The organism is Streptomyces sp. NPDC001851 (assembly GCF_040297165.1).
GTDB lineage: Bacteria > Actinomycetota > Actinomycetes > Streptomycetales > Streptomycetaceae > Streptomyces.
In genome coordinates this window covers 1-88442 of sequence record NZ_JBEOYR010000036.1, presented here as the reverse complement: position 1 = coordinate 88442, position 88442 = coordinate 1, and the positions used below count along the sequence as shown (strand labels likewise).

Here is an 88442-nt window from a genome sequence, read left to right as displayed (position 1 = left end):
CCCCCCGGGTCATCCGTTCGACAGGGGGGAACAGTCATGCCGGGCCCGGAGGCCAGCGGTCCTCTTACAGGACCGCGGAAAACATAACGGGGGGGAGGGGCCTGGGAGCGGCAGTACCGGCGAGCGCCGGCCCCCTCGGGCCAGGGCCCGGCGGCGCCGGGCTTCAGCGGGCGGCAGGCCGCCGAGCGCCCTACCCTGGGGTCCGGACCCGGTCGGCGCCGGGCCTGGGCGAGCGGCAATCCTCGGGAGCGCCAGGTGCCGCCGGCCCCCGGGGCCGGCCCCGGCGGTGTGAGTGTCCGGCCCGGGGGAGGCGGAGACCCTGACGGGCCTCAGGCGCCCGAGCGGGCCGTCATGCGGGCCTTGCGGGCGGCGAGCCTCTCGTCGAACTTGGCGGCTTCCGCGTCCAGGCCGCCCATGAAGAGGCCGAGTTCCTCCTGCGCCTGGCGTCCCTCGGGGCCGAGGCCGTCGATCTCCATGACCTTCAGGAAGCGGAGGACCGGCTGGAGGACGTCGTCGTGGTGGATGCGCAGGTTGTACACCTCGCCGATGGCCATCTGCGCGGCCGCCCGCTCGAAGCCGGGGATGCCGTGGCCGGGCATGCGGAAGTTCACCACGACGTCCCGGACCGCCTGCATCGTCAGGTCGGGGGCCAGTTCGAAGGCCGCCTTCAGCAGGTTGCGGTAGAAGACCATGTGCAGGTTCTCGTCGGTCGCGATGCGGGCCAGCATGCGGTCGCAGACCGGATCGCCGGACTGGTGGCCGGTGTTGCGGTGCGAGATGCGCGTGGCCAGCTCCTGGAAGGCGACGTAGGCGATCGAGTGCAGCATCGAGTGACGGTTGTCGGACTCGAAGCCCTCGCTCATGTGCGCCATGCGGAACTGTTCCAGCTTGTCCGGGTCCACCGCCCGCGAGGCGAGCAGATAGTCGCGCATCACGATGCCGTGGCGGCCCTCCTCGGCCGTCCACCGGTGCACCCAGGTGCCCCACGCGCCGTCGCGGCCGAAGAGCGTGGCGATCTCGTGGTGGTAGCTCGGCAGGTTGTCCTCGGTGAGCAGGTTGACCACCAGGGCGATGCGGCCGATCTCCGTCACGCCGGACTGGTTCTTGTCCCAGGCCTCCCCGTCCTCGAACAGGCCCGGGAAGTTGCGCGCGTCGCTCCACGGCACGTACTCGTGCGGCATCCAGTCCTTGGCGATCTTCAGGTGCCGGTTCAGTTCGGTCTCGACCACTTCCTCCAGCGCGAACAGCAGCCGCGCGTCGGTCCATGCGGACGGGCTGCCGAGGTGAGGGGAGGTGATCGTCATAGGAACTCCAGGGGGACGGCGAACAATGGGGGAGAAAGAGCGGCGGTCCGGCGAGCGGCGCCGGGAAACCTACGAGATCGTAGGCTACGAAGCCGTAGGTTACGAAGCCGTAGCTTAAGGCCGTCGTAAAGAGCACTGATCAGCACGGCGACGGCGGGTGTCCCGGCGTGTTCCGCCCGCCGTCGCCGCTCGGCTCCCGGACATGCCGACGGCCCCGGAACCAGGCGTTCCGGGGCCGTCGGCATGACGGGATCAACCACTCAGGCGTACAGCTCGCGCAGTCGTACCGAGAGGCAGGTCACACAGCCTTCGAGTTTCTCGAACTCGCTGATGTCCACCGTGACCACCTCGTGGCCGAGGTCGGTCAGCAGTTCCGCCGTCTTCGGGGCGCTCGCCGCCATCAGCAGCGTGTGCCCGCCGAGCAGCACCACGTGGGCGCCGGACTCCTCCGGTACCGACAGGAAGCCGGGGAACAGCGACGGCCGGTCGATCTTCGGGATGTGCCCGATCACGGTGCCGTCGGGCAGCGCGGTCACCGCCGACTTCAGGTGCAGCACCTTGCTCACGGGCACGGGGACCACCCGCGCGCCCAGCGGCTCGAAGGCGGCCCGCAGCTGCTGCACCCCGGCCGCGTTGGTACGTCCGCCCCGGCCGACGTACACAGTCTCGCCGACCTTCAGCACGTCACCGCCGTCCAGCGTGCCCGGTTCCCATATCCAGTTCACCGAGCAGCCGAGGCTGGCCACCGCCTCCTCCACTCCGACGGTCTCCGCGCGCCGGGACTCCGCGCCGGGCCGGGTGATCAACGCCACGTTCCTGTACATGACGACGGTGTCCTCGACGAACACCGAGTCGGGGCAGTCGTCCTCCGGGTCGACCTCGATCGTCTCCCAGCCGTGCGTGCGCAGGGCCTCGACGTAGGCCTCCCACTGCTCGACGGCCCGCCCCACATCGACCTTCTCCCGCTCGATGTGCGTCACCAGGCCTTCGGCGAGGCGGGGGCTGGGGCGGCGGACGAGGGCCTTCTTGCTGCGCACGAGGGGCCTTTCGAATCGGTGCGAGTCGGTGATGCGGTGGTGGCGCCGCAGGCTGCGGCACCGGTCCGCCATCATGCAGCCCGCTCCGGCCTGGACAAAACCCTCGTCATCAGGCTGTGCCCCTCCTGAGACGTCACCCTGTCGTCCGGCGCAGATGCTCCGCGGTGGCCGAGCCCCGGGCCGTGAGCAACTGCCGCGGGGTTCCCGTGAAGACCACCTCGCCGCCGTCCCGGCCGCCGCCGGGCCCGAGGTCGACGACCCAGTCGGCGTGCCGGACGACGTCCAGGTGGTGTTCGACCACCACGACCGTGTTGCCCGCGTCGACCAGCCGGTCGAGCAGGGCCAGCAGGGCGCCGACGTCCGCCAGGTGCAGGCCCGTGGTCGGCTCGTCCAGGACGTACACCGCGCCGGTCCGGTGCAGCCGGGTGGCGAGCTTGATCCGTTGCCGTTCGCCGCCGGAGAGGGTGGACAGCGGCCGGCCGAGGGACAGATGGGTCAGGCCGACGTCCCGCAGGGCCCGCAGCGGGCGCAGCACGGTGTCCTCGGGGACGTCCAGGTCGCCGAAGAAGTCCAGTGCCTGCTCCGGGCCCATGTCGAGGACGTCCGCGACCGAGGCCCCGCGGACGGTGAGCCGGAGCACCTGGTCCTGGAAGCGGCGCCCGGCGCAGCCGGGGCAGACGGTCGTCACCGGGTCCATGAAGGCGAGGTCGGTGACGATGACACCGCGCCCCTCGCAGTCGCCGCACGCCCCGGCCGAGTTGAAGCTGAACAGCGCCGGTGACGTCCCCGTCGAGCGGGCGAAGAGCCTGCGTACGGTGTCCATGATCCCCAGGTAGGTCGCCGGTGTGGACCGCCCGGAGACCCCGATGGCCGACTGGTCCACCACCACGGCCTCGGGGTGGGCGGCGGTCAGTTCGCCGGTCAGCGTGCTCTTGCCCGAACCGGCCACCCCGGTCACCACGGTCAGCACGCCCGTCGGGAACTCCACCGTGACCTCGCGCAGGTTGTGCCGGCTCGCGCCCTTCACCCACAGCCCGCCCGTCGCCCGCCGCACCCGGCGTTTCACCCCGGCGCGGCGGCGCAGACACCGGCCCGTGCGGGTGCCCGAGGCGGCCAGCGCGGCGGGCGTGCCCTCGAAGACGACCTGTCCGCCGTCTGCGCCTGCCCCCGGGCCCATGTCGACGACGTGGTCGGCCAGGGCGATGAGATCGGGGTCGTGCTCCACGACCAGCACCGTGTTGCCCCGGTCGCGCAGCCGCAGCAGCAGCTCGCCCAGGCGGCCCACGTCGCGCGGGTGCAGTCCGGCGCTGGGTTCGTCGAAGACGTACGTCAGTCCGCTCAGGCTGGAGCCGAGGTGCCGTACGGTCTTCAGCCGCTGGCCCTCGCCGCCGGAGAGGGTCGCGGTCTCCCGGTCCAGGCTGAGATAGCCCAGGCCGATCGCCTCGATGCGCTCCAGACCGTCCACGGCGGCCCGGGCGACGGGTGCCGCCACCGGGTCGTCGATCCGCCGCAGTACGGCGATGAGGTCGGTGACCTGCATCCGGGCGCAGTCGGCGAGGGACAGTCCGCACACGCGCGTGGCGAGCGCGGCCGCGTTCAGCCGGGCTCCCCGGCACACCGGGCACAGGTCCTCGGTGAGGAACTCCCGGACGAGATCGCGGGTGCGCCGGCTGAGCGCGGACAGGTCGCGTTTGAGGTAGAGCCGTTCGAACCGGTCGGCGAGGCCCTCGTAGTCGATGTCCCGTGAGCCGCCGGTGTTGCGGACGCGGACGCGCGCGCCCCGCCCGTGCAGCAGGAACGCGCGCTCGTCGGCGGTGAACGCGCCGACCGGCTTGTGCACGTCGAGGTGGGTGGTGTGGGTGTAGGTCTGGCCGTGCCAGGTGCCCGCGGCGAACGGCGGGAACCGGACCGCCCCGCCGGCCAGCGACCTGGCCGGGTCGAGGATGCGGTCCCAGTCGGGCCGTACCGTACGGCCCAGGCCGTCGCACTCGGGGCACATCCCCGACGGGTCGTTGAACGAGTAGGCCGTGGCCGGTCCGGCGCTCGGGGTGCCGTACCGGGAGAACAGCACCCGGAGCACCGCCTGGATGTCGGTCATGGTGCCGACCGTCGACCGCGCGTGGCCGCCGACCGGCCGCTGGTCGACGACGACCGCCGGCGAGAGGTCCGTCAGCGACTCGATGTGCGGGCGCTCGAACCGGGGCAGCCGGTTGCGTACGAACGAGGGGTAGGTCTCGTTGAGCTGGCGCTGGGACTCGACGGCGATCGTGTCGAAGACGAGCGAGGACTTGCCCGATCCCGAAACGCCGGTGAACACGGTCAGCCGGCCTTTCGGGATGCGCAGATCGACGTTCTTGAGGTTGTTCTCCCTGGCTCCGGTGAGGGTGATGAAATCGGGCATGCCGCCGACGCTAGGCGGGATACCCGACATCCTCCGGCGTGATTTCCCTCAGTTCTCCCTCCTCCATCAGCAGCCAGCGGGTGATGCCGATCGACTCCAGGAACGGCAGGTCGTGGCTGGCCACGAGCAGCGCGCCCTGGTACGACTCCAGGGCCGAGGTCAGCTGCCGCACGCTCGCCATGTCGAGGTTGTTGGTCGGCTCGTCGAGCAGCAGCAGCTGGGGCGCCGGCTCGGCGAGCATCAGCGCGGCCAGGGCCGCCCGGAACCGCTCGCCGCCCGACAGGGTGGCCGCCTGCTGGTCGGCCCGCGCGCCCCGGAACAGGAAGCGGGCCAGCCGCGCCCGGATCCGGTTGTTGGTGGCGCCCGGCGCGAACCGGGCCACGTTCTCGGCGACCGTCAGCGCGTCGTCCAGCACGTCCAGCCGCTGGGGCAGGAAGCGCAGGGCAACGTGCGCCCGCGCCTCGCCGGACACCGGGGCCAGTTCCCCGGCGACCGTCCGCAGCAGCGTCGTCTTGCCGGCGCCGTTCCGGCCGACCAGTGCGATCCGCTCCGGACCGCGCAGGTCGAGGATCCCCTCGACCCGCGCCCCGTGGGCCATCGCCAGGTTCTCCAGGGTGAGCACCTGCCGGCCGGGCGGCACGGCGGTGTACGGCAGGTCGACGCGGATCTCGTCGTCGTCCCGTACCGCTTCCGCCGCCTCGTCCAGGCGCTCCCTGGCCTCGGCGAGCTTCTCCTCGTGCATGATGCGGTGCTTGCCGGCGGAGACCTGGGCCTGGCGTTTGCGCTCGCCCATGACCACCTTGGGCTCGCGTTTGGTGTCCCACATCTTCTGTCCGTACCGCTTGCGGCGGGCCAGCTTGACCTGGGCGTCGGCCAGTTCGCGCTTCTGCTTGCGCAGATCCGCCTCGGCGACGCGCACCATCCGCTCAGCCGCCTCCTGCTCGACGGCCAGCGCCTCCTCGTAGGCCGAGAAGTTGCCGCCGTACCAGGTGACCTCCCCGGAGCGCAGCTCCGCGATCTGGTCGACCAGGTCGAGCAGTTCCCGGTCGTGGCTGACCACGACCAGCACGCCCGGCCAGGCGGCGACGGCCTGGTACAGCCGGCGGCGCGCGTACAGGTCGAGGTTGTTGGTGGGCTCGTCCAGCAGCAGCACGTCCGGGCGGCGCAGCAGCAGTGCGGCCAGCCGCAGCAGCACCGACTCGCCGCCGGAGACCTCGCCGACGGTGCGGTCCAGGCCGATGTGGCCGAGTCCCAGTTCGCCGAGGGTGACGAGGGCGCGTTCCTCGACGTCCCAGTCGTCGCCGAGCGTCTCGAAGTGTTCCTCGGCGACGTCGCCCGCCTCGATGGCGTGCAGCGCGGCCCGCCGGGCGGCGATGCCCAGGGCCTCGTCGACGCGGAGCGCGGTGTCGAGGCTGACGTTCTGCGGGAGGTGGCCGACCTCGCCGGCCGTCCTGACGGTGCCGTCGGCCGGGGTGAGTTCACCGGCGAGCAGCTTCAACAGGGTTGACTTCCCCGATCCGTTGACGCCGACGAGTCCGGTGCGGCCGAGGCCGAAGGCGATGTCCAGGCCGTCGAAGACGGCGGTGCCGTCGGCCCAGGTGAAGGACAGGGACGTACAGGTGAGGGAAGATGACATGAGGGCCTCGCGAAGGGTGTCGTGCGGTCGGTGGGCGCATGTCGAGACACCGCGAGGCGGGAACCGAAGGTCGTGGGGCACGGAGAGGCCGCGAAAAAAGGCCTGTGCCGAGGGACGGCTCGGACGCCGAGGTCGTACGCCGCGCACACACCTCACCAGTGCGACGCGGTGCCTCAGGACCTCAGACGAGCAACGTCCTTCTCCAATCGACGGCAACAGGACCGATGTACACCGTACGAGGGGGCCTGGGGGCTGTCAACGGGATTGATCAAGGGCTGCACGCGCGCGTGGCGCTCAGCAGGCGTCCCGCATCAGTTCGGCCAGGCCGTGGTCCAGGTCGAGCTGGAGGTGTTCGAGGCCGGCGGGCACGAGTGCGTCGGCCGCCTCCAGGAAGCGCCGGATCTCACCCGAGCGCACATGCACGATCGCGGTGCCCTCGGGGGCGTGGAACTCCAGCACGGTGCGGTCGTAGCCGTACGGCCGCACCCGTACGTCCCCGTGGCCCGCCGGGCCCTGCAGTCCGGCCGTGAGCAGCTCGCGGGAGAAGGTCCAGCAGACGTCGACCCCTTCCAGGGTGGCCGGGGCCGGGAAGGTCATGACGACGGCGAACGGATCGCGCCGGTCGTAGCGCAGCGTCGCGGGAATGCTCGGCATGCGCGGTGCTGCGGCGACGAGACGGGCCTCTACGGGCTGCTCGATGACGGTGGACAACGCCTTGCTCCCTCGTGACGGCTGGACTACGCCCGGGTGTGCGCGACCCGGCACTGGAAGAGACGACGGATCCGGCCAATGCGTGCACACGGAGACCGAGTGACCTCGGTCACCGCATTCATGCACGGCGAAGGGCCGGGTGTTCTCCCGCGTGACGGCGGGCACTTGCCCTCTGGACGGCGCGGAACCGGTGGGCTAGCTTCGCCCGCCATGAGGCGCTTGGGCGGCACGCGACGCAGAGGACGTACGAGCAGGCTGGTGGCGGCGGGGGTGGCGGGCGGGGCGGCGCTGGCCGCGCTGACCGTTCCGGCGGCCGAGGCCGGGCCGCTGAGGCAGGGCAGCCCGCACTGGGCGCCGAAGGACCCGGGCACCCCGCAGGTCCGCTTCCGGGGCCTCGCGGCCGTGGACCGGCGCACCGCCTGGCTGGCCGGTACCGGCGGCACGGTACTGCGCACGACGGACGGCGGGACGAGCTGGCGGAACGTCTCTCCTCCGGGCACGGGGGACCTGCAGTTCCGGGACGTCGAGGCGTTCGGCGCGCGGCGCGCGGTGGTGCTGGCCATCGGCGAGGGCGAGGCGTCCCGCGTGTACCGCACCGACGACGGCGGAGCGACCTGGACGGAGTCCTTCCGCAACACCGACCCGAAGGCGTTCTACGACTGTCTGGCCTTCTTCGACCGGCGGCACGGCCTCGCGATGGGCGACCCCGTGGACGGAAGGTTCCGCATCCTGTCCACGAGCGACGGCGGCCGCTCCTGGCGGGTGCTGCCCGCCGAAGGCATGCCGCCCGCCCTGGACGGCGAGGCCGGCTTCGCCGCGAGCGGCCAGTGCCTGGTCACCTCGGGTCCGCGGGACGTCTGGCTGGCCACCGGCGGCGGCGCCCACGCGCGCGTGCTGCACTCCGCCGACCGAGGGCTGACCTGGACGGCCGCGGACACACCGGTCCCGGCCGGCGATCCCGCCAAGGGCGTCTTCGCGCTCGCCTTCCGCGACCGCACCCACGGCCTCGCCGTCGGCGGCGACTACCGCCCCGGCCGGCCCTCGCCGCAGGCGGCCGCCGTCACCGCGGACGGGGGCCGCACCTGGACCCCGGCCGCCACCCCGCCGCCCTCCTACCGCTCCGGGGCCGCCTGGCTGCCGCACAGCCGCACCGTGGCGCTCGCCGTCGGCCCGACCGGCACCGACCTCACCACCGACGCCGGCCGCACCTGGCGGACGATCGGCACCGGCTCGTACGACACCGTGGACTGCGCGCCCGACCTCGGCTGCTGGGCCGCCGGTGAGCAGGGCAGGGTGGCACGGCTGGAACGCTGACGTGAGCGCCCGGAACCCGGGTACTCGTTCCCACGGAAAGCGACAGGAAGGGAGCGATCATGCCCGCCGGTTCCAGCTCCAAGCGCGAGCGCCAGTACGAGCACATCAAGAAGAGCGCGCAGGACCGGGGCGAGAGCACCGAGCGCGCCAAGGAGATCGCGGCGCGGACGGTCAACAAGGAACGCGCCCGCTCCGGCGAGTCGAAGACCGCGAGCCGCAGCTCGACGCAGGACATGTCGTCGGCCAAGCGCGGCGGTCAGCGGTCGGGCAACCGGGTCGGCTCCCACGGCCCGACCCGCGACCAGCTGTACAACGAGGCGAGGCAGCGAGGCATCGAGGGCCGTTCGCACATGAACAAGGACGAGCTGCAGCGCGCGCTGGACGCCAAGAAGGGATGAGCGGCGGCGGTCAGCCGAGCGTCTGCCGGTGGCGGGCGAGCTCGGGAGCCGTCTTCGTGGCGGTGAACTCGGTGACGCGGTAGGTGCACACGCCGCCGACGGTGAACGGGTCGCCCGCGACGATCTCCTCGATCCGGGCGCGGTCCTCCGCGACGGCGATGATCACCCCGCCGTCACGGGGGTTCTTGCGCCCGGAGGCCAGGAAGAAGCCCTTCTCGTACTGCTCCTCCAGCCAGGCCACATGGTCGGCGAGCAGCGCGTCGACGGCGTCGAGGGGTGCGGTGTAGGTCAGCTCCAGTACGAACATGATCGGGAGCCTACCCCCCGGCTCCGACAGCCGTCGCGGGCCCGTAGAGTCGGCGTCACCATGACGACCGTAGGCGTACCCGCGGGCTGGCCCGCGACCGAGGAAGAGGCCCGGGCGGTCCAGGACGAGCTGCGCGGCCGGGTGGTGCTCGACGAGAGCGGGCCCGAGCCCGGTACGGGCCGTGTCACCGGGGTCGACGTCGCCTACGACGACGCCCTCGACCTCGTCGCGGCGGCGGCCGTCGTGCTGGACGCCGCCACCCTGGAGGTGGTGGCCGAGGCGACGGCCGTCGGCCGGGTGTCCTTCCCGTACGTGCCCGGCCTGCTGGCCTTCCGCGAGATCCCGACCGTCCGGGCCGCCCTGGAACGGCTCCCGTGCCCGCCCGGCCTGGTCGTCTGCGACGGCTACGGCCTGGCCCATCCGCGCCGCTTCGGCCTGGCGAGCCACCTCGGGGTGCTCACCGGCCTGCCGGTCATCGGGGTCGCGAAGAACCCGTTCACCTTCACCTACGACGAGCCCGGTCCGCGGCGGGGCGCTTCCGCTGCGCTGCTCGCGGGGACCGAGGAGGTCGGGCGGGCGCTGCGCACCCGCGACGGGGTCAAACCGGTCTTCGTCTCCGTCGGCCACCGGGTGGGCCTGGACAACGCCCTGGCCCACACCCTGGCCCTGACCCCGCGCTACCGGCTGCCGGAGACCACCCGCCGGGCGGACGCCCTGTGCCGCCGTGCCCTGCGCGAGGCGGCACAGAGCGCCGGGGACGGCGCTCAGGAGGCCACGATCCGCCAGGCGCCGACCTCCTGGTACGCCGAGTCGTAGACGGCCGAGCCGTCTCCCGCCTCCAGGGCGTAGTGGCCGAGGTTCCCGCCCCAGTAGCGCAGGATCCGCCCCAGTTCGCCGGCGCGGTCCTGCGCCGGCGCGTCGTCGTCCACGGTCACTTCGAGCACGAACTTCATGCCTTTCCCGCCTCCTTCGGCTCTCCTGCCTGGGCCTCCATCGTTTCATTGAAGAAGCGTGTGAGACTTTCGCCGCGGTGGCCGCGGGAAGCCGGGGATTCTCGGGTGAGCAAGTCTCAAACGGGGGAGGAGGCGGGGCGGATGGCCGCCACCCGGAAGGTGATGCCCGCGGCGCGCAGCCGCCCGGTCAGGGCGTCGCCCATCGCCTGTGCCGTGGTGACCTGCCCGGCGGTCGGCGGCAGGTCGTCGAAGGCCAGACTGAGGGCCGCCTCGGCGAACATCTTCGCCGTCTCGTCGTAGCCGGGGTCGCCGCCCGCCACCTCGGTGAACACCCGCCGTCCGCCGCCCTCGCCGACGAAGCGCACCGCGAACCGGCTCCGCGCCCGCCGCTCCGCGCTCGGCCCGTCCCCCGGCTGCAGCCGGCCCGACAGCCAGCGCCGCGCGGGCGGCAGTTGCGCGGCCGCCAGTACCGCGCCGGCGGCGGCGATCCCGCCGACGGCGACCGGCAGATGCCGCACCGCCGCGTAGTGCCGGTAGCGGAAGTCGGGGCCGTACCGTTCGAGCGCCCTCGCCGAGCGGCGCACGATCTGCGGGTCGAGGGTCGGCAGCGGCAGCGCCCACGCGCCGACCTCCTCGGCGAACCGGGGCGCACCGGTGGGCACCGAGACCCGGCGCCCCGTCAGCCGCGGCTCGTGCCGTCTCCGGTCGCGGGCGGCGGCCAGCACCCGCCGGCCGCGGGCGAACTGGTTCAGCGCCGAGGCCAGGGTGCCCCCGGAGAAGGCCGCGTCGGCGGTCACATAGCCGTCCACGGTCAGCGGCACACCCTCCGGCAGCTGCTGGACCGTGTAGTACACGCCCAGGTCGTGGGGCACGGAGTCGAAGCCGCACGCGTGCACCAGACGGGCGCCCGTCTCCCGTGCGCGCGTGTCGTGCCGGACGTACACCAGGTCCACGAACTCCGGCTCGCCGGTCAGGTCCAGATAGTCGGTCCCGGTGTCCGCGCAGGCGGCGACCAGCTCCCCGCCGTGCAGCAGGTACGGTCCGACGGCCGTGGCCACCACGCGCGCGTGCTCGGCGAGGGCGCGCAGACCGGCCGGTTCGGTGACGTCGGCGTGCAGGACGCCGACCTCCGCCCCGCCGGGCAGCCGCTCGCGCAACCGCTCCAGCTTCCCCTCGTCGTGCCCGGCCACCGCCCAGCGCAGGTCCTTCGGGGCGTGCGCGGCGAGATACTCCGCCGTGAGAGTGCCGACGAACCCGGTGGCTCCGAAGAGCACGAGGTCGTAGGGACGGTCCGTCCTGTTCAGCCTGCTCATGGCACCCCTTGGTCCCGTAGCCCGCGCCGCTGTCGGGGGCTGAGGCTAGCGTGAGAGCAGTCGGCGACGAGGACCAGCCCGGAGGCAACGGTGGCCGCAGCGCGCAGGCGCCGGCAGCGCACGCGGGGGCGGGCCGGGGTGCACCCGTCCCTCACCCTTCCGGGTGATACGCGCGCCGCCGGGCACTTGGCTAAGCGCTTGCTCGTTGGGGCTTGTGTCCGGTGCGGTGCGTTCTTAGCATCGCCGGTGTTACATCAGTTGTGTCACACGTGTGGAGGGGGCTGGACGCATGACGACGGCAGGGACGCCGGCGGCGCCGGGCGGCGGTCCGCTCTCCGGTGTGCGCGTGGTCGAGCTGGCCGGCATCGGGCCGGGCCCGTTCGCCGCCATGCTCCTCGCGGACCTGGGTGCCGATGTGGTCCGGGTGGACCGGCCGGGCGGCCCCGGACTCGCGATCGACCCCGCCCACGACGTGACCAACCGCAACAAGCGCTCGATCGTGGTCGACCTGAAGGCCGCGGACGGCCCCGCGCGCGTGCTGGACCTCGCCGAGCGGGCCGACATCCTCATCGAGGGCTACCGCCCGGGCGTCGCCGAGCGCCTCGGCGTCGGCCCCGAGGAGTGCCACGCCCGCAACCCCCGCCTGGTCTACGGCCGCATGACCGGCTGGGGGCAGGACGGCCCGCTCGCCGACCGCGCGGGCCACGACGTGGCCTACATCGCGCTCACCGGCACCCTCGGCATGATCGGCCGCCCGGACGAGCCCCCGGCGGTCCCGGCCAACCTGCTCGGGGACTACGCGGGCGGCTCCCTCTACCTGGTCGTCGGCGTCCTCGCCGCCCTGCACCACGCGCGCGTGACCGGCACGGGACAGGTCGTCGACGCCGCCATCGTGGACGGCACGGCCCACCTGTCCGCGATGATCCACGGCATGCTCGCGGCCGGCGGCTGGCAGGACCGGCGCGCCGCCAACCTCCTCGACGGCGGCTGCCCCTACTACGGCACCTATGAGACCGCCGACGGCGGATACATGGCGGTCGGCGCCCTGGAGAGCCAGTTCTACGCGGAGTTCCTGCGCCTTCTGGACCTGGAGGACCTGGCCGACGCCCGCAAGGACCGGACCCGCTGGGAGGAGCTGCGCGAGCGGATCGCCGCCCGCTTCAAGTCCCGTACCCGGGACGAGTGGACGGCGGTCTTCGAGGGCACGGACGCGTGCGTGGCCCCCGTGCTGTCCCTGCGCGAGGCCCCGCACCACCCGCACCTCGCCGCCCGCGGCACCTTCACCGACCACGCCGGCATCACCCAGCCCGCCCCCGCCCCCCGCTTCTCCGCGACCCCCACCGCCCTGCGCACCGGCCCGGCCCGGCCGGGCGCCGACACGCAGACGGTGGCCCGCGACTGGGGAATACCCGCGCTCGTGAACGAGGACCCGGTCACCGACGCCGACTGACCCCGCCCACCCCGCTCGGCCCACCCTTTCGAAAGGCACACCAGTGAGCACCGAAGCGTATGTGTACGACGCGATCCGCACCCCGCGCGGCCGCGGCAAGGCGAACGGCGCCCTGCACGGCACGAAGCCCATCGACCTGGTCGTCGGGCTCATCCACGAGATCCGCGACCGTTTCCCCGGCCTCGACCCCGCCGCGATCGACGACATCGTGCTCGGTGTCGTCGGACCGGTGGGCGACCAGGGCTCGGACATCGCCCGGATCGCCGCGATCGCCGCCGGCCTGCCCGACACGGTCGCGGGCGTGCAGGAGAACCGCTTCTGTGCCTCGGGCCTGGAGGCCGTCAACCTGGCCGCGGCCAAGGTCCGTTCCGGCTGGGAGGACCTGGTCCTCGCGGGCGGTGTGGAGTCCATGTCCCGCGTCCCGATGGCCTCCGACGGCGGTGCCTGGTTCAACGACCCGATGACCAACCTCGCCGTGAACTTCGTGCCGCAGGGCATCGGCGCCGACCTGATCGCCACCATCGAGGGCTTCACCCGCCGGGACGTCGACGAGTACGCGGCCCTGTCCCAGGAGCGCGCCGCCACCGCCTGGAAGGAGGGCCGCTTCGACCGCTCCGTCGTCCCCGTCAAGGACCGCAGCGGCCTGGTCGTCCTCGACCACGACGAGCACCCGCGCCCCGGCACCACCGCCGACTCCCTCGCGAAGCTCAAGCCGTCGTTCGCGGACATCGGAGAGCTGGGCGGCTTCGACGCCGTCGCGCTGCAGAAGTACCACTGGGTGGAGAAGATCGACCACGTCCACCACGCGGGCAACTCCTCCGGCATCGTGGACGGCGCCTCGCTCGTCGCGATCGGCTCCAAGGAGGTCGGCGAGCGCTACGGCCTCACCCCGCGCGCGCGGATCGTCTCCGCCGCCGTCTCCGGCTCCGAGCCGACCATCATGCTCACCGGCCCCGCCCCCGCCACCCGCAAGGCCCTGGCGAAGGCCGGCCTCACCATCGACGACATCGACCTGGTCGAGATCAACGAGGCGTTCGCCGCGGTCGTGCTGCGCTTCGTCAAGGACATGGGCCTCACCCTGGACAAGGTCAACGTCAACGGCGGCGCCATCGCGCTGGGCCACCCGCTCGGCGCGACCGGCGCGATGATCCTCGGCACCCTCGTGGACGAACTGGAGCGCCAGGACAAGCGCTACGGCCTGGCCACCCTGTGCGTCGGCGGTGGCATGGGCATCGCCACCATCGTCGAGCGCATCTGAACTCCCCGCGGAACCAACGGACTTCAACGGAGACGACTGTCATGACCGAGAGCACCACCATCCGCTGGGAGCAGGACGACACCGGTGTCGTCACCCTCGTCCTGGACGACCCGAACCAGTCCGCGAACACCATGAACCAGGCGTTCCGGTCCTCCATCACGGCGATCGCCGCGCGCGCGGAGTCCGAGAAGGACTCCATCCGCGGCATCATCTACACCTCCGCCAAGAAGACGTTCTTCGCGGGCGGCGACCTCAAGGACATGATCAAGGCCGGTCCCGAGGACGCCCAGCAGGTCTTCGACACCGCCACCGAGATCAAGAACGCGCTGCGCCGCATCGAGACCCTCGGCAAGCCGGTCGTCGCAGCCATCAACGGCGCGGCCCTCGGCGGCGGCTACGAGATCGCCCTCGCCTCCCACCACCGCATCGCCCTGGACGCCCCCGGCTCCAAGATCGGCCTGCCCGAGGTCACCCTCGGCCTGCTGCCCGCCGGCGGCGGCGTCACCCGCACCGTACGCCTGATGGGCATCACGGACGCGCTGCTGAAGGTGCTGCTGCAGGGCACCCAGTACAACCCCCGCCGCGCCCTGGACAACGGCCTGGTCCACGAGGTGGCCGCCACCCCGGAGGAGATGCTCGCCAAGGCCCGCGCCTTCATCGACGCGCACCCCGAGTCGCACCAGCCCTGGGACGTCCCCGGCTACAAGATCCCCGGCGGTACCCCCGCCCACCCGAAGTTCGCCGCCAACCTGCCCGCCTTCCCGGCCAACCTGCGCAAGCAGACGAACGGAGCCCCCTACCCGGCGCCGCGCAACATCATGGCCGCGGCCGTCGAGGGCTCCCAGGTCGACTTCGAGACCGCGATCACCATCGAGACCCGCTACTTCACCGAGCTGGTCACCGGGCAGACCGCGAAGAACATGATCCAGGCGTTCTTCTTCGACCTCCAGGCCGTCAACTCCGGCGCGAACCGCCCCAAGGGCATCGAGCCCCGCCAGGTCCGCAGGGTCGCCGTCCTCGGCGCCGGCATGATGGGCGCCGGCATCGCCTACTCCTGCGCCCGCGCGGGCATCGACGTCGTCCTGAAGGACGTCTCCCTGGAGGCGGCCGTCAAGGGCAAGGGCTACTCCGAGAAGCTGTGCGCCAAGGCTGTCGCCAAGGGCCGTACCAGCCAGGAGAAGGCCGACGCACTGCTCGCCCGGATCACGCCCACCGCCGACGCCGCCGACCTCGCGGGCTGCGACGCGGTGATCGAGGCCGTCTTCGAGGACACCACGCTGAAGCACAAGGTGTTCCAGGAGATCGAGTCCGTCGTCGCGCCGGACGCGCTGCTGTGCTCCAACACCTCCACCCTGCCCATCACCACCCTGGCCGAGGGCGTGCAGCGCCAGGACGACTTCATCGGGCTGCACTTCTTCTCGCCGGTCGACAAGATGCCGCTGGTGGAGATCATCAAGGGCGCACGCACCGGCGACGAGGCCCTCGCCCGGGCCTTCGACCTGGTCCGGCAGATCAACAAGACGCCGATCGTCGTCAACGACTCGCGCGGCTTCTTCACCTCCCGGGTGATCGGCCACTTCATCAACGAGGGCGTCGCGATGGTCGGCGAGGGCATCGAGCCCGCCTCCGTGGAGCAGGCCGCCGCCCAGGCGGGCTACCCGGCGAAGGTCCTCTCGCTCATGGACGAGCTCACCCTCACCCTGCCCCGCAAGATCCGGGGCGAGACCAGGCGGGCCGTCGAGGAGGCGGGCGGCACCTGGACGGCGCACCCGGCGGAGGCGGTCATCGACCGCATGGTCGACGAGTTCGGCCGCACCGGCCGCAGCGGCGGCGCCGGCTTCTACGACTACACCGAGGACGGCAAGCGGGCGGCACTCTGGCCGGGTCTGCGCGAGCACTTCACGAAGCCCGGATACGAGATCCCGTTCCGGGACATGCAGGAGCGGATGCTCTTCTCCGAGGCGCTCGACACCGTGCGGCTCCTCGAAGAGGGCGTCCTGACCTCGGTCGCCGACGCCAACATCGGCTCCATCCTCGGCATCGGCTTCCCCGGCTGGACCGGCGGTGTGCTCCAGTACATCAACGGCTACGAAGGGGGCCTGCCCGGATTCGTGGCACGCGCGCGTGAACTGGCCGAGCGCTACGGCGAGCGGTTCACCCCGCCCGCGCTGCTCGTCGAGAAGGCGGAGAAGGGGGAGCCGTTCAGCGACTCAGTCCGCTCCTGACCCGGTGACCCACTCGCCCAGCTCTTCCCGCAGCGAACGCTGGAACGTCGTCAGCAGCGCCTGCACCACAAGGGGGTGCATGTGCGCCGACAGGGACCTCACGTCCTGGGCGTCGCGCTCCGCCACCTCGCCGCGGAAGAGCTGGGAGAGCTCGTGAGCCGCGGCGCGCGAGTGCTCGATGAGCACCCTGCGCGCCGCGAGGATCGCCTCCTGCGACAGCGGTACGTCTAGGAGCTGCACGCCGAGCCGGAGCAGGCCCGAGTCCACCCGGAAGGTGTCACCCTCCGCCTCCGTGACGACGTTCATCGCCGCCAGCCGGTCCACGTCCCCGGCGGTGAGCGGCCGGCCCGCCCGCCGTTCCAGTTCCTCCAGGGACACCGTCTCCACCACGTCCGGCGCCCAGGACGCCACCACCGCCCGGTGGATGGCCAGGTCGTGCGGGGTGAGGTCGTGCGGCAGCTGCTTCAGGTACCGCTCGATCGCCGACAGGGTCATGCCCTGCTGCTGCAGCTCCTCGATGAGGGCCAGCCGCGCCACGTGGTCCGGCCCGTAGTGCCCCACCCGGCGCGGGCCGATCACCGGCGGCGGCAGCAGCCCCTTGCTGCCGTAGAAACGCACGGTACGGACCGTGACGCCCGCCCGGGCGGCCAGCTCGTCGATCGTGAGGGGCGTCTCCCCGGCATCCGTCGTCATGTGCAGCAGTATCGCTGTCTCACCAAAGGTGTGAAACCTCGGGTGAACGACGCGTGAAGGCCGGGTTGATCGTGTGAGAAGCAACGCTCTGTGATGTAGGCCACCGCGTACGGGCGGGTTTCTCTGAGAAGGTGCTGCCTTGGTTTGTGCCGCGACTCATCAGGTCGGCGCGGGCCAAGCCCTGCACGTCCCCCGCGGCCCACGAGGCCCGGGCGCACCAGGAAGTGGAACCACCCGTGAGCAAGGACGCCGTGGATTCGGCACAGGCCGTAGCCCCTGCCCAGGCGGCCGCGAAGCCCGCGGACGCGGGCGACGCCGGTTACAGCAAGGACCTCAAGGCCCGCCACGTAAACATGATCGCCATCGGCGGCGCCATCGGCACCGGACTCCTCCTGGGCGCCGGCGGCCGACTGCACAACGCCGGCCCGGCCCTCGCGCTGGCCTACCTGGTCTGCGGCGTCTTCGCCTTCTTCGTCGTGCGGGCCCTGGGCGAGCTGGTCCTGTACCGGCCGTCCTCCGGGTCCTTCGTGTCGTACGCGCGCGAGTTCCTCGGCGAGAAGGGCGCCTACGTCGCCGGCTGGATGTACTTCCTGAACTGGTCGACGACCGGCATCGCCGACATCACCGCGATCGCGCTCTACACGCACTACTGGTCCATGTTCACCAGCATTCCCCAGTGGGTGCTCGCCCTGATCGCCCTCGCGGTGGTCCTGGCCGTGAACCTGATCTCGGTGAAGATCTTCGGCGAGATGGAGTTCTGGTTCGCGATCATCAAGGTCGCCACCATCGTCGGCTTCATGCTGATCAGCATTTTCCTGCTCGCCACCCAGCACAAGGTCGGCGGCCACACCCCCGGCCTGAGCGTGATCACCGACCACGGCGGTGTCTTCCCGCACGGCGCGATGCCGGTCGTCCTGGTCATGCAGGGCGTGATCTTCGCCTACGCGGCCCTGGAGCTGGTCGGTGTCGCCGCCGGCGAGACCGCCGAGCCGGAGAAGGTCGTCCCGCGCGCGGTCAACTCGATCATGTGGCGGGTGGGCCTCTTCTACGTCGGCTCGGTCGTGCTGCTCGCCCTGCTGCTGCCCGGCTCGGTGTACTCCGCCGACCAGAGCCCCTTCGTGACGGTCCTGTCGAAGATCGGCGTCCCGGCGGCCGGCGACGTGATGAACCTGGTCGTGCTGACCGCGGCCATGTCCTCGCTGAACTCCGGCCTGTACTCCACCGGCCGCATCCTGCGCTCCATGGCCATGGCGGGCTCCGCCCCGAAGTTCACCGCGCGCATGAACCGCAGCCAGGTGCCCTACGGCGGCATCCTGCTGACCTGCGCGGTCTGCGTGCTCGGCGTCGGCCTGAACTACCTGATGCCCAGCCAGGCCTTCGAGATCGTGCTGAACGTCGCCTCCCTCGGCATCATCAGCACCTGGGTGATCATCATGGTCTGCCACATGGTCTTCGTCCGCCGCGCCCGCGTGGGCCTGGCGACCCGGCCGAGCTTCCAGCTGAAGTTCAGCCCGGTCACCGAGATCGCCACGATCGTGTTCCTGCTGGCCTGCCTCGGCATGATGTGGAACGACCCCGACGTGGGCCGCAAGACCATCCTGCTGATCCCGGTGATCGCCCTCATGCTGGTCGCCGGCTGGTTCGGCGTGCGCCGCCGCGTCTCGCAGAACACCGACAAGGAGCTCTCCGAGCTGACGAAGTAGCAGCTCAGGGCCACTGTCAGTGGCATCGCCTACGGTGGCGTCATGTCGGAGATCACATATGTCCGAGGTGACGCCACCGTGCCGTCGGCGAGGGGCCCCAAGGTGATCGCCCATGTCTGCAACGACATCGGCGGGTGGGGGAAGGGCTTCGTGCACCTGTCATCGCAGAGTCAGGGGCGCGCTCCGGAGGGGCGCGGGGAACTGCGCGACCAGCCACGCACAACCCGCAGACCCCCACCGTCCGGAGGATCCGCGGCGAGAGGGTCCCGGCCCAGCCAGCGGCGCGGCATCGGCGTAACGGTGTACGACCACGGGGAGAGCGGCGGATGAGCTCACAGGCCGGTGCGACGGACGTGCTGGTGCTGGGCGGAGCGGGCGTGGACACGATCATCCGCGTCCCCGAACTGCCCCTGCCGTACGCCGACAGCTACCTGATCGACACGGGGATCCGCACCCGCGCCGGACAGACCGGCGACTTCGTCGCGCTGGGCCTGGCCGCGCTCGGCCTGCGCACCCACCACCTCGACCTGCTCGGCGACGACCCCGAGGGCGACCTGGTGCGCGCCCTGCACCGCGAGCACGGCATCGCACTGACCGCGCTCCCGCAGCCCGCCGGTACCAAGCGCGCGGTGAACCTCGTCGGCCCGGACGGCCGCCGCCTGTCCCTCTACGACACCAGCCGCGCCCGCCCCGGCGACCGCTTCCCGCCCCACACGCTGCGCACGCTGGCCGGGGCGAGCCGGCACGTCCACGTCACGATCACCCAGCCCTGCGCCGACGCCCTGCCCGTGCTGACCGCGACGGGCGTGCCCCTGTCCACGGACCTGCACGACTGGGACGGGGAGAACCCGTACCACGAGCCGTTCGCCCACGCCGCGGACGTCGTCTTCCTGTCCGCCGCCTCGCTGGGCGACCCCGAGCGGACCATGCGGCGCATCGCCGGGCGGGGCCGGGCCGAGGTGGTCGTCGCCACCGCCGGGGCCGAGGGCGCGTATCTGCTGGCCGACGGCGAGCTGACCCGCGTGCCCGCGGCGGTGCCGCCCGCGCCGGTGGTGGACTCCAACGGCGCGGGCGACGCCTTCGCCGCCGCGTTCCTCTACGGCCGCCTCAACGGCGAACCGCCCGAGACCTGTGCCCGCTACGGCGCGGTCGCGGGCGCGTACGCCTGCACGGTCCCGGCCTCCCGAGCGGAGTCGATGGGCCGGGACGAGTTGCTGAAGCGGGCGGCCGGGCCGAGACCCTGAGAGTCCCGGCGCGGCCGGCCGGCCCTCGTGGTCAGTCCCCGTGGCCGCCGTGCGCCGCCTCGATCTTCTTCCACGACTTCGGCCGGGCCACCGCACGGTCCGCCGTCGCCAGCGACCGGGCGGCGGCCGCGGCCGGCTTCGACGGCTGGAACAGCCAGGTGTCGAACAGCGCCGCGAGGGGCTTGCCGGACACCTGCTCGGCGTACTTCTGGAAGTCGGCCACCGAGGCGTTGCCGTACGCGTGCTCCTGCGGCCAGCCCTTCAGGATGCGGAAGAACGCGTCGTCGCCGACCTCGTTGCGCAGGGCCTGGATGGCCAGCGCACCCCGGTCGTAGACGGCGGCGTGGAACTGGTTGTCCGGGCCCGGGTCACCGGGCTTGACCGTCCAGAAGGCGTCGTCGGCCGGGTGGGAGGCGTACACGTAGTCGGCGAGCTGCTGCGCGGTGCCCTCGCCCTCGTGCTCGGACCACAGCCACTGCGCGTACGTCGCGAAGCCCTCGTTGAGCCAGATGTCCTTCCAGCCCTTCAGCGACACATCGTCGCCGTACCACTGGTGGGCCAGCTCATGCACGACCAGCGAGGTGTTGGCGCCCTTCGCGAACTGCTTCGGGCTGTAGTAGACACGGGTCTGGGTCTCCAGCGCGTACCCGGTGGTGGTGTTCGGCACATAGCCGCCGGCCGAACTGAACGGATACGGCCCGAAGTAGCCGCTCAGCCAGTCGACGAGCTCTCCGGTGCGCTCCACACTCGCCCGCGCGGCACCGTCGTTGTCGCCGAGGTCCTTGCTGTAGGCGTTGACGACCGGCACCCCGCCCTCGGAGGTACCGGTGGTGATGTCGAACTTGCCGACGGCGAGCGTGGCCAGATAGGTCGTCTGCGGCTTGTTCTCCCGCCAGCTGTAGCGGGTCCAGCCCAGTTTCGAACTCGTCGCCTGCAGCGTGCCGTTGGAGAGGACCTGGGTGCCGTCCGGCACGGCCACCGACACGTCGTAGGTGGCCTTGTCGCTCGGATGGTCGTTGCTCGGGAACCACCACCAGGCGGCCTCGGGCTCGTCGGCGGCGACCGCGCCGTCCGGCGTGCGGTGCCAGGCGTTGAAGCCGTAGGCGGTCTTCGTGGACGGCACCCCGCTGTAGCGGACGACGACCGTGATCGGCGTGCCCTTGGCCAGCGGCGTCTTCGGCGTGACGACCAGCTCGTGCTGCTGGGAGTGAGTGAAGGCGGCCTTAGCGCCGTTGACCCGCACCTCGCTCACGTCCAGCAGGAAGTCCAGGTCGAAGCTCGACAGGTCCTGGGTGGTCTGCGCCAGGATCGTCGCCGTGCCCTGCAGCTCGTCCGTCTTCGGCTGGTACTGCAGCCTCAGGTCGTAGTGCGAGACGTCGTAGCCGCCGTTGCCGTAGTACGGGTAGTAGGGGTCGCCGATCCCCGGCGCGCCGGGGGAGTAGCTCGCGGCCGATGCCGGGATCGCCAGCAGGAGGGAGGCCGCCGCGAGTGCGCCCGGCGCGATGATTCTGCGGTGCACGTCAGCTCCAAGTCGTCGGGTCCGAAGGTCCGTTCGGAGAACTCTGTTCGCAGCCTATTCAGTCCCTGTGGCCCCTGACCTGTCCATGGCCCCTGCTGTCACACGATCGCCATTCAGCCGTCACGCGACACACGAGGCGCCGTGATTACACCTTCTGCCCGGGGAGTTGACCGGAGTACCGTCCGCGCATGCCACTTCGCACGCCGATGAGAACGCGCTTCACGATCTGGAGAACGCTCGCCACCGCGGTCGCCGCCGTCCTGACGGCCGCCTTCCTCACTCCCCTCGCCGCACAGGCCGCCACCGGCGGGGGCCCGTCCCCCCGGGAGAGCCGGCCCGTCTACTCCTACGCCCACGCCATCCGCGAGGCCGTGTGGGTGGACACCGGCCTCGACGGGGACGGCGACGGCAGGACCGACCGCGTCGCCGCCGACATCGTCCGGCCCGCCGAGCCCGCCCGCCAGGGCCGCAAGGTGCCCGTCATCATGGACGCCAGCCCCTACTACTCCTGCTGCGGACGCGGCAACGAGAGCCAGAAGAAGACGTACGACGCCCAGGGCCACGTCGTCCAGATGCCGCTCTTCTACGACAACTACTTCGTCCCCCGCGGCTACGCCTTCGTCGGCGTCGACCTCGCCGGCACCAACCGCTCCGACGGCTGCGTCGACACCGGCGGCCGCTCCGACATCCAGTCCGCGAAGGCCGTCATCGACTGGCTGAACGGCCGCGCCAGGGCGTACACGAGCCGCACCGGGGCCACGACCGTCAAGGCCGCCTGGACCAACGGCCGGACCGGCATGATCGGCAAGAGCTGGGACGCCACGATCGCCAACGGCGTCGCCGCCACCGGCGTCAAGGGCCTGCGGACGATCGTCCCGATCAGCGGCATCTCCTCCTGGTACGACTACTACTTCGCGCAGGGCGCCCCGCTGTACGACGGCGGCCCCGACCAACTGGCCGGCTACGTCGAGAGCGACGCGGCGCACGCCCACTGCGCGGCCGTACAGAAGAAACTCGCCGACGGCAGCCCGCGCAGCGGCGACTGGACCGGGCTGTGGACCGAGCGGAACTACGTCAAGGACGCGGCCAAGGTACGCGCCAGCGTGTTCCTGGTGCACGGCATGCAGGACCTCAACGTCCGCACCAAGCACTTCGGCCAGTGGTGGGACGCCCTCGCCCGGCACGGTGTGCAGCGCAAGATCTGGCTGTCCCAGACCGGGCACGTCGACCCCTTCGACTACCGGCGCGGCGCCTGGGTCGACACCCTGCACCGCTGGTTCGACCACGCACTCCTCGGCTACGACAACGGCATCGACCGCGAGCCGATGGCCGACATCGAACGCCACCCCGACCAGTGGGTCACCTCCCGCGTCTGGCCCCCGCAGGCCACCCGCGCCACCGTCCTGCACCCCGCCCCCGGCACCCGGGCCGGCGTCGGCACGCTCGGCCTGCGCCCGGCCACCGGCACGGAGAGCTTCACCGACGACCCGACGCTGAGCGAGACCGACTGGGCCGCGCACCTGACCACGCCCACGGCCGGGAAGACCGGTTTCCTCACCGCGCCGCTCGCCCATGACCTGCGCCTGTCCGGTTCGTCCACGGTGACGGTGACCGCGACACCGACCACCACCTCGGCCCACCTGTCCGCCGTCCTGGTCGACCTCGGCCCCGACACCATCCGCGACTACGCGGACGCGGCCGAGGGCATCACCACCCTCACCGACCGCACCTGCTGGGGCGCGAGCACGGCCGGGGACAGCGCCTGCTTCAAGGAGACGGCGGCCAAGACGGCCAAGGTCGACTACACGGTGTTCAGCCGCGGCTGGGCCGACCTCGGCCACTACGCCTCCCTCGCCAAGGGCGTCCCGCTCACCCCGGGCAAGGCGTACACGATGACGCTGCGTCTCGCGGCGACCGACCATGTGGTCCCCAAGGGGCACCGGCTGGCGCTGATCATCGCGGGCACGGACAGGGACCTGATCGATCCGCCGGCCACGAAGCCGACTGTGACGGTCGATCTGTCCGGTACGACGGCGAGCCTTCCGCTGGTCGGCGGCGCGGCGGAGTTCGCCCGGGCGACGGCCGGCAGCACGGTGGCGGCTCCCGCGCCGGTGGTTTTGAACGGCGTCCGCGGACCGGGCGTGTCCCGCCACATCCCGTTGGACTGACCGGGGGTGCGCCGTGGGGGTGCGTGACCCTCGCCGGCTGCGGGTCCGTCGTGGCTCGTCGCGCAGTTCCCCGCGCCCCTTGGGGAACTGCAGTGCCGTCGGCCTTCATGGCACCCCCTCCAGCGCGGGCAAGCGAAGACCACCCGCGCCCAGCCGCCGCGCCGGGTGACCTTCAGGCGGCCGGGAACGCCAACCCGGCCGCCTCCCGCGCGCATCCCCACGCCACCGTCACCCCGGCCCCGCCATGGCCGTAGTTGTGCACCAGCACACGGCCGCCGGGCAGCGGCTGCCGTTCCAGTCGTACCGCGTGCCTGGCCGGCCGCAGCCCGACCCGGTGGGCCAGCACCCGCGCCTGCGCGATCTCCGGCCGGACCTCCGCGCACCGGGCGACGATCGCCGCGGCGGTGTCCGGGTCCGGGGCCAGGGACCAGTCGTCGTCCTCCGCCGTACCGCCCAGCAGCAGTCCGCCCGGCTGCGGGATGACGTACGTGGAGGCGTCGGAGGCGTGGCCGACGGATGTGAACCAGGTCGTGATTCCCGGGTTCTCCACCATCACGAGCTGCCCCCGCACCGGACGCACCGCAGGGTCGGGCACCAGCGAACGCGCGCCCAGACCCGTGCAGTTGACCACGACCGGCGCGGGCACGGCGGCGAGGTCCGACACCTCGCGCGCCTCGACCACGCCGCCCGCCCTCGCCAGCCGCTCCCGCAGCCACGCCAGATGCACCGGCATGTCGATCACCGGCAGCCGCGCCGCGAGACCGTCGGACACGGCCCGCAGTCCCGGCACCCGGCCCGCCCAGGCGCCCAGCCCGTCCAGCCGCGTCCCCCGGTGTACGCCGTCGACCAGGCGTACGCCCGTCTCCTCCGGCAGCCCCGCCAGCTCCTCGTACACGGTGAGGGACGCAAGCGCCCACGCACTGACCAGCGGCTCGGGTGCGATGCGGTACGGCCACCACAGGCCGCCGGCGACCGCCGAGGTCGTACGCTCGGCGGGCTCCCGCGTCCACACCCGTACCCGCCGCCCGGACTCGGCCAGCACCACGGCCGTCGTCAGCCCGACGACGCCGCTCCCGACCACGGTCACTTCATCGCTCGGCTCGCTGTCCACGCCAGGACGATAGGCCCAGTCCGGCCGACTCTGTCATGCTGCGCTCAGCCGCGTGTCGATGTGGGGATACTCACAGCATGTCTGCCGCATACGCGACCTTCGGCCTGGCACCGGCGATCCGCGCCGGCGGTGTGCTCGCCGACGGCGGCTACCAGGTGCACCGCGACTTCGTGGACTTCGTCGTGGACGGCCGTCCGCTGCTGTTCCGGCTGTCCGACCTCGACGCCGTCTCCCCGCTCGCCTCGGACGTTCCGCCCGCCATCTTCACCAAGCAGGTGCGCGCCCTGCTCCTGGAGGCCGAACCGCCGCTCCCGGACGGCCGGTTCGTCATCTACGGCTGCCCGGAGTGCGCGGACCTGGGCTGCGGAGCGGTCACCGCCGTCATCGAGCGCGACGGTGAGGACTACATCTGGCGGGACTTCGCCTGGCAGACGGACGAACACGCCGACCTGGAGCTCAACGGCTACCACGGCATAGGGCCGTTCCGCTTCCACGGCCCCGAGTACCGCGCCGCCCTGGCCTCCCTCGGCGAAGGCCCGCCCCGCCGGCGCGTTCTGCTGATCGGCGCCCGCGTCGCGGTGCTGGCCCGGCTGGCCGCCGCGCTGCGCACCATCGGGATCGGCGCCGACATCACCCAGGACGCCCGGGCCGTGCCCGCCGAGGAACTGCGCGGCTACGGCGCGGTCGCCTTCGGCCGCGCGGTCGGCGAGGCCGAGAGAGCCGCCGTACTGGACGCCTTCGCACGCGCCGGAGTCGACATCGCCCGCGTGGACGGTCTGGCCCCGATCGTGCCGCTGCTCGTCGCCCAGATCGAGCACGCCCTGGACCGCAGCCCGCTGTCGCAGCGCCGGCTCACCGGGCTCACGGCCGCCCGGGGCACCGCGGACGTCGAGGTGACCTCCGCCTGCCGGGTGCGGATCACCGCCTACCGCCTCGACCGGCTCTACCGCACCCACACCAGCGAGGTGTTCGACGGCGTCCTGGAGCCCGGCCGGCACCGCCTCCCCCTCGACCGGAAGGCGGTCAAGGGGGAGGCGTTCGTCGTCGCCCGCACGACGGGAGATGTGCTCACGGCACCGGTCGCGGGCGGAAGCCGGGGCTGAGGTGCGGGGCCGCGGCCGGCGCGCGGGCGCCGGGGCCACCGGCCCGACGGGAAGCGCGGCTGCGGCGAGGCGCGTCGGACCCACCGGAAAGCGCGGCCGGGACGCGGCTGCCCGCCCATTAGGATCGGCCTCCTGATGACTGCCACCCTCGTCGCCAAGAACCTCGCCGCCGGCCACGGCGACCGCTCCCTCTTCTCCGGGCTCGACCTCGTCGTCGCGCCCGGCGACGTGATCGGTCTCGTCGGCGCCAACGGCGCGGGCAAGTCCACCCTGCTGAAGCTGCTCGCCGGACTCACCGCACCCGAACAGGGCGAACTCAGGCTGTCCCCGCCGACCGCCACCGTCGGGCATCTGCCGCAGGAGCCGGAGCGCAGGCCGGGGGAGACCGTCCGGGAGTTCCTGGCCCGTCGTACGGGTGTCGCCGAGGCCCAGCGCGTCATGGACGAGGCCACCCAGGCACTCGTGGACGGGGCACCCGGCGCCGACGACGCCTACGCGACCGCCCTGGAGCGCTGGCTCGGCCTCGGCGGCGCCGACCTGGACGAGCGCGCGGAGGAAGTCGCCGACTCGCTCGGTCTCGCCGTCGGCCTGGACCAGCCGATGACCTCGCTCTCCGGCGGCCAGGCGGCCCGCGCCGGGCTCGCCTCGCTGCTGCTGTCCCGCTACGACGTCTTCCTCCTGGACGAACCCACCAACGACCTCGACCTCGACGGCCTGGAACGCCTGGAACGCTTCGTCACCGGCCTGCGCGCCGGCACGGTCGTCGTCAGCCACGACCGCGAGTTCCTCACCCGCACGGTCACCAAGGTCCTCGAACTGGACCTCGCCCAGCAGCAGATCAACCTCTTCGGCGGCGGCTACGCGGCCTACCTGGAGGAACGCGAGGTCGCCCGGCGGCACGCCCGCGAGGACTACGAGGAGTACGCCGACAAGAAGGCCGCCCTCCAGGACCGCGCCCAGATGCAGCGGTCCTGGATGGACAAGGGCGTGAAGAACGCCCGGCGCAAGGCGGGCAACGACAACGACAAGATCGGCCGCAAGTTCCGCAGCGAGGCCAGCGAGAAGCAGGCCGCCAAGGCGCGGCAGACCCAGCGCATGATCGAGCGCCTGGAGGCGGTCGAGGAGCCGCGCAAGGAGTGGGAGCTGCGCATGGAGATCGCGTCCGCCCCGCGCTCCGGCGCGGTGGTGGCGACCCTGCGGGACGCCGAGGTGCGGCGCGGCGACTTCACCTTCGGCCCGGTGTCCCTGCAGATCGACTGGGCGGACCGGGTCGCGGTGACCGGGGCCAACGGTGCTGGCAAGTCGACCCTGCTCGGCGCGCTGCTGGGCCGTGTCCCGCTCGACCGCGGGCACGCCGCACTCGGCTCGGGCGTCCTGGTCGGCGAGGTCGACCAGGCCCGGGGGCTGTTCCACGGCCCCGAGTCCCTGCTGGAGGCGTTCTGCGCGGCCGTCCCCGACACCGAGCCGGTGGACGTGCGCACGCTGCTCGCCAAGTTCGGCCTGAAGTCCCGCCACGTGCTGCGTCCGGCCGCGACCCTCTCGCCGGGCGAACGCACCCGTGCCGCCCTGGCCCTCCTGCAGGGCCGGGGCGTCAACCTGCTGGTCCTGGACGAGCCGACGAACCACCTCGACCTGCCCGCCATCGAGCAACTGGAACAGGCCCTCGACAGCTACGAGGGCACCCTGCTCCTGGTCACCCACGACCGCCGCATGCTGGACGCGGTCCAGGTGACCCGCCGCCTGGAGGTGGCGGACGGCAAGGTGACGGAACGTTAGCTCCAGCGGGCGGCGGCTTCCTTCGCGGCCCGCTCGACCCGTTCGACATGCTCCGGATCGTGCGGTGCGACATGGAGCCCCTCCGGCCGCTGCCCCACCGCCCCGTCGATCAGCTCCCGCACGATGTCGGCGTGGCCGGCGTGCCGCTGGGTCTCCGCGATCATGTGGGTCAGGATCCGGTGCAGCGTCGTCTCCTGCGGCGCACCCGGCACGCGGCCGGGCGCGTCCAGCGGCAGCGCCGCGATCGTCTCGTCCGCATGGGCGCAGGCCCGCCGGTACCGGCCGACGATGTCCTCGCGGGACTCGTCGGCCCGCGCCCACAGGTCCGCGTCGGGCTCGGCGTCACCGGTGATCCACAGGGCCGTACCGGCGAAGGGCCGGCCGAAGGCCGCGCCGAAGTACAGCGCCTCGGCGCCGGTCAGGTGCTTGACCAGGCCCAGCAGGTTGGTGCCGGTGGGCGTCAGGGGGCGCCGGATGTCGTACTCGGGCAGGCCGTCGAGTTTCCACAGCAGTACGTCGCGGGCGTCCTGGAGATACACCCTGAGGTCGTCCTTGGGGTCTGTCATGGGCCCAGTCTGCCGACCGGGTGATCACGCGCCACCGGTTTCCGGGGCACGCACGAGGGCACCCTCCGCGAGGAGGGTGCCCTGTCAGCCGACCGAGACGGACGGGCGGGGGGAGAGAAAGGCCCCGGGGCCCCGGGGCGGTGCCCCAGAGGGGCCCGGCCGGAGCCCCGCGGGGTCAGCGCTTCCTGGGGTCCAGCAGCCCCGCCCGGCGCAGCGCGTCCGCCATCGCGCTGTTGGCCGGTGCCGGCGCCTGACGGCCGCCCCGGTCGCCGCCCCGGCCCTGCCGCTGGCCCTGTCCGCCGCCCTGCCGCTGGCCCTGTCCGCCGCCCTGCCGCTGGTTCTGCCCGCCGCCCTGCCGCTGGTTCTGCCCGCCGCCCTGCCGCTGGTTCTGCCCGCCGCCCTGCCGCTGGTTCTGCCCGCCGCCCTGCCGCTGCTGCGGCGGACGGGGACCGCCGCCGCGCTGCTGACGGCCACCGCCACCGCCCTGGCCCTGCGCGGCTGCCTCGTCGTCCAGGCGCAGGGTCAGCGCGATCCGCTTGCGCGGGATGTCCACGTCGAGGACCTTCACCTTGACGATGTCACCGGGCTTGACGACATCGCGCGGGTCCTTGACGAACGTCTTCGACATCGCCGAGACGTGCACCAGGCCGTCCTGGTGGACGCCGACGTCCACGAACGCGCCGAAGGCCGCCACGTTCGTCACCACGCCCTCCAGGACCATCCCGGCGGACAGGTCGGAGATCTTCTCCACGCCCTCCTTGAAGGTGGCCGTCTTGAACGCGGGCCGCGGATCGCGCCCCGGCTTCTCCAGCTCCTTCAGGATGTCCGTCACCGTCGGCAGACCGAAGGTGTCGTCCACGAAGTCGGCGGGCTTCAACGAGCGCAGCACGCCGGTGTTGCCGATGAGGGAGGCCACCTCCTGCCCCGTGGTCTTCACCATGCGGCGCACCACCGGGTAGGCCTCCGGGTGCACGCTGGAGGCGTCCAGCGGGTCGGCGCCGCCGCGGATCCGCAGGAAGCCCGCGCACTGCTCGTACGCCTTCGGGCCGAGCCGGGCCACCTTCTTCAGCTCGGAGCGGGAGGTGAAGGGCCCGTTGGCGTCCCGGTGCGCCACGATGTTCTCGGCGAGCCCGGACGAGATGCCGGACACGCGCGAAAGCAGCGGCACGGACGCGGTGTTGACGTCGACACCGACGCCGTTCACACAGTCCTCGACCACCGCGTCCAGCGAGCGGGACAGCTTCACCTCGGACAGGTCGTGCTGGTACTGCCCGACGCCGATGGACTTCGGGTCGATCTTCACCAGCTCGGCCAGCGGGTCCTGCAGGCGCCGCGCGATCGAGACCGCGCCGCGCAGTGACACGTCCATGTCGGGCAGCTCCCGCGAGGCGTACTGCGAGGCCGAGTACACCGACGCGCCCGCCTCGGACACCATCACCTTGGTGAGCTTCAACTCCGGGTGTCTGGCGATCAGTTCACCGGCGAGCTTGTCGGTCTCGCGGGAGGCGGTGCCGTTGCCGATCGCGACCAGCTCGACCGCGTGCTCCCCGGCGAGCCGGGCCAGCTTGGCGAGGGCCTCGTCCCACCTGTTGGCGGGGACGTGCGGGTAGATCACGTCCGTGGCGACCACCTTGCCGGTCGCGTCGACCACGGCGACCTTCACGCCCGTACGGAAACCGGGGTCCAGGCCCAGCGTCGCGCGGGTGCCGGCCGGGGCGGCCAGCAGCAGGTCGCGCAGGTTCGCGGCGAAGACGTTCACCGCCTCGTCCTCGGCGGCCGTGCGCAGCCTGAGGCGCAGGTCGATGCCGAGGTGGACGAGGAGGCGGGTGCGCCAGGCCCAGCGGACCGTGTCCGTCAGCCACTTGTCGGCGGGCCGGCCCCGGTCGGCGATCCCGAACCGGTGCGCGACGATGCCCTCGTACGACGACGGCCCGTCCGTCGGCTCCTCCGGCTCCAGGACGAGGTCGAGGACCTCTTCCTTCTCGCCGCGCAGCATCGCCAGGATCCGGTGCGAGGGCAGCTCGGTGAACGGCTCGGCGAAGTCGAAGTAGTCGGCGAACTTGGCGCCCGCCTCCTCCTTGCCCTCCCGCACCTTCGCGGCCAGCCGCCCGCGCACCCACATGCGCTCGCGCAGCTCGCCGATCAGGTCGGCGTCCTCCGAGAACCGCTCGGTGAGGATCGCCCGGGCGCCCTCCAGGGCGGCCTGCGGATCGGCGACTCCCTTGCCGGCGTCCACGAACGCGGCGGCGGCCGCCAGCGGCTCCACCGTCGGGTCGGCCAGCAGGCCCTCCGCCAGCGGCTCCAGGCCGGCCTCGCGCGCGATCTGCGCCTTGGTGCGCCGCTTGGGCTTGTACGGCAGGTAGATGTCCTCCAGCCGCGCCTTGGTCTCGGCGCCGCGGATGCGGGCCTCCAGCTCGTCGGTGAGCTTGCCCTGCTCGCGCACCGACTCCAGGATCGCCGCCCGCCGCTCCTCCAGCTCCCGCAGGTAGCGCAGCCGCTCCTCGATCGTGCGCAACTGCGCGTCGTCGAGCATCTCGGTCGCTTCCTTGCGGTAGCGGGCGATGAAGGGCACGGTGGAACCGCCGTCGAGCAGTTCCACCGCGGCCTTCACCTGCCGCTCCCGTACGCCGAGCTCCTCGGCGATCCTGCCTTCGATGGATCCCGCTCCGATGGATCCGGGTGTCGTCACGATCCCGTACCGCCTTCTCCACTGAGGTTGCGCGGCAATTGTGGCAGGTGACACCGACAACCGGGGATCAGGGCGGGGCGTGGCGGGCCGCGGGCTCCCGGCTCGGGCACGGCCCCCGTGCGCGGCGGGTTCCCTCGGGCGAGCGGCCTGCGGGCACCTCACCGACCCGTCCTCCTGTCCGGGCATGGCAGGAAAGGTGGGAAACACGTCATTGCGGCCATCTGCCGGGCGGCGAAGAATCGAGGGCATGGCGCAGCGAACCCTCCTCTTCGTCCTCTTCGACGGCGTGCAGAGCCTCGACGTCACCGGTCCGCTCGAAGTGTTCGCCGGCGCCGAGACGCACACACCGGGCACCTACCGGGTCCGTACCGCCTCCCTGGACGGCGGCCCGGTGCGCACCTCCAGCGGCCTGACCCTCGTACCGGACGAGGCACTGGCCGCCGCCCGCGACCCGCACACCCTGCTGGTCCCCGGCGGCCAGGGCACCCGCGCCCCCGATCCGCGGCTGATCGAGTGGCTACGCGCCCACGGCCCGCGCGCCGACCGCCTGGTCTCGGTGTGCACGGGCGCCGTCCTGCTCGCCGCCGCCGGGCTCCTCGACGGCCGCCGGGCGACGACCCACTGGGCGTACTGCGACAAGCTCGCCCGCGACCACCCGGCCGTCACCGTGGACCCGGAACCCATCTATGTCCGGGACGGGGACGTCGCCACCTCGGCCGGCGTGACCTCCGGCATCGACCTGGCCCTCGCCCTGGTCGAGGAGGACCTGGACCGGGACGTCGCCCTCGCCGTCGCCCGGCACCTTGTGGTCTTTCTGCGCCGGCCCGGCAACCAGGCGCAGTTCAGCGCCCAGCTCGCCGCCCAGACCGCCCGGCGGGCACCGCTGCGCGAGGTCCAGCGGTGGATCACCGAGCACCCGGCCGGCGACCTCACGGTCGAGTCGCTCGCCGCCCGGGCCCGGCTGTCACCCCGCCACTTCGCGCGCGCCTTCCGCGAGGAGACCGGCATGACACCCGGCCGTTACGTCGACCGGGTCCGCCTGGAACACGCCCGCCGCCTGCTGGAGGACACCGCCGACAGCATCGAGGAGACCGCCCGCGCCAGCGGCTACGGCACCCCCGAGGCCATGCGCCGCGCCTTCGTCAAGGCCCTCGGGACGGCCCCGGCCGAGTACCGGCGCCGGTTCCGGCCCGCCACCACCCACTGAAGGGACGAGCCCATGCAGATCGCCCTGGTCGTCTACGACCGCTTCACCGCCCTGGACGTCGTCGGCCCCTACGAGATCCTCAGCCGGCTCCCGGACGCGGACCTCGCCTTCGTCGCCGAGCGGCCCGGCCCCGTCCGCACCGAGACCGGCTTTCTCGCCGTCACCGCCGACAAGGCCCTCGACGAGGTGCCCCGTCCCGACCTCCTGGTGGTCTCGGGCGGCCCCGGCACCATGGCCCAGCTGCAGAACCCGGTCCTGCTGGACTGGCTGCGCGCGGCCGACGCGGCGAGTACGTGGACGACCTCGGTCTGCTCGGGCTCCCTGCTGCTCGCCGCCGCCGGGCTGCTGCGCGACCGCCGGGCGACCAGCCACTGGGCCGCACTGGACCTGCTGAAGGAGTTCGGCGCGGAACCGACGGGCGAGCGGGTCGTGACCGACGGCAAGTACGTCACCGCCGCCGGGGTCTCCTCCGGCATCGACATGGCGCTCACCCTGACCGGCCGGATCGCGGGCGACGAACACGCCCAGGCCGTCCAGCTGCTGACCGAGTACGACCCCCAGCCGCCGTACGACGCCGGTTCCCCGCGCAAGGCGCCCGCGCACCTCGTCGAGGAACTGCGTACGGGCGGCCGGTTCAGCCTGACGTAGACACGCTCCAGGTGAAGCGCGGCTGCCTGCGCTCCAGGAACGCGGCGACGCCCTCCGCGGTGTCGCCGCTGCCGCGTGCCTGCTCCGCCCAGTGGGCGTCCCGGTCCGTCCTGCCGTTCGCGAACTCCTTCGCGGCGGCCTGCGTGAGCTGCGAGCGGGCGGCCAGGATCCCGGTCAGCTCGGCGACCCGCTTGTCCAGTTCGCCCTCCGGCAGCACCTCGTCCACCAGCCCGGTGGCGAGCGCACGGCCGGTGCCGATCAACTCGGCCGTGAACAGCAGGTACTTGGCCGTGGCCGGACCCACCAGCGACACCAGCCGACGGGTCGAGGAGGCCGGATAGACGATGCCGAGCCGCGCCGGTGTCACCCCGAACAGGGCGCCTTCCTGCGCCAGCCGCAGATCGCAGGCCGCCGCCAGCTGCGCCCCGCCGCCCACGCAGTGCCCGCGCACGGCGGCCAGGGTGGGCTTGGGGAACGCGGCGAGCGCCTCCTCGGCCGCCACGGCGAGTCCCTGGGCTTCCTCGGGTGACCCCTGGAGCGTGGAGATGTCCGCACCCGCGCAGAAGGTGCCGCCTTCCCCGGTGAGCACCAGCGCCCGCACGCCGGGATCGTGCGCCAGGCCGTCCAGGAGCGGCGGCAGCGATCGCCACATCGCGGCGGTCATGGCGTTGCGCTTGGCCGGGTTGCGGATGACGACGGTGGCGACGGCGCCTTCGACACGGTGCGACAGCTGGGGCTCCATGCGCCGGATGCTATCGGGGGCCGACTGGACGCAGGGTGCCTCACCCCGGCGTTACCGAATCCCCCGAAGGGGGACACATAGGGAGGGAGGGGGCAGGCAGAGATGGTCGAGGAGGCGGCGATGGCCAAGTTCGGCAAGCGCGAGCCCAAGGACAAGGTGACGAAGCTGCGCCACGGCTTCGGCTGGCTCGCCGCGCTCGGTGTGATCCTCGTCCTGGCCGGGCTCGTGGGACTCGTCTACACCGCCGTCGCCACGCTCACCTCGATGCTGCTGTTCGGCTGGCTGCTGCTGACCGGCGGGATCGTCGGCCTGCTGCACGCGATCCAGGCCCGCGGGACCAGCTTCTTCTGGCTCGGCGCCATCGTCGCCGCCCTGAACATCGCGGCCGGAGTCGTCGTCATCCGCCTGCCGCACGCGGCGGCCGTCGCCCTGACCATGTTCGCCGCGCTGCTGTTCCTGACGGCGGGCCTCTTCCGGCTGGTCGGCAGCGTGATCGTGCGGGGTCCCCAGTTCGGCTGGACGCTGCTCCTCGGTGTCTTCGACCTGCTCCTCGGGATCCTGGTCCTCGCCCACTGGCCGAGCAGCAGCCAGTACGTCATCGGCACCTTCTTCTCGCTCTCCCTGCTCTTCGACGGCCTCGGCCTGGTGGCCACCGGCTACGGGGGGCGCCGGGTCGTCGGGCTCGTCTCCGAGCAGGGGTAGCGCCGACCCGACGACCCGATTAGTTCGGGAACCGGCGCCCGGGTGACAGGAAACAGTCCCACACGTGACCGTGTCATACGCACTCGGTCATGAACCGCTCGATACCCGGTGACTTGCGTTCAGGTCCAAATCCGCAGCGGATCGTTACCAACACTCGACGTGTGGTGACAATCGAGCGCGAGGGTGGCGACCGGACGATGGACAACCACGGGCGCGGGGACGGCCCGCGCCCAGCGGGGGAGGACGAGCGGCCGCCCGACCCACTGCCGTACGAGGGCGTCTGGCGGTTCACCGCCGCCGCGGTGGACGCCTCGGTCCCGCAGGCCCGGCACGCCGTCCGGGACCTGCTGCTGCGCCAGGGCGTGCCGGTCTCCGACGAGCTGGTGTACGGCCTGCTGCTGATCGTCTCCGAGCTGGTCACCAACGCGGTACGGCACGCGGCGCTGCTGTCGCCGATGCTGGCCGTGGAGGTCGCCGTCGGAGCCGAGTGGGTACGGGTGTCCGTGGAGGACAACCACCCCTACCGCCCGACCGCACTGGAGGCCGACCACGGCCAGACCGGCGGCCGGGGCCTGCTCCTGGTCCGCGAGGTGGCACGGGAGGCGGGCGGCATGGTCGACGTGGAGCACACCACGACCGGCGGAAAGGTGATCTGGGCCGCCCTCCCGCTCAAGCCGACGGCGCTTAGGTAGGGCCCCCTCACTCCGGCGGCGCTTTCGTGGGGCCTCTCAGACTGCGGCATTCCGGCAGAGCCCCTCATGCCGACGGCGCTTCGGCAGTGCCATTTACACCCACGGCGCTTTGGTAGGACCTCTCAGCCTGCGGCGCTGGGGCAGAGCCGGTCATCCCGCGGTCCTCAGGCCGAGCCGCTCAGCCGGCGGTGGTCCCGAGCCGTTCATGCCGGTGTTGCTTCCGTAGGGCCTCTCATGACGGCGGCGCTCCGGCAGCGTGCCCCTCACACCGCGGCCTTCGGTAGGGCCTCTCAGCCTGCGGCGCTTTGGCAGGGCCGCTCATTACACCGTCCTCCGGCAGAGCCGCTCAGCCAGCGGTGGTCCCCGTCGAGCCGCTCAGGCCGGCGCTGTTTCCCCGGGGCCCTCTCATGGCGGCGGCCCTTCGACAGCGCCACTCACTCCGGGGGCCCTCCGGCAGTGCCACTCACACCCGCCACGCATTCGTGGAGCCGCTCAGTCGCCGGCGCTTCCGCCGAGCCGTTCATGCCAGCGGTGCCTCCGTAGGGCCTGGCAGGCGCTTTCGGCAGTGCCGCTCACACCGGCGGCCTCCGGCCGAGCCGCTCATCCCAAGGCGGTCCCCCGAGCCGCTCATGCCGCGGCCCTCTCGCCGAGGTACCCACACCCGCGGCCCTCTCGCCGAGCCATCCACACGCGCAGCCCTCTCGCCGGGCCACCCACACCCGCGGCCGACCCCGAGCCACCCACACCGGCGGTCTCCGGCCGAGCCGCTCATGCCGCGGCCCTTTCCCGGGCCGCTCATGCCCGGCCATGGTGCGTCGAGCCGGTCATGCCCCGCCTGGTCCGGCAGTTGGCCGGGCAGGTGGCTCCGGTGAGGAGCTACCGCTTACCAGCCCGCGGACGGGCCCGTCAGTTCCCTGATCGCGGGGCGGGCCGCGTCCAGGACGGTCATGAACCAGGCGGAGAACGGGTCGCGGGCGTGCCGCTCCGTCAGCTCGGCCGCCGTGACGAAGGCCGTGTCCCCGACCTCCTCCGGGTCCACCGCGAGCGGCGCCTGCACCAGGCCGACGAACAGGTGGTTGTACTCCTGCTCGACCAGGCCCGAGGCCGGGTCCGGGTGGTTGTAGCGGACCGTGCCCGCCTCCGCCAGCAGCGACGGGGACACGCCCAGCTCCTCGTACGTACGCCGGGCCGCGGCGGCGAAGGGTGCCTCGCCCGGGTACGGGTGGCCACAGCAGGTGTTGGACCACACACCGGGGGAGTGGTACTTGCCGAGTGCCCGCTGCTGCAACAGCAGCCGGCCCTGCTCGTCGAAGAGGAACACCGAGAACGCGCGGTGCAGCTGTCCCGGCGGCTGGTGGGCGGCGAGCTTCTCCGCCGTACCGATCGTCACACCCTTCTCGTCGACCAGTTCCAGCAAAATCGCCTCTGCGGTGCCATTCGACGAACCGTGCGTCGCGGTGGCAGGTGTGATCGGCATACCCATCCTTCGCCTCGTTCTTCGCACCCCAAGTCTGCCGTACGAATCCGGCACTCCCGGCACTTCCCGGCAGGTCCGCACGCGTGGCGGTACCGGAAGTGGGACCCGGTAGATCATCGTGCCCGGTCAGGCGATCACGGAACCGTCCGGGGCGGGCTCCGAACACATATGCGACGCTCTCAGTGGCAGAGCCGCGCCTCGTGCTCCGCGTGTCCGCCCGGCTCCAGCTGGAAGGTGCAGTGCTCCACGTCGAAGTGGTCGCCCAGGCAGCCCTGCAGCTCGTGCAGCAGCTTCTCGTGGCCGATGGCGTTCAGCGTCTCCGAGCCGACCACGACGTGTGCCGACAGCACCGGCAGCCCGGAAGTGATCGTCCAGGCGTGCAGGTCGTGTACGTCCTCCACGCCGTCCAGCGCCAGGATGTGCGCCCGCACCTCGGCCATGTCGACGTTCTTCGGGGCCGCCTCCAGCAGCACGTCCAGCGTCTCGCGCAGCAGCTTCAGCGTCCGCGGCACGATCATGACGCCGATGACCAGCGAGGCCACCGGGTCGGCGGCCTGCCAGCCGGTGGTCAGGATCACCGCCGCCGAGATCAGCACCGCGACCGAGCCCAGCGCGTCGGCGGCGACCTCCAGGAAGGCGCCGCGCACGTTCAGGCTCTCCTTCTGCCCGCGCATCAGCAGCGTCAGCGAGACGCTGTTCGCGACCAGACCGATCAGACCGAACACGACCATCAGGCCGCCGCGGGTGTCCGCGGGCGTGACGAACCGCTGCGCCGCCTCGTAGAGGACATAGCCGCCGACGCCGAGCAGCAGCAGGCAGTTGGCCAGGGCGGCCAGGATCTCGGCGCGGGCGTAGCCGAAGGTGCGGTTGGTGCTCGGCGGGCGGTTCGCGAAGTGGATCGCGAGCAGGGCCATACCGAGCCCCACCCCGTCGGTCGCCATGTGCGCCGCGTCCGCGATCAGCGCGAGCGAGTCCGCGACCAGGCCGCCGACGAGCTCGACGACCATGATCGTGAGCGTGATGCCCAGCGCGATCCGCAGCCGGCCACGGTAGGCCGCCGCGGCCGTACCCGTGGCCGGCGCATGCGTGTGCGCGTGCCCGTGGTCGTGCCCTGCCCCCATCGCGTCCGCCCTTCGCTGTTCCGTCCGGCAGGCCCAGTGAACTACGGGTGGGGGGTATGGGGCAACGCGGCACTGAACACCGTTGTCATGTGCCGTGACCTGCGGAAACGTTCCGCAGGTCACGGCAAGTACGGCTGCGTACCGGTCAGCCGCCGTGGTGCAGCCGCCAGCCCCGCCAGGCCGACTCGACCATCTCGCGCACCCCGCGCCCGGCCCGCCAGCCGAGGGTCTCGGCGGCCCGCTCGGCCGAGGCGACCGCACGGGGCGCGTCCCCCGGCCGGCGCCCCTCCACCACCGGCGCCCGGCGGTCCCCGGTGACCTCGCCGATGACGGTGATCAGCTCGCGGACCGAGACGCCCTCGCCCCGCCCGATGTTCAGCGTCAGATCGCCGGGCGGGCCGCCGCCGGCGAGCCGCCGCGCCGCCGCGAGATGGGCCTCGGCGAGGTCGGCGACGTGGATGTAGTCACGGACGCAGGTGCCGTCCGGCGTCGGATAGTCGGCACCGAAGATCCGCGGAGCCTCGTCGCGGGTGAGCCGGTCGAAGACCATCGGCACGATGTTGAACACGCCGGTGTCCGCCAGCTCCGGCGCCATGGCACCCGCCACGTTGAAATAGCGCAGGCACACCGTGGAGATTCCGTGTGCCTTCCCGGCCGCCCGCACCAGCCACTCCCCGGCCAGCTTGGTCTCGCCGTAGGGGTTCACCGGCGCGCACGGGGTGTCCTCGGTGATCAGGTCCACGTCCGGGTTGCCGTACACCGCCGCCGACGAGGAGAACACCAGGCGGTCGATCCCCGCCTCGGCGACCGCGTCCAACAGTGTGGCGAGGCCGCCCACGTTCTCCCGGTAGTAGCGGGTGGGCTGGGCCACCGACTCGGCGACCTGCTTGCGCGCCGCCAGGTGGACGACACCCGTGACGCCGTACTCCGCGAAGACCCGCTTGAGGCGCGCCCCGTCCAGCGTGGACCCCTCGACCAGGGGGACGTCCGCCGGGAGCCGCTCGGGGACGGCGGCGGAGAGGTCGTCCAGCGCCACGACGCGTTCCCCGGCCCCGGTCATGGCCCGCGCCACATGGGCCCCGATGTATCCGGCTCCGCCGGTGATCAGCCAAGTCATGGTCGTCCACCCTATGCCGAGCCGCCCCCCTGTCGCCGATGCCCGGGGATGCCCGGGTCTGCGCCCACGGGTTTGTGGGGCGGGCCCCTGATCACCGATGATGCTCGCGGCAAAGGCCGGGGCGGTCCTCGTGGACCGGGCCGTGAACGGCCGGTGAACGCGGGCTTCCGCCCATCCGATAGCCTCTGCCGACATGCCGCCCCGGTGCCGCAGGCAGGGCGCCCCACCACGTGAGAGACCGGCGCCCGCGCCGGCACCCAGGGAGTGAGTTCGGTTGCCGACCGCCATCGTCACCGGTCAGCCGGTCCCCGGATCGTCTCTGGAGAACGATCTGCGGTCGCTCGGCTTCGGCGTCCTGGTGGCAGCGGACGCCGCCGAGGCCGAGACCCTGCTCGCCGCCGCGCCGGCCGGCGACCGCGTGGCCCTGGTCGACGCCCGCTTCGTCGGCCACCAGCACGCCCTGCGCCTCGGCCTGGCCGACCCGCGCTTCCCGCTCTCCGCGGTCCCCGGTGCCGTCACCGCCCAGCCGGCCGCCCGGCAGGCGCTGACCCGGGCCGTGGCCCGCGAGACCTCGGCCGGCGGCGGTACCGCACTCGCCGTGGACAGCCTCGCCGACCGGATCGTCACCGCCCTCGGCGCCGACGGCTGCGAGGTGCACCGGCCCGAGCTGGGCAGCCTCGTCGCCGCCGTCCCCGCCGACCCGCAGGCCCGCAACGAGGCACGGCAGGCCGTCGCCGCCGTCGACGACGAGGCCGTACGCCTGAAGTCGGCCGTGAAGTCCCGCGACGGCTTCTTCACCACGTTCTTCATCAGCCCCTACTCGCGCTACCTCGCCCGCTGGTGCGCCCGCCGCGGCCTGACCCCGAACCAGGTCACCACCGCCTCGCTGCTGACCGCCCTGATCGCGGCCGGCTGCGCGGCCACCGGCACCCGCGGCGGCTTCGTCGCGGCCGGTGTGCTGCTGATCGCGTCCTTCGTCCTGGACTGCACCGACGGCCAGCTCGCCCGGTACGCCCTGAAGTACTCCACGCTCGGCGCCTGGCTCGACGCCACGTTCGACCGGGCCAAGGAGTACGCCTACTACGCCGGCCTCGCGCTCGGCGCGGCCCGGGGCGGCGACGACGTGTGGGCGCTCGCCCTCGGGGCGATGATCCTGCAGACCTGCCGGCATGTGGTCGACTTCTCCTTCAACGAGGCGAACCACGACGCCACCGCCAACACCAGCCCCACCGCCGCCCTCTCCGACAAGCTGGACAGCGTCGGCTGGACGGTGTGGGTGCGCCGGATGATCGTCCTGCCCATCGGCGAGCGCTGGGCGATGATCGCGGTCCTCACCGCGGCCACCACCCCGCGGATCACCTTCTCCGTCCTGCTGATCGGCTGCGCCTTCGCGGCGACGTACACCACGGCGGGCCGGGTGCTGCGCTCCCTGACCCGCAAGGCCCGGCGCACCGACCGGGCCGCGCAGGCGCTGGCCGATCTCGCCGACAGCGGACCGCTCGCGCAGGGGCTGACCCGCGTCGCGCGCCGGGTGTCCCTGCGGGCCCCGGCCTGCACCGCCCTGGTCGGCGGCGCCGCCGTCACCCTTGCCGCCTCGTTCGCCCCGTACGGCAGCTGGTGGCCCGTCCTGGGCGCCGTCATCTACGTCCTGCAGTCCCCGCTCGCCGTCGCCCGCCCCCTCAAGGGCGCCCTCGACTGGCTGGTCCCGCCCTTCTTCCGCGCCGCCGAGTACGGCACCGTCCTCGCCCTCGCGGCCGGGGCGGGGGTGAACGGAGCGCTGCCGGCGGCTTTCGGGCTGGTGGCCGCCGTCGCCTACCATCACTACGACACGGTGTACCGCATCCGCGGCAACGCCGGCGCGCCCCCGGCCTGGCTGGTGCGCGCCATCGGGGGGCACGAAGGGCGAACGCTGCTGGTCACCGTTCTGGCCGCCGTGCTCACCGCCCCGCAGTTCACGGTCGCGCTCACGGTCCTCGCCGTGGCCGTCGCCCTCGTGGTGCTCGTCGAGAGCATCCGTTTCTGGGTCGCCGCTCACAGGGAAGGCGCCCCAGCCGTACACGACGAAGGAGAACCCGCATGATCGGCCTCGTGCTGGCGGCCGGCGCCGGACGGCGTCTGCGCCCCTACACCGACACCCTGCCCAAGGCGTTGGTGCCGGTGGGGCCCGCGGGTATGGAGGGCGAACCGACGGTCCTGGACCTCACCCTCGCCAACTTCGCCGAGGTGGGTCTGACCGAGGTCGCGATCATCGTCGGCTACCGCAAGGAGGCCGTCTACGAGCGCAGGGCGGCCCTGGAGCAGAAGTACGGCCTCAAGCTCACCCTGATCGACAACGACAAGGCCGAGGAGTGGAACAACGCCTACTCCCTGTGGTGCGGCCGTGACGCCCTCAAGGACGGTGTGATCCTCGCCAACGGCGACACCGTGCACCCGGTCTCCGTCGAGAAGACGCTGCTCGCCGCGCGCGGTGAGGGCCGTCGCATCATCCTCGCCCTGGACACGGTGAAGAACCTCGCCGACGAGGAGATGAAGGTCGTCGTGGACCCCGAGAAGGGCATGACGAAGATCACCAAGCTGATGGACCCGGCCGAGGCGACCGGCGAGTACATCGGCGTCACGCTCATCGAGGGCGACGCCGCCGAGGAGCTGGCCGACGCGCTGAAGACGGTCTGGGAGACCGACCCCCAGCAGTTCTACGAGCACGGCTACCAGGAGCTGGTCAACCGCGGCTTCAAGATCGACGTGGCGCCGATCGGCGACGTGCCGTGGGTCGAGATCGACAACCACGACGACCTCGCCAAGGGACGGGAGATCTCGTGCCGCTACTGACCCGGCTGATTCCCTCGCCGGTCGTCGTGGACATCCGCCCGGGTGCCCTGGACGACCTGGCCGGTGTCCTCGCCGACGAGCGCATCGCGCAGTCCGGCCGGCTCGCCATCGCCGTCAGCGGCGGCTCCGGCGCCAGGCTGCGCGAGCGCATCGGCCCCTCGCTGCCGGGTGCGTCCTGGTACGAGGTCGGCGGCGGCACCCTCGACGACGCGATCCGGCTGGCCGGCGAGATGAAGTCCGGCCACTACGACGCGGTGGTCGGGCTCGGCGGCGGCAAGATCATCGACTGCGCGAAGTTCGCCTCGGCCCGGGTCGGCCTGCCCCTGGTCGCCGTGCCCACGAACCTCGCGCACGACGGCCTGTGCTCGCCCGTCGCGACGCTCGACAACGACGCCGGGCGCGGTTCCTACGGTGTGCCGAACCCGATCGCGGTCGTCATCGACCTGGACGTGATCCGCGAGGCTCCGGCCCGCTTCGTCCGGGCCGGCATCGGCGACGCCATCTCCAACATCAACGCGGTCGCGGACTGGGAGCTGTCCAACCGGGTCAACGGCGAGAAGATCGACGGTCTCGCCGCGGCCATGGCCCGCCAGGCCGGCGAGGCGGTGCTGCGCCACCCCGGCGGTATCGGCGACAACGACTTCCTCCAGGTGCTCGCCGAGGCGCTGGTCCTGAGCGGCATCTCGATGTCGATCTCCGGCGACTCCCGGCCGTCCTCCGGTTCCTGCCACGAGATCAACCACGCCTTCGACCTGCTGTTCCCCAAGCGGGCCGCCGCCCACGGCGAGCAGTGCGGTCTCGGCGCGGCCTTCGCGATGTACCTGCGCGGGGCCCACGAGGAAGCGGTCCACACGGCCGCGGTGCTGCGCCGGCACGGGCTTCCCGTGCTGCCCGAGGAGATCGGCTTCACCTTGGACGAGTTCGTCCGCGCCGTGGAGTTCGCCCCGGAGACCCGCCCCGGCCGCTACACGATCCTCGAACACCTCGACCTCAAGACGAACCAGATCAAGGACATCTACGCCGACTATGTCAAGGCCATCGGTAGCTGAACTCCGTCCGGTCGTCCACCCCGCGGGGGTGAAGGACCGGCGCAGCGGTGAGCACTGGATGGGGCGCCTCTACATGCGCGAGGTGTCCCTGCGGGTCGACCGCTACCTGGTGGGCACCAGGGTCACGCCCAACCAGCTCACGTACCTGATGACCGTCTTCGGCGTGCTCGCGGCCCCGGCACTCCTGGTGCCGGGGGTCGCGGGCGCGGTGCTCGGCGTGGTGTGCGTCCAGATGTACCTGCTGCTGGACTGCGTCGACGGCGAGATCGCGCGCTGGAAGAAGCAGTACTCGCTCAACGGCGTCTACCTGGACCGCGTCGGCGCCTACCTCACGGACGCCGCGGTGCTCACCGGCTTCGGCCTGCGCGCCGCCGACCTGTGGGGCGGCGGCCGCATCGACTGGCTGTGGGCCTTCCTCGGCACCCTGGCCGCGCTCGGCGCCATCCTCATCAAGGCCGAGACCGACCTCGTCGGAGTCGCCCGCCACCAGGCCGGCAAGCCGCCGGTCCAGGAGGCCGCCGCCGAGATGCGCTCCTCCGGCATGGCGCTGGCCCGCCGGGCCGCCGCCGCCCTCAAGTTCCACCGGCTGATCCTCGGCATCGAGGCGTCCCTGCTGATCCTGGTCCTGGCCGTCGTCGACCAGGTCCGCGGCGACCTGTTCTTCTCCCGGCTGGGTGTCGCGGTGCTGGCCGGCATCGCCCTGCTGCAGACGCTGCTGCACCTGGTGTCCATCCTCGCCTCCAGCAGGCTGAAGTGAGTACCGCCATGCGTGTCGGCGCCGTCATCATCACCATGGGCAACCGGCCCGAGGAGCTGCGGGCCCTGCTCGACTCGGTCGCCAAGCAGGACGGTGACACCGTCGAGGTGGTCGTCGTCGGCAACGGCTCGCCCGTCCCGGACGTGCCCGAGGGCGTACGCACGATAGAGCTGCCCGAGAACCTGGGCATCCCCGGCGGCCGCAACGTCGGCATAGAGGCCTTCGGCCCCGGCGGGCGCGATGTCGACATATTGCTCTTCCTCGACGACGACGGCCTGCTCGCCCGCCACGACACCGCCGAGCTGTGCCGCGAGGCGTTCGCGGCCGACCCGGAGCTCGGCATCATCAGCTTCCGCATCGCCGACCCCGAGACCGGCGCGACCCAGCGCCGGCACGTGCCCCGGCTGCGCGCCTCCGACCCGATGCGCTCCTCCCGGGTCACCACGTTCCTCGGCGGTGCCAACGCCGTGCGCACCCGGGTCTTCGCCGAGGTCGGCGGCCTGCCGGACGAGTTCTTCTACGCCCACGAGGAGACCGACCTGGCCTGGCGGGCCCTGGACGCCGGCTGGATGATCGACTACCGCTCCGACATGGTGCTGTACCACCCGACGACCGCGCCCTCGCGGCACGCGGTCTACCACCGCATGGTCGCCCGCAACCGCGTGTGGCTGGCCCGCCGCAACCTCCCCGCGCTCCTGGTCCCCGTCTACCTCGGCGTCTGGCTGCTGCTCACGCTGCTGCGCCGTCCCTCCCGGCCGGCCCTGAAGGCGTGGTTCGGCGGATTCCGGGAAGGCTGGACCACGCCCTGCGGACCGCGCCGTCCCATGCGCTGGCGCACCGTGTGGCGGCTGACCCGGCTGGGCCGGCCCCCGGTGATCTGAGAAGCTTCTCTTACCCGAAGAGAGCAAGCTTCTTACTGAGAGAGTTCCGGATTTCCACTCGTGAGTCACACAACGCATGACGGCGGTGTCGCGGTGAGCGCGATACCGCCGCCCGACGAGGGGCTGACGGCGGCGCAGCTCGCCGCCAGGTACGGGCTCGCCGTGAGCGGCGCCCGTCCCTCGCTGGCCGAGTACGTCCGCCAGCTGTGGGGGCGGCGCCACTTCATCCTCGCCTTCTCCCAGGCGAAACTGACGGCCCAGTACAGCCAGGCCAAGCTCGGCCAGCTGTGGCAGGTCGCGACACCGCTGCTCAACGCGGGCGTGTACTACTTCATCTTCGGCGTGATCCTGCACGCGAGCCGTGGCCTGCCCCAGAACGTGTACATCCCGTTCCTGGTGACGGGCGTGTTCGTGTTCACCTTCACGCAGAGCTCGGTCATGTCCGGAGTCCGGGCGATCTCCGGCAACCTGGGCCTGGTGCGCGCCCTGCACTTCCCGCGCGCCTCGCTGCCCGTCTCCTTCTCGCTGCAGCAGCTCCAGCAGCTGCTGTTCTCGATGATCGTGATGTTCGTCGTGGCGATCGGCTTCGGCAGCTACCCGAGCCCCGCCTGGCTGCTGATCGTGCCGGTGCTGCTGCTGCAGTTCCTGTTCAACACCGGGCTCGCGCTGATCGTGGCCCGGATGGGCGCCAAGACGCCGGACCTCGCCCAGCTGATGCCGTTCGTCCTGCGCACCTGGATGTACACCTCGGGTGTCATGTTCTCCCTCCACAAGGTGATGGAGGGCCGCTCCGAGATCGCGGTCCGGCTGCTCCAGGCCAACCCGGCCGCGGTCTACATGGACCTGATGCGCTACGCGCTGATCGACGGCTACGGCGCCGCCAACCTGCCGCCGCACGTCTGGGCCATCGCCCTGTTCTGGGCCGTGGCCGTCTTCGCCGGCGGCTTCGTGTACTTCTGGAAGGCGGAGGAGAGGTACGGACGTGGCTGAGCACAACGACCCGGCCCGCGAGGAGCGCCGCCCGACGGTCATCGCGGACGACCTGCACATCGTCTACCGCGTCAACGGCGCCAAGACCGGCAAGGGCAGCGCGACGGCCGCCCTCAGCCGGATCCTGAAGCGAGGCTCCGACGACGCGGCACGGGGTGTGCGCAAGGTGCACGCCGTGCGCGGGGTGTCCTTCGTCGCCTACCGCGGCGAGGCCATCGGCCTGATCGGCTCCAACGGCTCCGGCAAGTCCACGCTGCTGCGCGCCATCGCCGGCCTGCTGCCCGCCGAGAAGGGCAAGGTGTACACCGACGGCCAGCCCTCGCTGCTCGGTGTCAACGCGGCCCTGATGAACGACCTGACCGGCGAGCGCAACGTCATCCTGGGCGGTCTCGCGATGGGGATGTCCCGGGAGCAGATCAAGGAGCGCTACCAGGACATCGTCGACTTCTCGGGCATCAACGAGAAGGGCGATTTCATCACCCTGCCGATGCGCACGTACTCCTCCGGTATGGCGGCCCGGCTGCGGTTCTCCATCGCCGCCGCGAAGGACCACGACGTCCTCATGATCGACGAGGCGCTCGCCACCGGTGACCGCAAGTTCCAGAAGCGCTCCGAGGAACGCATCCGGGAACTGCGCAAGGAGGCCGGAACGGTGTTTCTGGTCAGTCACAACAACAAGTCCATCCGCGACACCTGCAACCGCGTCCTGTGGCTGGAGCGCGGTGAGCTGCGTATGGACGGACCGACCGAAGAGGTTTTGAAGGAGTACGAGAAGTTCACGGGCAAGTAGCCTGTTTCGGCGCGGGGCCCCGCCGGACGTCCGGCGGGGCCCCGCGCGCGTAAAGGAACCGTCAACTCCGGCCAGCGCAAGGAATCTTGGAACCAATCGGTGTGTTGTTGTGATGCGCGGGACACCCCGACGGACCGCGCTGCGTTGTACAACGTAAGCTGTACCAGTGCCGGAAAGCGGCAAGTGGGGCGATAATGCGCGACACCCTTCGCCAGGGAGACCCGCGAATTGCCGGGCGGCGTGTCCGAAATAGTGTGTATTGGGTCGGCAGTGTAGAACGGGAGATGTGACGGCAATGGCTACGGAAACTCCCCAGCTCAACGCAGCATGTGCCGTCCCCGCCGCGGGCAGCGCCCGATGACGGCCGCCGAGGCGGTGCCGGATCTGGAGCGCGCCACCCTGGACAAGGCCGCGAGCGAGAACTTTCCCGTGGCTCCCTTCTTCCTGCCCCGGGCGTGGCGCGACGACCTCATGGCGGTCTACGGCTTCGCCCGTCTGGTCGACGACATCGGCGACGGCGACCTCGCCCCGGGCGGGGCCGACGCCCGGGTGCTCGGCGTGCCGCCCGCCGAGGCCGAGGACCGCCTGGTCCTCCTCGACGCGTTCGAGGCCGATCTGCGCCGCGTCTTCGACGGCACCCCGCGCCATCCGCTGCTGCGCCGCCTGCAGCCCACCGTCCGCCGCCGCTCCCTCACCCCCGAGCCCTTCCTCGGGCTGATCGCCGCCAACCGCCAGGACCAGCTCGTCACCCGGTACGAGACCTACGACGACCTCCTCGCCTACTGCGAACTGTCCGCCAATCCCGTCGGCCGCCTCGTCCTCGCGGTCACCGGCACCGCGACCCCCGAGCGGATCCGGCTGTCCGACGCGATCTGCACCGCGCTGCAGATCGTGGAACACCTCCAGGACGTCGCGGAAGACCTCGGCCGCGACCGGATCTACCTCCCGGCCGCGGACATGAAGCGCTTTCACGTCCAGGAAACGGATCTTGACGCGAAATCCGCGGGCGCATCGGTGCGCGCCCTGGTTGCATACGAAGCGCAACGCGCCGGCGATCTGCTGAATGAAGGCGCCCCCCTGGTGGGTAGCGTCCACGGCAGGCTCAAGCTGCTGCTCGCAGGGTTCGTGGCGGGGGGAAGAGCGGCGATCCGCGCGATCGCCGCCGCCGAATACGACGTACTTCCCGGCCCGCCCCGACCCGGCAAGGTCCAGTTGCTGCGTGAGGCGGGCGTGATCCTGCGAGGAGAGGGGTGATCCGGACCGTGGATTCTCCGTCGCACGTGTCCGCACCGGTACTCGCCGCCTACAGCTACTGCGAGACCGTCACCGGGCAGCAGGCCCGCAACTTCGCCTACGGCATCCGGTTGCTGCCCACGCCCAAGCGCCGCGCCATGTCGGCGCTGTACGCGTTCTCCCGGCGCGTGGACGACATCGGCGACGGCGACCTGGCCGGCGAGGTGAAGCTGAAGCGGCTGGAGGACACCAGGGCGCTGCTCGCCCGCGTGCGGGAGGACGAGGTGGAGGAGGACGACACCGACCCGGTCGCCGTCGCCCTCGCCCATGCGGCACGCGCTTTCCCGATCCCGCTCGGCGGCCTCGACGAGCTGATCGACGGCGTCCAGATGGACGTGCGCGGCGAGGCCTACGAGACCTGGGACGACCTGAAGGTCTACTGCCGGTGTGTCGCCGGTGCCATCGGCCGCCTCTCGCTCGGCGTGTTCGGCACCGACCCGGGCGCGCGCGGCGCCGAGCGCGCATCCGAGTACGCCGACACCCTCGGCCTCGCCCTGCAGCTGACCAACATCCTCAGGGACGTCCGCGAGGACGCGGCCGGCGGCCGTACCTATCTGCCCGCCGACGACCTCGCCAAGTTCGGCTGCTCCGCCGGGTTCGACGGGCCGACGCCACCGGAGGGCTCCGACTTCGCGGGCCTCGTGCACTTCGAAGTACGGCGGGCCCGCGCCCTTTTCGCCGAGGGCTACCGGCTGCTGCCCATGCTCGACCGGCGCAGCGGCGCGTGCGTCGCCGCCATGGCCGGCATCTACCGCCGGCTGCTGGACCGCATCGAGCGCGACCCCGAGGCCGTGCTGCGCGGCCGGGTCTCACTGCCCGGACGCGAGAAGGCCTACGTCGCCGTGCGCGGCCTGTCCGGCCTCGACACCCGTCATGTCACCCGCCATGTCTCCCCGCGGTCCGTCAGGAGGCGCGCCTGATGGACCTCACCGAACCAGGGGACACGCCCCAGGCAACCCTCGGCGGCGAGGTGGCGTCCCTGACTGCGACGGCCCGGCGTGCACGGTCCGCCCGGGGCAGCGCCCCGAAGGGGCGCGGGCCACTGCGCGACCGGCCGCGAGGGACCCGCGGACGACCGTCGGCCTGTCACGGCACCCCCGCGGAGCGCTCGCACGGAAGGACGCACCATGAGTGACGGCTCCCGCCCCGCGCAGGCGGACGGCGCCGCAGGCCGCCGCGCCGTCGTGGTCGGTGGCGGGCTCGCCGGGATCACCACGGCGCTCGCGCTCGCCGACGCGGGCGTCCGCGTCACCCTGCTCGAAGGCAGGCCCAGGCTGGGCGGCCTCGCCTTCTCCTTCCAGCGCGGCGAACTGACCGTCGACAACGGCCAGCACGTCTACCTGCGCTGCTGCACCGCCTACCGCTGGTTCCTCGACCGGATCCAGGGCTCCGCGCTGGCACCCCTGCAGGACCGCCTGGACGTGCCCGTCGTCGACGTCACCAAGCCCGAGGGCAGACGGCTCGGCCGGCTGCGGCGCGACCCGCTGCCCGTCCCCCTCCATCTGGGGCGCAGCCTGGCCGCCTATCCGCACCTCTCGCTCGCCGAGCGCGCCGCGGTCGGGCGGGCCGCGCTCGCGCTGAAGGGGCTCGACCTCGCCGATCCGGCCCTGGACACCCAGGACTTCGGCAGCTGGCTGGCCGCGCACGGCCAGTCGGCGCGTGCCGTCGAGGCCCTGTGGGACCTGGTCGGGGTCGCCACCCTCAACGCGGTCGCGGGCGACGCCTCGCTGGGGCTCGCCGCGATGGTGTTCAAGACCGGTCTGCTGTCCGACCCGGGCGCGGCCGACATCGGCTGGGCCCGCGTCCCGCTGGGCGAACTGCACGACCGGCTGGCCCGCAAGGCGCTCGACTCCGCGGGCGTCCGTACCGAGGTCCGTACACGCGTCACCTCCGTCTCTACCAACGAAAACGGCACGTGGAGCGTTCAGGTTCCCGGCGAGCGCATCGAAACCGACGTCGTCGTCCTCGCCGTACCCCAGCGCGAGACCCACGACCTGTTGCCGCCCGGCGCCCTGGACGCCCCCGGACAGCTGCTGCGGATCGGCACCGCGCCGATCCTGAACGTCCATGTCGTCTACGACCGCAAGGTGCTCGCGCGCCCGTTCTTCGCGGCCCTCGGCACCCCGGTGCAGTGGGTCTTCGACCGGACCGGCGCCTCCGGCCTGGACGGGGGGCAGTACCTCGCGCTGTCCCAGTCGGCCGCGCACGGCGAGATCGATCTGCCGGTCGCGGACCTGCGCGAGCGCTACCTGCCCGAGCTGGAACGGCTGATCCCGGGTACCCGCGGCGCCGTGGTGAAGGATTTCTTCGTGACCCGGGAGCGCACGGCCACGTTCGCGCCCGCCCCCGGCGTCGGGCGCCTTCGGCCCGGCGCCCGTACCAAGGCACCCGGCCTGTACCTGGCCGGAGCGTGGACCGCCACCGGGTGGCCCGCAACCATGGAGAGTGCGGTTCGCAGTGGAGTGAGCGCGGCGGACGCCGCCCTCAGCGCCCTGGGCCGGCCCCGCCCCCGCCACCTCTTCGAGTTCGAGGAGGCGGCGTGACGCTCGATCAGGAGCCCGCGGCAGGCCCCCGCACCCCCGGTACCGCAACAAGAGGAGAGACTGTGCCCACTGTGCCCCCGGCCTCGACGCCCGCCCCACGGGCCGCGGTGGACGTGACCGCGCTGCTGGAGCGCGGCCGGACCCTGGCCACTCCGGTCCTGCGTGCGGCCGTCGACCGGCTGGCGTCTCCCATGGACACCGTCGCCGCCTACCACTTCGGCTGGATCGACGCCGCCGGCAACCCGGCCGACGGCGACGGCGGCAAGGCCGTGCGTCCCGCTCTCGCAGTGCTCTCCGCCGAGGTCACCGGCGCCGCGCCCGAGGTGGGCGTCCCGGGTGCCGTGGCCGTCGAACTCGTCCACAACTTCTCGCTGCTGCACGACGACCTGATGGACGGCGACGAGCAGCGCCGGCACCGCGACACCGTCTGGAAGGTGCACGGCCCCGCCCAGGCCATCCTGGTCGGCGACGCACTGTTCGCCCTCGCCAACGAGGTGCTGCTGGAGCTCGGCACGGTCGAGGCCGGCCGCGCCACCCGCCGGCTGACCACCGCCACCCGCGCCCTCATCGACGGTCAGGCGCAGGACATCTCCTACGAGCACCGCGACCGGGTCAGTGTCGAGGAGTGCCTGGAGATGGAGGGCAACAAGACCGGCGCGCTGCTCGCCGCGTCCAGCTCCATCGGCGCGGTCCTCGGCGGCGCGGACGACGCCACCGCCGACGCGCTGGAGAAGTACGGCTACCACCTCGGCCTCGCCTTCCAGGCCGTCGACGACCTGCTCGGCATCTGGGGCGACCCGGAGGCCACCGGCAAGCAGACCTGGAGCGACCTGCGCCAGCGCAAGAAGTCCCTGCCGGTCGTCGCCGCGCTCGCGGCCGGCGGTGCCGCCTCCGAGCGGCTCGGCGAGATCCTCGCCGCGGACGCCAAGAGCAGCGACTTCGAGAACTTCTCCGAGGAGGAGTTCGCGGCCCGCGCGGCCCTCATCGAGGAGGCCGGCGGCCGCGAGTGGACGGCCGGGGAGGCCCGCCGCCAGCACACCATCGCCATCGAAGCGCTCGACGCCGTCGACATGCCCGAGCGGGTGCGCGGCTCCTTCACGGCGCTCGCCGACTTCGTCGTCGTACGAAAGAGATGATCCCTATCGGCCCAACACACCTCGCGTAGTCGCCGGCCGGTGCCGCAGGATGGTGCGGACACCGGCCGACGGCGGACCCACAGCAGCACGACTCGCACGACTGCACGAAGGGGAAGCCATGACAGCGACGACCGACGGAAGCACCGGGGCGACAGTGCCGTCCCGCGCTGCCGCGGCCAGCGACACCACCCTCACCACCCCCGAGACGGCCGGGGTACACGAAGCCGCCGTACGTGCCGCCCGGCGTGCCACCGACTTCCTGCTCGCGCGGCAGGACGCCCAGGGCTGGTGGAAGGGCGACCTGGAGACCAACGTCACCATGGACGCCGAGGACCTGCTGCTCCGTCAGTTCCTGGGAATCCGCGACGAGGCCACCACGCACGCCGCCGCGAAGTTCATCCGCGGCGAGCAGCGCGCGGACGGCACCTGGGCCACCTTCTACGGCGGCCCCGGCGAACTGTCCACCACCGTCGAGGCCTACGTCGCCCTCCGCCTGGCCGGCGACGCGCCCGACGAGGCGCACATGGCGAAGGCGTCCGCCTGGATCCGCGAGCGCGGCGGCATCGCCGCCGCCCGGGTCTTCACCCGGATCTGGCTCGCCCTGTTCGGCTGGTGGAAGTGGGAGGACCTGCCCGAACTCCCGCCGGAGCTGATCTGGCTCCCCACCTGGATGCCGCTCAACATCTACGACTTCGGATGCTGGGCCCGGCAGACCATCGTGCCGCTGACCATCGTCTCCGCCAAGCGCCCGGTGCGCCCCGCCCCCTTCCCGCTGGACGAGCTGCACACCGACCCGGCGAACCCCGGTCCGGTGAAGCCGCTCGCCCCGGTGGCCAGCTGGGACGGCGCCTTCCAGCGCCTGGACAAGGTGCTGCACCGGTTCCGCAAGGTCGCCCCGAAGAGACTCCGCAGGGCCGCGATGAACTCCGCCGCCCGCTGGATCATCGAGCGGCAGGAGAACGACGGCTGCTGGGGCGGCATCCAGCCCCCGGCCGTGTACTCGGTCATCGCCCTGCACCTGCTCGGCTACGACCTGGAGCATCCGGTGATGCGCGAGGGCCTCGCCTCGCTGGACCGTTTCGCCGTGTGGCGCGAGGACGGCGCCCGGATGATCGAGGCCTGCCAGTCCCCGGTGTGGGACACCTGCCTCGCCACCATCGCGCTCATCGACGCGGGCCTCCCCGCCGACCACCCGCAACTCGTCAAGGCGGCCGACTGGATGCTCGGCGAGGAGATCGTCCGGCCCGGTGACTGGGCCGTACGCCGACCCCAACTCCCGCCGGGCGGCTGGGCGTTCGAGTTCCACAACGACAACTATCCGGACATCGACGACACCGCCGAGGTCGCCCTCGCGCTGCGCCGGGTCCGGCACCACGACCCGGAGGGCGTGGACAGCGCCATCGGGCGCGCGGTGCGCTGGAGTCTCGGGATGCAGTCGAAGAACGGCGCGTGGGGCGCCTTCGACGTCGACAACACCAGCCCGTTCCCCAACCGGCTGCCGTTCTGCGACTTCGGCGAGGTCATCGACCCGCCGTCGGCGGATGTCACCGCGCACGTGGTGGAGATGCTGGCCGCCGAGGGACTCGCGCACGACCCGCGGACCCGCCGGGGCATCGACTGGCTGCTCGCCGAACAGGAGCCGGACGGCTCGTGGTTCGGCCGCTGGGGCGTCAACTACCTCTACGGCACCGGTTCGGTGGTCCCCGCGCTGACCGCGGCCGGACTGCCCGGCTCCCACCCGGCGATCCGGCGGGCCGTGGCCTGGCTGGAGAGCGTCCAGAACGACGACGGCGGCTGGGGCGAGGACCTGCGCTCCTACCAGCACGCCAAGGAATGGAGCGGCCGGGGCGCGTCCACCGCCTCGCAGACCGCGTGGGCGCTGATGGCGCTGCTCGCGGCGGGCGAGAAGGACTCCAAGGCCGTCGAGCGCGGCATCCAGTGGCTGGCCGGCACCCAGCGGGAGGACGGCACCTGGGACGAGCCGTACTTCACCGGCACCGGCTTCCCCTGGGACTTCTCCATCAACTACCACCTGTACCGGCAGGTCTTCCCGCTCACCGCGCTCGGCCGGTACCTGCACGGCGACCCCTTCGAGCGAGGCCTCCTCGCCGCGAAACCGCCGTCCGAGGCCCAGGTGAGCCTGAGTTGAGCACCCAGCCCGCCCCGGCCCCGCTGCTGATCGCCTGCGCCCTTGGCATCGAGCACCTCGCCCTGCGCACCGGCGACCACGGTGGTGCCGGCGGGCCGGTCACCTTCGTCCGTACGGGCATGGGGCCCCGGGCGGCGGAACGGTCCGTCACCGGGTACCTGTCCGAGCCGCATCTCGCCGAGTCCGCCGTACTGGCCACCGGCTTCTGCGCCGGGCTCGCCCCCGGTATGCACCCCGGGGACCTGGTGGTCGCCGAGGAGACCAGGGACCCGCGCGGCAGCGTGGCCTGCGTGGGCACCGAACGTCTGGTCAAGGAACTCGTGCGGCTGCTGCCCGGGCGCACGGTGCACACCGGCCCGCTGACCGGCTCCGACCACGTCGTGCGCGGCCCCGAGCGGTCCCAGCTGCTCGCGACCGGCGCGATCGCGGTCGACATGGAGTCGGCGGCCACCCTGCTGAGCGCCGTCCGCGTCGGCGAGCGTCCGGTCGCCGCCGTACGGGTGGTCGTGGACGCTCCCGAACATGAACTCGTCCGGATCGGCACGCTACGCGGTGGAATATCGGCCTTCCGCGTTCTTCGATCCGTTCTTCCCGCATTTTTCGAATGGCACCGTTCTTTGCTGCTCCCCCGGAGGTGAGCCAGATGGCCATGCCGCTGCGTCAGTCCATCAAGGTCGCTACTTACCTGGCCGAACAGAAGCTGCGCAGGCGGGACAAGTTCCCGCTCATCGTCGAGCTGGAACCGCTCTTCGCCTGCAACCTCAAGTGCGAGGGCTGCGGCAAGATCCAGCACCCGGCGGGTGTGCTCAAGCAGCGCATGCCGGTCGCCCAGGCCGTCGGCGCGGTGCTGGAGTCCGGTGCGCCGATGGTCTCCATCGCCGGCGGCGAACCCCTGATGCATCCTCAGATCGACGAGATCGTCCGCCAGTTGGTGGCCCGGCGGAAATACGTCTTCCTGTGCACCAACGCGATGCTGCTGCGCAAGAAGATCGACAAATTCAAGCCCTCTCCCTATTTCGCCTTCGCCGTGCACATCGACGGTCTGCGTGAGCGGCACGACGAGTCCGTGGCGAAGGAGGGAGTGTTCGACGAAGCGGTGGCGGCCATCAAGGAGGCCAAGCGACGTGGCTTCCGGGTGACCACCAACTCGACCTTCTTCAACACCGACACCCCGCAGACGATCGTCGAGGTGCTCAACTTCCTCAACGACGACCTCAAGGTCGACGAGATGATGATCTCGCCCGCCTACGCCTACGAGAAGGCCCCCGACCAGGAGCACTTCCTCGGCGTGGAGCAGACCCGCGAACTGTTCAAGAAGGCCTTCGCGGGCGGCAACCGGAAGAAGTGGCGGCTCAACCACTCCCCGCTCTTCCTGGACTTCCTGGAGGGCAAGGTCGACTTCCCGTGCACCGCGTGGGCGATCCCGAACTACTCGCTCTTCGGCTGGCAGCGCCCCTGCTACCTGATGAGCGACGGGTACGTGCCGACGTACCGCGAACTCGTCGAGGAGACCGACTGGGACAAGTACGGCCGCGGCAAGGACCCGCGCTGCGCCAACTGCATGGCGCACTGCGGCTACGAGCCCACCGCCGTCCTCGCCACCATGGGCTCCCTGAAGGAGTCGCTGCGGGCCATGCGCGAGACCGTCTCCGGGAACCGGGAGTGACGCGATGACCGCCGTCCCCCTGGGCGTTCCCGAGGTGCCGGCCCGGCCGGTCGCGCCGCGGCGGCAGTCGCGGCGGATCCAGGTCGGACCGGTGGCGGTCGGGGGCGGAGCCCCGGTGTCGGTGCAGTCGATGACCACGACCCGCACCTCGGACATCGGCGCCACCCTGCAGCAGATCGCGGAACTCACCGCGTCCGGCTGCCAGATCGTCCGCGTCGCCTGCCCCACGCAGGACGACGCGGACGCCCTCGCCGTCATCGCCCGCAAGTCGCAGATCCCGGTGATCGCGGACATCCACTTCCAGCCGAAGTACGTCTTCGCGGCCATCGAGGCCGGCTGCGCGGCGGTCCGGGTGAACCCGGGCAACATCAAGAAGTTCGACGACCAGGTGAAGGAGATCGCACGCGCCGCCAGGGACCACGGCACGCCGGTCCGCATCGGTGTCAACGCCGGTTCGCTGGACCGGCGGCTGCTGCAGAAGTACGGCAGGGCGACGCCGGAGGCGCTGGTCGAGTCGGCCCTGTGGGAGGCGTCGCTCTTCGAGGAGCACGGCTTCCGGGACATCAAGATCTCCGTCAAGCACAACGACCCGGTCGTGATGATCGAGGCGTACCGGCAGCTCGCCGAGAGCTGCGACTACCCCCTGCACCTGGGGGTGACCGAGGCGGGTCCCGCGTTCCAGGGGACGATCAAGTCGGCCGTGGCCTTCGGGGCGTTGCTGTCCCGGGGCATCGGCGACACCATCCGGGTCTCCCTGAGCGCGCCGCCCGCGGAGGAGGTCAAGGTCGGCATCCAGATCCTTGAGTCCCTGGGCCTGCGGCAGCGGCGGCTGGAGATCGTCTCCTGCCCGTCCTGCGGCCGCGCGCAGGTCGACGTCTACAAGCTCGCCGAGGAGGTCACGGCGGGCCTGGACGGCATGGAAGTGCCGCTCAGGGTCGCGGTGATGGGGTGTGTGGTCAACGGTCCCGGAGAGGCTCGTGAAGCCGACCTCGGAGTTGCCTCGGGCAACGGCAAGGGGCAGATCTTCGTCAAGGGCGAGGTCGTCAAGACCGTCCCCGAGTCGAAGATCGTGGAGACCCTCATCGAGGAGGCCATGAAGCTCGCCGAGCGGACGGGCCCCGCAGACCACGTGAGTTGAGTACGGCACGGCACGGACCGAGAGGGGGCCCAGCGTGACCATTCTGGAGACCATCCGGGGACCACGCGACCTGAAGGCGCTGTCCGAGGCGGAACTCGGTGAACTGACCGAGGAGATACGTGAGTTCCTGGTGCACGCGGTGTCGAGAACCGGCGGTCATCTCGGGCCCAATCTGGGCGTGGTGGAGCTGACGGTCGCGCTCCACCGGGTCTTCGAGTCGCCGGTCGACCGCATCCTGTGGGACACCGGTCACCAGTCCTATGTCCACAAGCTCCTGACAGGACGTCAGGACTTCTCCAAGCTGCGCGGCAAGGGCGGACTGTCCGGCTATCCCTCGCGCGAGGAGTCCGAGCACGACGTCATCGAGAACAGCCATGCCTCCACCGCGCTCGGCTGGGCCGACGGCCTCGCCAAGGCCAACCAGGTGCAGGGGTTGAAGGGTCATGTCGTCGCGGTCATCGGCGACGGCGCGCTGACCGGCGGCATGGCCTGGGAGGCGCTGAACAACATCGCGGCCGCCAGGGACCGGCCGCTGATCATCGTCGTCAACGACAACGAACGCTCCTACGCCCCGACCATCGGCGGCCTCGCCAACCACCTGGCCACCCTGCGCACCACCGACGGCTACGAGAAGGTCCTCGCCTGGGGCAAGGACGTACTGCTGCGCACGCCCGTCGTCGGCACCACCCTCTACGAGTCCCTGCACGGCGCGAAGAAGGGCTTCAAGGACGCCTTCGCCCCCCAGGGCATGTTCGAGGACCTGGGTCTGAAGTACGTCGGCCCGATCGACGGACATGACATCGGCGCGGTCGAGTCGGCGCTGCGCCGCGCGAAGCGCTTCCACGGGCCCGTCCTGGTCCACTGCCTCACGGAGAAGGGCCGCGGCTACGAGCCCGCCCTCAACCACGAGGAGGACCACTTCCACACCGTCGGCGTGATGGACCCGCTGACCTGCGCCCCGCTCATCCCCTCCAGCGGGCCTTCGTGGACCTCCGTGTTCGGCGACGAGATCGTACGGATCGGCGAGGAACGGGACGACGTCGTCGCCATCACGGCGGCCATGCTGCACCCGGTCGGCCTCGGCAAGTTCGCCGAGCGCTTCCCCGACCGCGTGTGGGACGTGGGCATCGCCGAACAGCACGCGACCGTCTCCGCGGCCGGTCTCGCCACCGGCGGACTGCACCCGGTCGTCGCCGTCTACGCCACCTTCCTCAACCGCGCCTTCGACCAGCTGCTCATGGACGTCGCCCTGCACCGCTGCGGAGTCACCTTCGTCCTGGACCGGGCCGGTGTCACCGGCGTCGACGGGGCCTCCCACAACGGCATGTGGGACATGTCGGTCCTGCAGGTCGTCCCCGGGCTCAGGATCGCCGCCCCGCGCGACGCCGGACAGCTGCGCGCCCAGCTGCGCGAGGCCGTCGCCGTCGACGACGCGCCGACCCTGGTCCGCTTCCCGAAGGAGTCGGTCGGCCCGGACATCCCGGCCGTCGGCCGTGTCGGCGGCATGGACGTGCTGCACCGCGCCGAACGCCCCGAGGTGCTGCTGGTGGCGGTCGGCGTGATGGCCCCGGTGTGCCTGCAGGCCGCCGAGCTGCTGGAGGCGCGCGGCATCGGCTGCACGGTGGTGGACCCGCGGTGGGTCAAGCCCGTCGACCCGTCGCTGCCGGGGGTCGCCGCCGGGCACCGCCTGGTGGCCGTGGTGGAGGACAACAGCCGTTCCGCGGGCGTCGGCTCGGCCGTGGCGCTGGCCCTCGGGGACGCCGACGTCGATGTGCCGGTACGGCGGTTCGGCATCCCGGAGCAGTTCCTCGCGCATGCCAAGCGCGGCGAGGTGCTGGCCGACATCGGTCTCACGCCCGTCGAGATCGCCGGGCGGATCAGCGCGAGCCTGGCCGTCACGAAGGCGGGCGGCCCAGCCAAGGAGAGTGAATGAGCACGGAGTTCGACCTCGGCGCGCTGCTCGCCGAGCGCGGAGCCGAACGCTATGAGCTGCACGCGAAGCACCTGAACCCGCAGCTGCCGCGCATGCTGCACACCATCGGCTTCGACAAGGTCTACGAACGGGCCGAGGGCGCCCACTTCTTCGACGCGGACGGCAACGACTACCTGGACATGCTCGCCGGGTTCGGGGTGATGGGCCTCGGCCGCCACCACCCGGTCGTCCGCAAGGCGCTGCACGACGTGCTCGACCTGGACCTCGCCGACCTCACCCGCTTCGACTGCCAGCCGCTGCCCGGCCTGCTCGCCGAACGGCTCCTCGCCCACAGCCCGCACCTGGACCGGGTGTTCTTCGGCAACAGCGGCACGGAGGCCGTCGAGACGGCCCTGAAGTTCGCCCGGTACGCCACCGGAAAGCCCCGTGTCCTCTACTGCGACCATGCCTTCCACGGTCTGACCACCGGCTCGCTGTCGGTCAACGGCGAGAGCGGATTCCGCGACGGCTTCGCCCCGCTGCTGCCCGACACCGCCGTACCCCTCGGCGATCTCGACGCCCTGGCGCGGGAGTTGCTGAAGGGAGACGTGGCCGCGCTGATCGTGGAGCCGATCCAGGGCAAGGGCGTGCACGAGGCGCCGCCCGGCTATCTGCGCGCCGCGCAGGAGCTGCTGCACCGGCACAAGGCGCTGCTCATCGCCGACGAGGTGCAGACCGGTCTGGGCCGCACCGGTGACTTCTACGCCTACCAGCACGAGGACGGCGTCGAACCCGACCTGGTGTGCGTGGCCAAGGCCCTGTCCGGCGGGTATGTCCCGGTCGGGGCCACCCTCGGCAAGGACTGGATCTTCAAGAAGGTGTACTCGTCCATGGACCGCGTGCTGGTCCACTCGGCGAGCTTCGGGTCCAACGCCCAGGCGATGGCCTGCGGCCTCGCCGTTCTGTCGGTCATGGAGAACGAGCAGATCGTCGCCGGTGTGCGCAGGACCGGCGAGCTGCTGAAGTCCCGGCTGACGGCACTGATCGGGAAGTACGAGCTGCTCGCCGACGTCCGCGGCCGGGGCCTGATGATCGGCATCGAGTTCGGCCGGCCGTCCTCGCTGAAGCTGCGCAGCCGCTGGGCCATGCTCCAGGCCGCCCGCAAGGGCCTGTTCGCGCAGATGGTCGTCGTACCGCTGCTGCAGCGGCACCGGATCCTGACCCAGGTCTCCGGCGACCACCTGGAGGTGATCAAGCTGATCCCGCCGCTGGTCATCGACGAGGCGGACGTCGACCGCTTCCTGGACGCCTTCACCGCCGTGATGGACGACGCGCACAGCGGCGGCGGCCTGATGTGGGACTTCGGCAAGACACTGATCAAACAGGCGGTGGCGGGCCGCTGAGGGCGCCCGCCTCTTTTGCCTCAGGGGCAAGGAAATTGCCGGACGGGTAAAACTGGGGCTGAATGGAGGCATGAACGCCTCAGATGCCGCGCCCTCGGCGGGCCCGGGGGACGAGCTGCCCGCCGTCGCACCGCAGTTGCGCGGACTGCGCCGGCGCGCCGGCCTCACCCTGGAGAGCGCGGCCCGCGCCGCCGGGCTCTCGCCGGCCCATCTGTCCCGGCTGGAGACCGGACGGCGGCAGCCGTCGCTGCCGATGCTGCTGGCTCTCGCCCGCGTCTACGGTACGACGGTCTCCGAGCTCCTCGGCGAGACGGTCGCCGACCGGAACGCGATCGTGCGGGCCGGTGACATGGAGCCGACCCGGGCCGGCGGCTGGACGTACGTCCAGGCCGGGGCGCCGGGCCGCGGCATGCAGGCCCTGCGCGTGCGCGTGCCGTACGGCTCGCAGGGCGACATCGTGCGCGTCCACCCCGGCGAGGAGTGGCTCTACGTCCTCGGCGGCCGGCTGCGGCTGCGCCTCGGCGACACCGCGCACCTGCTCGCGCCCGGCGACAGCGCGCACTTCGACTCGCTCACCCCGCACCGCCTCGCCGCCGAGGACGACGACGGCGTGGAGCTGCTGTTCGTCCACACCCTGCTGCAGAGCCCCACGGCCACGCTGTGCCTGGGCCCGCTGACCGGAGAGCTGCCATGAGCAACATGGAGACGGAGTTCCCCCGTTCCCTGTGGATCCGCCTGATCATCTACATCGCCCTCGGCCATGTCCTGGCCGGGTTCCTCTACCTGCTGTTCGCCGTGGGCGCGAAGAGCTGACGCGGCGACCGGCGGTACGTCCGGGCGCCGCGGCCGGGGCCGTGGCGCCGCGGTGTCCGGTCAGTCCAGCAGGCGCTCGCGCAGCCGGTCCCGGGCCGCCGGGGTGAGCGCGAGGCCCTGCTCCAGGTAGGTGTCCACGCCGCCCCACGTCTGCTCGATGGCCTCGAACGCCGCCTGCAGATACTCGGCGCGGGCGTCGAAGAGCGGGCTCAGCAGCTCCATGACCTCTGGGGTGTACGCGGTCTCCGCGCTGCCGCTGCGGCGGACCTTGTAGCGCCGGTGCTTGGCGTTGGACTCCAGGTAGTCGGCGATGATCGCCTCGCGCTCCACACCCAGCGCGAGGAGCGTCACGGCTATCGAGATGCCCGCGCGGTCCTTGCCCGCCGCACAGTGCATCAGCGCGGGCACGCTGTCCTCGGCGAGCGCGCGCAGGACCTGGGAGTGCTCGGCGGTGCGCTCCTTGACGATCGTCCGGTACGAGGCGATCATCCGGGCCGCCCCCTTGCCGTCGGCGAGGATCGCACGCAGCTGGTCGAGGTCGCCGTCGCGGACCATCTTCCAGAACTCGGCGCCGTCCGCCGGGTCGCTCAGCGGCAGGTTCACATTGCGCACGCCGGGCAGCTCGACGTCCGGGCCCTCCAGCCTCTGGTCGGCCGCGTTGCGGAAGTCGAAGATCGTGTGCAGGCCCAGGGAGGCGAGGAAGGCCGCGTCGTCCTCGGTCGCGTGGGCCAGGTGACCGCTGCGGAACAGCACTCCGTGCCGCACCCGCCGTCCGTCCACCGTCGGCAGTCCGCCCACGTCACGGAAATTGCGTACTCCGGCCAGCTCCGGCTCGGTCGACGGGACCTGCTGCGTCACGGGGGCTCCTCACGCTCGGATCCCGCCGTCGCGGCTCGTCGGCGGGCGCTCTGTCGACCATACGACATCGGTTTCCTCGGGCAAGGAGTTGTCCACAGGCGTTGTCAGCACGCTCGCACGGACCGATGATGTCCGCACCTGAGCGAATCTGTTGGCACCTGTGAGGTCTTTAGCGTGGTGGACATCTCCGAAGACGGTCGTACCTGGCTCCTGTCGGGGCCCACCAGCAGTTACGCCCTGCATCTCACCGGCGCGGACGAACTGCTCCATCTGCACTGGGGGCCTCGCATCACCCTCGCGGACGCGCAGGCCCTGGCGAAGGACCCGCTGCCCGGCTACCGGCCCTTCGAGTCCCCGCTCGACGGCCGCGAGGAGTACCCCGTCGAGGGCGGCCCCCGCTTCGTCCGCCCCGCCCTGTCGGTGCGCACCGCCGAGCGCCGCGGCACGGAGTGGACCTTCCAGGGGTACGAGGCGGTCGGGACGGAGGGCGACGAGCTGCGGCTGCGCTTCGACGACGACGGCCTCGCCGTCACCCTGCACTACCGGATGCGCGGCGATGTCGTGGAACGCCGGGTGACGGTGCGGAACGGCGGACACGCGCGCGTGGAGCTGCTGCGCGCCGACGCCGCCACCTGGACCCTGCCCGACCGCGAGGGCTGGCGGCTGTCCCAGCTGCACGGCCGCTGGGCCGCCGAGTCGCGCCTCACCACCGCCCCGCTCACCTACGGCGAGAAGGTCATCGGCAGCCGCCGCGGCCACACCGGCCACCAGCACCTGCCCTGGGTCGCGCTGGACACCGACGCCACCGAGGAGCACGGCGAGGTCTACGGCTGCGCGCTCGGCTGGTCCGGCTCCTGGCGCATCGCGGTCGCCCAACTCCCGGACGCGCGCGTGCAGATCACCGGCGGCGCCGGCTACGACGACTCGGGCCTGTTGCTCCTTCAGCCGGGGGAGTCGTACACCACCCCGGTCTTCGCGGGCCTGTGGAGCGACGGCGGCTTCGGCGGCGCGAGCCGCACCTGGCACGCCTACCAGCGCGCGTACGTCATCCCGGACGCCGGCCATGACCGGCCGGTCCTGTTCAACTCCTGGGAGGCGACGACCTTCGACATCTCCGAGGAACAGCAGCTCGCGCTCGCCCGCCGGGCCGCCGGGATCGGCGTGGAGCTGTTCGTCGTGGACGACGGCTGGTTCGGCGCCCGTACCAGCGACCGCGCGGGCCTCGGCGACTGGACCCCCAACCCCGCCCGCTTCCCGCACGGCCTCGGCCCCCTCGCCGACCGGGTGCACGGCCTCGGCATGCAGTTCGGCATCTGGGTCGAGCCCGAGATGGTCAACCCGGACAGCGACCTGTACCGCGCACACCCCGACTGGGTGCAGTACCAACCGGGACGCAAGCGGACAGAACTGCGCAACCAGCTCGTCCTCAACCTCGCCCGCGAGGACGTCCAGGAGTACCTCTGGGAGCAGCTGGACACCCTGCTCTCCACCGTGCCGGTCGACTATGTGAAGTGGGACTTCAACCGCTGCTTCACCGACGCCGGCTGGCCCGGGGAGCCGTACCCGCAGCGCCTGTGGGTGGACCACGTCCGCGCCCTGTACGCCCTGCTGGACCGGCTGCGCGCCGCCCATCCCTCCGTCGCCTTCGAGTCCTGCTCGGGCGGCGGCGGCCGGATCGACCTCGGAGTCATGAGCCGCACCGACCAGGTGTGGACCTCCGACAACACCGACCCGCTGGACCGGCTCGCCATCCAGCACGGCTTCAGCCAGATCCACCCCGCCCGGATCATGGCCGCCTGGGTGACCGACAGCCCGAACACCCAGCTCAATGGCCGGATCAGCTCCCTGCGATTCCGCTTCGTCAGCGCCATGGCGGGTGTCCTCGGGATCGGCGGTGACCTCACCGGGTGGACCGATCAGGAGCTGGCCGAGGCCCGGCAGTGGGTCGATCTCTACAAGGAGATCCGCCCGGTCGTCCAGCGCGGCGACCTGTACCGGCTGCGCCCTCCGGCCGGTGGTCTCAGCGCCGTCCAGTACGTCCTGGGTGAGGAGACGGTGGTCCTCGCCTGGCTCCAGGCGCAGAGCCACGGCGAGCCCGTCCCGGCGTTGCGTCTGCGCGGACTCGACCCGGCGGCATCGTACGAATGCCGCGAAACGGGTGCAGTCCACCGGGGTGCCGTACTGCTGCACCACGGGCTGCGCCCCGCCCTCAGGGGCGACCTGGATGCAACGGTTATCCGGCTGCGCCGTATCCAGGCCTATCGCCCGAATTAATCCCCTTCATCGCAACTTGCTGGGGAATGGCGACTCATAGCCGGGTGCGCGTGAGGAGCGTCATATGTGTGACCGTGCGTCGCAGGTCATGTCCACGTAATCACCCCGGGGAAAAGGGAAATCGAAAGGGTGCGGGAGGCGGAAATGCACGGAGGGTGACCGTGAATTCCCGTACCCGATCTTCGGAAAGGCGAGCGGCGGGAACCCGATGCTTGTTTCCCCGCGTCTTGCTCGCTTACGTTCGCCACCGATCCGGACGGACCGCCGAATCCCGCCGCCGTCCGAAGTCCCACACACCTGACCCGTGTTCGGCAGCAGCGTGCCCCTCGCAGCGCCGGAGAGGAATGCGCCATGCCTGGTAAGGGCAAGCACCGACGCCCCAAGCCCCCGCGCTTTTCCCGCTCGATCGCCGTTGCCGGAACCGGTGGCGCCGCCCTGGCCCTCCCGCTCGTCGGAACCACCGGGGCGCATGCCGCCACCACCGCGCGGCCGGTTTCCGCACAGGCCGTGCAGTCCCCTCCCGCCGCGGTGAACGCCGTGGTGGACAAGGCCGCCGCGCAGCGGGATTCCGGCGTCCGCACCTACACGGTGAAGACCGGCGACTGCCTTTCGCGGATCGCCTACGAACAGCACGTGGCGGGCGGCTGGCACCGCCTGTACGCCGACAACCGGCCGGCCGTCGGCGACGACCCGTCGCTGATCCACCCCGGCCTGAAGCTCGCGCTCGGCCACCGGGCCGCAGCGGCCCGCACCGAGCCCGCCGCGCCGGGCCGGCCCTCCGCCGACTCGCACCCCGCCACGTCCCAGGCGGCCCCGGCGCACAGGGCCTCCGGCGCCGCCACGACCACGACCGCCGCCACCGGCTTCACCCTCCCGGTCACGGGCGCCGCCATCGGCACCGGCTACCACGTGCCCGGCAGCATGTGGTCCAGCGGCTACCACACGGGCGTCGACTTCGTCGTACCGACCGGCACCCCGGTCAAGGCCGTCGCCGCGGGCACGGTCGTCTCCGCCGGCTGGGGCGGCGCGTACGGCAACCAGGTCGTCCTCAGGCTGGAGGACGGCCACTACGCGCAGTACGGCCACCTCTCCCGGCTCTCCGTCTCGGCCGGGCAGACCGTGACCGAGGGCCAGCAGGTCGGCCTGTCGGGCGCCACCGGCAACGTCACCGGCCCGCACCTGCACTTCGAGATCCGTACGACCCCCGACTACGGCTCCGACATCGACCCGGTCGGCTACCTGCGCGAGCACGGCGTCGCCGTCGTCTGAAGCCGTCCGGCCGTCGGTGTGCCGCTATTCCGGGTTGGCAAACCATTTAAGGGTGTCATATATCACCGATCGTCAACCCCTCCCTACGGTCGCGTAGGTCACATCCGAAGGTGAATCATGGTCCGACGTGGCAGACGATTCGAAGAATGACACCAAATCAGTGATCGGGTCGTACGTGGCGGTGGGGGACAGCTTCACCGAGGGCGTCGGCGACCCCGGGCCCGACGGGGCGTATGTGGGCTGGGCCGACCGGTTCGCGGTACTGCTCGCCGACCGGCGGCCCGAGGGCGACTTCAAGTACACCAATCTGGCGGTCCGCGGGAAACTGCTCGACCAGATCGTGCAGGACCAGCTCCCGCAGGCCGTCGAACTCGCTCCGGACCTGGTCTCCTTCTGCGCGGGCGGCAACGACATCATCCGCCCCGGCACCGACCCGGACGAGGTGGCCGAGCGCTTCGAGCGTGCCGTGGTCCGGCTGACCGAGGCGGCCGGCACGGTGATGGTGACGACCGGCTTCGACACCCGTGGTGTTCCCGTGCTGAAGCATCTGCGCGGCAAGATCGCCACGTACAACGGGCACGTCCGGGCCATCGCCGACCGGTACGGCTGTCCCGTGCTCGACCTGTGGTCCCTGAAGTCCGTGCAGGACCGCAGGGCGTGGGACAGCGACCGGCTGCACCTGTCGCCCGAGGGGCACACGCGCGTGGCGCTGCGCGCCGGCCAGGTCCTCGGCCTGGAGATCCCGGCCGACCCGGAGCAGCCGTGGCCGCCGCAGCCGCCCCGGGGCACGCTGGACATCCGCCGCGACGACGTCCAGTGGGCCCGTGAGTACCTGGTCCCGTGGATCGGCCGCCGCCTGCGCGGCGAGTCCTCCGGCGACCATGTCACCGCGAAGGGCACCCTGTCCCCGGACGACATCAAGCTGCGCATCACCTCGGTGGCCTGACCGGCACCGGCGATGCCCCGCACCGCCCCTACCCGCGGCGCGGGGCATCGCCGGTGTCCGGCCGGCCGGTGTCCGCCGGCGGGGCCCCGCCCGGTACGGCCGGTCCGATACGAGGAAAAAAACCTAGCGTTGGGTCAACGCCTCGCGTTCCAGGCCCAGTTCACGGGCCAGCGCGTCGTCGGCCCATTCCTGCGCCCGTGTCCGCGGCACCGCTCCGGGGTACGAGGTCAGCTGCACGGCCAGCCCGTCCAGCAGCGCGGTCAGTCGCAGCGCGGCACCGGCCGGGTCGGCGCAGGCGAACTCGCCGGCGGCCACGCCCTCGGCGATGACGTCGGCGATCGCCGCCTTCCACCGCTTGTCGAGGTCCCGGGTGACCTCCCGCAGCGCCGGCTCGCGCAGGGCCACCGCCCAGCCCTCGATCCACAGCCGCCAGCCCTTGGCCTGCCCGGTCGGCGCGTACCAGCGCACCGCGGCCCGCAGCCGGCGCAGCGCGGACGTCCGCCGTCCCAGCAGCTTGCGCAGATGCGCGAGATCGTCCTCCGCCGCGTAGGCGAACGCGGCCGCGACCAGCTTCTCCTTCGTCGAGAAGTGGTACAGCACCAGCGCGTTGCTCACCCCGAGCGCCGCGGCCACGTCGGCGATCCTGACCGCCGCCACGCCCCGCGCCTCGATCTGCCCGATGGCCGCCCGCAGCAACTCCTCCTGCCGCTCGGCCACGCTCAACCGCACTCTCGCCACCCGCTCACCCTAGTGGGGGGCGAGCGCGGGGGGCCGAGCGGGGGTTGCGGCACCTTCGGCTGCCGGGTCCGTCACCGGTACCACCCGAAGCGGTCCGCGATCACCGGCAGCCGGTCGGTCACCAGGGCGTGGGCCGCCGCGCGCGGGGTCGTACCGTCCGCGTCCGCACGGTCGAGCACCAGCCCGACCAGGGCGTGCATGGAGCGCCGGATGTGCGCGAAGGCCTCGTCGGCGTCGGGGCCGATGTCGCCGAACAGGGTCCACCACCACCAGGCGTTCGTACCGGAGTTGACCACGACGTCCGGCAGCACGGTCACCCCGCGCGCCGCGAGCAGCTCCTCCGCCTCCGGCAGCACGGGCATGTTGGCGGCCTCCACGATCCAGCGGGCGCGGATCCCTTCCTGGTTGCCGGTGTCGATCGCGTACGACACGGCCGCCGGCACGAGCACCTCCGCATCGGCGGACAGCCAGGCGTCGCCGGACAGTTCACGGTCGCCGGGGCGCAGCACACCGCGGTCGACGGTGCCGTAACCGTCCCGCGCGGCCAGCAGCGCCTCCACGTCGAGCCCCGCCGGATTGGCGATGGTGCCCTTGACGTCGGCGACCGCCACCACCGTGAGCCCCGCCCGCGCGAGGAACCGCGCCGTGGCCCCGCCCATCGTGCCGAGCCCCTGTACGGCCACCCGGGTGCCGGCGTACGGCACGGCCGCCCGGTCCAGCGCCGCGAGCACCGACTCGGCGACCCCGCAGCCGCCGGCCAGCTCGTCCAGGCCGATGCCGTCCACCTCGACGGCGAAGGCGTCCGCGAGCCGCTTGCGGGCCCTCGCCGCGTCGTCCAGCAGTGGATACACCGCCTGGATGGAGGAGACCAGGCCCGCCTCGGCGGCCGCGCGGTCGACCAGGTCCTGGCTGAGGCCCAGGTCCTCGCCGGTGGTCCACAAGCTCTCGACGTACGGCCGCATGGCGCGCAGATAGCGGACGAGGAGCCCGTACGCCTGCGGGTCCCGCGGATCGCAGTCGATGCCGCCCTTGGCGCCGCCGAGGGGGATGTAGCGGGCCTCGGGGTCGTAGTGCAGGGCCTCCTTCATCGTCATGCCGCGGGCGAGCCCCGCCACCTCCTCCAGGGTGCAGCCGGGGCGCATCCGCAGCCCGCCGCTGGCCACGCCGCGCACCAGCCGGTCCACGACCAGGAAGCCCCGGCGGCCGGTGACATGGTCGGTCCAGACGAGCGACAGCAGGGGAGCGGGTGCGGTCATCGCGTCTCCTCGGGGACGGTGCTTCAGACGGGGGACCGGGCCGGTCAAGGGCCTCGGTGCGGGCGCGCGCCGGTGTGGCGGGGCGGCCCGCGCGCGTGCCGGGGCCGCGGCCGTCGCGCCGCCGGGATCCACCTCTCTCTACTGAATGACGAGTCAGTATTCAGAGGCGGTCCGCGCCCTGTCAATGTGCTGAACGCAGGGTCGGTGGCGCGTGCCGGGGCCGTGCCGGCGCCCCGACGGTCCCGGGCTGTCGGAGGGGCCGACCATAATGGGGGGCCTCACCCACTCCACCGGGAGGTACCGTGACCGGATCGCGTTCCTTGAGCTCCGGGCTCCGCACGCTGCGGCCGGCGGCCTTCGGCGCGGACCCGGGTGGTGAGCGCCTGGCACGCATCCGCCGCTCCCCCCACTTCAAGGACGGCGTCTTCCAGAACCCGGGCGGTACGGCACGCACTCGGCCCTCCGGTTCCACGCGGGACATCGCCAAGGTGTTCCTGGACAAGGACACCCGCCCCCTGCGCGCCCCGAAGGGCACCGTCCCGGTGCATCCCACGACCTTCGCCGACCTGGCCAGACCGCCCGCCACCCGACTGCGGCTGACCTGGATGGGTCACTCCAGCGTCCTCGCGGAGATCGACGGCCACCGTGTGCTGTTCGACCCCGTCTGGGGTGAGCGCTGCTCCCCGCTGCCCTTCGCCGGACCCAGGCGGCTGCACCCCGTGCCGCTGCCGCTGGCCGCGCTCGGGCAGGTCGACGTGGTCGTCATCTCGCACGACCACTACGACCATCTGGACCTGCCCACGATCAAGGCGCTGGCGGGCACGGACACCCTGTTCGCCGTGCCGCTCGGTGTCGGCGCCCACCTCGAACACTGGGGTGTCTCCCCGGACCGGCTGCGCGAGCTGGACTGGCACGAGTCGACCCGGGTCGGCGGGCTCACCCTCACCGCCACCCCGGCCCGCCACTTCTGCGGCCGCGGTCTGCGCAACACCCAGCACACCCTGTGGGCGTCCTGGACCGTCGCGGGCGAGGAGCACCGCATCTTCCACAGCGGTGACACGGGCTACTTCGACGGCTTCAAGGACATCGGCGCGGCCCACGGGCCGTTCGACGCCACGATGATCCAGATCGGCGCGTACAGCGAGTTCTGGCCCGACATCCACATGACCCCCGAGGAGGGCCTGCGCGCCCACCTCGACCTGCAGGGCGGAGTGCCGCACGGCGCGCTGCTGCCGATCCACTGGGGCACCTTCAACCTCGCCCCGCACCCCTGGGCCGAGCCGGGGGAGTGGACCTTGGCCGCGGCCGGCGCGGCCGGACAGGCAGTCGCCCTTCCCGCGCCGGGCCAGCCCTTCGAGCCCGCCGGCGACCTGCCTGCACGCCCCTGGTGGCGGGATGTCTCCTCGCCGCTGCACCGTAAGTGGCCTGTGCCGGAGATCATGCCGGTGGCGTCCCCCGACGACCTCGACCTTGTGGGGGAGGTCTGACCGCGGAGGAGCCGAGGCGCGTCACGGAACCCTTGCGGCCATGCCGGCGGCCGAGCGGGAGCGGGCCCTGCGGGTCGTGACGATGAGTCGCGCACAGCGCTGACAGGGAAAGGACTGTGCCGTGCCGGGCCCCGGTCGACGGCCACGCCTGCTGATGCCGGACGAACCCTCGATGGGGTTGGCCCCTCTCATGGTTGCGGCACGGTGCTGGAGCCGGCGGTGTGCGCAGGGCGGCGCCGTACCCCCTGGCCCATAACCTCATGTTATGGGGAGATGAGGGCTCCCCGAAGAGGGCGGACACCGGTCAGCCTTCCTTCCACACCTGTGATATGTCACATGGCAAAGGGAGTCCGCTGTGAGAACAAGACGAGCCGGGCTGGTCATGACGGCGGCCCTCGGACTCGTCGCCGTGGCCGGCTGCGGGGGAGCCGGCCACGGCGACGGCGGCGGGCAGGGCAGGGCGGCGGGCAGGGGCGGCACGCTGTACGTGCTGTCGCCCCTGGACCTGGAGCACCTCGACCCGGCCCGCAACTACGTCACTTCGTCCGAGGACGTGGGCCGCCTCGTCTACCGGACGCTGACGACCTTCGCGGCGGCGCCGGGCCAGGCCGGGGGCAAGATCGTGCCCGACCTGGCGACAGACCTCGGGCGACCCGGCAACGGGGCGAGGACCTGGACCTTCACGCTCAAGGCCGGCGTGAAGTACGAGGACGGCCGGCCCATCACCAGCAAGGACATCAAGTACGGGGTCGAGCGGACATTCGAGGCGGAGCTGCCCGAAGGGCCGCCGTACGCCCGCATGTGGCTGGCGGGCGGCGCCGCATACAAGGGCCCCGCCAAGGACAAGTCCGGGATCGCTTCGATCGAAACCCCCGACGACAGGACGATCGTCTTCCAACTGAACCGCCCGGTGGCCGACTTCGGCTCCGCTGTGTCGTTGCCGATGTTCGCTCCCGTACCGGCGGACAAGGACACCGGTGTCGCCTACGACTCCAGGCCCTTCTCCTCCGGCCCCTACAAGATCGCGGAGTTCGAGCTCAAGAAGGAGCTCACGCTGGTCCGCAACACGCACTGGAGTCCCGCCACCGACTCGGTGCGCAAGGCGCTCCCGGACCGGATCGTGATGGATCTCAACCTGGATCCGGCGGTGATCGACCAGCGGCTCATCGCCGGTGTGGGACAGGACGCCGACGCGGTGGGGTTCGAGCCGATCACGGCGGCCTCCGTCGGACCGGTGATGGGCGACCCGGCACTTCACCGGCGACTGGTCATAGGCGGCTCGATCAACACCCGGTATCTCAGCATCAACACCAAGCACAAGCCGCTGGACGACATCCGGGTGCGGCAGGCGATCGCGTACGCCCTCGACAAGGACGCGCTCCGCACCGCTCGCGGCGGACCGGTCGCCGGGGACATCGCCACCACTCTGCTGCCGCCGTCGACGCCGGGCTTCGCCGCCGACGATCCCTACCCGAGCCCGGGCGACAAGGGGGATCCGGCCAAGGCGAAGGCGCTGCTCGCCGCGGCCGGCCATGCTTCGGGCATCACCCTCACCCTCGACGCTCCGGCGACCACCACGGGCAAGGCGCAGGCCGAGGCGGTGCAGGCGTCCCTGGCCCGGGTCGGCATCACGGTGCACATCAACGCGATCGCGACGTCGGCGTTCTACAGCACGGTGGGCAACACCTCCCAGGAGCACGACCTGGTGATCGCCGGCTGGTCGTCCGACTGGCCCGGTGCCTCCACCTACCTGCCGATCGTCTTCGACGGACGGCAGATCACCGCGCAGGGCAACAACAACTACGCGCAGTACGATTCCGCCGAGGTCAACGCACGGCTGGACCGGATCGCCAGGATGAAGGACCCGGCCGCCGCCGCGACCGCTTACGGGCAGTTGGCCAAGGACATCATGCGGGACGTACCCGTCGTGCCCTTCCTGTGGGACAAGGCACCCGTCCTCGTCGGGCCGAACGTCGCAGGGGCCTACGGCCACATCGCCTGGGTCGGACGTCTGGACCTGGTCTCACTGGGGCTGCGCAAGTGACCACGACGCTCTCCACCTCGGTGGCGTCCGGCACGACACGTCGTTCCGGACGACAGGAAGCATCCTCGGTGCGGCGGCTGCTGGCGCAGCCGTCCGCGGCGGCCGCGCTCGCGGTGGTCGTCGCACTGGTGTCACTCGCGCTCGCGGCCCCCTTGATCGCCTGGGCCGTCGGCACCTCGCCCACGGAGTTCCACAGTGACGCGGTGGACCCGGCGCTCGGCGGGCTGCCGCGCGGCGTGGCGGGCGGGATCAGCAGCAGGCACTGGCTGGGAGTCGAGCCTGTCAGCGGCCGGGACATCCTGGCACGTGTCGTCTACGGCGCACGGGTCTCGCTGCTGATCGCGGTACTCGCCACCGCCATGTCGCTGGTGCTGGGCACGGCGCTCGGACTGGCCGCCGGCTTCTTCGGCGGCTGGACCGACGCTGTGATCGGCAGGCTGATGGACCTGCTGATGTCGTTCCCCAGCTTGATCTTCATGATCGCGCTGATCTCCGCCGCGCCCGGTGTGAACCGGCAACTGCTCCTGGTGGTCGTGCTCGGCTTCTTCGGCTGGCCCTACGTCGGGCGCATCGTGCGCGGACAGGCGATGGTGCTGGCCCGCGGGGAGTTCGTGGCCGCCGCGCGGGTGCTCGGCGCCTCCCGGCGCGCCCTGCTGGTGCGGGAGGTGCTGCCCAACCTGACCGGGCCGGTCCTCGTGGTGGCGACCATGTCGATCCCGAGCTACATCGCCACGGAGGCGGGCCTGTCCTTCCTCGGCGTCGGGGTGGTGCCGCCGACCCCGTCATGGGGCCAGATGATCGCCTCCGCCGTGCCCTGGTACGCGGCCGACCCCGTCTACTTCCTGGTCCCCGGCGCCTTCCTGTTCGTCACCGTCCTCGCGTTCAACGTCCTGGGCGACGCCGTCCGGGACGCCCTCGACCCCCGGAGCAAGCGCCGATGATCCTCTATGCGCTCCGCAGGCTGGCCGCGACGGCGACGATCCTCCTGGTGATCTGCGCTGCCACCTTCGCGATCTTCTACCTGATGCCGGCCGATCCCGCGCAGGGGGCCTGCGGCAAGGCCTGCAGCCCGGAGCGGATCGCACAGATCCGCACCACCCTCGGCCTGAACCACTCGCTGCTCGTGCAGTTCCGCGACTATCTCTTCGGCATCTTCGCCGGCCGGACCTACGGCACCGGGGCACAAGCGGTGCAGTGCCCGTTCCCCTGCATGGGCTTCAGCTTCCAGACCCATCAGCCCGTATGGCAGTTGCTGACGGACCGGCTGCCGATCAGCGTCTCGATCGCGGCGGGCGCGGCGGTGCTCTGGCTGGCGGTCGGCGTCGCGGCGGGCGTGGTGTCCGCTCTGCGCCGCGGCAGCGTCTGGGACCGGACGGCGATGGCGGCCGCCCTCGGCGGCGTCTCACTGCCGATCTACTTCACCGCGCTGGTGCTGCAGTACCTGCTCGTCGTCAGGCTCGGGGTGTTGCCCTATCCGCACTTCGTCCCGGTCGGCGCCGACCCGGTCGGCTGGGCCCAGTCGCTGCTCATGCCCTGGATCACGCTGGCGATGCTCTACGCCGGCGTCTACGCCCGGATCACACGCGGCGAGATGCTCGACAGCCTCGGTCAGAACTACGTCCGCACCGCCCGCGCCAAGGGCCTGCCCGAGGCGGTCGTGCTGCGGCGCCACGCACTGCGCCCGGCGCTCATGCCCATTGTGACGATCTTCGGGATGGACATCGGTGCGCTGCTCGGCGGCGCGCTCATCACCGAGTCGGTGTTCGGCCTGCCCGGCGTGGGCAAGCTCGCGGCCGACTCGATCAACAGCGCGGACCAGCCGGTGATCCTGGGCGTGACGCTGTTCGCCGCGGGCTTCGTGGTGCTCGCCAACGTCCTGGTGGACCTGGTCTACGCGGTCCTGGACCCGAGGGTGAGGGCCGTGGGATGACCTTGCTGACCGTACGTGAGCTGACCGTTGACTTCGATTCCGGGGTACGTGCCGTGGACGGGCTGGACCTGGACCTGGAGGCCGGGGCGGTGCTCGGCGTGGTCGGCGAGTCGGGCAGCGGAAAGTCCGTCACCAGCCTCGCGATCATGGGTCTGCTGCCGGATGCCCGGGTCAGCGGGGAGATCCGGTTCGACGGGCAGAACGTCACCGGTATGGGCCGGCGCGCCCTGCGCAGACTGCGCGGGGACCGGATCGCGATGATCTTCCAGGATCCCCTGTCCTGTCTGAACCCCTACTACCCGGTGGCGTTCCAGATCGCCGAGGCGTACCGGGCGCACCGCGGGGCCGGCCGCCGCGAGGCGCATCGCGTCGCGGTGCGGATGCTGGACCGGGTCGGCATTCCGGAGCCCGAGCGGCGCGCCCGCGCCTACCCTCACGAGTTCTCCGGCGGCATGCGGCAGCGGGTGATGATCGCCATGGCGCTCTGTCTGGAACCCGACCTGCTCATCGCCGACGAGCCGACCACCGCGCTCGACGTCACCGTGCAGGCCCAGATCCTGGAGCTGCTCCGGGAGCTGCGGGAACAGTCCGGCACGGCGATCATGCTCATCACCCACGACATGGGTGTGGTCGCCGGACTGGCGGACCAGGTCGTCGTGATGTACGGCGGCCGTGCGGTCGAACGCGGCGCGGTCCGCGAGGTGTTCTACCGGCCGCGGGACACCTACACCAAGGGGCTGCTCGCCTGTGTGCCGCGCGTCGACGGAGCGCTGCCGCACCGTCTGCCCACCTTGCAGGCACCCGTCGTGGAACAGGCATCGCCCGGCACACCGGAGGTGACGCCGTGACGGCGCCGCTGCTCGAAGTCCAGGACCTGGTCAAGCGCTTCCCGGTGCGGCACGGCCTGACCCGGCGGCTGGCCGGCCATGTCGCGGCCGTTGACGGGGTGTCCCTGCGGGTGGACGCCGGGGAAACGCTCGGCGTGGTCGGCGAGTCGGGCTGCGGCAAGTCGACGGTCGCCCGGTTGATCACCCGTCTGGTCGAGCCCACCGCCGGCACGATCCGCATGGCCGGCCGGGAACTGGACCAGCTGGACGAGGCCGCGATGCGACCGGTCCGCCGGGACCTCCAGATGATCTTCCAGGATCCGTTCTCGTCGCTCAACCCCCGCAAGACGGTCAGGCAGATCCTGACCGCTCCGTTCCGTTACCAGGGGCTCGCCCCCGACCAGCCGGTGGAGCACCTGCTGGAGCGGGTCGGCCTGCGGCCCGAACACGCCGACCGTCATCCGCACGAGTTCTCCGGCGGCCAGGCCCAGCGCATCGGTATCGCCCGGGCACTGGCACTGCGGCCGAAACTGGTGGTCTGCGACGAGCCCGTCTCCGCCCTCGACGTGTCCGTGCAGGCACAGATCCTCAACCTGCTCCAGGACCTCCAGGACGATTTCGGGCTCGCCTATGTCTTCATCGCACACGACCTGGGCGCCGTCCGCCAGATCAGCACCCGCATCGCCGTCATGTACCTGGGCACCGTGGTGGAGACGGCCGGCCGCGACACGCTGTTCGCCCACGCCGCGCACCCCTACACCCATGCCCTGCTGTCGGCGGTTCCCCTGCCCGACCCGGACGCCGAACGAGTCCGCGAGCGCATCGTGCTCCGCGGGGACCTGCCCAGTCCGCTGAATCCGCCCAGCGGCTGCCCGTTCCGGACCCGCTGCCCCAAGGCGGCCGGGATCTGCGCCGCCGAGCGGCCGGCACTGCGGCTGATCGCTCCGGGCCAGGAAGTCGCCTGCCACCTTCCCGAGCCGTTGACCGACGAAGGAACCCCATGACCCGCACCTACCGCCTGCCTGGTCTGGCCGTGACCGATCATGTCCTCACCGTGCCGCTCGACCATGCCGATCCGGCCGGACCCTCCATCCAGGTCTTCGCGCGCGAGCTGGTCGACCCGGCTCTGGCCGGGCGGAAGCTGCCCTGGCTGCTCTATCTTCAGGGTGGCCCGGGAGGCAAGTCGCCGCGGCCGTCGAACGCCACCTCCGGCTGGCTGGCCCGTGCCCTGAAAACCCACCGGGTGCTGCTCCTGGACCAGCGCGGCACCGGCCGCAGCAGTCCGGTCACGGCCCGGTCGGCCGAGCGGTTCTCCTCCGCCCGGGAGCTGGCCGGCCATCTCTCCTTCTTCCGCGCCGACTCGATCACCGCGGACGCGGAACTGATACGGCATCAGCTGTGTGGTGACGAGCCGTGGGAGACGCTCGGCCAGAGCTACGGCGGCTTCATCACCCTGACGTATCTCTCCCGGGCTCCCGAAGGGCTGCGTGCCTGCTACGTCACCGGCGGTCTGCCCGGACTGGACGCCACCGCCGACGCCGTGTACACCGCGACCTATCCGCGGGTCGGCGGCAAAGTGGCCGCCCACTACGACCGCTACCCCGGCGACCGCCGGCTGGTCCGGCAGATCGCCGACCTGCTCGACCGGCACACCGTCCGCCTGCCCGACGGCGACCGGCTCACCGTGCGCCGGTTCCGCACACTGGGCCTGATGCTGGGGATGGGCGACGGCTCCGAACGCCTGCACTGGTTGCTGGACGAGGCCACCGCCCCTGACGGCGAGCTCTCGCCGACCTTCCTGTACCAGGTGATGAATCTGACGGCCTTCGCCGACAACCCGCTCTTCGCCGTCTTGCAGGAATCCGTCTTCGGGCAGGGGAAGACCCCCACCGGCTGGGCAGCCGCCCGCGTCATGGCCGCCTTCCCGGAGTTCGACGAGGACGCCGATCCGCTGCTGTTCACCGGTGAGATGTTCTATCCCTGGATGTTCGCGGAGATCGCGGGACTGCGCCCTTTCGCGGAGGCGGTCGAGTTGCTCGCCGAGCGGTCCGACTGGCCCCCGCTCTACGACCCGCCGAGGCTGGCTGCCAACCGCGTCCCGGTGGCCGCAGTGATCTACCACGACGACATGTACGTGGACGCGGACCTGTCGTTGCGGACCGCGCGCTCGGTCGGCGGGCTGCGCGCCTGGGTCACCAACGAGTGGGAGCACGACGGTGTCACCGCCTCGGGTGACCGCGTCCTGGCCCGCCTGATGGACATGGCGGCCGGACGGTCCTGACGTCCGGTCGCCGCCCCGAGAGGAAGGCAAGGAGACACATGTCCACGACCAGACACAGGGTCCGGCCGCTCGGCGTCGCGCTCAGCGTGCTCATCCCCCTGGTGGGAGCCACCCCCGCGGCTGCCGCCTCGCACCTCCCGGCCGCCGGCGGCACCCCGGCCTCCGACTGCGCCCTGGCCGGCGGGACGGGCTGGACCGATGAGGGGCACAACACCGACTACACCCAGTTCCAGCAGCCCCTCGGCACCAAGCGCGTGCTGATGCTGTTCGTCGACTTCCCCGACGCCCAGGCCACGGACTCCACCACCGCCTACTACAAGGAACTCGCCGGAGCGCCCGACTGGATGCGCGAGGACTCCTACGGCCGGCTCAAGCTCGGCATCACCCCGTTGAAGCGCTGGGTGCGGATGCCGCAGGACTCCACCACCTACGGCTTCCAGCGGGGCATCACCTTCGCACAGCACGAGCTGTACGTGAGCCAGGCCGTCAAGGCCGCTGAACCGTATGCCGACTTCTCCGCGTACGACATGCTCTACATCGTCGCCAACAAGGCCGCCACGGCGATCAGCTTCTCCCCGACCTACCTGTACGACCCCGCCACCCCCGGCATCGACGTCGACGGCAAGCGCATCAAGTGGGCGGTGACATTCGGCCAGGACATGTGGCACTGGGGCTTCAAGGTCGCCGACCACGAGACCAGCCACACCTTCGGGCTGCCCGACCTGTACTCCTTCACGGGCGACACCCACCAGTACGTGCGCGGCTGGGACCTGATGGGCGACATCGCCGGACCCTCGCCGCAGCATGTGGGCTGGGAGCGCTGGAAGTTCGGCTGGATCGACGACGACCAGGTCGCCTGCCTCAACCAGGCCGGCAGCCGCACCGTGCGCCTGAAGGCCGTCGAAAGCCCGGGCGGTACCAAGATCGCCGTGATACGGACCGGCGAGACCACCGCCTACGTCGCCGAATCCCGCAAGGCGGTCGGCGCCGACGCCACGGCCTGTTCGAGCGGCGTACTCATCTACAAGGTGGATTCGTCCACCCAGACCGGCAACGGTCCGGTCCAGGTGGTCAACGGAAACCCCGGTGCCACCGCTCCCACGGGCTGCGCATCACTGGACATGGCCGCGTTCCGGCCCGGGCAGTCCTTCACCGATCCCGGCACCGGTGTCCGGATCGACGTCAAGAGCAGCGGCGCCCTGCATGACGACATCTCGATCACCAAGCAGTAGCCCCACGGGTACGCGGCCCACTCCGGCAGCCGCAGCGCGCCGGGGTGGCGTTCGCACCACCGTGCGGGTTCGGCGATCGGTCGGGAGCCACCCTTGGCAACGCTCGGTGCAATGTGAAATATTACAGCCGTGCTCAAGAGAAACTCCTCGGACGTGATCGTCGTCGGAGCGGGAGTCGTCGGCGCGGCCTGCGCCTACTACGCCACCCGCGCCGGTCTTTCGGTCACCGTGCTGGACCGCGGCCCCGTCGCGGGCGGGACCACCGGCGCGGGCGAGGGCAACCTCCTGGTCTCCGACAAGGAGCCCGGTCCCGAGCTCGAACTCGCCTTGCTCTCGACGCGGTTGTGGCGGGAGTTGGCCGACCCGCTCCCGCGGGAGGCCGAGTACGAGGCCAAGGGCGGCCTGGTCGTCGCCTCCGGTGCGGCGGGGATGGAGGCGCTGCGGGACTTCGCGGCCGGGCAGGAGAAGGCGGGCGTCGAGGCGGAGGAGGTCCCGGCCGACCGGCTCACCGACTTCGAGCCGCACCTGGCGCCCGGACTGGCGGGCGGCTTCCACTACCCGCAGGACGCCCAGGTCCAGCCCGCCCTCGCCGCCGCCCACCTGCTGCGCGCCTCCGGCGCGCGGCTCCGCCTCGGTGAGGATGTCACGGAGATCCTTACGGACGCGAAGGGCGAGGTGACCGGTGTGCGGGCGGCGAGCGGAGACCTGCACGCCCCGTACGTGGTGAACGCGGCCGGAGTCTGGGGCGGCGAGCTGGCCCGGCACGCGGGTGTGGAGCTGCCCGTCCTGCCGCGCCGCGGCTTCGTCCTCGTCACCGAACCGCTGCCGCGGGTGGTGCGGCACAAGGTGTACGCCGCGGACTACGTCGCCGACGTGGCGAGCGGATCGGCCGCGCTGCAGACCTCGGCCGTGGTGGAGGGCACCCCGGCGGGCCCGGTGCTGATCGGCGCGAGCCGTGAGCGGGTGGGCTTCGACCGCACGCTGTCGACCGAGGTCCTGCGCCGCCTCGCCGCGGGCGCCACCGCACTGTTCCCGGTACTGGCCGGGGTGCGGGCCATGCGGACCTACGCCGGCTTCCGCCCCTATCTTCCCGATCACCTGCCGGCGATCGGCGCCGATCCCCGCGTGCCCGGACTGCTGCACGCCTGCGGTCACGAAGGCGCGGGCATCGGGCTGGCTCCGGCCACGGGCCTGCTCATCGCCCGGCTGCTCGCCGGCGGTGAACTCCCCGTGGACGTCCGCCCGTTCCGGCCCGACCGCTTCCTGTCCGCCGCCTGAACGTCGTCGTCCTCAGAGAGGAGGCCGCAGTGGCCCGTACCCCTGGTGAACTGGTCGGGGCGCAGCCCGGTCCGTCGTTCGAGATCACCGTCGACGGTCGTACCGTCACCGCGCTGCCCGGGCAGTCCGTCGCCGCGGCCCTGTGGGGAGCGGGCATCGTCGCCTGGCGCACCACACGGGGCGGCGGTCGCCCACGCGGAGCGTTCTGCGGCATCGGGCAGTGTTACGACTGCCTGGCCACCGTCAACGGCGAGCCCAACCGGAGGGCCTGCCTGCTTCCCGCACGCCCCGGCGACGCGATCATCACCCAGGAGGGAGACGGCCATGCCGAGCTCGGCGTCTGAACCGTACGACCTGGCGGTGATCGGCGCGGGCTGCGCCGGGCTCGCCGGTGCCGTCACCGCGGCGGAACGGGGCTTGTCCGTCGCCGTGCTGGATGCCTCGGCGCAGATCGGCGGCCAGTTCTACCGGCACCCCGCCCCGGCCCTGCGAGCCGAACGGCCGCAGGCGCTCCACCACGACTGGGCCGCCTTCGCGGACCTGCGCCGGCGCCTGGAGGCAAGCGACGCCGAAAGCCTCCTCGGTCATCACGTCTGGACCGTGGTGAGCGAGGGCGACGGAGTGTGGGCCGTGCACGCCCTCACCGGTGCCGACGGCGACGGGAGGTGCCCGGTCCGGGTGCGGGCCCGCGCGATCCTGCTGGCGACCGGCGCCTACGAGCGGCAGCTGCCGTTTCCGGGCTGGACGGTGCCCGGAGTGGTGGGCGCCGGGGGAGCCCAGGCGATGCTCAAGTCCGGGCTCGCGCTGCCCGGCAGGCGGATCGTCGTCGCGGGCAGCGGGCCGCTGCTGCTCGCCGTCGCCTCTTCGCTCGCCGCGGCCGGCGCGCGCGTCCCCGCCGTCGTCGAGGCGTCCGGCTACCTCGGGTACGTCCGTCATCCGCGTGCCCTGGTCGGCAACCCGAGCAAGCTCGCCGAGGCCGCGGTCCACGGCACGGCCCTGCTGCGGCACCGGGTACGGCTGCGTACCCGCAGTGCGGTCACGCGGGTGCACGGCACCGACCGCGTGGAGGCCGTGACCGTCTCCCGCGTCGACTCGCGGTGGCGGCCGGTATCGGGCACGAGCCGGCGGATCGCGTGCGACGCGCTCGCCGTGGGACACGGGCTGGTCCCGCAGATCGAACTGGCGACCTCGCTGGGCTGCGCAACCCGGGAAACACCCGACGCGAGCTGCGCCCTCGTTCTGGACGACCTGCAGCAGACCTCCGTCCCCGGCATCTGGGCGGCCGGCGAGACCGGCGGCATCGGCGGCGCACAACTCGCGCGCGCCGAGGGCGAGTTGGCGGGTCTCGCGGTGGCCGCCCGGCTGCGCGGGACACCGCTCCTCACCGACGCCCGCCGGGCCCGGGAGCTGCGCCGCCGCCGCGACCGGATGCGAGCATTCGCCGACGCCATGGCCGCCGCGCACGCCCCCGCCCCCGGCTGGACCGACTGGCTCACGGGCGACACGGACGTATGCCGCTGCGAGGAGGTGACCGCCGGCCGCATCCAGGAGGCCGTCACCGACTTCGGCGCTCGCGACGCCCGTACGGTCAAGCTCCTCACGCGCGCGGGTATGGGCTGGTGCCAGGGCCGGGTCTGCGGGGCGGCCGTGGCCTGTCTCGCGGCAGGCGGGGACGGGGGAGTACCGCGGTCCGCCGAGCGCCGCCCCCTCGCGGTGCCTGTACCCCTGGGAGCGCTCGCCTCGCTCGACGAGCCGGGCGAGAGCGAGGCGGGTGACTGACCGCGCGGGCTCCTCTCCATGGACGCCGTTGTGCATCCGACTGTAAAATGTCACACACTATAGAAAGGTCGACGCGACAATGACCTCCACCTCGTGGAACCCCGACCGTCCCTGGCGCGGCATCATGGTCGCCACCGCGCTCCCGCTGCGCGCGGACCTCTCGGTCGACTACGACGCCTACGCCGAGCACGTCCGCTGGCTGATCGACAACGGGTGCGACGGAGTGGTCCCCAACGGCTCGCTCGGCGAGTACCAGACCCTCACCGCCGAGGAGCGCGCCCGCGTCGTGCGGACCGCCGTCGAAGCCGCGGGCGACGGTGCCCGGGTGATGCCCGGGGTCGCCGCCTACGGCAGCGCCGAGGCCCGGCTGTGGACCGAGCAGGCGGCCGAGTCGGGCTGCGGTTCCGTGCTGCTGCTGCCGCCGAACGCCTACCGCGCCGACGAGCAGGCCGTACGCGCCCACTACGCCGAGGTCGCCCGGGTGGGCGTGCCGGTCGTCGCGTACAACAACCCGGTCGACACGAAGGTGGACCTGCACCCGGCTCTGCTCGCCCGCCTCCACGCCGACGGAAGTGTGGTCGCGGTCAAGGAGTTCACCGGCGATGTGCGCAGGGCGTACGAGATCGCCGAACTGGCCCCCGGGCTCGACCTGCTGATCGGTGCGGACGACGTCCTGCTGGAGCTCGCGATCGCCGGCGCCGTCGGCTGGATCGCGGGGTACCCGAACGCCTTCCCCGCCACCTGCGCCCAGCTCTACCACGCCGCCACCGCCGGAGACCTGGAGACGGCGCTGCCCCTCTACCGGTCGCTGCACCCGCTGCTGCGCTGGGACTCCAGGACCGAGTTCGTGCAGTCGATCAAGCTCTCCATGGACATCGCCGGCCGCATCGGCGGCCCCACCCGCCCGCCCCGCTCCCCGCTCACCGCCGAGATCGAGGCCGGCGTGCGCGCCGCCACCGAGAAGGCCATCGCCCAGGGACACCACTGAACCGGCCCGTCACCCCACCGTGAAAGGACGTTCGTGCGTACTCGCCATGTCTTCCACGCCGTCGACTCGCACACCGAGGGCATGCCCACGCGCGTGATCACCGGAGGTGTCGGGGTGATCCCCGGCGCCACCATGGCCGAGCGCAGGCTCCACTTCATCGAGCACCTGGACCACCTGCGCACGCTCCTGATGTACGAGCCGCGCGGCCACGCCGCCATGAGCGGCGCGATCCTCCAGCCGCCGACCCGCCCGGACGCCGATGTCGGCGTGCTGTACATCGAGGTGTCCGGCCTGCTCCCCATGTGCGGGCACGGCACCATCGGCGTGGCCACCGTGCTCGTCGAGACCGGCATGGTCACCGTCACCGAACCGGTCACCACCGTCCGCCTCGACACCCCGGCGGGGCTCGTCTCCGTCGACGTACACGTCGAGGACGGGGCGGCGAAAGCGGTCACGCTCACCAACGTCCCCGCCTTCAGCGTCGGCCTCGACCGCAAGGTGGACGTACCCGGCCACGGGACGGTGACGTACGACCTCGCCTTCGGCGGGAACTTCTACGCCTTCGTCGAACTCGACGCGCTGGGGCTGCCGTTCGACCGGTCCCGCAAGGACGACCTGCTGGCGGCGGGACTCGCCGTCATGGACGCGATCAACGCCTCCCCGGACCGCCCCGTCCATCCGGTGCAGCCGGAGATCGCCGGGCTCAAGCACGTCTACCTCGCCGCGCCCGGCTCCGACGCACAGCGCTCCCGCCACGCCATGGCCATCCACCCGGGCTGGTTCGACCGCTCCCCGTGCGGCACCGGCACATCCGCACGGATGGCCCAGCTCCACGCCCGTGGTGCTCTGCCGCTGCACCAGGACTTCGTCAACGAGTCCTTCATCGGCACCGAGTTCACCGGCCGGCTCCTGGCGGAGACCGAGGTCGGCGGGATCCCCGCCGTCATTCCCAGCATCACCGGACGTGCCTGGATCACCGGCACCGCCCAGTACTTCCTCGACCCGGACGACCCCTTCCCCGGAGGATTCCTCCTGTGACCACCGCTCTGGCCCCAGTGGTCTCACGCAACCCGGCCGACCCCTCCGACATCCTGGTGCAGGTCGCCGCCCCGGGGGCGTTCACCGCCGCCGGCGTCGTGGAGCGGGCCCGCGCCGCCCAGCCCGGCTGGTTTCTGAGCGGCGCGAGCGCACGCGCGGCCGCGCTCGGTGCCGTCGCCGCCGCCATCGACTCCGCGGCGGACGAACTGGCCGCCCTCGCCGTGCGCGAGGTCGGCAAGCCGGTCACCGAGGCTCGGGCCGAAGTGGCCCGCACCGCCGCCATCTGGCGGTACTACGCCCAGGCCCCCTTCGAGTCCACGGGTGCCGTTCACGAGGCGGCCGACGGTGTGGGGCTCCTGCTGACCCGACGCCGCCCGCACGGAGTCGCGGCCCTGATCACTCCGTGGAACTTCCCCTTCGCGATCCCCAGCTGGAAGGCGGCCCCGGCGCTGGCGACGGGCAACACCGTGGTCCTGAAGCCGGCACCGGAGGCCACCGCGTGCGCCCAGCGACTGGCCGAGATCGTCCAGCGGGCCGTACCCGCCGGGGTCTTCACCGTGCTGCCCGGCGGACCCACCGAGGGCAACGCCCTGATCTCCGCCGCCGACGTGGTCTCCTTCACCGGCTCCACCGCCGTCGGCCAGGCGGTCGCCCGCACCGCCACCGCGCGGGGTGTCCCCGTGCAGGCCGAGATGGGCGGGCTGAACGCGGCCATCGTCCTGCCCGACGCGCACATCCCCGGGGCCGCCGCGCACATCGCCGCCGCGATCGCCGGATACGCCGGGCAGAAGTGCACCGCCACCAGCCGGGTGATCGCGGTCGGCGCCGCCCACGACCCGCTGCGCGAGGCCCTCGCCGAGGCGTTGCGAGCACTCCCGGTGGGCGACCCGGCCGACCCGGCCACGGTGTGCGGACCGGTCATCGACGAGAAGGCACGCGACCGGGTCATCCGGGCGCGGGAGGGTCTGCCGGTCATCGCGGCCGCCGCCGTCCCCGACGGGACGGACGGCTGGTACGCGGCACCCGCACTGGTCGAGAAGGTGCCGCCCGGCTGCCGGCTGCTGCGCGATGAGGTCTTCGGACCGCTGGCCGCGCTGCTGCCCGCCGACGACCTGGGGCACGCGGTCCGGATCACCAACTCCGTCCCGTACGGCCTGGTCACCTCGGTGCACACCGCCTCGCTCGACGCGGCACTGCACGGGCTCGATCACCTCGACACCGGCATGATCCGCGTCAACGCCCCCTCCACCGGCGTGGACTTCCACCTGCCCTTCGGCGGAGCCAAGGCCTCCAGCCACGGCCCGCGTGAGCAGGGACGCGCCGCCCTGGCGTTCTACACCTCGGGCCGCACCTACACACTGGCACCCGCCGGCACCTGAGCCGCACCGGCACCCGCGGTGACAACGTGACATTGTACGCTGGTGATCCGCTCGGCCACGAGGACAGCAGGGCACGAAGGGAAACACCCCACCATGGGCCACCTCAAGCAGCGCAACCTCATCACCACCAGGGAGCGGCTGCGCGACCAGGTCGCCCACGCCCTGCGCGCCGCGCTGATCTCCGGCGAACTGCGCCCTGGCGAGGTCTACTCGGCGCCCGGTCTCGCGGAGGACTTCGGTATCTCCGCGACACCGGTGCGCGAGGCGATGCTCGACCTGGCCCGGGAGGGCCTCGTCGAGCCCGTCCGCAACAAGGGCTTCCGCGTCACCGAGGTCAACGAACGCGACCTCGACCAGTACACCGAGATCCGCAGGCTGATCGAGGTTCCCATGGTCGGCCGGATCACCGGCAGCGCCACCCGTGCGGACCTGGAGGCGCTGCGCCCGGTCGCCGAGGAGATCGTGCGCGCCGCGCGGGAGCACGACCTCATCGGCTATCTGGAGGCCGACCGCCGGTTCCATCTCTCCCTGCTCGCGCTCGGCGGCAACGACCGGCTCGTCGAGACGGTCGGCGACCTGCGCAAACGGTCGCGCCTGTACGGGTTGACCGCCCTGGACGAGCGCGGCCAGCTGATCCCGTCGGCCGAGGAGCACATCGAACTCCTCGACCTGATGGTGGCGGGCGACGCGAAGGGCGCCGAGAAGTGCATGGGCCGCCACCTCGGGCATGTGCGTTCCCTGTGGGCCAAGGGAGCAGGAGACATGGAGCCGGTCGGGTAGTCCGCCGAGCGTCCGGTCGCGGATCGGCCTGAGCCGGATGGGTGGGTGTGCGTAGCGGATCGCATGGGTGACCAGCTCGCTCGCCAGTCAGGGGGATGTCCCGGACGCGGACGCGGTCGCTGCTCATGCGGAGCGCAGCCGCTCCAGTCCGTGGTCGATGCCGCGTCCGCGACAGGTGCTCGGCTGTGCCGTCCGGGGCGACGATCACCGGTGGTGGATGCCCGGCGCGGGCCACGGAGAAGCGACGGGAGACCGGACCGTGGACGCCGTACGCGCAGGTGGCGCCGAACTCGGCGGCATCGAGAGGGGCGTCGGTGGCGAGCGCGGAGGCCCTGCCGGTCACGGGACGGCAACGCCGGGTGTGCCGCCGGTGAGAACCGCCGCCGCCATGGCGGCCACGAGCAGGCTGGCGCGGGGGAGCAGCACATGCCTCCTGGGCATCAGAGCGCGTGTGTGTCGCGCGGTGCTCCCGCCACCACGAGACGCCGGTGAGCGTAGAGGATCAGTCCACGGCTCGCACAGCCTCAATTCGGTTATGTGCGGCTGGGATTGCCGCGGGACAGGCGTCGCCCACTGGACCGCGCTCGGCCTCGCGGGCCGTCCGCCCGGTCCGGGTGGCGTGCGGAAGAGGCCGGTGACCCATGGGCGGCGGCCGTCCACCGGAACTCCTCGACACACCAGCCATAACGCCGAGTTGTGCATGGGTGACGTCTCCCCGGCGGCACACTGACGGCCGAATACTCCTCCCCAGGCACACGGCCCATCGCCACGCACGCGGTCTGCCAGGCCAGGCGTCCCGTCCGGACGACCAGCTCCCGCCATGCCGCCACCGCGGCGCCGCGACCGCCGGGCTGGCGAGTCACAGTTGAGTAACGCCCACTCCAAGGGTGGTATGTGATATTGCACATGGCACATGATGCCTCCATGACAAAAGCTAGAGTCCTGCTCTCGGCCGTCGCCGCCATCGGCGGAGTCTGCGCGGGCATCACACCTGTCTCCGCCGCCTCCTCGCCGGCGCCCCAGGACACCGGTCAAGGCAAGCTCGCCTGGACCTCCTGTCACGACGCGACCACTCCCGCACTGCAGTGCGCCATGCTCGAAGTGCCGCTGGACTACACGCACCCGAACGGCGCCAAGATCAAGATCAAGGTGAACCGGCTCCCGGCCACCGCGCCCAGGAGCAGACGGCAGGGGCCCATCCTGCTGAATCCCGGCGGCCCCGGCGACTCCGGTCTGTGGATGCCCGCCTACATCTCCGGAAAGGTTCCCCAGGACGTCGCCTCGGCCTACGACTGGATCGGCTTCGACCCCCGCGGCACCAACGCCAGCGAACCCCACGTCACCTGCGACGCGCACTACTTCGACGCCGAGCGGCCCGACTACCAGGTCAGCCAGGGCACGTCGCAGGCATGGCTGGAGAAGTCGGCCGGGTATGCCGCCGACTGCGCCGCGAACTGGAGCTGGTTCCTGCCGCACATGACCACCGTCGACAACGCGCGCGACATGGACAGCATCCGGCGGGCGCTCGGCGTCCAGAAGATCAATTTCTACGGCGGCTCGTGGGGCACCTCGCTGGGCTCGACGTACGGCCAGCTCTTCCCTGCGCACGTGCGCCGGATGGTGCTCGACAGCATCGTCGGCCCCACCATCAGCTGGTACGACCACAACATCCTGCAGGACAAGGAACACCAGCGCCGGTTCGACGCGTTCGCTGCATGGACCGCCAAGGCCGACTCGGTCTACCACCTGGGCACGGACGCTGCCACCGTGGAGCAGAAGTACTACCAGGTCGAAGCCGCGCTGCGGACCAGCCCGGTAGCCGCCGCCCCGGCCCCCGGCAAGATCGGCCCCGCGGAGTTCGAGGACACCTTCTACGGTGGCGGATACAACTTCCTGCGCTGGCCGCAGATGGCAACCGTACTGTCGGCCTACCTCACCAAGAACGACACCCGCCCGCTGCAGAGCGCCTACAACCGCTATGCCGCCCCGGGTGCCGACGACGGCACCTTTCCGGCCTACAACGCGGTCCAGTGCACCGAGAACAACTGGCCGCGCGACTGGGAGTTCTGGAAGAGGGACCAGGCCAAGGTCAACGCCGTCGCGCCCTTCTACACCTACAACAACATGTGGTACAACGCCGCCTGCATGTTCTGGCCCTACCAGGGCAACCCGGCCGGCCGGCTGAAGATCACCGGCAAGGGCCTGCCGCCCGTGCTGCTCTTCCAGGCCACAGAGGACGCCGCCACCCCCTACCAGGGCGGCCTCGCCATGCACAAGGCACTGCCCGGATCCAAACTGGTCGTCCAGAACGGCGGCAGCTTCCACGAGATCCTCTTCCACGGCAACGCCTGCCTGGACGACACCTTCACCGCCTACCTGCGAGACGGCAGCCTCCCCGCGGGCAAAGGCGTCATCGCCAAGACGTGCGCACCCGAACCCGACCCCACCCCGGTCTACGTGACGCCGCCCCCCGCCGCCATGACAGCCGGTCCCGCCCTCCCGGCCACAGATCCCCAGGCCATCCACGGCGCCAGGTAGCGCAACGCTCCCGCTGCACAGGAGGGTCGGGTAGCCCGGGGCCATCGCACCCCCGGGCTACCCGGCCGGGGGAAGGAGCCGGAGAGCACGGAGCGCGAGTGTTCCCTGTTCCAGGCCGGCCCTTCCAGCCTGCCGGAGACCTGCGGCGGCAGCGCGCACGCCTGGCGCCGTACCCGTCGGCGGACGGGGTGTTGGCAGATGCCCGGCAGCTATGCGAGATCACGGTCCGGTGCCGACGGGACCCACCACCGCAACCCGTCCACCGCGCCGCCGTTGGCCAGCACGTGGATGACGAAACGAGCTCCACCCGCCTCCTGGGCGCCTACTGGCTGGACCTGGCCGGCCGGCACCCGAGAAAGCCCTGCTGCTCCTTCGGCCCAGCCCCACAACCGCGTGTGCGCGGAACATATATCGTCCGGACCGCCCTGACAGTGGCCGCCTGCGGCCTCATCCTGACCGCCCTCGCCCTCACCGCCATCGGCTGACAACGAGGCGCTGGACAACGGTGAGTCGTGACGAAGCCCCCAACCAGCGCTTGTCCCGCACGGACGCACCTTCGGCGCTGTGGCGCTCTCCACCTGCGTGACCGCGAACGACAGACGTCTATCAGGTCGAGGTCCACCCATCCGCACACCGCCCTCACGGACCTGCTCCCCACTCTCCTGGCCATGGCCGCCCCCTACTTCGAATCCCGCCACCCGCTTCGAGGATCTCCTCGACCGGCTCGTCACGAGCGAAACGCACCTGGGCGGTCACACCGGCGTCGTCGACTACCTGATCGAGACGGCCACCGTTGGCCAAAGTGGATACTCTCCGTAGTGAATTGCCGGGTCGGCCGACGGATTCCCCTCGCGTCGCCATGACCGGTCGTGTGCGAGTCGTACCGATCTCCTTCCACTTCAATTCCCTTGCGTCGCTGGGGTATCGGGCTCTTGTGCGAGGACTCATACCAGAGCGGGACCAATCCTGCGGGACTTTGTCAACTGCCCCCCGCACATGAGGGGGAGGCGACTACTGTCAGTGGCCGCATGGCAGCCCGACGGACAAGTACGAGGATCCAGATGTCTCACCTCCGAGCACCGGCCGGCCGTGCCGACCGCCGGGAGGGCGGACGGCACGGGCGACCGGTCGCCCGACCCACTCCCGCACTGCCCGAGACGCACATACGGCCCCAGCTCATGCGGCTCGCCGTGCTGCCGCCCGTCGCGGTCGCCCTCAGCGCCGCCGCCGCCGTTCTGTTCAGCATCCGGTCCTCCGGCGCCCGCACCGGGCCCATGCTGTGGGCCGTGCTCGCCGGAGCGGTCACCGTGACCGTCGCCGCCGTCCTCATCGCCGCCGTGGCCGCCGACCGTGCCGCCCGCTCGGTCTCCGACCGCGTCGCCGCCCTGCGCCGTACCGCCGCGCACGGCGAGGCCGACCTGCACGCCCTGGTCGACGCGCTGCGCCAGGGCGAGACCCCGCCGCAGCGCCCGTCGCGCCGCCGCCCGCCCGAGGACGCCGACGACTTCGAACTGCTCGCCGCCGACCTGGACCGCGCGCCCCACCCCGCCCCCCCCCCCCCCGGCGGCCCCCCCCCCCCCCCCCCC

73 protein-coding genes and 3 pseudogenes are annotated in these 88442 nt (G+C 72.0%); 55 read left to right on the top strand and 21 right to left on the bottom strand.

The genetic code is table 11. The features are described from left to right. Positions 1–329 precede the first annotated feature (329 nt). The 5 genes from ABT171_RS37015 to ssgD form a co-directional block, all read right to left on the bottom strand. Entirely contained in the window at positions 330–1304 is a 975-nt protein-coding gene (locus ABT171_RS37015) for an acyl-ACP desaturase (protein WP_351250803.1), read from the bottom strand. Between the two features lie 260 nt (positions 1305–1564). Next, the gene (ddaH, locus tag ABT171_RS37010; RefSeq protein ID WP_351250802.1) at positions 1565–2341 is read right to left on the bottom strand and encodes a dimethylargininase; all 777 of its coding nucleotides are present in this window, start codon (positions 2339–2341) and stop codon (positions 1565–1567) included. 133 nt (positions 2342–2474) lie between these two features. Next, complete coding sequence (locus ABT171_RS37005) at positions 2475–4742, bottom strand: ATP-binding cassette domain-containing protein (protein WP_351250801.1); 2268 nt, start codon at positions 4740–4742, stop codon at positions 2475–2477. A gap of 10 nt (positions 4743–4752) precedes the next feature. After that, a complete protein-coding gene (locus ABT171_RS37000; protein WP_351250800.1) occupies positions 4753–6378 on the bottom strand; it encodes an ABC-F family ATP-binding cassette domain-containing protein in 1626 nt (541 codons plus the stop codon). Between the two features lie 294 nt (positions 6379–6672). Then, entirely contained in the window at positions 6673–7089 is a 417-nt protein-coding gene (gene ssgD / locus ABT171_RS36995; RefSeq protein WP_351250799.1) for a spore wall synthesis regulator SsgD, read from the bottom strand. 210 nt (positions 7090–7299) lie between these two features. Between ssgD and ABT171_RS36990 the strand changes: the two genes are divergently transcribed. Both ABT171_RS36990 and ABT171_RS36985 read left to right on the top strand, forming a co-directional pair. Beyond that, complete coding sequence (locus ABT171_RS36990; protein WP_351250798.1) at positions 7300–8403, top strand: WD40/YVTN/BNR-like repeat-containing protein; 1104 nt, start codon at positions 7300–7302, stop codon at positions 8401–8403. A gap of 59 nt (positions 8404–8462) precedes the next feature. Next, complete coding sequence (locus ABT171_RS36985) at positions 8463–8801, top strand: plasmid stabilization protein (RefSeq protein ID WP_351250797.1); 339 nt, start codon at positions 8463–8465, stop codon at positions 8799–8801. Positions 8802–8811: 10 nt separating this feature from the next. Here ABT171_RS36985 and ABT171_RS36980 read toward each other — a convergent pair whose 3' ends face one another. After that, positions 8812–9108 carry a YciI family protein gene (locus ABT171_RS36980; RefSeq protein ID WP_351250796.1) on the bottom strand — a complete coding sequence of 99 codons (297 nt, stop codon included), beginning with the start codon at positions 9106–9108 and terminating at the stop codon, positions 8812–8814. Positions 9109–9168: 60 nt separating this feature from the next. Here ABT171_RS36980 and ABT171_RS36975 point away from each other — a divergent pair, with 60 nt between their 5' ends. After that, entirely contained in the window at positions 9169–9924 is a 756-nt protein-coding gene (locus tag ABT171_RS36975) for an endonuclease V (RefSeq protein ID WP_351250795.1), read from the top strand. Here the strand turns inward: ABT171_RS36975 and ABT171_RS36970 are convergent. Continuing rightward, entirely contained in the window at positions 9873–10061 is a 189-nt protein-coding gene (locus ABT171_RS36970) for a hypothetical protein (RefSeq protein WP_351250794.1), read from the bottom strand. The genes ABT171_RS36975 and ABT171_RS36970 overlap by 52 nt on opposite strands. A 116-nt stretch (positions 10062–10177) precedes the next feature. Further along, the gene (locus ABT171_RS36965) at positions 10178–11374 is read right to left on the bottom strand and encodes a saccharopine dehydrogenase family protein (protein WP_351250793.1); all 1197 of its coding nucleotides are present in this window, start codon (positions 11372–11374) and stop codon (positions 10178–10180) included. 289 nt (positions 11375–11663) lie between these two features. On the opposite strand from ABT171_RS36965, the gene ABT171_RS36960 reads away from it, so the two are divergent. Genes ABT171_RS36960 through ABT171_RS36950 form a run of 3 tightly spaced genes read left to right on the top strand, consistent with a single transcriptional unit; the run spans position 11664 to position 16307 of the window. Next, positions 11664–12824: a CaiB/BaiF CoA transferase family protein gene (locus ABT171_RS36960; RefSeq protein ID WP_351250792.1), complete on the top strand. Its 1161-nt coding sequence runs from the start codon at positions 11664–11666 to the stop codon at positions 12822–12824. Between the two features lie 43 nt (positions 12825–12867). Then, entirely contained in the window at positions 12868–14082 is a 1215-nt protein-coding gene (locus tag ABT171_RS36955; protein WP_351250791.1) for an acetyl-CoA C-acetyltransferase, read from the top strand. Positions 14083–14123: 41 nt separating this feature from the next. Then, complete coding sequence (locus ABT171_RS36950; protein WP_351250790.1) at positions 14124–16307, top strand: 3-hydroxyacyl-CoA dehydrogenase NAD-binding domain-containing protein; 2184 nt, start codon at positions 14124–14126, stop codon at positions 16305–16307. On the opposite strand, the gene ABT171_RS36945 is transcribed toward ABT171_RS36950, so the two are convergent. Then, a complete protein-coding gene (locus tag ABT171_RS36945) occupies positions 16293–17000 on the bottom strand; it encodes a MerR family transcriptional regulator (protein ID WP_351250789.1) in 708 nt (235 codons plus the stop codon). The two genes, ABT171_RS36950 and ABT171_RS36945, sit on opposite strands and share 15 nt — an antisense overlap. 236 nt (positions 17001–17236) lie before the next feature. Here ABT171_RS36945 and ABT171_RS36940 point away from each other — a divergent pair, with 236 nt between their 5' ends. The 3 genes and pseudogenes from ABT171_RS36940 to ABT171_RS36930 all read left to right on the top strand — a co-directional run bounded on the left by ABT171_RS36940 (position 17237) and on the right by ABT171_RS36930 (position 19947). Continuing rightward, positions 17237–18703, top strand: coding sequence for an amino acid permease (locus ABT171_RS36940; RefSeq protein ID WP_351250788.1), 1467 nt, complete (start codon positions 17237–17239; stop codon positions 18701–18703). A gap of 42 nt (positions 18704–18745) precedes the next feature. After that, positions 18746–18856, top strand: a pseudogene (locus ABT171_RS36935) (Appr-1-p processing protein); the annotation flags it as partial. A gap of 173 nt (positions 18857–19029) precedes the next feature. Continuing rightward, complete coding sequence (locus tag ABT171_RS36930) at positions 19030–19947, top strand: PfkB family carbohydrate kinase (protein ID WP_351250787.1); 918 nt, start codon at positions 19030–19032, stop codon at positions 19945–19947. A 31-nt stretch (positions 19948–19978) separates the two neighbouring features. Here the strand turns inward: ABT171_RS36930 and ABT171_RS36925 are convergent, their stop codons facing one another. Then, entirely contained in the window at positions 19979–21466 is a 1488-nt protein-coding gene (locus ABT171_RS36925) for a M1 family metallopeptidase (RefSeq protein ID WP_351250786.1), read from the bottom strand. Between the two features lie 188 nt (positions 21467–21654). On the opposite strand from ABT171_RS36925, the gene ABT171_RS36920 reads away from it, so the two are divergent. Then, positions 21655–23634, top strand: a complete 1980-nt coding sequence (locus tag ABT171_RS36920) for a Xaa-Pro dipeptidyl-peptidase (protein WP_503078184.1) — start codon at positions 21655–21657, stop codon at positions 23632–23634. Between the two features lie 172 nt (positions 23635–23806). Here ABT171_RS36920 and ABT171_RS36915 read toward each other — a convergent pair whose 3' ends face one another. After that, entirely contained in the window at positions 23807–24721 is a 915-nt protein-coding gene (locus ABT171_RS36915) for an FAD-dependent oxidoreductase (RefSeq protein WP_351250807.1), read from the bottom strand. Between the two features lie 101 nt (positions 24722–24822). On the opposite strand from ABT171_RS36915, the gene ABT171_RS36910 reads away from it, so the two are divergent. Both ABT171_RS36910 and ABT171_RS36905 read left to right on the top strand, forming a co-directional pair. Next, a complete protein-coding gene (locus tag ABT171_RS36910; protein ID WP_351250785.1) occupies positions 24823–25848 on the top strand; it encodes an oxidoreductase in 1026 nt (341 codons plus the stop codon). 135 nt (positions 25849–25983) lie between these two features. Continuing rightward, complete coding sequence (locus tag ABT171_RS36905) at positions 25984–27624, top strand: ABC-F family ATP-binding cassette domain-containing protein (RefSeq protein WP_351250784.1); 1641 nt, start codon at positions 25984–25986, stop codon at positions 27622–27624. Here the strand turns inward: ABT171_RS36905 and ABT171_RS36900 are convergent. Next, the gene (locus ABT171_RS36900; RefSeq protein ID WP_351250783.1) at positions 27621–28190 is read right to left on the bottom strand and encodes a DinB family protein; all 570 of its coding nucleotides are present in this window, start codon (positions 28188–28190) and stop codon (positions 27621–27623) included. The two genes, ABT171_RS36905 and ABT171_RS36900, sit on opposite strands and share 4 nt — an antisense overlap. 175 nt (positions 28191–28365) lie before the next feature. Beyond that, on the bottom strand, positions 28366–30879 hold the full coding sequence (locus tag ABT171_RS36895) for a Tex family protein (RefSeq protein ID WP_351250782.1): 2514 nt from the start codon (positions 30877–30879) through the stop codon (positions 28366–28368). Positions 30880–31126: 247 nt separating this feature from the next. Between ABT171_RS36895 and ABT171_RS36890 the strand changes: the two genes are divergently transcribed. After that, positions 31127–32086: a GlxA family transcriptional regulator gene (locus ABT171_RS36890; protein WP_351250781.1), complete on the top strand. Its 960-nt coding sequence runs from the start codon at positions 31127–31129 to the stop codon at positions 32084–32086. A gap of 12 nt (positions 32087–32098) precedes the next feature. Then, positions 32099–32734 (top strand): DJ-1/PfpI family protein, encoded by a 636-nt coding sequence (locus ABT171_RS36885; RefSeq protein ID WP_351250780.1) that lies wholly within the window; start codon positions 32099–32101, stop codon positions 32732–32734. Here the strand turns inward: ABT171_RS36885 and ABT171_RS36880 are convergent. Next, positions 32721–33476: an enoyl-CoA hydratase/isomerase family protein gene (locus ABT171_RS36880; protein ID WP_351250779.1), complete on the bottom strand. Its 756-nt coding sequence runs from the start codon at positions 33474–33476 to the stop codon at positions 32721–32723. The genes ABT171_RS36885 and ABT171_RS36880 overlap by 14 nt on opposite strands. A gap of 120 nt (positions 33477–33596) precedes the next feature. Here ABT171_RS36880 and ABT171_RS36875 point away from each other — a divergent pair, with 120 nt between their 5' ends. Both ABT171_RS36875 and ABT171_RS36870 read left to right on the top strand, forming a co-directional pair. Next, on the top strand, positions 33597–34178 hold the full coding sequence (locus ABT171_RS36875) for an HdeD family acid-resistance protein (RefSeq protein ID WP_351250778.1): 582 nt from the start codon (positions 33597–33599) through the stop codon (positions 34176–34178). A 197-nt stretch (positions 34179–34375) separates the two neighbouring features. Then, complete coding sequence (locus tag ABT171_RS36870; RefSeq protein ID WP_351250806.1) at positions 34376–34870, top strand: ATP-binding protein; 495 nt, start codon at positions 34376–34378, stop codon at positions 34868–34870. An 883-nt stretch (positions 34871–35753) separates the two neighbouring features. Here ABT171_RS36870 and idi read toward each other — a convergent pair. From idi to galE, 3 genes are all read right to left on the bottom strand, one after another. Continuing rightward, on the bottom strand, positions 35754–36347 hold the full coding sequence (gene idi, locus ABT171_RS36865; protein WP_351250777.1) for an isopentenyl-diphosphate Delta-isomerase: 594 nt from the start codon (positions 36345–36347) through the stop codon (positions 35754–35756). 179 nt (positions 36348–36526) lie between these two features. Further along, positions 36527–37468: a cation diffusion facilitator family transporter gene (locus ABT171_RS36860; RefSeq protein WP_351250776.1), complete on the bottom strand. Its 942-nt coding sequence runs from the start codon at positions 37466–37468 to the stop codon at positions 36527–36529. Between the two features lie 145 nt (positions 37469–37613). Continuing rightward, positions 37614–38585, bottom strand: coding sequence for a UDP-glucose 4-epimerase GalE (gene galE, locus ABT171_RS36855; protein ID WP_351250775.1), 972 nt, complete (start codon positions 38583–38585; stop codon positions 37614–37616). 274 nt (positions 38586–38859) lie between these two features. Here galE and ABT171_RS36850 point away from each other — a divergent pair, with 274 nt between their 5' ends. The 19 genes from ABT171_RS36850 to ABT171_RS36760 all read left to right on the top strand — a co-directional run bounded on the left by ABT171_RS36850 (position 38860) and on the right by ABT171_RS36760 (position 59934). Then, the gene (locus ABT171_RS36850) at positions 38860–40665 is read left to right on the top strand and encodes a DUF5941 domain-containing protein (RefSeq protein WP_351250774.1); all 1806 of its coding nucleotides are present in this window, start codon (positions 38860–38862) and stop codon (positions 40663–40665) included. Beyond that, on the top strand, positions 40662–41414 hold the full coding sequence (locus tag ABT171_RS36845; protein ID WP_351250773.1) for a phosphocholine cytidylyltransferase family protein: 753 nt from the start codon (positions 40662–40664) through the stop codon (positions 41412–41414). The genes ABT171_RS36850 and ABT171_RS36845 overlap by 4 nt, the downstream gene beginning before the upstream one ends. Continuing rightward, a complete protein-coding gene (locus tag ABT171_RS36840) occupies positions 41402–42463 on the top strand; it encodes an iron-containing alcohol dehydrogenase family protein (RefSeq protein WP_351250772.1) in 1062 nt (353 codons plus the stop codon). The genes ABT171_RS36845 and ABT171_RS36840 overlap by 13 nt, the downstream gene beginning before the upstream one ends. Next, positions 42441–43220, top strand: a complete 780-nt coding sequence (locus ABT171_RS36835; protein WP_351250771.1) for a CDP-alcohol phosphatidyltransferase family protein — start codon at positions 42441–42443, stop codon at positions 43218–43220. Before ABT171_RS36840 ends, ABT171_RS36835 begins: the two co-directional genes overlap by 23 nt. Before the next feature lie 8 nt (positions 43221–43228). Then, entirely contained in the window at positions 43229–44101 is an 873-nt protein-coding gene (locus ABT171_RS36830; RefSeq protein WP_351250770.1) for a glycosyltransferase family 2 protein, read from the top strand. 60 nt (positions 44102–44161) lie between these two features. Then, positions 44162–45091 (top strand): ABC transporter permease, encoded by a 930-nt coding sequence (locus ABT171_RS36825; RefSeq protein WP_351250769.1) that lies wholly within the window; start codon positions 44162–44164, stop codon positions 45089–45091. Next, the gene (locus ABT171_RS36820) at positions 45084–45881 is read left to right on the top strand and encodes an ABC transporter ATP-binding protein (protein WP_351250768.1); all 798 of its coding nucleotides are present in this window, start codon (positions 45084–45086) and stop codon (positions 45879–45881) included. The genes ABT171_RS36825 and ABT171_RS36820 overlap by 8 nt, the downstream gene beginning before the upstream one ends. 357 nt (positions 45882–46238) lie before the next feature. Continuing rightward, complete coding sequence (hpnC, locus tag ABT171_RS36815; RefSeq protein WP_351250767.1) at positions 46239–47135, top strand: squalene synthase HpnC; 897 nt, start codon at positions 46239–46241, stop codon at positions 47133–47135. Continuing rightward, entirely contained in the window at positions 47132–48094 is a 963-nt protein-coding gene (hpnD, locus tag ABT171_RS36810; RefSeq protein WP_351250766.1) for a presqualene diphosphate synthase HpnD, read from the top strand. The genes hpnC and hpnD overlap by 4 nt, the downstream gene beginning before the upstream one ends. Positions 48095–48301: 207 nt before the next feature. After that, positions 48302–49717 carry a hydroxysqualene dehydroxylase HpnE gene (gene hpnE, locus ABT171_RS36805; protein ID WP_351250765.1) on the top strand — a complete coding sequence of 472 codons (1416 nt, stop codon included), beginning with the start codon at positions 48302–48304 and terminating at the stop codon, positions 49715–49717. 71 nt (positions 49718–49788) lie between these two features. After that, positions 49789–50853: a polyprenyl synthetase family protein gene (locus ABT171_RS36800; RefSeq protein ID WP_351250805.1), complete on the top strand. Its 1065-nt coding sequence runs from the start codon at positions 49789–49791 to the stop codon at positions 50851–50853. Positions 50854–50971: 118 nt separating this feature from the next. After that, positions 50972–53002 carry a squalene--hopene cyclase gene (shc, locus tag ABT171_RS36795; RefSeq protein WP_351250764.1) on the top strand — a complete coding sequence of 677 codons (2031 nt, stop codon included), beginning with the start codon at positions 50972–50974 and terminating at the stop codon, positions 53000–53002. After that, a complete protein-coding gene (locus ABT171_RS36790; RefSeq protein WP_351250763.1) occupies positions 52999–53640 on the top strand; it encodes a phosphorylase family protein in 642 nt (213 codons plus the stop codon). Before shc ends, ABT171_RS36790 begins: the two co-directional genes overlap by 4 nt. Positions 53641–53645: 5 nt before the next feature. After that, complete coding sequence (gene hpnH, locus ABT171_RS36785; RefSeq protein WP_351250762.1) at positions 53646–54668, top strand: adenosyl-hopene transferase HpnH; 1023 nt, start codon at positions 53646–53648, stop codon at positions 54666–54668. 4 nt (positions 54669–54672) lie between these two features. After that, positions 54673–55806 carry a flavodoxin-dependent (E)-4-hydroxy-3-methylbut-2-enyl-diphosphate synthase gene (ispG, locus tag ABT171_RS36780; RefSeq protein ID WP_351250761.1) on the top strand — a complete coding sequence of 378 codons (1134 nt, stop codon included), beginning with the start codon at positions 54673–54675 and terminating at the stop codon, positions 55804–55806. 34 nt (positions 55807–55840) lie between these two features. Beyond that, positions 55841–57739 carry a 1-deoxy-D-xylulose-5-phosphate synthase gene (gene dxs / locus ABT171_RS36775; RefSeq protein ID WP_351250760.1) on the top strand — a complete coding sequence of 633 codons (1899 nt, stop codon included), beginning with the start codon at positions 55841–55843 and terminating at the stop codon, positions 57737–57739. Further along, positions 57736–59121, top strand: coding sequence for an aspartate aminotransferase family protein (locus tag ABT171_RS36770; protein ID WP_351250759.1), 1386 nt, complete (start codon positions 57736–57738; stop codon positions 59119–59121). Before dxs ends, ABT171_RS36770 begins: the two co-directional genes overlap by 4 nt. Before the next feature lie 70 nt (positions 59122–59191). Further along, a complete protein-coding gene (locus ABT171_RS36765) occupies positions 59192–59815 on the top strand; it encodes a helix-turn-helix domain-containing protein (RefSeq protein WP_351250758.1) in 624 nt (207 codons plus the stop codon). Beyond that, a complete protein-coding gene (locus ABT171_RS36760; protein WP_351250757.1) occupies positions 59812–59934 on the top strand; it encodes a DUF6126 family protein in 123 nt (40 codons plus the stop codon). The genes ABT171_RS36765 and ABT171_RS36760 overlap by 4 nt, the downstream gene beginning before the upstream one ends. A gap of 60 nt (positions 59935–59994) precedes the next feature. Here the strand turns inward: ABT171_RS36760 and ABT171_RS36755 are convergent, their stop codons facing one another. Then, complete coding sequence (locus tag ABT171_RS36755; protein WP_351250756.1) at positions 59995–60792, bottom strand: tyrosine-protein phosphatase; 798 nt, start codon at positions 60790–60792, stop codon at positions 59995–59997. Between the two features lie 174 nt (positions 60793–60966). Here ABT171_RS36755 and ABT171_RS36750 point away from each other — a divergent pair, with 174 nt between their 5' ends. From ABT171_RS36750 to ABT171_RS36740, 3 genes are all read left to right on the top strand, one after another. After that, a complete protein-coding gene (locus ABT171_RS36750) occupies positions 60967–63066 on the top strand; it encodes an alpha-galactosidase (protein ID WP_351250755.1) in 2100 nt (699 codons plus the stop codon). A 351-nt stretch (positions 63067–63417) separates the two neighbouring features. Further along, positions 63418–64335: a M23 family metallopeptidase gene (locus tag ABT171_RS36745; protein WP_351250754.1), complete on the top strand. Its 918-nt coding sequence runs from the start codon at positions 63418–63420 to the stop codon at positions 64333–64335. A 160-nt stretch (positions 64336–64495) separates the two neighbouring features. Continuing rightward, positions 64496–65281, top strand: coding sequence for an SGNH/GDSL hydrolase family protein (locus ABT171_RS36740; RefSeq protein ID WP_351250804.1), 786 nt, complete (start codon positions 64496–64498; stop codon positions 65279–65281). A gap of 123 nt (positions 65282–65404) precedes the next feature. On the opposite strand, the gene ABT171_RS36735 is transcribed toward ABT171_RS36740, so the two are convergent. Next, entirely contained in the window at positions 65405–66019 is a 615-nt protein-coding gene (locus ABT171_RS36735) for a TetR/AcrR family transcriptional regulator (RefSeq protein ID WP_351250753.1), read from the bottom strand. 71 nt (positions 66020–66090) lie between these two features. Next, positions 66091–67275: a glutamate dehydrogenase gene (locus ABT171_RS36730; protein ID WP_351250752.1), complete on the bottom strand. Its 1185-nt coding sequence runs from the start codon at positions 67273–67275 to the stop codon at positions 66091–66093. Between the two features lie 302 nt (positions 67276–67577). Here ABT171_RS36730 and ABT171_RS36725 point away from each other — a divergent pair, with 302 nt between their 5' ends. The 15 genes from ABT171_RS36725 to ABT171_RS36655 all read left to right on the top strand — a co-directional run bounded on the left by ABT171_RS36725 (position 67578) and on the right by ABT171_RS36655 (position 84318). After that, complete coding sequence (locus ABT171_RS36725; protein WP_351250751.1) at positions 67578–68762, top strand: MBL fold metallo-hydrolase; 1185 nt, start codon at positions 67578–67580, stop codon at positions 68760–68762. Positions 68763–69117: 355 nt separating this feature from the next. Continuing rightward, positions 69118–70806, top strand: a complete 1689-nt coding sequence (locus tag ABT171_RS36720; RefSeq protein ID WP_351250750.1) for an ABC transporter substrate-binding protein — start codon at positions 69118–69120, stop codon at positions 70804–70806. Next, positions 70761–71747 (top strand): ABC transporter permease, encoded by a 987-nt coding sequence (locus ABT171_RS36715; protein WP_503078216.1) that lies wholly within the window; start codon positions 70761–70763, stop codon positions 71745–71747. Before ABT171_RS36720 ends, ABT171_RS36715 begins: the two co-directional genes overlap by 46 nt. After that, positions 71744–72736, top strand: coding sequence for an ABC transporter permease (locus ABT171_RS36710; RefSeq protein WP_351250748.1), 993 nt, complete (start codon positions 71744–71746; stop codon positions 72734–72736). The genes ABT171_RS36715 and ABT171_RS36710 overlap by 4 nt, the downstream gene beginning before the upstream one ends. Then, a complete protein-coding gene (locus tag ABT171_RS36705; protein ID WP_351250747.1) occupies positions 72733–73584 on the top strand; it encodes an ABC transporter ATP-binding protein in 852 nt (283 codons plus the stop codon). Before ABT171_RS36710 ends, ABT171_RS36705 begins: the two co-directional genes overlap by 4 nt. Beyond that, positions 73581–74567 carry an ABC transporter ATP-binding protein gene (locus tag ABT171_RS36700; RefSeq protein ID WP_351250746.1) on the top strand — a complete coding sequence of 329 codons (987 nt, stop codon included), beginning with the start codon at positions 73581–73583 and terminating at the stop codon, positions 74565–74567. The genes ABT171_RS36705 and ABT171_RS36700 overlap by 4 nt, the downstream gene beginning before the upstream one ends. Next, complete coding sequence (locus ABT171_RS36695) at positions 74564–75844, top strand: alpha/beta fold hydrolase (protein WP_351250745.1); 1281 nt, start codon at positions 74564–74566, stop codon at positions 75842–75844. The genes ABT171_RS36700 and ABT171_RS36695 overlap by 4 nt, the downstream gene beginning before the upstream one ends. Positions 75845–75882: 38 nt before the next feature. After that, complete coding sequence (locus tag ABT171_RS36690; RefSeq protein WP_351250744.1) at positions 75883–77076, top strand: M6 family metalloprotease domain-containing protein; 1194 nt, start codon at positions 75883–75885, stop codon at positions 77074–77076. 129 nt (positions 77077–77205) lie between these two features. Next, complete coding sequence (locus tag ABT171_RS36685) at positions 77206–78354, top strand: NAD(P)/FAD-dependent oxidoreductase (RefSeq protein ID WP_351250743.1); 1149 nt, start codon at positions 77206–77208, stop codon at positions 78352–78354. A gap of 29 nt (positions 78355–78383) precedes the next feature. Further along, positions 78384–78698: a (2Fe-2S)-binding protein gene (locus ABT171_RS36680; RefSeq protein WP_351250742.1), complete on the top strand. Its 315-nt coding sequence runs from the start codon at positions 78384–78386 to the stop codon at positions 78696–78698. Further along, positions 78679–80133, top strand: a complete 1455-nt coding sequence (locus ABT171_RS36675; RefSeq protein ID WP_351250741.1) for an FAD-dependent oxidoreductase — start codon at positions 78679–78681, stop codon at positions 80131–80133. Before ABT171_RS36680 ends, ABT171_RS36675 begins: the two co-directional genes overlap by 20 nt. A 79-nt stretch (positions 80134–80212) precedes the next feature. Beyond that, positions 80213–81121, top strand: coding sequence for a dihydrodipicolinate synthase family protein (locus tag ABT171_RS36670; RefSeq protein ID WP_351250740.1), 909 nt, complete (start codon positions 80213–80215; stop codon positions 81119–81121). Between the two features lie 33 nt (positions 81122–81154). Further along, positions 81155–82159, top strand: a complete 1005-nt coding sequence (locus ABT171_RS36665) for a proline racemase family protein (RefSeq protein ID WP_351250739.1) — start codon at positions 81155–81157, stop codon at positions 82157–82159. Next, entirely contained in the window at positions 82156–83538 is a 1383-nt protein-coding gene (locus ABT171_RS36660; RefSeq protein ID WP_351250738.1) for an aldehyde dehydrogenase family protein, read from the top strand. Before ABT171_RS36665 ends, ABT171_RS36660 begins: the two co-directional genes overlap by 4 nt. A 93-nt stretch (positions 83539–83631) precedes the next feature. Further along, positions 83632–84318 (top strand): GntR family transcriptional regulator, encoded by a 687-nt coding sequence (locus ABT171_RS36655; protein ID WP_351250737.1) that lies wholly within the window; start codon positions 83632–83634, stop codon positions 84316–84318. A gap of 163 nt (positions 84319–84481) precedes the next feature. Here ABT171_RS36655 and ABT171_RS36650 read toward each other — a convergent pair. Further along, positions 84482–84661, bottom strand: a pseudogene (locus tag ABT171_RS36650) (SpoIIE family protein phosphatase); the annotation flags it as partial. Positions 84662–85242: 581 nt separating this feature from the next. On the opposite strand from ABT171_RS36650, the gene ABT171_RS36645 reads away from it, so the two are divergent. Further along, positions 85243–86856, top strand: a complete 1614-nt coding sequence (locus tag ABT171_RS36645) for an alpha/beta hydrolase (protein WP_351250736.1) — start codon at positions 85243–85245, stop codon at positions 86854–86856. Between the two features lie 1061 nt (positions 86857–87917). Beyond that, positions 87918–88442, top strand: a pseudogene (locus ABT171_RS36640) (hypothetical protein); the annotation flags it as partial.

Excerpts from the sequence above, each read along its gene's own strand:
- ABT171_RS37015 (WP_351250803.1), bottom strand. The coding sequence starts at position 1,304 with ATGACGATCACCTCCCCTCACCTCGGCAGCCCGTCCGCATGGACCGAC.
- ABT171_RS37005 (WP_351250801.1), bottom strand. The coding sequence starts at position 4,742 with ATGCCCGATTTCATCACCCTCACCGGAGCCAGGGAGAACAACCTCAAG.
- ABT171_RS37000 (WP_351250800.1), bottom strand. The coding sequence starts at position 6,378 with ATGTCATCTTCCCTCACCTGTACGTCCCTGTCCTTCACCTGGGCCGAC.
- ABT171_RS36990 (WP_351250798.1), top strand. The coding sequence starts at position 7,300 with ATGAGGCGCTTGGGCGGCACGCGACGCAGAGGACGTACGAGCAGGCTG.
- ABT171_RS36985 (WP_351250797.1), top strand. The coding sequence starts at position 8,463 with ATGCCCGCCGGTTCCAGCTCCAAGCGCGAGCGCCAGTACGAGCACATC.
- ABT171_RS36980 (WP_351250796.1), bottom strand. The coding sequence starts at position 9,108 with ATGTTCGTACTGGAGCTGACCTACACCGCACCCCTCGACGCCGTCGAC.
- ABT171_RS36975 (WP_351250795.1), top strand. The coding sequence starts at position 9,169 with ATGACGACCGTAGGCGTACCCGCGGGCTGGCCCGCGACCGAGGAAGAG.
- ABT171_RS36970 (WP_351250794.1), bottom strand. The coding sequence starts at position 10,061 with ATGAAGTTCGTGCTCGAAGTGACCGTGGACGACGACGCGCCGGCGCAG.
- ABT171_RS36965 (WP_351250793.1), bottom strand. The coding sequence starts at position 11,374 with ATGAGCAGGCTGAACAGGACGGACCGTCCCTACGACCTCGTGCTCTTC.
- ABT171_RS36960 (WP_351250792.1), top strand. The coding sequence starts at position 11,664 with ATGACGACGGCAGGGACGCCGGCGGCGCCGGGCGGCGGTCCGCTCTCC.
- ABT171_RS36950 (WP_351250790.1), top strand. The coding sequence starts at position 14,124 with ATGACCGAGAGCACCACCATCCGCTGGGAGCAGGACGACACCGGTGTC.
- ABT171_RS36945 (WP_351250789.1), bottom strand. The coding sequence starts at position 17,000 with ATGACGACGGATGCCGGGGAGACGCCCCTCACGATCGACGAGCTGGCC.
- ABT171_RS36930 (WP_351250787.1), top strand. The coding sequence starts at position 19,030 with ATGAGCTCACAGGCCGGTGCGACGGACGTGCTGGTGCTGGGCGGAGCG.
- ABT171_RS36920 (WP_503078184.1), top strand. The coding sequence starts at position 21,655 with ATGCCACTTCGCACGCCGATGAGAACGCGCTTCACGATCTGGAGAACG.
- ABT171_RS36910 (WP_351250785.1), top strand. The coding sequence starts at position 24,823 with ATGTCTGCCGCATACGCGACCTTCGGCCTGGCACCGGCGATCCGCGCC.
- ABT171_RS36905 (WP_351250784.1), top strand. The coding sequence starts at position 25,984 with ATGACTGCCACCCTCGTCGCCAAGAACCTCGCCGCCGGCCACGGCGAC.
- ABT171_RS36900 (WP_351250783.1), bottom strand. The coding sequence starts at position 28,190 with ATGACAGACCCCAAGGACGACCTCAGGGTGTATCTCCAGGACGCCCGC.
- ABT171_RS36890 (WP_351250781.1), top strand. The coding sequence starts at position 31,127 with ATGGCGCAGCGAACCCTCCTCTTCGTCCTCTTCGACGGCGTGCAGAGC.
- ABT171_RS36885 (WP_351250780.1), top strand. The coding sequence starts at position 32,099 with ATGCAGATCGCCCTGGTCGTCTACGACCGCTTCACCGCCCTGGACGTC.
- ABT171_RS36880 (WP_351250779.1), bottom strand. The coding sequence starts at position 33,476 with ATGGAGCCCCAGCTGTCGCACCGTGTCGAAGGCGCCGTCGCCACCGTC.
- ABT171_RS36875 (WP_351250778.1), top strand. The coding sequence starts at position 33,597 with ATGGCCAAGTTCGGCAAGCGCGAGCCCAAGGACAAGGTGACGAAGCTG.
- ABT171_RS36870 (WP_351250806.1), top strand. The coding sequence starts at position 34,376 with ATGGACAACCACGGGCGCGGGGACGGCCCGCGCCCAGCGGGGGAGGAC.
- idi (WP_351250777.1), bottom strand. The coding sequence starts at position 36,347 with ATGCCGATCACACCTGCCACCGCGACGCACGGTTCGTCGAATGGCACC.
- ABT171_RS36860 (WP_351250776.1), bottom strand. The coding sequence starts at position 37,468 with ATGGGGGCAGGGCACGACCACGGGCACGCGCACACGCATGCGCCGGCC.
- galE (WP_351250775.1), bottom strand. The coding sequence starts at position 38,585 with ATGACTTGGCTGATCACCGGCGGAGCCGGATACATCGGGGCCCATGTG.
- ABT171_RS36845 (WP_351250773.1), top strand. The coding sequence starts at position 40,662 with ATGATCGGCCTCGTGCTGGCGGCCGGCGCCGGACGGCGTCTGCGCCCC.
- ABT171_RS36835 (WP_351250771.1), top strand. The coding sequence starts at position 42,441 with ATGTCAAGGCCATCGGTAGCTGAACTCCGTCCGGTCGTCCACCCCGCG.
- ABT171_RS36830 (WP_351250770.1), top strand. The coding sequence starts at position 43,229 with ATGCGTGTCGGCGCCGTCATCATCACCATGGGCAACCGGCCCGAGGAG.
- hpnC (WP_351250767.1), top strand. The coding sequence starts at position 46,239 with ATGACGGCCGCCGAGGCGGTGCCGGATCTGGAGCGCGCCACCCTGGAC.
- hpnE (WP_351250765.1), top strand. The coding sequence starts at position 48,302 with ATGAGTGACGGCTCCCGCCCCGCGCAGGCGGACGGCGCCGCAGGCCGC.
- shc (WP_351250764.1), top strand. The coding sequence starts at position 50,972 with ATGACAGCGACGACCGACGGAAGCACCGGGGCGACAGTGCCGTCCCGC.
- hpnH (WP_351250762.1), top strand. The coding sequence starts at position 53,646 with ATGGCCATGCCGCTGCGTCAGTCCATCAAGGTCGCTACTTACCTGGCC.
- ispG (WP_351250761.1), top strand. The coding sequence starts at position 54,673 with ATGACCGCCGTCCCCCTGGGCGTTCCCGAGGTGCCGGCCCGGCCGGTC.
- ABT171_RS36770 (WP_351250759.1), top strand. The coding sequence starts at position 57,736 with ATGAGCACGGAGTTCGACCTCGGCGCGCTGCTCGCCGAGCGCGGAGCC.
- ABT171_RS36765 (WP_351250758.1), top strand. The coding sequence starts at position 59,192 with ATGAACGCCTCAGATGCCGCGCCCTCGGCGGGCCCGGGGGACGAGCTG.
- ABT171_RS36760 (WP_351250757.1), top strand. The coding sequence starts at position 59,812 with ATGAGCAACATGGAGACGGAGTTCCCCCGTTCCCTGTGGATCCGCCTG.
- ABT171_RS36745 (WP_351250754.1), top strand. The coding sequence starts at position 63,418 with ATGCCTGGTAAGGGCAAGCACCGACGCCCCAAGCCCCCGCGCTTTTCC.
- ABT171_RS36730 (WP_351250752.1), bottom strand. The coding sequence starts at position 67,275 with ATGACCGCACCCGCTCCCCTGCTGTCGCTCGTCTGGACCGACCATGTC.
- ABT171_RS36710 (WP_351250748.1), top strand. The coding sequence starts at position 71,744 with ATGATCCTCTATGCGCTCCGCAGGCTGGCCGCGACGGCGACGATCCTC.
- ABT171_RS36705 (WP_351250747.1), top strand. The coding sequence starts at position 72,733 with ATGACCTTGCTGACCGTACGTGAGCTGACCGTTGACTTCGATTCCGGG.
- ABT171_RS36695 (WP_351250745.1), top strand. The coding sequence starts at position 74,564 with ATGACCCGCACCTACCGCCTGCCTGGTCTGGCCGTGACCGATCATGTC.
- ABT171_RS36690 (WP_351250744.1), top strand. The coding sequence starts at position 75,883 with ATGTCCACGACCAGACACAGGGTCCGGCCGCTCGGCGTCGCGCTCAGC.
- ABT171_RS36675 (WP_351250741.1), top strand. The coding sequence starts at position 78,679 with ATGCCGAGCTCGGCGTCTGAACCGTACGACCTGGCGGTGATCGGCGCG.
- ABT171_RS36670 (WP_351250740.1), top strand. The coding sequence starts at position 80,213 with ATGACCTCCACCTCGTGGAACCCCGACCGTCCCTGGCGCGGCATCATG.
- ABT171_RS36655 (WP_351250737.1), top strand. The coding sequence starts at position 83,632 with ATGGGCCACCTCAAGCAGCGCAACCTCATCACCACCAGGGAGCGGCTG.
- ABT171_RS36645 (WP_351250736.1), top strand. The coding sequence starts at position 85,243 with ATGACAAAAGCTAGAGTCCTGCTCTCGGCCGTCGCCGCCATCGGCGGA.